The 115,343-nt window shown below is 70.5% G+C and carries 95 protein-coding genes and 1 pseudogene (1 of these 96 running past the window's edge); 41 read left to right on the top strand and 55 right to left on the bottom strand.

What is annotated here, in order from left to right:
• The 8 genes in view from ACZ7NC_RS03840 to tkt are tightly spaced (at most 42 nt apart) and all read right to left on the bottom strand, a layout consistent with a single transcriptional unit that may run on beyond the window.
• On the bottom strand, positions 1–1,356 hold the 5' portion of the coding sequence (locus ACZ7NC_RS03840; RefSeq protein ID WP_471484631.1) for a membrane-associated oxidoreductase. The gene continues 87 nt to the left of window position 1, outside the view; only the first 1,356 of its 1,443 coding nucleotides appear in the window; its start codon is at positions 1,354–1,356; the stop codon falls past the left edge of the window.
• Between the two features lie 42 nt (positions 1,357–1,398).
• Positions 1,399–1,986: a histidine phosphatase family protein gene (locus ACZ7NC_RS03835; protein ID WP_471484630.1), complete on the bottom strand. Its 588-nt coding sequence runs from the start codon at positions 1,984–1,986 to the stop codon at positions 1,399–1,401.
• A 6-nt stretch (positions 1,987–1,992) separates the two neighbouring features.
• The gene (gene gnd, locus ACZ7NC_RS03830) at positions 1,993–2,871 is read right to left on the bottom strand and encodes a phosphogluconate dehydrogenase (NAD(+)-dependent, decarboxylating) (RefSeq protein ID WP_471484909.1); all 879 of its coding nucleotides are present in this window, start codon (positions 2,869–2,871) and stop codon (positions 1,993–1,995) included.
• 5 nt (positions 2,872–2,876) lie between these two features.
• Complete coding sequence (gene pgi, locus ACZ7NC_RS03825) at positions 2,877–4,535, bottom strand: glucose-6-phosphate isomerase (RefSeq protein WP_471484628.1); 1,659 nt, start codon at positions 4,533–4,535, stop codon at positions 2,877–2,879.
• A complete protein-coding gene (opcA, locus tag ACZ7NC_RS03820) occupies positions 4,528–5,463 on the bottom strand; it encodes a glucose-6-phosphate dehydrogenase assembly protein OpcA (protein ID WP_471484627.1) in 936 nt (311 codons plus the stop codon). The genes pgi and opcA overlap by 8 nt, the downstream gene beginning before the upstream one ends.
• Positions 5,460–6,989, bottom strand: a complete 1,530-nt coding sequence (zwf, locus tag ACZ7NC_RS03815) for a glucose-6-phosphate dehydrogenase (RefSeq protein ID WP_471484626.1) — start codon at positions 6,987–6,989, stop codon at positions 5,460–5,462. The genes opcA and zwf overlap by 4 nt, the downstream gene beginning before the upstream one ends.
• Positions 6,986–8,134, bottom strand: a complete 1,149-nt coding sequence (tal, locus tag ACZ7NC_RS03810; protein WP_471484624.1) for a transaldolase — start codon at positions 8,132–8,134, stop codon at positions 6,986–6,988. The genes zwf and tal overlap by 4 nt, the downstream gene beginning before the upstream one ends.
• Positions 8,135–8,153: 19 nt before the next feature.
• The gene (gene tkt, locus ACZ7NC_RS03805; RefSeq protein WP_471484622.1) at positions 8,154–10,229 is read right to left on the bottom strand and encodes a transketolase; all 2,076 of its coding nucleotides are present in this window, start codon (positions 10,227–10,229) and stop codon (positions 8,154–8,156) included.
• 177 nt (positions 10,230–10,406) lie between these two features.
• On the opposite strand from tkt, the gene ACZ7NC_RS03800 reads away from it, so the two are divergent.
• Positions 10,407–11,297 carry a helix-turn-helix domain-containing protein gene (locus ACZ7NC_RS03800; protein ID WP_471484621.1) on the top strand — a complete coding sequence of 297 codons (891 nt, stop codon included), beginning with the start codon at positions 10,407–10,409 and terminating at the stop codon, positions 11,295–11,297.
• Positions 11,298–11,366: 69 nt separating this feature from the next.
• Here the strand turns inward: ACZ7NC_RS03800 and ACZ7NC_RS03795 are convergent, their stop codons facing one another.
• Positions 11,367–12,764, bottom strand: coding sequence for a glycoside hydrolase family 16 protein (locus tag ACZ7NC_RS03795; RefSeq protein ID WP_471484619.1), 1,398 nt, complete (start codon positions 12,762–12,764; stop codon positions 11,367–11,369).
• 158 nt (positions 12,765–12,922) lie between these two features.
• Here ACZ7NC_RS03795 and ACZ7NC_RS03790 point away from each other — a divergent pair, with 158 nt between their 5' ends.
• Positions 12,923–13,240 (top strand): DUF1905 domain-containing protein, encoded by a 318-nt coding sequence (locus ACZ7NC_RS03790; RefSeq protein ID WP_471484618.1) that lies wholly within the window; start codon positions 12,923–12,925, stop codon positions 13,238–13,240.
• Positions 13,241–13,261: 21 nt separating this feature from the next.
• Here the strand turns inward: ACZ7NC_RS03790 and ACZ7NC_RS03785 are convergent, their stop codons facing one another.
• From ACZ7NC_RS03785 to ACZ7NC_RS03765, 5 genes are all read right to left on the bottom strand, one after another.
• Positions 13,262–15,367: an MMPL family transporter gene (locus tag ACZ7NC_RS03785; protein WP_471484616.1), complete on the bottom strand. Its 2,106-nt coding sequence runs from the start codon at positions 15,365–15,367 to the stop codon at positions 13,262–13,264.
• 130 nt (positions 15,368–15,497) lie between these two features.
• Complete coding sequence (locus tag ACZ7NC_RS03780; protein ID WP_471484614.1) at positions 15,498–16,166, bottom strand: response regulator; 669 nt, start codon at positions 16,164–16,166, stop codon at positions 15,498–15,500.
• Entirely contained in the window at positions 16,163–17,356 is a 1,194-nt protein-coding gene (locus ACZ7NC_RS03775) for a sensor histidine kinase (RefSeq protein WP_471484613.1), read from the bottom strand. Before ACZ7NC_RS03775 ends, ACZ7NC_RS03780 begins: the two co-directional genes overlap by 4 nt.
• A 99-nt stretch (positions 17,357–17,455) precedes the next feature.
• On the bottom strand, positions 17,456–18,244 hold the full coding sequence (locus ACZ7NC_RS03770; protein ID WP_471484611.1) for an IclR family transcriptional regulator: 789 nt from the start codon (positions 18,242–18,244) through the stop codon (positions 17,456–17,458).
• A gap of 10 nt (positions 18,245–18,254) precedes the next feature.
• The gene (locus ACZ7NC_RS03765) at positions 18,255–18,680 is read right to left on the bottom strand and encodes a MarR family winged helix-turn-helix transcriptional regulator (RefSeq protein WP_471484609.1); all 426 of its coding nucleotides are present in this window, start codon (positions 18,678–18,680) and stop codon (positions 18,255–18,257) included.
• A 224-nt stretch (positions 18,681–18,904) separates the two neighbouring features.
• Between ACZ7NC_RS03765 and ACZ7NC_RS03760 the strand changes: the two genes are divergently transcribed.
• The 8 genes from ACZ7NC_RS03760 to fxsT all read left to right on the top strand — a co-directional run bounded on the left by ACZ7NC_RS03760 (position 18,905) and on the right by fxsT (position 31,426).
• Positions 18,905–19,822, top strand: a complete 918-nt coding sequence (locus ACZ7NC_RS03760; RefSeq protein ID WP_471484607.1) for an SDR family NAD(P)-dependent oxidoreductase — start codon at positions 18,905–18,907, stop codon at positions 19,820–19,822.
• Positions 19,822–20,709, top strand: a complete 888-nt coding sequence (locus ACZ7NC_RS03755) for an amidohydrolase family protein (protein ID WP_471484605.1) — start codon at positions 19,822–19,824, stop codon at positions 20,707–20,709. Before ACZ7NC_RS03760 ends, ACZ7NC_RS03755 begins: the two co-directional genes overlap by 1 nt.
• 10 nt (positions 20,710–20,719) lie before the next feature.
• On the top strand, positions 20,720–22,222 hold the full coding sequence (gene menE, locus ACZ7NC_RS03750; protein ID WP_471484603.1) for an o-succinylbenzoate--CoA ligase: 1,503 nt from the start codon (positions 20,720–20,722) through the stop codon (positions 22,220–22,222).
• 8 nt (positions 22,223–22,230) lie between these two features.
• Positions 22,231–22,686: a MaoC family dehydratase gene (locus tag ACZ7NC_RS03745; protein WP_471484601.1), complete on the top strand. Its 456-nt coding sequence runs from the start codon at positions 22,231–22,233 to the stop codon at positions 22,684–22,686.
• Between the two features lie 352 nt (positions 22,687–23,038).
• Entirely contained in the window at positions 23,039–25,171 is a 2,133-nt protein-coding gene (locus ACZ7NC_RS03740) for an FxsB family cyclophane-forming radical SAM/SPASM peptide maturase (RefSeq protein ID WP_471484599.1), read from the top strand.
• Complete coding sequence (locus tag ACZ7NC_RS03735; RefSeq protein ID WP_471484597.1) at positions 25,168–26,004, top strand: AAC(3) family N-acetyltransferase; 837 nt, start codon at positions 25,168–25,170, stop codon at positions 26,002–26,004. The genes ACZ7NC_RS03740 and ACZ7NC_RS03735 overlap by 4 nt, the downstream gene beginning before the upstream one ends.
• On the top strand, positions 26,005–27,363 hold the full coding sequence (locus tag ACZ7NC_RS03730; RefSeq protein ID WP_471484595.1) for a TIR-like protein FxsC: 1,359 nt from the start codon (positions 26,005–26,007) through the stop codon (positions 27,361–27,363). It abuts the gene before it with no gap.
• A complete protein-coding gene (gene fxsT / locus ACZ7NC_RS03725) occupies positions 27,350–31,426 on the top strand; it encodes an FxSxx-COOH system tetratricopeptide repeat protein (RefSeq protein ID WP_471484593.1) in 4,077 nt (1,358 codons plus the stop codon). Before ACZ7NC_RS03730 ends, fxsT begins: the two co-directional genes overlap by 14 nt.
• 12 nt (positions 31,427–31,438) lie before the next feature.
• Here fxsT and ACZ7NC_RS03720 read toward each other — a convergent pair whose 3' ends face one another.
• The 10 genes from ACZ7NC_RS03720 to ACZ7NC_RS03675 all read right to left on the bottom strand — a co-directional run bounded on the left by ACZ7NC_RS03720 (position 31,439) and on the right by ACZ7NC_RS03675 (position 45,129).
• Positions 31,439–32,332 (bottom strand): alpha/beta fold hydrolase, encoded by an 894-nt coding sequence (locus tag ACZ7NC_RS03720; RefSeq protein WP_471484592.1) that lies wholly within the window; start codon positions 32,330–32,332, stop codon positions 31,439–31,441.
• A 216-nt stretch (positions 32,333–32,548) separates the two neighbouring features.
• Positions 32,549–33,400 (bottom strand): hypothetical protein, encoded by an 852-nt coding sequence (locus tag ACZ7NC_RS03715; RefSeq protein ID WP_471484590.1) that lies wholly within the window; start codon positions 33,398–33,400, stop codon positions 32,549–32,551.
• Positions 33,401–33,405: 5 nt separating this feature from the next.
• Complete coding sequence (locus ACZ7NC_RS03710) at positions 33,406–35,079, bottom strand: PHP domain-containing protein (protein WP_471484588.1); 1,674 nt, start codon at positions 35,077–35,079, stop codon at positions 33,406–33,408.
• Positions 35,080–35,097: 18 nt separating this feature from the next.
• Entirely contained in the window at positions 35,098–36,927 is a 1,830-nt protein-coding gene (locus tag ACZ7NC_RS03705; RefSeq protein WP_471484587.1) for a LamG-like jellyroll fold domain-containing protein, read from the bottom strand.
• 56 nt (positions 36,928–36,983) lie between these two features.
• Complete coding sequence (locus tag ACZ7NC_RS03700; protein WP_471484586.1) at positions 36,984–39,914, bottom strand: glycoside hydrolase family 2 TIM barrel-domain containing protein; 2,931 nt, start codon at positions 39,912–39,914, stop codon at positions 36,984–36,986.
• Positions 39,911–40,846, bottom strand: coding sequence for an alkaline phosphatase family protein (locus tag ACZ7NC_RS03695; protein WP_471484584.1), 936 nt, complete (start codon positions 40,844–40,846; stop codon positions 39,911–39,913). Before ACZ7NC_RS03695 ends, ACZ7NC_RS03700 begins: the two co-directional genes overlap by 4 nt.
• A 28-nt stretch (positions 40,847–40,874) precedes the next feature.
• Entirely contained in the window at positions 40,875–41,744 is an 870-nt protein-coding gene (locus tag ACZ7NC_RS03690) for a carbohydrate ABC transporter permease (RefSeq protein WP_471484583.1), read from the bottom strand.
• Positions 41,741–42,625, bottom strand: coding sequence for a carbohydrate ABC transporter permease (locus ACZ7NC_RS03685; RefSeq protein ID WP_471484907.1), 885 nt, complete (start codon positions 42,623–42,625; stop codon positions 41,741–41,743). The genes ACZ7NC_RS03690 and ACZ7NC_RS03685 overlap by 4 nt, the downstream gene beginning before the upstream one ends.
• Positions 42,626–42,748: 123 nt before the next feature.
• A complete protein-coding gene (locus ACZ7NC_RS03680) occupies positions 42,749–44,029 on the bottom strand; it encodes an ABC transporter substrate-binding protein (RefSeq protein WP_471484581.1) in 1,281 nt (426 codons plus the stop codon).
• Positions 44,030–44,070: 41 nt separating this feature from the next.
• The gene (locus ACZ7NC_RS03675) at positions 44,071–45,129 is read right to left on the bottom strand and encodes a carbohydrate kinase family protein (RefSeq protein WP_471484580.1); all 1,059 of its coding nucleotides are present in this window, start codon (positions 45,127–45,129) and stop codon (positions 44,071–44,073) included.
• 150 nt (positions 45,130–45,279) lie between these two features.
• Here ACZ7NC_RS03675 and ACZ7NC_RS03670 point away from each other — a divergent pair, with 150 nt between their 5' ends.
• The 4 genes from ACZ7NC_RS03670 (at position 45,280) to ACZ7NC_RS03655 (ending at position 51,810) form a co-directional block, all read left to right on the top strand.
• The gene (locus ACZ7NC_RS03670) at positions 45,280–46,044 is read left to right on the top strand and encodes a DeoR/GlpR family DNA-binding transcription regulator (protein ID WP_471484578.1); all 765 of its coding nucleotides are present in this window, start codon (positions 45,280–45,282) and stop codon (positions 46,042–46,044) included.
• Positions 46,041–47,381, top strand: a complete 1,341-nt coding sequence (locus tag ACZ7NC_RS03665) for a 6-phospho-beta-glucosidase (RefSeq protein WP_471484576.1) — start codon at positions 46,041–46,043, stop codon at positions 47,379–47,381. Before ACZ7NC_RS03670 ends, ACZ7NC_RS03665 begins: the two co-directional genes overlap by 4 nt.
• A gap of 89 nt (positions 47,382–47,470) precedes the next feature.
• Positions 47,471–50,518, top strand: a complete 3,048-nt coding sequence (locus ACZ7NC_RS03660) for an alpha-mannosidase (protein ID WP_471484575.1) — start codon at positions 47,471–47,473, stop codon at positions 50,516–50,518.
• Positions 50,518–51,810, top strand: coding sequence for an alpha-L-fucosidase (locus ACZ7NC_RS03655; RefSeq protein WP_471484574.1), 1,293 nt, complete (start codon positions 50,518–50,520; stop codon positions 51,808–51,810). The genes ACZ7NC_RS03660 and ACZ7NC_RS03655 overlap by 1 nt, the downstream gene beginning before the upstream one ends.
• Before the next feature lie 162 nt (positions 51,811–51,972).
• On the opposite strand, the gene ACZ7NC_RS03650 is transcribed toward ACZ7NC_RS03655, so the two are convergent.
• Both ACZ7NC_RS03650 and ACZ7NC_RS03645 read right to left on the bottom strand, forming a co-directional pair.
• Positions 51,973–53,658, bottom strand: coding sequence for a carbohydrate binding domain-containing protein (locus tag ACZ7NC_RS03650; RefSeq protein ID WP_471484573.1), 1,686 nt, complete (start codon positions 53,656–53,658; stop codon positions 51,973–51,975).
• Between the two features lie 150 nt (positions 53,659–53,808).
• Complete coding sequence (locus tag ACZ7NC_RS03645; RefSeq protein WP_471484571.1) at positions 53,809–54,942, bottom strand: ATP-grasp domain-containing protein; 1,134 nt, start codon at positions 54,940–54,942, stop codon at positions 53,809–53,811.
• Between the two features lie 342 nt (positions 54,943–55,284).
• Between ACZ7NC_RS03645 and ACZ7NC_RS03640 the strand changes: the two genes are divergently transcribed.
• Positions 55,285–56,145 carry a metallophosphoesterase family protein gene (locus tag ACZ7NC_RS03640; protein WP_471484570.1) on the top strand — a complete coding sequence of 287 codons (861 nt, stop codon included), beginning with the start codon at positions 55,285–55,287 and terminating at the stop codon, positions 56,143–56,145.
• Complete coding sequence (locus ACZ7NC_RS03635) at positions 56,142–56,822, top strand: 4'-phosphopantetheinyl transferase family protein (protein WP_471484569.1); 681 nt, start codon at positions 56,142–56,144, stop codon at positions 56,820–56,822. The genes ACZ7NC_RS03640 and ACZ7NC_RS03635 overlap by 4 nt, the downstream gene beginning before the upstream one ends.
• A 27-nt stretch (positions 56,823–56,849) precedes the next feature.
• Here ACZ7NC_RS03635 and ACZ7NC_RS03630 read toward each other — a convergent pair whose 3' ends face one another.
• From ACZ7NC_RS03630 to ACZ7NC_RS03620, 3 genes are all read right to left on the bottom strand, one after another.
• Positions 56,850–57,080, bottom strand: a complete 231-nt coding sequence (locus tag ACZ7NC_RS03630; RefSeq protein WP_471484568.1) for a hypothetical protein — start codon at positions 57,078–57,080, stop codon at positions 56,850–56,852.
• Between the two features lie 163 nt (positions 57,081–57,243).
• Positions 57,244–57,768, bottom strand: a complete 525-nt coding sequence (locus ACZ7NC_RS03625; protein WP_471484905.1) for a toxin-antitoxin system, toxin component — start codon at positions 57,766–57,768, stop codon at positions 57,244–57,246.
• Positions 57,769–57,806: 38 nt separating this feature from the next.
• The gene (locus ACZ7NC_RS03620) at positions 57,807–58,457 is read right to left on the bottom strand and encodes a helix-turn-helix domain-containing protein (RefSeq protein ID WP_471484566.1); all 651 of its coding nucleotides are present in this window, start codon (positions 58,455–58,457) and stop codon (positions 57,807–57,809) included.
• A gap of 223 nt (positions 58,458–58,680) precedes the next feature.
• On the opposite strand from ACZ7NC_RS03620, the gene ACZ7NC_RS03615 reads away from it, so the two are divergent.
• The 13 genes from ACZ7NC_RS03615 (at position 58,681) to ACZ7NC_RS03555 (ending at position 73,379) form a co-directional block, all read left to right on the top strand.
• Entirely contained in the window at positions 58,681–59,343 is a 663-nt protein-coding gene (locus ACZ7NC_RS03615; RefSeq protein WP_471484564.1) for an MmyB family transcriptional regulator, read from the top strand.
• A 129-nt stretch (positions 59,344–59,472) separates the two neighbouring features.
• The gene (locus ACZ7NC_RS03610; protein ID WP_471484562.1) at positions 59,473–60,624 is read left to right on the top strand and encodes an NAD(P)/FAD-dependent oxidoreductase; all 1,152 of its coding nucleotides are present in this window, start codon (positions 59,473–59,475) and stop codon (positions 60,622–60,624) included.
• The gene (locus tag ACZ7NC_RS03605; protein WP_471484561.1) at positions 60,621–60,923 is read left to right on the top strand and encodes a (2Fe-2S)-binding protein; all 303 of its coding nucleotides are present in this window, start codon (positions 60,621–60,623) and stop codon (positions 60,921–60,923) included. The genes ACZ7NC_RS03610 and ACZ7NC_RS03605 overlap by 4 nt, the downstream gene beginning before the upstream one ends.
• A gap of 176 nt (positions 60,924–61,099) precedes the next feature.
• A complete protein-coding gene (locus tag ACZ7NC_RS03600; protein ID WP_471484559.1) occupies positions 61,100–62,479 on the top strand; it encodes an FAD-dependent oxidoreductase in 1,380 nt (459 codons plus the stop codon).
• Positions 62,476–63,366 (top strand): dihydrodipicolinate synthase family protein, encoded by an 891-nt coding sequence (locus tag ACZ7NC_RS03595; protein WP_471484557.1) that lies wholly within the window; start codon positions 62,476–62,478, stop codon positions 63,364–63,366. Before ACZ7NC_RS03600 ends, ACZ7NC_RS03595 begins: the two co-directional genes overlap by 4 nt.
• A gap of 15 nt (positions 63,367–63,381) precedes the next feature.
• Positions 63,382–64,383, top strand: a complete 1,002-nt coding sequence (locus ACZ7NC_RS03590) for a proline racemase family protein (protein ID WP_471484556.1) — start codon at positions 63,382–63,384, stop codon at positions 64,381–64,383.
• 83 nt (positions 64,384–64,466) lie between these two features.
• Positions 64,467–65,168, top strand: a complete 702-nt coding sequence (locus ACZ7NC_RS03585; RefSeq protein WP_471484555.1) for a GntR family transcriptional regulator — start codon at positions 64,467–64,469, stop codon at positions 65,166–65,168.
• 49 nt (positions 65,169–65,217) lie between these two features.
• Complete coding sequence (locus ACZ7NC_RS03580) at positions 65,218–66,216, top strand: LacI family DNA-binding transcriptional regulator (RefSeq protein ID WP_471484554.1); 999 nt, start codon at positions 65,218–65,220, stop codon at positions 66,214–66,216.
• Between the two features lie 140 nt (positions 66,217–66,356).
• The gene (locus tag ACZ7NC_RS03575; RefSeq protein ID WP_471484553.1) at positions 66,357–67,706 is read left to right on the top strand and encodes an ABC transporter substrate-binding protein; all 1,350 of its coding nucleotides are present in this window, start codon (positions 66,357–66,359) and stop codon (positions 67,704–67,706) included.
• A gap of 6 nt (positions 67,707–67,712) precedes the next feature.
• Positions 67,713–68,669 carry a carbohydrate ABC transporter permease gene (locus tag ACZ7NC_RS03570; protein ID WP_471484551.1) on the top strand — a complete coding sequence of 319 codons (957 nt, stop codon included), beginning with the start codon at positions 67,713–67,715 and terminating at the stop codon, positions 68,667–68,669.
• The gene (locus ACZ7NC_RS03565) at positions 68,666–69,526 is read left to right on the top strand and encodes a carbohydrate ABC transporter permease (protein ID WP_471484549.1); all 861 of its coding nucleotides are present in this window, start codon (positions 68,666–68,668) and stop codon (positions 69,524–69,526) included. The genes ACZ7NC_RS03570 and ACZ7NC_RS03565 overlap by 4 nt, the downstream gene beginning before the upstream one ends.
• Before the next feature lie 33 nt (positions 69,527–69,559).
• On the top strand, positions 69,560–71,161 hold the full coding sequence (locus ACZ7NC_RS03560) for a glycoside hydrolase family 13 protein (protein ID WP_471484548.1): 1,602 nt from the start codon (positions 69,560–69,562) through the stop codon (positions 71,159–71,161).
• A gap of 76 nt (positions 71,162–71,237) precedes the next feature.
• Positions 71,238–73,379: a discoidin domain-containing protein gene (locus ACZ7NC_RS03555; protein ID WP_471484546.1), complete on the top strand. Its 2,142-nt coding sequence runs from the start codon at positions 71,238–71,240 to the stop codon at positions 73,377–73,379.
• Here the strand turns inward: ACZ7NC_RS03555 and ACZ7NC_RS03550 are convergent.
• The 7 genes from ACZ7NC_RS03550 to ACZ7NC_RS03520 all read right to left on the bottom strand — a co-directional run bounded on the left by ACZ7NC_RS03550 (position 73,348) and on the right by ACZ7NC_RS03520 (position 79,092).
• Complete coding sequence (locus tag ACZ7NC_RS03550) at positions 73,348–74,160, bottom strand: ABC transporter ATP-binding protein (RefSeq protein WP_471484545.1); 813 nt, start codon at positions 74,158–74,160, stop codon at positions 73,348–73,350. The two genes, ACZ7NC_RS03555 and ACZ7NC_RS03550, sit on opposite strands and share 32 nt — an antisense overlap.
• A 25-nt stretch (positions 74,161–74,185) precedes the next feature.
• The gene (locus ACZ7NC_RS03545) at positions 74,186–74,962 is read right to left on the bottom strand and encodes an ABC transporter permease (RefSeq protein WP_471484903.1); all 777 of its coding nucleotides are present in this window, start codon (positions 74,960–74,962) and stop codon (positions 74,186–74,188) included.
• Complete coding sequence (locus ACZ7NC_RS03540; protein WP_471484544.1) at positions 74,962–75,735, bottom strand: ABC transporter permease; 774 nt, start codon at positions 75,733–75,735, stop codon at positions 74,962–74,964. Before ACZ7NC_RS03540 ends, ACZ7NC_RS03545 begins: the two co-directional genes overlap by 1 nt.
• The gene (locus ACZ7NC_RS03535) at positions 75,732–76,700 is read right to left on the bottom strand and encodes an ABC transporter substrate-binding protein (RefSeq protein WP_471484543.1); all 969 of its coding nucleotides are present in this window, start codon (positions 76,698–76,700) and stop codon (positions 75,732–75,734) included. Before ACZ7NC_RS03535 ends, ACZ7NC_RS03540 begins: the two co-directional genes overlap by 4 nt.
• A gap of 216 nt (positions 76,701–76,916) precedes the next feature.
• Positions 76,917–77,855, bottom strand: coding sequence for a PDR/VanB family oxidoreductase (locus tag ACZ7NC_RS03530; protein ID WP_471484541.1), 939 nt, complete (start codon positions 77,853–77,855; stop codon positions 76,917–76,919).
• The gene (locus ACZ7NC_RS03525) at positions 77,852–78,025 is read right to left on the bottom strand and encodes a hypothetical protein (protein WP_471484539.1); all 174 of its coding nucleotides are present in this window, start codon (positions 78,023–78,025) and stop codon (positions 77,852–77,854) included. Before ACZ7NC_RS03525 ends, ACZ7NC_RS03530 begins: the two co-directional genes overlap by 4 nt.
• Positions 78,022–79,092, bottom strand: a complete 1,071-nt coding sequence (locus ACZ7NC_RS03520) for a Rieske 2Fe-2S domain-containing protein (protein WP_471484537.1) — start codon at positions 79,090–79,092, stop codon at positions 78,022–78,024. The genes ACZ7NC_RS03525 and ACZ7NC_RS03520 overlap by 4 nt, the downstream gene beginning before the upstream one ends.
• A 277-nt stretch (positions 79,093–79,369) precedes the next feature.
• Between ACZ7NC_RS03520 and ACZ7NC_RS03515 the strand changes: the two genes are divergently transcribed.
• The 4 genes from ACZ7NC_RS03515 to ACZ7NC_RS03500 all read left to right on the top strand — a co-directional run bounded on the left by ACZ7NC_RS03515 (position 79,370) and on the right by ACZ7NC_RS03500 (position 83,542).
• Positions 79,370–79,552 carry a hypothetical protein gene (locus ACZ7NC_RS03515; RefSeq protein ID WP_471484535.1) on the top strand — a complete coding sequence of 61 codons (183 nt, stop codon included), beginning with the start codon at positions 79,370–79,372 and terminating at the stop codon, positions 79,550–79,552.
• Positions 79,549–81,189 carry a carbamoyltransferase N-terminal domain-containing protein gene (locus ACZ7NC_RS03510; RefSeq protein WP_471484534.1) on the top strand — a complete coding sequence of 547 codons (1,641 nt, stop codon included), beginning with the start codon at positions 79,549–79,551 and terminating at the stop codon, positions 81,187–81,189. Before ACZ7NC_RS03515 ends, ACZ7NC_RS03510 begins: the two co-directional genes overlap by 4 nt.
• A gap of 17 nt (positions 81,190–81,206) precedes the next feature.
• The gene (locus tag ACZ7NC_RS03505; protein WP_471484532.1) at positions 81,207–82,205 is read left to right on the top strand and encodes a hypothetical protein; all 999 of its coding nucleotides are present in this window, start codon (positions 81,207–81,209) and stop codon (positions 82,203–82,205) included.
• A gap of 200 nt (positions 82,206–82,405) precedes the next feature.
• Positions 82,406–83,542 carry an alpha/beta fold hydrolase gene (locus tag ACZ7NC_RS03500; protein WP_471484530.1) on the top strand — a complete coding sequence of 379 codons (1,137 nt, stop codon included), beginning with the start codon at positions 82,406–82,408 and terminating at the stop codon, positions 83,540–83,542.
• A 51-nt stretch (positions 83,543–83,593) separates the two neighbouring features.
• On the opposite strand, the gene ACZ7NC_RS03495 is transcribed toward ACZ7NC_RS03500, so the two are convergent.
• Positions 83,594–84,892: an MFS transporter gene (locus ACZ7NC_RS03495; RefSeq protein ID WP_471484528.1), complete on the bottom strand. Its 1,299-nt coding sequence runs from the start codon at positions 84,890–84,892 to the stop codon at positions 83,594–83,596.
• Between the two features lie 162 nt (positions 84,893–85,054).
• Here ACZ7NC_RS03495 and ACZ7NC_RS03490 point away from each other — a divergent pair, with 162 nt between their 5' ends.
• Positions 85,055–87,106 (top strand): phosphocholine-specific phospholipase C, encoded by a 2,052-nt coding sequence (locus ACZ7NC_RS03490; RefSeq protein ID WP_471484526.1) that lies wholly within the window; start codon positions 85,055–85,057, stop codon positions 87,104–87,106.
• A gap of 30 nt (positions 87,107–87,136) precedes the next feature.
• Here ACZ7NC_RS03490 and ACZ7NC_RS03485 read toward each other — a convergent pair whose 3' ends face one another.
• Both ACZ7NC_RS03485 and ACZ7NC_RS03480 read right to left on the bottom strand, forming a co-directional pair.
• On the bottom strand, positions 87,137–88,135 hold the full coding sequence (locus ACZ7NC_RS03485) for a DMT family transporter (protein WP_471484525.1): 999 nt from the start codon (positions 88,133–88,135) through the stop codon (positions 87,137–87,139).
• Positions 88,132–88,953 carry a phosphatase PAP2 family protein gene (locus ACZ7NC_RS03480; RefSeq protein WP_471484523.1) on the bottom strand — a complete coding sequence of 274 codons (822 nt, stop codon included), beginning with the start codon at positions 88,951–88,953 and terminating at the stop codon, positions 88,132–88,134. Before ACZ7NC_RS03480 ends, ACZ7NC_RS03485 begins: the two co-directional genes overlap by 4 nt.
• A gap of 235 nt (positions 88,954–89,188) precedes the next feature.
• On the opposite strand from ACZ7NC_RS03480, the gene ACZ7NC_RS03475 reads away from it, so the two are divergent.
• A complete protein-coding gene (locus tag ACZ7NC_RS03475) occupies positions 89,189–89,803 on the top strand; it encodes a TetR-like C-terminal domain-containing protein (RefSeq protein ID WP_471484521.1) in 615 nt (204 codons plus the stop codon).
• Positions 89,804–89,961: 158 nt separating this feature from the next.
• On the opposite strand, the gene ACZ7NC_RS03470 is transcribed toward ACZ7NC_RS03475, so the two are convergent.
• From ACZ7NC_RS03470 to ACZ7NC_RS03420, 11 genes are all read right to left on the bottom strand, one after another.
• Positions 89,962–90,975, bottom strand: coding sequence for a DUF2510 domain-containing protein (locus ACZ7NC_RS03470; protein ID WP_471484520.1), 1,014 nt, complete (start codon positions 90,973–90,975; stop codon positions 89,962–89,964).
• Positions 90,976–91,057: 82 nt separating this feature from the next.
• Complete coding sequence (locus ACZ7NC_RS03465; protein WP_471484519.1) at positions 91,058–92,212, bottom strand: anhydro-N-acetylmuramic acid kinase; 1,155 nt, start codon at positions 92,210–92,212, stop codon at positions 91,058–91,060.
• Positions 92,213–92,216: 4 nt separating this feature from the next.
• On the bottom strand, positions 92,217–93,548 hold the full coding sequence (locus ACZ7NC_RS03460) for an MFS transporter (RefSeq protein ID WP_471484518.1): 1,332 nt from the start codon (positions 93,546–93,548) through the stop codon (positions 92,217–92,219).
• 216 nt (positions 93,549–93,764) lie between these two features.
• The gene (locus ACZ7NC_RS03455) at positions 93,765–94,556 is read right to left on the bottom strand and encodes an SDR family NAD(P)-dependent oxidoreductase (RefSeq protein WP_471484516.1); all 792 of its coding nucleotides are present in this window, start codon (positions 94,554–94,556) and stop codon (positions 93,765–93,767) included.
• A 64-nt stretch (positions 94,557–94,620) separates the two neighbouring features.
• Positions 94,621–95,733: a bifunctional 3-oxoadipate enol-lactonase/4-carboxymuconolactone decarboxylase PcaDC gene (pcaDC, locus tag ACZ7NC_RS03450; protein WP_471484514.1), complete on the bottom strand. Its 1,113-nt coding sequence runs from the start codon at positions 95,731–95,733 to the stop codon at positions 94,621–94,623.
• Positions 95,730–97,028 carry a 3-carboxy-cis,cis-muconate cycloisomerase gene (pcaB, locus tag ACZ7NC_RS03445; protein ID WP_471484513.1) on the bottom strand — a complete coding sequence of 433 codons (1,299 nt, stop codon included), beginning with the start codon at positions 97,026–97,028 and terminating at the stop codon, positions 95,730–95,732. Before pcaB ends, pcaDC begins: the two co-directional genes overlap by 4 nt.
• Positions 97,025–97,630: a protocatechuate 3,4-dioxygenase subunit alpha gene (gene pcaG / locus ACZ7NC_RS03440; RefSeq protein ID WP_471484511.1), complete on the bottom strand. Its 606-nt coding sequence runs from the start codon at positions 97,628–97,630 to the stop codon at positions 97,025–97,027. The genes pcaB and pcaG overlap by 4 nt, the downstream gene beginning before the upstream one ends.
• 6 nt (positions 97,631–97,636) lie before the next feature.
• A complete protein-coding gene (gene pcaH / locus ACZ7NC_RS03435) occupies positions 97,637–98,410 on the bottom strand; it encodes a protocatechuate 3,4-dioxygenase subunit beta (RefSeq protein ID WP_471484509.1) in 774 nt (257 codons plus the stop codon).
• Between the two features lie 30 nt (positions 98,411–98,440).
• Positions 98,441–99,643, bottom strand: coding sequence for a thiolase family protein (locus ACZ7NC_RS03430; protein WP_471484508.1), 1,203 nt, complete (start codon positions 99,641–99,643; stop codon positions 98,441–98,443).
• The gene (locus ACZ7NC_RS03425) at positions 99,640–100,284 is read right to left on the bottom strand and encodes a CoA transferase subunit B (RefSeq protein ID WP_471484506.1); all 645 of its coding nucleotides are present in this window, start codon (positions 100,282–100,284) and stop codon (positions 99,640–99,642) included. The genes ACZ7NC_RS03430 and ACZ7NC_RS03425 overlap by 4 nt, the downstream gene beginning before the upstream one ends.
• Positions 100,284–101,066, bottom strand: coding sequence for a CoA transferase subunit A (locus ACZ7NC_RS03420; RefSeq protein ID WP_471484504.1), 783 nt, complete (start codon positions 101,064–101,066; stop codon positions 100,284–100,286). The genes ACZ7NC_RS03425 and ACZ7NC_RS03420 overlap by 1 nt, the downstream gene beginning before the upstream one ends.
• 226 nt (positions 101,067–101,292) lie before the next feature.
• Here ACZ7NC_RS03420 and ACZ7NC_RS03415 point away from each other — a divergent pair, with 226 nt between their 5' ends.
• Positions 101,293–101,757 (top strand): MarR family winged helix-turn-helix transcriptional regulator, encoded by a 465-nt coding sequence (locus ACZ7NC_RS03415; protein ID WP_471484502.1) that lies wholly within the window; start codon positions 101,293–101,295, stop codon positions 101,755–101,757.
• Between the two features lie 85 nt (positions 101,758–101,842).
• Here ACZ7NC_RS03415 and ACZ7NC_RS03410 read toward each other — a convergent pair whose 3' ends face one another.
• Complete coding sequence (locus tag ACZ7NC_RS03410; RefSeq protein ID WP_471484500.1) at positions 101,843–102,865, bottom strand: DUF3048 domain-containing protein; 1,023 nt, start codon at positions 102,863–102,865, stop codon at positions 101,843–101,845.
• A gap of 256 nt (positions 102,866–103,121) precedes the next feature.
• Here ACZ7NC_RS03410 and ACZ7NC_RS03405 point away from each other — a divergent pair, with 256 nt between their 5' ends.
• Positions 103,122–104,312: a zinc-dependent alcohol dehydrogenase gene (locus tag ACZ7NC_RS03405; RefSeq protein WP_471484499.1), complete on the top strand. Its 1,191-nt coding sequence runs from the start codon at positions 103,122–103,124 to the stop codon at positions 104,310–104,312.
• Between the two features lie 39 nt (positions 104,313–104,351).
• On the opposite strand, the gene ACZ7NC_RS03400 is transcribed toward ACZ7NC_RS03405, so the two are convergent.
• Entirely contained in the window at positions 104,352–105,422 is a 1,071-nt protein-coding gene (locus ACZ7NC_RS03400) for an ATP-dependent DNA ligase (RefSeq protein ID WP_471484497.1), read from the bottom strand.
• 74 nt (positions 105,423–105,496) lie between these two features.
• Between ACZ7NC_RS03400 and ligD the strand changes: the two genes are divergently transcribed.
• Positions 105,497–106,594 carry a non-homologous end-joining DNA ligase gene (ligD, locus tag ACZ7NC_RS03395; RefSeq protein ID WP_471484495.1) on the top strand — a complete coding sequence of 366 codons (1,098 nt, stop codon included), beginning with the start codon at positions 105,497–105,499 and terminating at the stop codon, positions 106,592–106,594.
• On the opposite strand, the gene ACZ7NC_RS03390 is transcribed toward ligD, so the two are convergent.
• Together ACZ7NC_RS03390 and ACZ7NC_RS03385 are read right to left on the bottom strand one after the other, a co-directional pair.
• A complete protein-coding gene (locus ACZ7NC_RS03390; protein ID WP_471484902.1) occupies positions 106,581–108,767 on the bottom strand; it encodes an OmpL47-type beta-barrel domain-containing protein in 2,187 nt (728 codons plus the stop codon). The two genes, ligD and ACZ7NC_RS03390, sit on opposite strands and share 14 nt — an antisense overlap.
• Positions 108,768–108,781: 14 nt before the next feature.
• Positions 108,782–111,259 carry a ThuA domain-containing protein gene (locus tag ACZ7NC_RS03385; protein WP_471484494.1) on the bottom strand — a complete coding sequence of 826 codons (2,478 nt, stop codon included), beginning with the start codon at positions 111,257–111,259 and terminating at the stop codon, positions 108,782–108,784.
• Positions 111,260–111,437: 178 nt separating this feature from the next.
• Here ACZ7NC_RS03385 and ACZ7NC_RS03380 point away from each other — a divergent pair, with 178 nt between their 5' ends.
• The 3 genes from ACZ7NC_RS03380 (at position 111,438) to ACZ7NC_RS03370 (ending at position 114,598) form a co-directional block, all read left to right on the top strand.
• Entirely contained in the window at positions 111,438–112,454 is a 1,017-nt protein-coding gene (locus ACZ7NC_RS03380) for a multicopper oxidase domain-containing protein (RefSeq protein WP_471484492.1), read from the top strand.
• 14 nt (positions 112,455–112,468) lie between these two features.
• The gene (locus tag ACZ7NC_RS03375; RefSeq protein ID WP_471484491.1) at positions 112,469–113,404 is read left to right on the top strand and encodes an ornithine cyclodeaminase family protein; all 936 of its coding nucleotides are present in this window, start codon (positions 112,469–112,471) and stop codon (positions 113,402–113,404) included.
• Between the two features lie 156 nt (positions 113,405–113,560).
• The gene (locus ACZ7NC_RS03370) at positions 113,561–114,598 is read left to right on the top strand and encodes a LacI family DNA-binding transcriptional regulator (protein WP_471484490.1); all 1,038 of its coding nucleotides are present in this window, start codon (positions 113,561–113,563) and stop codon (positions 114,596–114,598) included.
• Positions 114,599–114,620: 22 nt separating this feature from the next.
• Here ACZ7NC_RS03370 and ACZ7NC_RS03365 read toward each other — a convergent pair.
• Positions 114,621–115,202, bottom strand: a pseudogene (locus ACZ7NC_RS03365) (VOC family protein); the annotation flags it as partial.
• Positions 115,203–115,343 lie beyond the last annotated feature (141 nt).

Genomic DNA, 115,343 nt, shown 5'->3' with positions numbered 1-115,343 from the left:
CTGTTGCCCGCCCTCCGGGGCGAACGCCGGTTCCTGGCCGAAGGAGATCACCGGCAGCAGCAGGTCGAGGGTGTAGAAGACCGGGTTGAACTGCGGTGCCTCGTCCACCTTCAGCGGTGGCGGGTGGTGCAGCGCGAACGCGACCGAGCCGACGGCGAGCAGGGACAGCAGCCAGCCGAGCGCACGCATCGGCCGGAAGCCGTAGCCCACCGTCGCGTCCTGGACATGGCCCCACAGCCGGCCGTACCAGGGCAGCGTGGTGCGGTGCCGGCGCTGCTTGGCGAGCTGGACGAGCCGGGCGGCATGGTCGTCGCCGGTGCGGCGGTAGGCGGCGGTCAACTGCTCGTACCCGTGCGGGTCGAACGTGTCCTCGTCCCGCTCCAGCATCGGCAGCCGCAGCTCCGGCGGCACATGCGGGGTGAGGGACGTGTAGGTGAGGTCGAGGAGGCGGACCTGGTCCGGGAGCATTTCCGGGTCCAGGTTGAGGTGTTCGATCTGTGAACGGCGCAGATTGAGCATGCCCTCGATCCGCGGGCCCCTGCGCAGCCACACCTCGCCGATGACACAGCTGCTCGCCCGCATCGCGGTGCCGCCGGGGTTGGACAGCCGGCTGGACAGCAGGTCGAGCCGGCCGGGTATGCGGGCGCCGCGCATGTCGATGCGACCGTGCGCGCTCAGTCGTCTGCCGAGGACGTTGGCGCCCACGTCCAGGCTCTCCGCGTCGATGACGTTGCCGCCGGGGTTGTGCAGTTCGGCGTCCTCGAGATCGATCGAACCCGCGACGCCGGCGCCGTCCAGCCGGATCCTGCCCCGGGTGCGCAGACGGCGGGCGCAGAGGTCGTCGTCGATGGTGACCTGGTTGAGCTGGAGCACGGGCTCTTCCGTATCGGCGGCGGTGATTTCCGCCTCGTCCAGGAACAGCGCACCGGAGATCTGCGCTCCGCCGAGCCGCACCGGCCCACCGATCCGGCAGCGGGTCAGTCGCACGCTGCCGTCGATCCTGCTCCGCGCGGCCGCCAGACCGGGCAGCACGGAGTCGCGCAGGCTGAGATAGTTCAACTGGGCACCCGCCAGGCGAGGGGCCGCGTCGAAGGTGCAGTAGCCGAGTCGCACCACGCTGTCGACGGCCGCGAAACGCAGGTCCAGTACGCCGGTGATCCGCGCCCCCAGCACCTTCAGCGCCGCCACTTCCCCCGCCTCCCGGGGGCCGTTGAGGAGCAGCGTCCGCAACACGGCCGCCCGGACCGTCCGTTCGGGTCCGTCCGCCTCCCCCTCAGCGCGGAGGTCCACGGTCGCTCCCGTGGGGAAGGCCCGCCAGACGCGCTGCTCGGCCGGTGTCAGATCGTTGATCTCCATCGGCCACGACTCTGGCGGGCCCGCGTTCACGGTGTCAACCGGCTATGCCCGTACGTTCCATTCGGCGATCACGGGTCGGCCGTGCTCCGTCGACAGCCGGCTCACCGTGCCCGTCGCCAGCTGGAACAGCCGGCCGTCCGCCGGGGCCAGGCCCAGCCGACGGGCCGTCACCACGCGCAGGAAGTGGCCGTGGGCGACGAGGACGACATCGCCGTCGGCGAGCGCCGCCTCGACGCGGGACAACACCCGGTCGGCGCGGGCCCCCACCTCGGCCGGTGACTCGCCGGGATGGTCGGCCGGGCCGGGCGCCACGCCGTCGGTCCACAGGTACCAGTCGGGACGGGTGCGGTGGATCTCGACGGTGGTGACGCCCTCGTAGCCGCCGTAGTCCCACTCGTGCAGATCGGGGTCGGGTACGGCCCCCGTCACGCCCGCCAGTTCGGCGGTACGGACCGCGCGACGCAGGGGGCTGGTGAGGGCGAGCGAGAAGGTCCGGTCGGACAGGAGAGGGGCGAGGGACTTGGCCTGTTCCTCGCCGTCCTGGGTGAGGGGCAGGTCGGTCCAGCTGGTGTGCTGTCCCGACCTGCTCCACTCCGTCTCACCGTGGCGGACCAGCAGGAGATCCCCCACGGCTCGCTACTCCTTCGACTCGACGGCGTGGCCGCCGAACTGGTTGCGCAGCGCCGCGATCATCTTCATCTGCGGGGAGTCGTCCTGGCGGGAGGCGAACCGGGCGAACAGCGATGCCGTGATGGCCGGCAGCGGCACCGCGTTGTCGATGGCCGCCTCGACGGTCCACCGCCCCTCGCCGGAGTCCTCCGCGTAGCCGCGCAGTTTGCCCAGGTGCTCGTCCTCGTCGAGGGCGTTCACCGCGAGGTCCAGCAGCCAGGAGCGGATGACCGTGCCCTGCTGCCAGGAGCGGAACACCTCACGGACGTTGTCCACCGAGTTGACCTTCTCCAGCAGCTCCCAGCCCTCGGCGTAGGCCTGCATCATGGCGTACTCGATGCCGTTGTGGACCATCTTCGAGAAGTGCCCGGCGCCGACCCGGCCGGCGTGGACATAGCCGTACGGGCCTTCCGGCTTGAGCGCCTCGAAGATCGGTTCCAGGCGCCGCACGTGCTCCTTGTCGCCGCCGACCATCAGCGCGTAGCCGTTCTGCAGGCCCCACACGCCGCCGGAGACCCCCGCGTCCACGAAGCCGATGCCCTTGATGCCGAGTTCGGCGGCGTGCTTCTCGTCGTCCGTCCAGCGGGAGTTGCCGCCGTCGACGACCGTGTCACCCGGCTCCAGCAGGTCCTTGAGCTCGTCGATGACGGTCTGGGTGGCGGTGCCGGCCGGGACCATCACCCAGATCGTGCGCGGTGCGTCGAGCCGCTGGACCAGCTCTTCGAGGCTCTTGACGTCGGAGACCTCGGGGTTGCGGTCGTAGCCGATGACGGTGTGGCCGGCGCGGCGGATCCGCTCGCGCATGTTGCCGCCCATTTTGCCGAGACCGATGAGGCCCAACTTCATGGCTGTCATGTCAGATCCACTTCCTTGAGTTCACGGTAGGCGGCCACGAGGGCGGCGGTGGAGGCGTCGAGGCCGGGGACGTCCGCGCCCTCGGTGAGGGCGGGCTCGACCCGCTTGGCGAGGACCTTGCCCAGCTCCACGCCCCACTGGTCGAAGGAGTCGATGTTCCAGACGGCGCCCTGGACGAACACCTTGTGCTCGTACAGGGCGACCAGCTGGCCGAGGACCGACGGGGTCAGCTCGGGGGCGAGGATCGTGGTGGTCGGGCGGTTGCCGAGGAAGGTGCGGTGCGGGACCTGCTCCTCGGGCACGCCCTCCGCGCGCACCTCGTCCGCCGTCTTGCCGAAGGCGAGCGCCTGGCCCTGGGCGAAGAGGTTCGCCATCAACAGGTCGTGCTGCGCCTTGAGTTCGTCGCTCAGCTCGGCGACCGGACGGGCGAAGCCGATCAGGTCGGCGGGGATCAGCCGGGTGCCCTGGTGGATCAGCTGGTAGTAGGCGTGCTGCCCGTTGGTGCCGGGCGTGCCCCACACCACCGGGCCGGTCTCCCAGCCCACGGTGTGCCCGTCACGGTCCACCGACTTGCCGTTGGACTCCATGTCCAGCTGCTGCAGATACGCCGTGAACTTCGACAGGTAGTGGGAGTACGGCAGCACCGCATGGGACTCGGCGTCGAAGAAGTTGCCGTACCAGATGCCCAACAGGCCCAGGATCAGCGGGGCGTTGGTCTCGGCGGGCGCGTTCCTGAAGTGTTCGTCGACGAGGTGGAAGCCGTCGAGCATCTCCCGGAACCGCCCGGGGCCGATGGCGATCATCAGGGACAGGCCGATCGCCGAGTCGTAGGAGTACCGCCCGCCGACCCAGTCCCAGAACTCGAACATGTTGTCCGGGTCGATGCCGAAGCCGGTCACCTTCTCGGCGTTGGTCGACAGCGCGACGAAGTGCCTGGCGACCGCCTTGTCGTCGCCGCCGAGCCCGGCCAGCAGCCAGGAGCGTGCCGAGGTGGCGTTGGTGATCGTCTCGATCGTGGTGAACGTCTTGGACGCGACGATGAACAGCGTCTCCGCCGGGTCCAGGTCGCGGACCGCCTCGTGCAGGTCGGCGCCGTCGACGTTGGAGACGAAGCGGAACGTCAACTCCCGTGCCGTGAAGGGGCGCAGCGCCTCGTACGCCATCGCGGGACCGAGGTCGGAGCCGCCGATGCCGATGTTGACGACGTTGCGGATACGGCGGCCGGTGTGGCCGGTCCACTCGCCGGAGCGGACGCGGTCGGCGAAGTCGCCCATCTTGTCGAGCACGGCGTGCACCTTGGGCACCACGTTCTCGCCGTCCACCTCGATCACCGCGTCCCGCGGCGCCCGCAGCGCGGTGTGCAGCACCGCCCGGTCCTCGGTGACGTTGATCTTCTCGCCGCGGAACATCGCGTCGCGCAGCCCGGACACATCGGTGGCGACGGCGAGTTCGCGCAGCATGGCGAGGGTCTCGTCGTTGATCAGGTGCTTGGAGTAGTCGATGCGCAGATCGCCGACGCGTACGACGTACCGCTCGGCGCGGGAGGGGTCGGCCGCGAACAGCTCACGCAGGCGCGGGCGCTGCAGGGTGTCCGCGCGGTGGTCCTCCAGGGCGACCCACTCGGGGCGCCGGTTGAGCCTGGGGGTCTCAGACATGAGAGGAGGTCTCCTTGGTGGCCTCGCCCCGCAGGGCGACGGCGTACATCTCGTCCGCGTCGAGGCGCCTGAGCTCCTCGGCGATGAGTTCGGAGGTGGTGCGGACCTTCAGCGCGAGGGTGCGCGGCGGTTGCCCCGGCAGGGACAGCGTGGCCAGCGGGCCCTCGGGACGGTCGATGACGATCTCGCCGTTCTCGGTGCCCAGGCGCACGCCCGTCACGACCGGACCGGCGGTGACCACCCGCTCGGCGGTGACATGGAGGCGGGCCTCCAGCCAGCGGGCCAGCAGCTCGGCGGCCGGGTTGTCGGCCTCGGCCTCCACCACCGCCGCGACGATCGGCACCCGGGCCTGGTCCAGGGCCGCGGCGAGCATGGAGCGCCAGGGGGTGAGCCGGGTCCAGGCGAGGTCGGTGTCGCCGGGCGCGTAGTTGCGGGCGCGGACCTCCAGGTCCGACAGCGGTGTCTCGGTGGTGTACAGATCGGTGATCCGGCGCTGGGCGAGCGCGCCCAGCGGGTCCTTGGAGGGGTTCTCCGGCGCGTCCACCGGCCACCACACGACGACCGGCGCGTCCGGCAGCAGCAGCGGCAGCACCACCGAGTCGGCGTGCTCGGACACCTCGCCGTACAGCCGCAGCACGACCGTCTCGCCGGTGCCCGCGTCGGCGCCCACCCGGACCTCGGCGTCGAGGTGGGAGCGGGTCCGGTCGCGCGGGGTGCGGGCGTGCCGCCTGATCACGACCAGGGTGCGCGAGGGGTGCTCGTGCGAGGCCTCCTCGGCCGCCTTGATCGAGTCGTAGGCGTTCTCCTCGTCCGTGACGATGACCATCGTCAGGACCATGCCCACGGCCGGCGTGCCGATCGCGCGGCGGCCCTGCACCAACGCCTTGTTGATCTTGCTTGCCGTGGTGTCGCTCAGGTCGATCTTCATGGCCTGCGCCAGCTCCGTCCGTCTCGTGCGAGCATCTCGTCCGCTTCCTCGGGTCCCCAGCTCCCGGACGCGTACCGCGCCGGCCTGCCGTGCGTGTCCCAGTACTCCTCGATCGGGTCGAGGATCTTCCAGGACTCTTCCACTTCCTGGTGACGGGGGAACAAATTGGCGTCCCCGAGGAGGACATCCAGGATGAGCCGCTCGTACGCCTCCGGGCTGGACTCCGTGAACGACTCGCCGTAGGCGAAGTCCATCGTCACGTCCCGGATCTCCATCGACGTGCCCGGCACCTTGGAGCCGAACCGGACCGTCATGCCCTCGTCCGGCTGGACGCGGATGACGATCGCGTTCTGGCCGAGCTCCTCGGTGGCGGTGGAGTCGAAGGGGGAGTGCGGCGCCCGCTGGAACACGACGGCGATCTCCGTCACCCGCCGCCCGAGCCGCTTGCCGGTACGCAGGTAGAACGGCACACCGGCCCAGCGCCGGTTGTCCACGTTCAGCCTGATGGCGGCGTAGGTGTCGGTCTTCGACCCCGGGTCGATGCCGTCCTCGTCGAGGTACCCGAGCACCTTCTCGCCGCCCTGCCAGGCGGCCGCGTACTGCCCGCGCACGGTGTGCTTGCCGAGCTCCTCCGGCAACTTCACCGCCCTCAGCACCTTCAGCTTCTCGGTGAGCAGCGAGGCGGCGTCGAAGGCGGCCGGCTCCTCCATGGCGGTCAGCGCCATCAGCTGGAGCAGATGGTTCTGGATGACGTCACGGGCCGACCCGATGCCGTCGTAGTAGCCCGCACGGCCGCCGATGCCGATGTCCTCGGCCATCGTGATCTGCACATGGTCGACGTACGACCGGTTCCAGATCGGCTCGAACATCTGGTTGGCGAACCGCAGCGCCAGGATGTTCTGGACGGTCTCCTTGCCCAGGTAGTGGTCGATCCGGAAGACCTGCTCCGGGTCGAACACGTCGTGCACGAGCGCGTTCAGCTCCCGGGCGCTCGCGAGATCGCGCCCGAACGGCTTCTCGATGACCGCCCGCCGCCAGGATCCCTCGGGGGCGTCCGCCAGGCCGTGCTTCTTCAGCTGCCGCACGACCTTGGGGAAGAACTTCGGCGGTACGGAGAGATAGAAGGCGTAGTTGCCGCTCGTACCGCGCGCCTTGTCCAGCTCCTCGACGGTCTGGAGCAGTTGCTCGAACGCCGTGTCGTCGTCGAAGTCGCCGGGGATGAAGCGCATGCCCTCGGAGAGCTGCTGCCAGACCTCCTCACGGAACTCCGTACGGGCGTGCTCGCGCACCGAGTCGTGCACGATCTGCGCGAAGTCCTCGTCCTCCCAGTCCCGGCGGGCGAAGCCGACCAGTGAGAAGCCCGGCGGCAGCATGCCGCGGTTGGCGAGGTCGTACACGGCCGGCATCAGCTTCTTGCGGGACAGGTCGCCCGTGACCCCGAAGATGACGAGCCCGGACGGGCCGGCGATCCGGGGGAGCCGGCGATCCCGTGTGTCGCGCAGGGGGTTGTCCCAGTCGGAGGTCATTCCGCGTCAGCTCCCTTGCTGCCGAGCGACTTCTTGACGGCGTCCAACAGGTCCTGCCACGCCACCTCGAACTTGGCGACGCCCTCGTCCTCCAACCGGGTGACGACGTCGGCGTAGGAGATCCCGAGCGCCTCCACCGCGGCCAGGTCGGCGCCGGCCTGCGCGTAGCCGCCGGTCACCGTGTCGCCGGTGATCTCGCCGTGGTCGGCGGTGGCGTTCAGCGTGGCCTCGGGCATCGTGTTGACGGTGCCGGGCGCGACCAGCTGGTCGACGTACAGAGTGTCCTTGTACGCGGGGTCCTTAACCCCCGTCGACGCCCACAGCGGGCGCTGCTTGTTGGGCCTGGCGCCGGTCAGGGCCGTCCAGCGCTCACCCTCGAAGACCTCCTCGTACGCCGCGTAGGCGAGGCGTGCGTTCGCCAGTGCCGCACGGCCCTTGAGCGCGAGCGCCTCGTCCGTGCCGATCGCGGTCAGCCGCTTGTCGATGTCGGCGTCGACGCGGGAGACGAAGAAGGAGGCCACGGAGTGGATGACGGAGAGGTCCAGGCCCTTGGCGGCGGCCTTCTCCAGACCGGCCAGGTAGGCGGCCATGACCTCGCGGTAGCGCTCAAGGGAGAAGATCAGCGTGACGTTGACGCTGATGCCCTGGGCGATGACCTCGGTGATGGCGGGCAGTCCTGCCGCGGTCGCCGGGATCTTGATCATCACATTGGGCCGGTCGACCAGCCAGGCCAGCTGCCTGGCCTCGGCGACGGTGGCCGTCGTGTCGTGGGCGAGGCGCGGGTCGACCTCGATGGAGACCCGGCCGTCCCGGCCGTCGGTGGCGTCGTACACCGGCCGCAGGAGGTCGGCGGCGGCGCGGACGTCGGCGGTGGTCATCATGCGCACGGCCTCGTCGACGGTGACGCCCCGCACCGCCAGGTCGGCGAGCTGCTCCTCGTAGCCCTCTCCGGAGCCGATGGCGGCCTGGAAGATGGACGGGTTGGTGGTGACGCCCACGACGTTCCTGTTCGCGATCAGCTCGGCGAGGTTGCCGGACTCGATCCGCTCGCGCGAGAGGTCGTCCAGCCAGATCGAGACGCCTTCGTCGGAGAGGCGCTTCAGGTTCTCCGCGGTCGCGGCTGCTTCGGTGCTCACAGTGATCAACTTCTTTCTGGCGGTCGGATCAACCACGCGTGGCGGCAAGGGATTCCCGGGCCGTGGCGGCGACGTTCTCGGGGGTGAAGCCGTACTCGGCGAACAGGGTCCTGGCATCGGCGGAGGCACCGAAGTGCTCCAGCGAGACGATGCGTCCGGCGTCGCCCACGAACCGGTACCAGGTCAGTCCGATACCGGCCTCGACGGCGACCCGAGCCTTCACGGCCGGCGGCAGCACGCTCTCCCGGTACTCGCGCGACTGCTGCTCGAACCACTCCACGGACGGCATCGAGACAACCCGTGTGCCGATCCCCTCGGCCTCCAGCACCTCGCGTGCGGCGACGGCGAGCTGGACCTCGGAGCCGGTGGCGATGAGGACGACCTCGGGGGTGTCGCCGGACGAGTCCTGCAGGACGTAACCGCCCTTCGCCGCCTCGGGGTTGGGCGCGTAGGTCGGCACACCCTGGCGGGTGAGCGCCAGGCCGTGCGGCGCCGGGTCGGTGGAGTGGCGACGCAGGATCTCGGCCCAGACGATCGCCGTCTCGTTGGCGTCGGCGGGGCGGACGATGTTCAGGCCCGGGATGGCGCGCAGCGAGGCCAGATGCTCGACCGGCTGGTGGGTCGGGCCGTCCTCACCGAGGCCGATGGAGTCGTGCGTCCACACGTACGTCACCGGCAGCTGCATCAGGGCGGACATGCGTACGGCGTTGCGCATGTAGTCGGAGAAGACCAGGAACGTACCGCCGTAGATACGGGTGTTGCCGTGCAGGGCGATGCCGTTCATCTCCGCGGCCATCGAGAACTCGCGGATGCCGAAGTGGACGGTACGGCCGTAGGGGTCGGCCTCGGGCAGCGGGTTGCCCTTCGGGAGGAACGAACTCGCCTTGTCGATGGTCGTGTTGTTCGACCCGGCGAGGTCGGCGGAGCCGCCCCACAGCTCGGGCAGGACGGGACCCAGCGCCTGGAGCACCTTGCCGGACGCGGCGCGGGTGGCGACCGACTTGCCCTCCTCGAAGACCGGGAGGGCGGACTCCCAGCCCTCCGGCAGCTGACCGGCGACGATCCGGTCGAACAGCTGGGCGCGCTCGGAGTTGGCGGCGCGCCATGTGCCGAGCTGCTTGTCCCAGGCCGCGTGTGCCTCGGCGCCCCGGTCCAGGGCCCGGCGGGTGTGGGCGAGGACCTCGTCGGTGACCTCGAAGGACCGCTCGGGGTCGAAGCCGAGGATGCGCTTGGTGGCGGCGATCTCGTCCGCGCCGAGCGCCGAGCCGTGGGAGGCCTCGGTGTTCTGGGCGCTCGGGGCGGGCCAGGCGATGATGGTGCGCATCGCGATGATCGAGGGGCGCTCGGTCTCCGCCTGCGCCGCCTTGAGCGCCGCGTACAGCGCGTGCACGTCGATGTCGCCGCCGAGCTCCGGCTCGATCCGCTGCACATGCCAGCCGTACGCCTCGTACCGCTTCAGCACGTCCTCGGAGAAGGCCGTCGCCGTGTCGCCCTCGATGGAGATGTGGTTGTCGTCGTAGAGGAAGACGAGGTTGCCGAGCTTCTGGTGGCCGGCGAGGGAGGAGGCCTCGGCGGAGACGCCCTCCTCCAGGTCGCCGTCGGAGACGATCGCCCAGATGGTGTGGTCGAACGGGGACTCGCCCTCGGGAGCCTCCGGGTCGAACAGGCCGCGCTCGTAGCGGGCCGCCATCGCCATGCCGACGGCGTTGGCGACACCCTGGCCGAGCGGACCGGTGGTGGTCTCGACGCCGGCGGTGTGGCCGTACTCGGGGTGACCCGGCGTCTTCGAACCATGGGTCCGGAAGGCCTTGAGGTCGTCGAGCTCCAGCTCGTACCCGGCGAGGAACAGCTGGGTGTAGAGGGTCAGCGAGGTGTGGCCGGGGGAGAGAACGAAACGATCCCGTCCGGTCCACTCAGGGTCGGCGGGATCGTGACGCATCACCTTCTGAAAGATCGTGTACGCGGCCGGGGCGAGGCTCATGGCGGTGCCCGGGTGGCCGTTGCCGACCTTCTGTACGGCATCGGCCGCCAGGAGACGGGCCGTGTCGACGGCACGCCGGTCGAGTTCGGTCCATTCGAAGCTGTCCGGTGTCTGCGTGCTCATCTTCAAAAAGTCCTCGATCGGAGGGAAGCGGCTGGTCCAACGCGTTCAAAAGTAAAAGTCTGACTTTTGAGAGGGAAGGTCGGCGTGTGTCAGGCTGTGGTGAAAGTGGGACACGGCTGGGCACGCGGCGCACGGCTGAGCGCGGGGCGCGCACGACTGAGACGGCATGAGACGGACATGGTGGACACAAGGGCCCAAGGCGGCCAGGCGATACGCACGTTTCCGTTCCCGGTCGATCTGAGCGTCCTCGGCGTCGGCATGCAGGTCGGCCCGATGGGCTCCGGTCGCACCTGGCACGCGGCCGACGCGCCGCTGGAGCGCGTCCACCGCATCGACTTCCACGTGGTGATGCTCTTCGGCGAGGGCCCCGTACGACACATGATCGACTTCGCCGAGTACGAGGCGAGGGCCGGCGACCTGCTGTGGATCCGCCCGGGGCAGGTCCACCGATTCTCCGGGACCGGCGACTACCGGGGCACCGTCCTGACCATGCAGCCGGGCTTCCTGCCCCGCGCCACGGTCGAGGCCACCGGCCTCTACCGCTACGACCTCCCGCCCCTGCTCCACCCCGACGGTGCCCAACTCACCGCTCTGCGCTCGGCCCTCGCCCAGCTCCAGCGCGAGTACGAGGACACGACGACCCTCCCCCTGAGCCTGCACACCGCGGTCCTGCGTCATTCACTGACCGCGTTCCTGCTGCGCCTGGCCCATCTCGCCGCGAGCTCGGCGGAGGCCGCGCGCCACCAGGGCGACACGACCTTCACCCTCTTCCGGGACGCGGTCGAGAGCGGCTTCGCCACCAACCACAGCGTCAGCGCCTACGCCGACCAACTCGGCTACTCCCGCCGAACCCTGGTGCGCGCCGTTCGCGCCGCGACCGGCGAGACCCCCAAGGGCTTCATCGACAAGCGCGTGATCCTGGAGGCCAAGCGGCTCCTCGCCCACACGGACATGCCGATCGGCCGGGTCGGAGCGGCGATCGGCTTCCCGGACGCCGCGAACTTCTCCAAGTTCTTCCACCAGCACACGGAGATGACGCCGGCGGCGTTCCGGGCGGAGCTGCGTTAGGGCCCGCGAACGGATGCCCCGCGAGGCCGGTCCAGGCCTCACGGGGCATCGTCAAGGTCAATTCATCTGTCAGCGGCCGAAGTTGAACCAGTTCACATTCACGAAGTCCGACGGCTGTCCGCTGGTGAAGGTGAGGTAGACATCGTGCGTGCCGGTCACCCCGCTGATGTTCGCCGGGACGGTCCGCCACGACTGCCAACCGCCCGTGTTGCCCACCGCGAAACTGCCGACAGGCGCGTTGCCACGGCTGTCCAGGCGCACCTCCACCAGACCGCTCACGCCCCCCGCCGCACCGCTCGCGACCCGGCCGACGAACTGAGTGGCCGCCGTGGAACCGAAGTTGACGCCCTTGTACAGCGCCCAGTCCCCGTTGGCCAGGGAGCCGATGTTCTGGCCGCCGCCCGAGTCCGAGGTGGACTCGGTGATCGCGCCGCTCTGGCTGTCGTACGACTCGGCCTGGATCGCGCTGTAGGCGTCACGGTTGCCCGTCGGCGGGGGAGTGGTACCGCTCCCACTGGACAGCACCTGGACGTAGTCGACGACCATGGAGTGGCCGGGCACGGTCGCGCCGTCCGGGCCGCCGCCGAACGCGTCGACGAAACCGCCGCCCATCGCCACGTTCAGAATGACGTAGAAGCCGTGGTTGGTGGCGTTGCTCCAGGTCGTCGCATCCACCTGATCGGCCCGGACGGTGTGGTAGTTGATGTCGTCGACGTAGAAGCGGATCTGCTCCGGGCTGGTCGAGCGGTCCCATTCCACCGCGTACGTGTGGAAGCCCGCCTGGCAGGTGGTGCCGGGGCAGGCCCGGGAACCGCCGATGCCCGTCGTCTCGTTGCACGGCCCGCCGGGGCTCGTACCGCAGTGCATCGTCGCCCACACGGTGTTGAGGCCCTGGACGTTCTCCATGATGTCCAGCTCGCCGACGCTCGGCCAGTTCCAGTAGTTGCCGCGGTAGGGCGCGCCCAGCATCCAGAACGCCGGCCAGTAGCCGCGGGCGGCCGCGCCGGTGACGTTCGGCATCTGGATACGGGACTGCACCCGCAGCTTGCCGCCCGACGGCGGCTGGAAGTCGGAGCGGTTGGTCTCGATACGGCCGGACGTCCAGTTGCCGGAGGCGTCGCGGCGCGGGGTGATACGCAGGTTGCCGCTGCCGTCCAGGGCCACGTTGTTCGTGCTGGACGTCATGGTCTCGACCTCGCCGGTGCCCCAGTTGGCGGGGCCGCCGGGGTAGCCGTGGCCGGTCGCGTACTGCCAGTTCGCGGTGTTGACGCCGGTGCCCGCGGCGCCGGTGAAGTCGTCCACGAAGACCTGTGTCCAGCCCGACGGAGGCGCGGGCGCGTCGGCGTTCGCGGACGGGATGGCGACCGTGGCGGCGGCCGCCGCCAGACCCAGGGTGCTCAGGGCGGCGACGAGGGTGCGCCGCAGCGGGCGCGGTCGTCTGTGGGGTGTGCCGGAGGTTTCACTCATGGGAGGTGCTGCCTCTCGGGTACGGGGTGTGGGGTGCGCGGGTGCTCGCGAAGGCGAACCTGAGAGCGCTCTCAAAGTGTCGTCAATGTGCCCCCCGGCACACCGGTCGTCAAGAGGTGAAGCAGAGAAATACCTTGCGTCACAGGTAAGTTCACCCTATGAATGTGTTCGCCTTCACCGGCCCGGTGATCGAATGGCGCGGGCCGGCGCCGTACTACTTTGTCCGGGTGCCGGACGAGGAGGCCGCCGACATCCGGGAGGTGGCCGCGATGGCCACCTACGGCTGGGGTGTCGTCCCGGTCGGGGCACGTATCGGCGAAGTCGACTTCGAGACCTCGCTCTTCCCCAAGGACGGCGGCTATCTGCTGCCGCTCAAGAACGCCGTACGCAAGCCGCAGGGGCTCGCTGCCGGCGACGAGGTGGCCGTGGAGATGACCGTCCGCCTCCAGGGCACGCCAGGGCACCGGCACGGGTGAGGTGCCGGTGCCGAGGAGGCGTCAGGCCTTCGTCGTGACGGACGGCGCGGGCGTGGGTGACTGCTCGCGCGGGCCGTACCGTTCGTGCGCCCGCCGCAGGGGCTTCGGCGCCCACCACGCACGCCGGCCGAGCAGCGCCATCGTGGCCGGGACCAGCAGCATCCGTACGACCGTCGCGTCGATCAGCACCGCGAGGGTGAGCCCCAGGCCGATCTGCAGGATCGGGGCGAAGCCGCCCGTCATGAAGGCGCCGAAGACCACCGCGAGGAGCAGCGCCGCGCAGGTGACCACCCGGCCGGAGCGGCGCAGACCGGCGACCACGGCCTCCCGGTCGTCCCCGGTCCGCTGCCTCGCCTCGCGCATCCGGGCCAGGATGAACAGCTCGTAGTCCATGGCGAGTCCGAAGGCGATCACCACGATCAGGGGCGGTGCCGTCAGGCTCAGCGCGTCGAGTCCCTCGCCGCCCAGCAGCCCGGCCAGGTGGCCGTCCTGGAAGACCCACACCACCACACCGAGCGCGGCACCCAGACTGAGCAGGGTGGTCAGGATGGTGCGCAGCGGGATCAGCAGCGAGCCCGTGAAGGCGAAGAGCAGGGCGAAGATGCCGACGAGGACGGTGACCGCGGCCCAGGGCGCCCGCTCGGCGAGCATCTCCCGGAAATCCACCAGGCGGGCGGCCGGTCCGGTGACCTCGACCGGCTCGTCGCCGCGGACGTCCCGTATCCGCTGGACCAGGTCGGTGGCCTCCTTGCCGTCGACGCTGCCGGGCGGCTGGACGCGGACGACGGTGGCGCCGCCGGGCAGTTCGTGCGACTCGGCCGACGGGGCCAGCGCCCGGATGCGGTCGGCGGTCGCGGCGTCCGTGCCCGGCTTCACCACGACGGTGATCGGGGAGACGCCGGTGCCGGGCGGGAAGTGCGCGTCGACGGTGTCGTACAACTGCCGTGCCTCGGTGCTCGCCGGCAGTTGCTTGGCGTCGCCGAGGTTGATCGTCATGCCGGTGACGGGCAGTGCCAGGGCCAGCAGGACCGGGACGACGGTGGCCACGACGGCGACGCGGCGGCGGGCCGAGAAGCGGGCCAGACGGGCGAAGACGCGGGCCTCCTCGCCCTCCGGCCGAACCTTCGCGGGGGCGATCCTCCCGCCGAACCTGGCGAGCAGCGCGGGCAGCAGCGTGAGCGCCGCCAGCATGTCGACGACCACGACGGCGGCCACGGCCAGGCCCATGCTGCGCAGGAAGACACTCGGGAACACCAACAGGCCGGTCAGGCTGACCGCGACCGTGATCCCGGAGAAGAGGACCGTACGGCCGGCCGCCGCGACCGTGCGATGCACCGCCTCGGCCACGTCCTCGGTGTTCCGGCGTTCCTCGCGGAAGCGGACCACCATCAACAGGGCGTAGTCCACGGCGAGTCCGAGCCCCAGCATCGTGGTCACCTGGATCGCGTACACCGAGATGTCGGTGACCTCGCTGAACAGGAACAGCGCGAGGAACGCCCCCGCGATCCCGCTGACCGCGATCACCAGCGGCAGCGCCGCCGCACGCAGCCCGCCGAACACCACCAGCAGCAGGGCGAGAACGACCGGCAGCGAGATCAACTCCGCGTTGCGCACGTCCTCCTGGGCCCGCTCGGCGATCTGCGTACCGAGCAACGGACCGCCGCTGACATGGACTTCGGGCGCGTCGATCTGCCGGATCCGCTCGGCCGCCGCGTCCACGGCCGCGTCCTCGGCGTCGTCGTCGAGTCCGCCTTCGAGGGTGACGGGGATGATCAGGGCCCGCCCGTCCCCGGCGGCCAGGCCACGGGTGGCGTACGGGTCCGGTACGGCGGCCACTCCGGCGAGCGAGCGCACGTCGGCGACGGCCCGCTCGACCTGCGCGCGCAGGCCGGGGTCGGAGACGGCGGCGCCCTCGACGACGCCGGTGATCGACTCGCCGGCGGGGTCGGCGCGGTCGAGGTACCGCGCGGCGGCCTCGGACTCGGTGCCGGGGATGTCGGCCACGTTGTCCGAGAGCCGGCTGAAGACGCCCGTCCCGAGCCCGAAGCCGAGCAGCAGGAAGAGCACCCAGAGGGCGATGACGGTGAGCGGGCGGCGGGTCGCCGCCCGGGCGAGCGTGGAGAGCACGGTCCCTCCCGGCAGGACGGTCGGTTGCCATCGCCCCCAGACTCGTGCCGCGGGGGTGGTCACCGGATCGCCGGAAAGAGCGGTTTGCGGGCCTCCGTCGCACGGGGGAGAGAGGCCGGAGCATCCCTCGCTAGGGGGATCCGGGGGTGACGAGCCCCGTCTCATAGGCGCAGATCACGGCCTGCACCCGGTCCCTGAGACCCAGCTTGCCCAGCACATTGCTCACATGGGTCTTCACGGTGTGCTCGCTGACGAACAGGGTCGTCGCGATCTCCGCGTTGGACAGCCCCCGGGCCAGCATCCGCAGCGTCTCCACCTCGCGTGCCGTCAGGACGTCCAGCCGCTGCGGGGTGGCCTCCGCGGCCGTCTCCGCACGTTTGCGCCGCACGATGTCCGCGACCAGCCGCCGGGTCACCGTGGGCGCGAGCAGGGAGTCCCCGGCCGCGACGACCCGCACGGCGTGCACGAGGTCGTCGCGCCGAACGTCCTTCAGCAGGAAGCCGCTGGCCCCGGCGCACAGCGCCTCGTACACGTACTCGTCCAGGTCGAACGTGGTCAGCATGACCACCTTGCAGCTCGACTGCCCGCACACCCGCCGGGCCGCGTCCAGGCCGTCCATGACCGGCATACGGATGTCGAGCAGCAGTACGTCGGGCGTGTGCCGCTCGACCGCGGCGACCGCCTCGGCGCCGTCCCCGGCCTCGGCGACCACCTCGATGTCCGGCTGCGCCTGAAGGATCATGCCGAAACCGGCGCGGACCAGTTCCTGGTCGTCGGCGACGACCACCCGGATGCTCATCCCAGAGCCGCCTCCCGATCGACGGCCGCGGGCAGCCGTACGACCACCCGGAAGCCGCCCTCCGGCCCGCGCCCGGCCCGTGCGCTGCCCCCGCAGGCGGCGGCCCGCTCCCGGATGCCGATCAGACCGTGTCCACCGGGGCCGGCCACCGGCCCGCGTCCGTGGTCCGTCACCGTCAGGGTCAACTCGCTCTCCGTCCAGTCGAGTTCGACGGTAGCGGAGTCGGCGTGCGCGTGCTTGACGGTGTTGGTGAGGGCCTCCTGGACCACGCGGAAGGCGGCGACCTCGGTGTCCGGGGGAAGCGGGCGGGGCGAGCCCGAGGTGCGCAGCTCCACGCGCAGACCGGCGGACTCGCCGACCTGGCGGACCAGACCGGGCAGCTCGGCCACGCCCGGCTGCGGCAACCGCCACGAACCGCCGTCCGCCCGCTGCTCCTTGAGCACGCCGAGGATCCGGCGCAGCTGTGCCATCGCGTCCCGCCCCGCCGCCGCGATCGCGTCGAACGCGGCCTCCGCACGCGCCGGATCGCTGCGCATCACCACCGGCCCGGCCTCGGCCTGCACCACCATCAGACTCACCGCGTGGGCGAGGACGTCGTGCATGTCCCGGGCGATCCGGGAGCGCTCCTGCGCGATGGCCCGCGCCGTGTCGGCGGCACGCTCCCGCTCCAGGCGCCGGGCCCGGTCCTCCAGCTCGGCGGTGTACGCCCGCTGCACCCGGGCGAGCACGCCGAAGCCGTACGCGCACACCACGCTGAGCAGATGGAAGGCGTACTCGAACGGCCGGGGGTCCTCCTTGTGCAGCATGGTGAGCGAGACCCCGATCAGCCAGCCCACCAGCATCACCCGCCGCTGCCAGGGCTTGCCCAGGGCGGCCATCGTGTACAGGACGACCATGCCGCCGTACATCACGTCCGGCGGCGGCGCGTGGTAGACGGCCTGCGCCGGGGTGGCGACCGAGACGGCCCACGCGGTCGCGAACGGTGCCCTGCGCCGCCACACCAGCGGCACGGCGGTCGCGGCGCCGATCAGCCAGCCCTGCCAGGTCAGCCGGTCGTCACCCTCGTCGGGGAAGATCCACTGGAGCGAGACGGCGAACAGCACCAGGGCGGCGAGCGCCGAGTCGACGGCGTAGGGATTGGCCGTGCGCAGGCGTGCGGCCACGGGGGCGATCCAGGAACGAGCGGACACGGGCGGCTCCTCGGGGCAAGGGCCCTTTCAGTATCGCGAGGGACCGCACGCCTCGTCCTCACCGGCGAGAGGGATATCGGCCGTCTGCCGAGGCGATCCCTACGCACCCTTCGGCGGCTGCCACCCCAGCCCCCGAGAGATCCCCCGCGCCGCCAGCCGCACCGCCGGCACCAGCACCGGCACCTGAGCGTCGGCCTGGGGCACGACGACCGACACGGCGGCGACGACCGCACCGCCCGGCCCGCGTACCGGCGCGGCGACCGACAGCGCGTCATCGGTGACCTGGCGGCTGCTCACCGCCACGCCCGTGCGGCGCACCTCGGCCAGCATGCGGCGCAGCAGGTCCGGATCGGTCACGGTGTACGGCGTGAAGGAGGCGAGCGGCCCGGCGCAGTAGCGCGCCTGGAAGTCCGGCTCGCCGTGTGCGAGCAGCGCGAGCCCTACCCCCGTGGCGTGCAGCGGCCAGCGCGCACCGACACGGATGTGCACCCCGACCGCCGACCGGCCCGACAGCCATTCGATGTAGACGACCTCCGGCCCGTCCTGGACGGCCAACTGCACGTTCTCGTGTGTCGCTTCGTACAGGTCCTCCAGATACGGCAGGGCGACCTGCCGCAGCGCGAGCCCGCGGGGCGCGAGTGCCGCGAGCTCCCACAGCCGCAACCCGACGTGGTACAGCCCCGAGTCGTCCCGTTCCAGCGCGCCCCACTCGGTGAGCGCGGCCACGAGCCGGTGCGCGGTGCTGAGGCTCAGCCCGGCGCGCCGGCCGATGTCCGTCAGGCACAGCGCCGGATGCTCCAGGTCGAAGGCCCCGAGCACCGACAGCAGCCGGTCGGGCGCGGAACGCGTCCCCCTGGCCGACGGGGACGGTACGGCCTCGGCGGTCATCGGCGTCACCTCACCCCAGTCCGGACTCGGCGACCCTCTGCAGCAATGTGTGCAACTGCTCGCGCTCGGTGGCGTCGAGCGGCTGGACCAGCTCGTTGGTGACGCGCTGCCCGGCCTCGTCGGTGTCCCGCAGGAAGGCCCGGCCGCCCTCGGTCAGGACGATGATCCGGCTGCGGCGGTCGTCGGGGGAAGGGCGCCGCTCGGCGAAGCCCAGCTTCTCCAGGTCGTCGACCAGTCCGACGATCGCGCTCGGGTCGTAGCCGAGCGAGGCGCTCAGCTCGCGCTGGAGCGCGCCGGGGGTGGTGGTGAGGAAGCGGAGCACCGCGTAGTGGCGCAGCCGCAGCCCCGACTCCTGGAGGAACGTGTTGAACAGCTGACCGGAGCGCAGGCCGAGGCGGTACAGCAGATAGCCGGTGTCCGCGTGCAGTCCGCGCATCCACGGCTCGTTCGCGTCGATCGGTGCAGGGCCTGCGGTGTGCTGGGTGGTCTGCCGGCTGGCGATGGCGGGCTCCCTGGTCGAGGCCCCTGGTGCGGGGCGTGCTGACGGACGTATCGCACTCAGCATGACGCAAGGACGGGTCGACAACAACTATTGACGTCAACAACTATTGTTCTTACCTTCGATCTCGACACCGGACCGTCACTCGAAGGGACCCGCCCGTGCCCAGCATCGATCTCACCGGCAAGGCCGCCGTCGTCACCGGCAGCGGCCGGGGCCTCGGCCTCGCCTACGCCCACGCCCTGGCCGCCCACGGCGCCTCCGTGGTCGTCAACGACGTCGACGAGGCCGTGGCCGAGGCGGCCGTGAAGTCCATCACCGAGGCGGGCGGCACCGCCGTCGCCGAGGTCGTCCCGGTCGGCACGACCGAGGCCGCGGACCGGCTGGTCGGCCGCGCGGTCGAGGAGTTCGGCCGGCTCGACGTCCTGGTGACCAACGCGGGCATCCTGCGCGACAAGGTCCTGTGGAAGATGACCGACGAGGACTTCGACGCGGTGATCACCACCCACCTCAAGGGCACCTTCACCTGCGCCCGCGCCGCCGCCGTCCGCATGCGCGAGCAGGGCGAGGGCGGCACCCTGATCCTGGTCGGCTCCCCGGCCGGGCAGCGCGGCAACTTCGGGCAGACGAACTACGCCGCCGCCAAGGCCGGCATCGCCGCCTTCGCCCGGACCTGGTCGATGGAGCTGGGCCGCGCGAACATCACCGTCAACGCGATCGTGCCGGTCGCCGCGACCGCGATGACCGAGACGATCCCCGCCTTCGCCCCGTACGTCGAGGCGATGAAGAACGGCGAGCCGCTGCCGGAGTTCCTGCGCAAGGGCGAGGGCTTCGGCACCCCCGAGGACTGCGCCGCCCTCGTGCCCTTCCTCGCCTCCGCGGCGGCCCGCGGTGTGACCGGCCAGTGCATCGGCATCGGCGGCGACAAGGTGGCACTCTGGTCGCATCCGCAGGAGATCGCGGCGGCGTTCGCCGACGGCGGCTGGACCCCCGACACCCTGGCCGACGTCTGGCCCACCTCGGTGGGCGCCGAGCTCCAGTCGGTCGGCATTCCGGCGCCGAAGTTCCCGGAGGCGTGATGACCCTCTCGCTCAACGTGGACGAGCTGGTCGCGATCGACGTCCACACCCACGCGGAGGTCTCCTCCAAGGGCCACTCCTCCCTGGACGACGACCTGCACGACGCCTCCTCCGCCTACTTCAAGGTGGAGGGCAAGCGAAAGCCGACCATCGAGGAGACGGCCGCCCACTACCGCGAACGGAAGATGGCCGCCGTGATCTTCACGGTCGACGCCGAGTCCGCGACAGGCACACCGCCGGTCCCCAACGAGGAGGTCGCCGAGGCGGCCGCCGCCAACGCCGACGTCCTCATCCCCTTCGCGTCCATCGACCCCTTCCGGGGAAAGGCGGGCGTGCGGCAGGCCCGCCGTCTGGTGGAGGAGTACGGGGTGAAGGGCTTCAAGTTCCACCCCAGCATCCAGGGCTTCTTCCCCAACGACCGCTCGGTGGCCTACGACCTCTACGAGGTGATCGAGGAGACCGGCACGATCGCCCTGTTCCACACGGGCCAGACGGGGATCGGCGCCGGGGTCCCCGGCGGGGGCGGCATCCGCCTCAAGTACTCCAACCCCCTCCACGTGGACGACGTGGCGGCCGACTTCCCCCACTTGAAGATCATCCTGGCGCATCCGTCCTTCCCCTGGCAGGACGAGGCCCTCGCTGTGGCGACCCACAAGCCGGGCGTCCACATCGACCTCTCCGGCTGGTCGCCGAAGTACTTCCCGCCCCAACTGGTGCAGTACGCGAACACACTGCTCAAGGACAAGGTCCTCTTCGGCTCCGACTTCCCCGTCCTCACCCCCGACCGCTGGCTCGCCGACTTCGCCAAGCTGTCGATCAAGGACGAGGTCCGGCCGAAGATCCTCAAGGAGAACGCCGCCCGACTGCTCGGGCTGACGAAACCGTAAGGGGCGTGACATGCGCAACGAGGGACTGGGGTCGTGGCCCGCACGCCGGGCCCGCAAGACCCCGCACCGCACGGCCCTGATCTTCGGTGACACCACATACACCTATGCGCGCCTGTACGACCGCACGACCCGCCTCGCCCACGCCCTGCGCGACCGGGGCGTCCGGCGCGGCGACCGCATCGCCTACCTCGGCCCGAACCACCCCTCCTATCTGGAGACCCTGTTCGCGGCCGGCACGCTCGGCGCCGTCTTCGTCCCGCTCAACACCCGCCTGGCCGGCCCCGAGATCGCCTACCAGCTCGCCGACTCCGGAGCCAAGGCCCTGGTCTACGGCCCGTCACACGCCGGACTGGTCGCGGGCCTCCCGGGCAGCACCGATGTCCGTACCTACGTCGAAGTGGGTCCCGAATACGAGGAGTCGCTCGTCTCGGCCTCCCCGGAACCCATCGACACACCGGTCACCCCCGACGACACCTGCATCATCATGTACACCTCGGGGACGACCGGCCGCCCCAAGGGCGCGATGCTCACCCACGGCAACATCGTCTGGAACGCGCTCAACGTCCTCGTCGACACCGACCTGATCGCCGACGAACGCGCCCTGGTATCCGCCCCGTTGTTCCACACCGCGGGCCTGAACATGCTGACGCTCCCGGTCCTGCTCAAGGGCGGCACCTGCGTCCTGGTCGAGGCGTTCGACCCGGACACCACCTTCGACCTGATCACACGGCACCGCATCACCTTCATGTTCGGCGTACCGACCATGTTCGACCAGGTGGCCCGCCACCCCCGCTGGCCGGACGCGGACCTGTCGTCCCTGCGCATCCTGACGTGCGGCGGCTCCCCGGTCCCGACGCCGCTGATCGTCGCGTACCAGGAGCGGGGCCTGACCTTCCTTCAGGGCTACGGCATGACGGAGGCGGCACCCGGGACCCTGTTCCTGGACGCCGAACACGCGGTCACCAAGGCCGGTTCGGCGGGCGTACCGCACTTCTTCAGCGACGTACGGGTGGTGCGGCCGGACCTCACCCCCGTCGACGTCGACGAGACCGGCGAGGTCGTGGTCAGCGGCCCCCATGTCATGCCCGGCTACTGGGGCCTGCCGGACGAGACCGCCGCTTCCTTCGCCGAGGGCTGGTTCCGCAGCGGGGACGCGGCCCGGATCGACGAGGACGGCTATGTCTTCATCGTCGACCGCATCAAGGACATGATCATCTCCGGCGGCGAGAACATCTACCCCGCCGAGATCGAGGACCTCCTCCTCGCCCACCCCGACATCGTCGAGTGCGCGGTCATCGGCGTCCCCGACGACAAGTGGGGCGAGGTCCCGCGCGCGGTCGTGGTGCCGCGCGAGGGTGCCACCGTCGACCCCGACGAAGTGCTGGCCTCCCTGTCCGGCCGCCTCGCCAAGTACAAGATCCCCAAGTCGGTGGTCCTCGCGGACGAACTCCCGCGCACCGCCTCCGGAAAACTCCTCAAGTCCCGGGTCCGCACCCGGTACGGCAACCAGTAAGGAACCGCATGACCATCACCGTGAACGGCCTCGACGAACTGAAGAAGCTGGCCGGCAGCGCCCTCGGCACGAGTGAGTGGATCGAGATCACCCAGGACCGCGTCAACACGTTCGCCGACGCCACGGGCGACCACCAGTGGATCCACGTGGACCCGGAGAAGGCGGCACAGGGACCGTTCGGCGCGCCCATCGCCCACGGGTATCTGACCCTCTCCCTCTTCATCCCTTTGTTCACCGAGCTGTTGGACGTCCAAGGGGTGACCACGAAGGTCAACTACGGCCTCAACAAGGTGCGTTTCCCGGCTCCGGTGAAGGTCGGGTCGCGAATCCGGCTCGTCGGTACACTGGCGGAGGTGGAGGAGGTGCCGGGCGGCGTGCAGATCGCCGTGCAAGGCACCATCGAGATCGAGGGCGGGGCGAAGCCGGCGGCGGTGCTGACGAGTCTGTCGCGGTTCTACAGCTGAGGTGTTTCGTTACCCCGAAACGGTACCTATGTCCCCCGGACGGAGGCATAGTTTGGTCATCAGTGGGTACTGACGACCCCGCAGCTGTACCGTGCTGTCAGAGTGTCCAGTCACTCACCATCACCCTACCCTCCTGATCAGGGAATACCGTGACCGTTCGAACCAGAGCCACTGCCGGCACCGAGGTGCGGCCGTCGGCCGCCGAAGCTCACACCACCGCGCCGCGTCTCGACGCTCCGCAGGACCCGAAGAGCGTCCGAGGCGTGCGTCGCGCCCGCTCGTCCACGCAGACGCGCAAGGGGGCAGGGGTAACCTTCCAGTCGTCCATCTGAGGACAACCGCATACTCCGTCATGACCGGTCCGACCGTCCCGCTGCGGCAGCTCGTGCTGAAAGTGCACAGCAGATGCGATCTCGCCTGCCGGCACTGCTACATCTACGAGCACGCCGATCAGAGCTGGAGCTCGCGACCCAGGGTGATCTCACAGGAAACGATCTCCTGGACCGCCCTCCGGCTGGCGGAGCATGCCAAGAAACACCAGCTCGCCTCCGTACAGGTCATTCTGCACGGAGGCGAGCCGCTGCTCGCCGGTCCGGGGCGCTTACGGGCCGTCTGTGAGGCGCTGACCACCGCACTGCACGGCGTCTGCGACCTCGATCTGCGCATCCACACCAACGCCGTTCAGCTCGGCGAGCGCCACCTCGACCTCTTCGCCGAGTACGGCGTCCGGGTCGGGATCTCCCTCGACGGGGACCAGGCCGCCAACGACCGCCACCGGCTCTTCGCGAGCGGCCGCAGCAGCTACGACAAGGTCCTGCGGGCCATCGCCCTGCTCGACCAGGACCGCTACCGCCATCTCTACGCCGGCATCCTGTGCACCATCGACGTGCGCAACGACCCCGTCGCCGTCTACGACGCCCTCGCCGCCCTGCGTCCCCCGCGCATCGACTTCCTCCTGCCCCACGCCACCTGGGACGAGCCGCCGCTGCGACCCGACGGCGCCGGCACCCCGTACGCCGACTGGCTCCTCGCCATCCATCGCCGCTGGAGCGAGCGGGGGCGCCCGATGCCGGTGCGGCTGTTCGACTCGGTCGTCAGCACCCTCGGCGGCGGCCCCAGCCTCACCGAGGCGATGGGGCTGGAAGCCGCCGACGTCGTCGTGGTCGAGACCGACGGCACCTATGAACAGGCGGACTCGCTGAAGACCGCCTACGACGGGGCACCGGTCACCGGCCAGGACGTCTTCCAGCACACCCTCGACCAGGTGGCCCACCATCCCGGCATCGCCGCCCGGCAGCACGGCCTGAAGGACCTGTGCGCCGAGTGCCGCGCCTGCCCCGTGGTGCGGTCCTGCGGTGGCGGACTGTTCGCCCATCGCTACCGGTCCGACGGCACCGGATTCGACAACCCATCGGTCTTCTGCGCCGACCTCAAGGAACTGATCCAGTCCATCGACGCCCGGACCGGCGCGAGCGCGACTCGTCCGATCGAAGGCTTCGACGCCCTCGCCGACGGCAGCGACGAGGGCGCCGGCGTACGGCAGTTGGCGCGGGTCCGACAGGACATCACCCGGGGGCTGCTGACCGCCGTGCACGAGGAGATCGGGCCGCGCGCGGGCGGGCAGTGGGAGCGATCGTGGCAGCTCGCGCTCGACCTGGGGCGACGCGACGGTGCCCTGCTGGAGCCGATTCTGTCCCACCCGTACACCCGCACCTGGGCCGTGCGCTGCCTTGACGGCGCCGCCTCGCCCGGTCATCTGGCCTCTCTCGTGGCCGCCTCGGCCCTGTCGGCGGGGGCCGTGGAAAAGGCCTCGGTGCCGGTGCGTGACGGCGTCGCGTATCTGCCGGGCCTGGGTAGCCTGCGGATGCGACTTCCTTTGCCCGCGGTCGAATTGGCGGAACATCACCTCGCCGGTCCGGACTGGGAGCCGTTGCGCCGGGTCCGCGCCCACGGGCTGGACATCGCCCTGGACGACGCGGACCCTCATCGCGACTGCTTCGGCACTCCGGTCGGCGGACGGCTGACGGACGCGGATACCGAGCTCTGGCGCCATGTGCTGCCGCAGGCCTGGGCGTTGATCCGCAAGGCCCTGCCGGCCGTCGCCACCGGAATGGCGCAGGGCGTGCGCGTGATCACTCCGCTCGCCGCCTCGCCGGATCGCCAACACTTCGTACCCGGTGGAGGATTCGGCGCGCTGGGCATCCCTCTCCACCCCGCCCCGGAACGCGTTGCCGAGGACCTGCTCCGTGGCTTCCGGCTCGGCGTGCTCGACGCCCTGCTCGATGCGTGCGACCTGTACGACGAGTCGGACGCCCGCACCGGAGCGCTGCTCGGCGACACCTACGCGCGCGCAGCGACCGACGCCCTGCGGCACGACACCGAGGCGGCCCACCGCACGCGTGCCCAGTGGGCGGAGCTGTCGGAGGCCGGCTCGCTGACCGCGCTCGGCCGACGGTTCGTCGACGGCATCGGGCGGAGCCTGTGACCGCCGCCCCCTCGCTGGCCGAGGACTTCGTGGCACTGGGTCTGCGACCCGGAGCCACCGTACTGGCCCACGCCTCCCTGGGGCGGGTCGGAGTCGGCGCGGACGCCACCCTGGCCGCGCTGCGCGCCGTCCTCGGACCCGGGGGCACGCTCGTCGTTCCGACGTTCACCGCGGGCAACTCCGACACCTCACCGGCGTACCGGGACCGCACCCGGAACATGACGGCCGATCAAATCAGGGCACTGCAACTCCAGATGCCGCCCTTCGATCCGGACGAGACACCCTCCGAGGGGATGGGGCGGCTGGCCGAGGCCGTCCGGCGTGCCGAAGGACGGGTGCGCAGCTCGCATCCGCAGACCTCGTTCGCCGCCGTGGGAGACCGGGCCGCGGAACTGCTGGCCGTGCACGACGAGAACTGTCACCTGGGAGAGCGCTCTCCGCTGAACCGGCTGTACGGCGCCGGGGCCCAGGTGCTGCTCCTGGGTGTCGGCTTCGAGGTGTGCAGCGCCTTCCACCTCGCCGAGTACCGGGTCCCTGACCCGCCCCGGCGGACGTATCGCTGCGTGGTCCTGCGCGACGGGGTGCGCCGCTGGATGTCGTACGAGGACATCGACCTGGACGACACCGACTTCGGTGTGCTGGGCGCCGACTTCGAGAAGCGCGACGCCGCCCGGCCCGACCCGGTGGTGCGCGGCGGGCGCGTCGGGGACACGTACGCCCGGCTCTTCCCGCTCGGCGCGGCCGTGGACTTCGCCACCGCCTGGCTGTCCGGAAATCGACCCCGCCGCCTTTTCACGGACCCGTCACAAATCGCTGCGGGGTTCCTACACTGAGTGTCCACCCCCGCGGGGCCGGGCAACGGGGGGCGGGGGACGGGATCGGGGGATCGCGTGGAGCCGACGGAACCATGGGGGAACGCCACTGCCCCCTATTTCTTTCTCAGTTACGCCCGAATGCCACAGGACGGATCCGGTGCGACGAACCCGGATCTGTGGGTCCATCGCCTCTTCGACCAACTCTGCGAACACATCAAGAACATGACCGCCCATCCGGGCGCGCCGGGATTCATGGACGGATCCATGCGCGTCGGGCAGATCTGGAGCAGTGAGCTCGGCGACTCGCTGGCCCGCTGCCGGGTGTTCGTGCCGTTGTACTCGCCGCGGTACTTCATCAGCTCCTGGTGCGGCAGGGAGTGGGCCGCCTTCGGCACCCGCGCGGCGCGCCACCGCGAGGCGGGCCAACCAGGCGTCGCCAGCGCGGTGGTACCCGCACTGTGGGCGCCGGTGCCCGATCACCGACTTCCCCCATCCGTCAGGGAGGTGCAGTACACGCACCCCGAACTCGGCCAGCGCTACCGCACGTTCGGGCTGTACGGGCTGGCCAAGCTGAAGGCGTTCCGCAGCGACTACGAGAAGGCCGTTCTGCACCTGGCCCGGCGCATCGTCGACGTGGGCGACAACGTCGTCGTCGATCACGCCGACCCTGTCCAGCTGGAGGCGGCCCCCGACGCCTTCGCGGCCGCCCCCGCGACGACCTCGACCACCGGCCGCACTCTGCGGATCAGCGTCGCGGCCCCTTCGACGAGCCGACTGCCCGAGGGACGCAGCCCCGACTACTACGGCCCCTCGGCCGCCGACTGGAACCCGTACCAGCCCACATCCAGCCGCCCCCTCGCCCAAGTCGCCGCCGACATCGCCGAAGGCCTGGCCTTCCGCCCCGACGTACGCGAGTTCGACCACACGGCGGGCCCCGCCGACGGGCCGGAGGTCGTACTCCTCGACCGCTGGGTGCTGCGCGACCCCGAACGCCGCGCCGCGCTCGGCGAGTTCGACGAGAGCGATCTGCCGCCCACCGGCCTGGTGGTGCCGTGGAACGAGCACGATCCCGACAGCGACGAGGCCGAGTTCGAACTCGCCGCGCAGGCCGAGGCCACCTTGCCGCGCCGCATTCGGATGGGCCGGCAGGCGTGCAGACCCGCGGTCCGGGGCGTACCGGACCGCCAGGCCTTCGACAAGGTCCTCCCCGAAGTCGTGCACTGGGCGGAGGGCGAGTACCGCAAACGGGCCCAGCCCAGGCCGCCGGCCGGGAAGGGCACCGAGCGATTCCGGCTGTGCGGGAAGGACGACCAGGACAGCCGACCCCAGGGACACCGCCGGAACGCCGAGGAGGAAGACCGCGATGAGCAGCCTTGACGAACAGGACGGCCGGGCCGGCCGCATCGTCACGTTCTACTCGTACAAGGGCGGTACCGGCCGGACGATGGCCCTCGCCAACGTGGCGTGGATCCTGGCCGCCAACGGCAAGCGCGTCCTCGCCGTGGACTGGGACCTCGAGGCACCGGGACTGCACCGGTTCTTCCACCCGTTCCTCGACCCGGCCACGGTCGGCGCCACCACCGGTGTCATCGACATGCTCAAGGACTACGCCTGGGCGGCCACCGGCGACGGAGACCTCGGCGACACCGGCGAGCGGCCGCCGGACTGGCATCTGGACTACGCCCGCATCCAGCGCCACGCGGTCTCCCTTGACTGGCAGTACTTTCCCGAGCCCGGCACTCTCGATCTGGTGTCCGCCGGGCGGCAGGACCGCGACTACTCGGGGCTCGTGAGCACCTTCGACTGGGACCACTTCTACGACGACCTCGGCGGCGGACTCTTCTTCGACGCGCTGCGCGACGACATGCGGCAGAACTACGACTACGTCCTCATCGACAGCCGCACCGGCCTGTCCGACATAGCCGACATATGCACCGCCCACCTGCCCGACGTCCTGGTCGACTGCTTCACCCTCAGCGACCAGAGCATCGACGGTGCCGCGGCCGTCGCGTACGACATCCGCGACCGGTTCCGCAGTCGCCGTATCCGTATCCTGCCCGTCCCCATGCGCATCGACGAGGGCGAGAAGGAGAAGGCGGACGCCGGGCGCGCGTTGGCGCGCGCCAAGTTCGACGGGTTCCCCTCCGGGATGACCGAGGACGAACTCACCCACTACTGGGGGTCGGTGGAAGTCCCTTACCGGCCTTACTACGCCTACGAGGAGACGCTGGCCACGTTCGGCGACGACGCCGGCAACGCCACGTCCCTGCTGTCCGCCTTCGAGCGGCTCACCGGCATGATCACCGAACAGGCCGTCATCTCCCTGCCGCGCATGCCCAAGGAACTGCGCGAGAACGTCACGGCGAAGTTCACCCGCCCCCGTCTCACGCTCCCCGTCGACCTGCACCTCAGCTATGTGTCCGAGGACCGCATGTGGGCCGACTGGATCGCCGTCCAGCTGTCCCGCGCGGGATTCAAGGTGTCGCGAAGGTACGTCGGCTGCGAGGGGGACGGCGCGGAGAAGCCCGCCGACCGCACCGTCTTCGTCCTCTCACCGGCCTTCCAGCGCTCGGCACGGGCCCGTCAGGTGTGGGACGCGGCCACCGGCGGTGACCTCTCGGGCCGCCGCCAGGTGGTGCCCGTCCGGGTCGGCGACCTGCGCCCGTCGCCCACGTTCGGTGAGCGGCCCTCGGTCGACCTGGTGCGCACCGGCGAGAAGATCGCCACGTCGGCGCTGCTGCGGGCCCTCGGGAAGCCGACGCTGCCCGCCGAGCTGACGGAGGAGACGGCGCTCAGGGAGGCCCGCTTCCCGGACACGGTGCCCAAGTTCTGGAACGTCTCGCCGCGCAACTCCTCCTTCACCGGCCGCAGCGCACTGCTGGAGACACTCCGCGACGGACTCGGCAGCAGCAATTCGGCCGGCTCCTCGGCGCCGTGCGCCCTGTACGGGCTGGGCGGTGTCGGCAAGACGCAGATCGCGTTGGAGTACGTGCACCGTTTCGCCGCGGACTACGACCTGGTGTGGTGGATTCCGTCCGAGCAGAACGAGCTGGTGGTCTCCGCCCTCACCGATCTCGCCCGCAGGCTGGGCCTGCGGGTCGGCGACGACGCCGCCCAGGCCGCGCAGGAGGTCTGCGACCATCTGCGGCAGTCGTCCTCGACGCTGCGCTGGCTGCTGGTGTTCGACAACGCCGACGAGCCGCAGGAGGTCAGCAAGCACTTCCCCGGCGGCACCGGCCATGTGCTGGTCACCTCCCGCAACCAGACGTGGCTGCATTTCGGCGAGGCCCTGGAGATCGACCCGTTCCTGCGCGAGGAGAGCATCGAGCACCTGTTGCGGCGGGCCGCCGACCTCACCACGGAGGACGCCGACCGGGTCGCCGCCGCCGTGGGTGACCTGCCCCTCGCCCTCGACCAGGCCGGCGCCTGGCTGGCCGAGACCGCCACGCCCGTTGACACCTATCTCGCCGAGCTGGAGCAGCAGGCGGCGCGGGTACTGTCGCTCAGCCAGCCCGCGAACTACCCCGAGCCGGTCGGCGCCACCTGGAACGTGTCCATCGAGCGGCTGACGGAACGCTCCCCGGCCGCCGTTCGCCTGCTCCAGCTGTGCGCCTTCTTCGCCGCCGAACCCATCTCCATGGAGCTGCTGTACGGCGACGAGATGACGAGCGTGCTGTCCGAGCTGGATCCCTCGCTCCAGGAGAAGATGGTGCTCGGCCGGGTGATCCGGGAGATCGGCCGGTTCGCCCTCGCCAAGGTGGACCGGGCCACCGAGTCGATCCAGGTGCACCGGCTGGTGCAGGCGGTGATCCGTTCCCAGCTCACCCCTCGGGAGCAGGAGGACGCCCAGCACGTCGTGCACCGCATCCTGGCCGGCGCACGTCCGTCGGGCGAGGAGCCCATCGACGACCCGAAGAACCAGCCCATCTTCGCCGCGATCTGGCCGCACCTGGAGGCCTCCGAGGCAAGTACCTGCGACGAGCCGAAGACCCGGCAGCTGCTCATAGACCGCGTCCGCTACCTGTGGAAGCGCGGCGACCTGAGCGCCGCGCTCGCCTTCGGCGTCGGCCTGCGGAAGCTGTGGGAGGAGCAGCTGACCGCCAGCCGGAACCGGATCGACGAGCTCGAGGCACCCTTGCCCGGCGAGCAGGAGCAGGCGCCCGCGCCGGCCGGCGCCGTCGATCCGCGGGCCCCACGCACCCTCGACGAGGAGCGCCGGTACGCGACGGAACTCCAGACCCAGCTGCTGCATCTGCGGTTCCACATCGCCAACGTGCTGCGCTCGCTCGGCAAGTACGTGGAGGCGGAGGAGCTCGGCTCCGACACCCTCACCCAGCAGCGGGCCCTGCTGCAGCTCGGCCATCCGCACATCATGATGACGGCCAGCGGCCTCGCCACCGACCTGGGCAGCATCGGCCGGTTCGAGGACGCCCTGGAGCTGGCGACCGAGGCGTACAACGGTTTCAGGGAGTACTTCGGCGAGGATCACTCGCGCACCCTCAGCGCCAACAACAACCGCGCCGTGTGCCTGCGGCTCCTCGGTCGCTACACGGAGGCCCGGGACGTCGACCAGGAGATCTACGACCTGCGGCGCAACGACCTGGGCGCCGCCCATCCGCACACCCTGATCAGCATCACCAACCTGGGCCGCGACCTGCGCGAGACCGGCGAGTACGAGGCGTCCATCTCGCTGCTGAGCAGCAGCTACGAGTCGTACAAGCGGCTGTTCGGCGAGGCCAACCCGGACACCCTGCGGAGCGCGAAGAGCCTCGCCGTCTCGCTGCGCAAGGCGGGGCGGGTGGGCGAGGCCCGGACGCTCACCCAGCAGACCCGGGAGCACTACCGGCTGCGCGACACGCCCGCGTCCACCCCGGACGTGCTGGACTGCACCCTGAACTACGCCACCGACCTGTACGCCACCGGCGCGCGCGAGGAGGCCCTGACGCTGGCTCAGGACATTGTGCGGCAATACCGCACGGCGCCCGGCGAGCGGCATCCGGCGACGCTTGCCGCCGTCAACAACCTCGGGATCTTCCTGCGTGGTTCCGGCGAGGTGAGCAGGGCGCGGGCGCTGCTGGAGAAGAACTTCGACATCCTGCGGGAGGCGCTCGGCGAAGGTCATCCCTACACGCTCGCCTGTGCCGTCAACCTCGCCAATGTGCTGGCGGAGCTGAACGAGCTGCGCCAGGCGGAGGGCCTGGAGCGGACGGCGGTGGCCGGCTTCCAGGAGACCCTCGGCCACGAGCACCCGGACACCATCGTCTCGCGTGCCAACCTGGGCGTGACCCTGCGGGCTCTGGAGCGTATCCCCGAGGCCGATCAGCTCAAGAAGAGCAGCCATGACGAGTTCGTCCGACTGCTCGGGGAGAACCATCCGCACACGGTGAGCGTCCGCGAGGGCAAACGCATCCACCGGGACCTGGAGCCGCCGGCCGTGTGACCGGTGCGGGACTCAGGCGGGGTCGGCCATCAGGCGCGAGCGTCCTCCCAACAGCCAGGTGAAGACGTCCGGCAGCACCCGCAGCGACGCGAAGTGCGCCTCCTCGGGGTGCAGCACGGCCCGGCCGCCCGGAATGCGCTCGGCCAGCCACCTGGTGTGGCTGGCAGGCGAGAACCCGTCCCGTTCGCCGTGCCACAGCAGGACGGGTACGGAGATGTCGGCCGGTGAGAAGCCCCACGGGCCGCAGAAGGACAGGGCGTCGTCCACCCACCCGTCGGCGGAGACGCTCAGTGCCTCCCGGTAGTTGCGCAGCAGCATCGCGCGGATTGCCGCGTCGGCGACCACCCGCAGATCGGACTCGGTCAGCTCCCAGCGCAGTTGCGCCAGCAGCTTGCCGGGATCGGACCGAATGTCGACTGAACGTTTTCGCAGACTGTCCGCGAGCTGATCGGGTCCGTCCAGGGCCTTGGTGTACTCGTTGACGTTGGAGGCCGTCATCCCCGCGAACCAGTCCAGCCCGTCCGCGTCCCGCGGGGCGAGGCTGACCAGGACGGCGGCCCGGGTCACCCGGTGCGGCAGCAGTGCGGCGCAGGCGAGGGCGTGCGGGCCGCCGCCGGAGCGGCCGACCACGGCGAAGCGCTCGACGCCGAGGGCGTCCGCGATGGCGGCGACATCGGCGGAGACATGGGCAACCTGACGCCCCGGGAGACGGTCGGAGGGGCCGTAGCCGGGGCGGTCGTAGGTGATGAGCCGGATCTGTTGGTGATAGAGGAGCATCGGCCGGGGTGCTGGCCCGAGCCGGCTGCCGGGCGTGCCGTGCAGCAGGAACACCGGTGAGCCGCCGGGATCTCCGCTGATCTCGACGGCTAATCGGCGCCCGTCCCCCGTGTACACGTCTTTGAGCATGCGCGGCCCCCTTCCGAAGCCCCCGTCCGCTGCGGCATGCCGTGTGGTCGTCACGGCCATTCCCCATCGTGCCCCAGATCATCCCGATGTGCGGTTGTTTCCGGCTTCTGGCAACCCAATGGCCGCGAGGTGGCGAGGACTTGTCGATTCGGTACGACGGGCGGTGGCCGTGGCGACCACTCACGGGTCGTCACGGCCACCGGCGCTGCCCGTGGATCAGCCCGCGACCTGCCGATACGAATACACAGCCGTAGCGACCGCGCACACCCCGGGCGGAATCATCTCCGCCCGCAGCGTGCCGCTGTTCATGTCGTAGTCCACGCCCTCCGACTCGAACGTGCCCGTGCACACGCTGCGTTGGGGCAACGCGAACAGGCTCTTCACCGCGCCGGTGATCGGCCGGCCGTCCACCTTGCGGGGCAGGTCGACCTGGAGGAGCGGGCGGGTCTCGGGGAAGAGGGTGCCCGAGGCGTCGTTCGAGGCGCACAGCAGGCGGGTGTCCGTGACGAAGTCGCAGCCCTGGATGTCGCGTACGGGCTTGTCGAGGGTGATCTGCCAGGCCTCCTCGAGGTCCCCGCCCGTCGGAGGCGTGGCGGGGTTCAGCAGGGGAGCGGGGAAGACCTGGAGTCTTCGCTGTTCGCCCCACTCGCCCGACACCAACCACTGGCCGTCCGGCGAGATCGTGGCGAAGGAGTTGTTCAGTTTCTCGCCCGGGTTGAGCCGGTGGACGTACTCGTAGCGCTTCCCGGACGGGGTCGTCACCGCGAACATCTTGGACGTGGCCGTGTCCGGTCCCTGGTAGGCGTCGAAGGTGTGACCGCGGGCGATGTCGGGGTCGCCGACGTGGTTCCAGCCCTTGATCCGCAGGCCCAGCGGGATGTCGGCCATGCCCCGGTACAGCATTGAGCCGTCCGCCCGGGCGGCGAGCCCCTGCCCGCCGCCCAGGGTGTCGGTGTACGCCGTGCCGGTCTCCACCCAGTCCGGGTCACCGGCGGCCGACGCCGTGCCCGCGGCGGCCAGGGTGAAGGCGCCGAATAAGGCGGCCACGGCGGTCAGTTGACGCTTCATCAGGCTCAGGCTCCTGCCACGTCGACGAATACGGGGTTCGAATAGAACCACGTATCCGTCCACGGGTCACCGTTCCCGGGCGCGTGCGGGATCGGCCCGTGCGGGTCGACCGAGGCGCCGAGGTAGCCCGTGCCGTTGCGGTTGCCGTCGCTGCCGCGCAGGCGGACGTAGAAGGACTCGCTCCCGACGGTCAGCGGGATCCGCAGGGTGTACGTCCCCTCGCGGCCGGACACGTCCTTCGTCGCCACGACCCTGGTGTCGGGCGCCTGCCAGGAGTCCCGGTCCACCACCGGGCGGCGCACCGTACCCCGGATGACGTCGATGTGCGCCAACTCCGGGAGGATTCCCTGGGCGTTGGGGCGGGAGGCTGTCGTCACCGTGACGTACAGGGTGATCCGCTCTCCCTCGCGTACGCGCAGCCGGCCGCCCAGCGTGACGCCCCTGCCCTGGTCGCAGTCCCGCTTGACGCGTACGTCGAGGCCGTCCAGCAGATGGCCGTGGTCCAGCCAGACCCGGCCGGCGCGCAGGCCCGCCATCACCGCGCGGTAGCCGTAGCGGGTCACACCGACGTGGGTGCGGCTGAACTGACCGGGCCAGAAGTCGCTGCCGGGCTGCGGGGTGTCGGTGTTCACCGGGTCGGGCAGCTTGCCGGTGTTGTCGAAGTTCTGGCCGGCCGGCCAGTCGCCGTTCTTCCAGGTGTCGAAGACGACGCGGTGGGCGTCGGAGTTGGTGGTGATCGAGAACAGCCTGCCCTCGGCCAGCATCGAGTCCCACAGACCGCCGACCGTCGCGGTCGCCCAGTCGAAGCCGCCGTACGTCAGATACCCCTCCGCCGGGTAGCCCGGCCAGGACTGCGCCGACGGCTTGTTCTCGTACTCGCCGCGCATCGAGGTCGCACCGCGCCAGCCCGGGATGGCCGCGCCCTGGGCGCCGGGCGCGCCCTCCATGCCGATCATGATCTCGGGGGCCGCGTCCCGCCAGTTGCGCATCTCGTGCGGGGAGTCGATGCCCAGGCGCAGCGGGTGGTTGGCGAGGACGAGGACGTCGTCGACGTAGCCCGCACGGCGCTGCTCGGCCAGCCACTTGATGGCCTTGACCGCGTGGGCCTCGTTGCGGGCCGTGTCCGCGGCCCCCGGGGCTCCTTCGGTGTAGCGGAGCAGCTTGCCGTCGTAGGCGCTCTCGAACCGGGTGAGCAGGTCCACCTCGTGGCGGCCGGGCGCCGCGAAGACCGTGCAGTGCTCGGCGGCCGGGATGTACCACTCCAGGCCCTGGAAGATGAGCTGGCGCGGGTTCTCGGCGCGGGCCCTGAGGATCTCCTGGTGCTCCAGCGAGGCACCGTACTCGGCGTGCCCGAAGTTGGAGTGCTCGGTGAACACCATCCAGTCCAGGCCGTACTTGGCGCCCGCGGCGGCGAGTTGGGAGAACGTGTACTTGGCGTCGTGGCTGTAGACGGTGTGGATGTGGTGGTCGCCGACGAGGTAGGCGAGGCGGGGGTCGTCGCCGCCCGGACGCCGCTCGGCGGCGGAGGCCGCCGTGGGCACGGCCGCGCCGCCGAGCGCGAAGGCGGCGCCGAACAGGCCCGCGCGGCGCAGGAGTCCGCGTCTGGAGACGCCCTGCGGGTCCAGGTCGGCGGGGGAGACGGACGGATCGGCCCAGGTGGGCAGCTGCTGCTCGGTCATGGTCATCCTCGGCAGGGGTCAGTGAGTCATGAAGGACGTGACGGGCAGCGCCCGTTCGACGACACGGACGTCGCCGAGGCGGCCGTACAGGATCTGGTCGATCCGGCCGCCGTACTCGTAACCGCCGAGCAGCCACGGCAGGCCGACCGAAGTGAGGCCGATCGCGGTGGCGTGCGGGTTGCGGGCCACCGGGCAGCCCTGGACGTACATCGTGGTGTGCCGGCCGTCGTTGACGACGGCGATGTGCCACCAGGTCTCCCGCGCGGTCTCGTCGCCCCAGTTGGTGGCGATCCCCTGCTGGTTGAGCGGCCGGACCGCCCACTGCGGACCGGGACCGTCGGAGAGGGACAGCGTGGCGAGCGGCTCGTCGGGGTCGCCCTCGGTCTTGCCGGCGGCGCCGCCCGTGCCCGTACGGCTGACCAGACCGGCCCAGGCGTTGTGCGAGGCGTCCCAGTCGGCGGGGAGCCGGTAGAAGGCCTCGATGGTGTAGCCGTCCCTGAAGGTGGCCGCGTTGAGCGGAGCGCCGTCGACCGTGCGCAGATACGCGCCCCGCAGCGGGGACTTGAAGCCCTGGAACTCCAGGCTGCCGTGTCCGGGCTGGTCGGGGTGGTGGTCGTCGGACCAGCCGAGCTTGCCGCCCCCCACGGAGACCACGGTGAGGTCGTTGCCGCGGCCGGACAGGTCGCGGACGGTGCCGGAGACGGGGGAGTCGAAGCGCCAGTAGGCGGCCGTGCCCCGGATCAGCATGTTCGACGCGGGGCGCGCGGGGCGGGGCGGCACCGGGGCGAAGCCGGAGAAGCGGTCCGCGAAGTCGATGTCGACCGAGAACCGGTCGGCGTCGCCGCTGAGCTCGATCTCCTCCCGCTCCAGCTCGTTCAGGCCCTTCGCGGCGCGGCCCAGGATCCACGGGGAGACCGTCTCGACGTCGATGACGTCACGGTCGAGGTCGAAGTGGTAGAGGCGGATCATCGCCGCGCCGCCGAAGTAGCGGTTCTGGTAGTTCGTCAGGTGCAGATGGACATCGTTGCCCGCCGCGTTCTGGCGGACGGCGCGGCCCGCGGGCCAGTAGTGGCCGTTGAGGGTGAGGAAGATCTGGTCGTGGTCCTTGATCAGCTGATCCCACAGCTGCTGACCGTAGGACGACAACGTGTCGTCGTCGACGACGAGTTCGTGCGTGGTGAGGATGACGGGAGTCTTCGGGTGCTGGGCGAGGACGTCCTTCGCCCAGGCGTAGCCCTTCGCCGACAGCCGCCAGTCCAGCGCGAGCACCATCCACTCACGGCCGGCCGCCCTGAACAGGTGGTAGGTGTTGTAGCCGTCCGAAGAGGCACCGCCGAAGGTGGACTTGCCCTGGAAGCGCCGCGGTCCGAACGTGTCCAGATACGGCGTCGAGCCGCGCTGGTCGTCGGTGGACGACTTCACGTCGTGGTTGCCGGCCAGGACGCTGTAGCCGACGCCGCGCCGGTCGAGCAGCTCGAACGCCTTGCCGATGGCGGCGCATTCCTCCTTCGCGCCGTTCTCGGTGAGGTCGCCGAGGTGGGAGAGAAAGACGATGTTCTCGTCCCGGCCGTGCTCCAGCAGGTAGCGCAGGGACGCCTCGATGGGCGCGGGGTTGATGCTCGGCCCGTCGAAGAGGTACTGGGTATCGGGCATCACGGCCAGCGTGAAGCGGCGGCTTTCGGCATCGGGACGCCAGCCGGCCGTCGCCGTGGACGCCTCGGCCACACTCGGCAGGGCGACCCCCGCGGTGGCCACGGCGCCGAGCAGCGCCGTGGCGCGCAGGAATCCGCGTCTTCCGGCACCGGCCTGCGCGGCCTCGCCCTGTTCCTGGTCATGCGAAATACACACGTGTGCTCCGTAAGGAAGATCCGTGAGAAAAGGTGACGCTGAAGGGCGTGGGGGGTTCAGAGAACGCGCAGGGTCCAGCTCCAGCGATGGATGCCCGGTGCGACGAGATAGGAGGGTGAGGTGTCGGGCCCGCAGGAGGCGGTGCCCAGGCCTCGGTGCGCGGCGTCGATGTGCACCACGCAGCCGGGCCGCGGGACCAGCTCGTCGTGGTGGTCGGTGGCGGCGAGGTCCTCTGCCCGGTAACGGGTCACCGAGACCTGACGGGGCTCGTCCAGGGCGACGGAGAGCCCGGTGGCGTCCGGCGCAGACAGTGTGAACCGCCGTACGCCGTGCCGGCCGCCGCTCTCCTGCGGCCGTAGATAAGGGGTGTACAACTCGTCGACGGGAACGGAGTGTTGGCCGACGGGCGCGCCCGCGCTGCGGTCGGGATACGACTCCCACGGCCCCTGCCCGAACCAGTCCAGCAGGTCCAGCCCCGCGACCGTCTCGAAGACCGTGCCGACCCGCGCCACGTCGTCGAACGCCGCCGGCAGCTCGGCCTCTTCGTCGACCCGGATCCCGCCCTCGACGGCGGTGAGCACCTGCCGGTGCCGGACGACACCGGTCGTGCCCGCGTACTCGGCCTCCAGCGTCACCTGCCCGGAGTCCTGCCGTACCGACACGACCTTGCGCACCAGCGCGTCGAGCCCCCAGCTCCGCCAGCGCCGCGCCATGCCGCCGAGTTCGTCGTTGTCGGTGGGCGCCCGCCACAGCGAGAGCGTGGGGGCGGCCGTCAGCAGCGGGTGGACGAGGAGACCCTCGCCGTCCACCTCGACCTGCCGGTCCACCGGAGCGTCCTGAACGGGGGCGGGCCCGCGCAGCCTGATCTGCGGCACGCACACCTCGGTGCCGCGCGGCGCCCACGGCTGGTCCTCGGCCACCGTCACCCGCAGCGTCAGCCAGGCCTCGCCGCCGTCCTGCGGCACCGCGAAGGGCAGCGGTACGGCGGCCGTCTCGCCGGGGCACAGGCTCGGCAGCTCGGCCGGCCCGGTCAGTGTCGTGCCGTCGGCGAGGTCCAGTCGCCACTCGCCGGTCAGCCAGTCCAGGCCGCGGAAGTGCTGGTGGTTGCCGAGCACGATGCCCTCGTGCCGGTAGCACTCGATGCGCACGGGCGCCGCGATCTCCCGGTGCTCGTACATCGCGGGCTTGGGCGTACGGTCCGGAAACACCACGCCGTCCGCGATGAACGCGCCGTCGTGGAGGGCCTCGCCGAAATCACCGCCGTACGCCCAGCGGTACCCGGGCGCGGCGACACCGTTGTCGAAGAGGCCGGCGCCCGCGCGCCCGGCAGGTCTGCCATCGCTCACGCGTTGCAGGATTCCGTGGTCCCAGAACTCCCAGATGAAGCCGCCCTGAAGACCCGGGGTGGACTCGATGGCAGCCCAGTGGTCGGCCAGCGTGCCGTTGCTGTTGCCCATGGCGTGCGAGTACTCGCACTGGATGAGCGGCCTGGTCTGCTCGCCGGAGAGCGCGTGGGCGACGCAGTCCTCGATGGGCGCGTACATGGGGCAGGCGATGTCGGAGGCGTCGTCCGTCGCCGCCCAGTCGAGCTTGGCCGCCCCCTCGTACTGGATCGGCCGCGTCGGGTCGTGCCGGCGCACCCAGCCGGCCGCCGCGTCGTGGTTGGCGCCGTAGTCGGACTCGTTGCCCAGCGACCAGATGATGACCGACGGATGGTTCTTGTCGCGCAGCACCATGCGCGAGACGCGGTCCACGAAGGCGTTCAGGTAGCGGGGGTCGTCGGCGATCTCATGGGCGTGGTCGTGGGACTCGATGTCCGCCTCGTCGACGACGTAGAAGCCGAGCTCGTCGGCGAGGTCGTACAGCGCCGGGTCGCCGGGGTAGTGGGAGGTGCGGATCGCGTTGAAGCCGAAGCGCTTGAGCAGGACGAGATCGGCGCGCATGTCGTCGTACGACACCGTCCGGCCGGTCAGCGGGTGGAAGTCATGCCGGTTGACGCCCCGGATGAACACCCGCTCCCCGTTGACGAGCAGGTCCCGGCCGACGATCTCGACATCCCGGAAGCCGATCCGGTGGCGGGAGGTGTCGGCGACCGTGCCGTCGGCGCGGTGCAGGTGGACCGCCAGGTCGTAGAGCTCGGGCGTCTCGGCGTTCCAGGTGCGCACCTCGGGGACGGTGGCCAGCAGCCGGGCCTCGCCGAGGAAGTCGGAGACGCGCTCGTCCTCGGCGTTGGCACGGTCGAACTCCGCGTCCTGCGCGAGCGGCTGACCGTCCAGCTCGCCGGTGAGGTACCACCCCTCGGCCAGCGCACCGCCCGCGTCCCGCACCCGGCAGTCGACCCGCAGCGCACCGCTGTACCGGGCCCGCACGCTCACGTCCGCGAGATGCAGCGGATCCGTCGCGTACAGCAGCACCGAGCGGGTGATCCCGCCGTGCCACCACTGGTCCTGGTCCTCGATGTGCGAGGCGTCGGACCACTTCACCACGCTCAGCCGTACGGTGGCCCGCCCGCCCGGGCGTACCAGTCCCGTCAGGTCGAACTCGGCGGCCAGGTGGGAGTCCTTGGAGATGCCCACCGGCCGCCCGTCCACATGCACCAGCAGCACGCTCTCCGCGGCCCCGATCTGGAGCACGATCCGGCGTCCGGCCCACTCGGCGGGGACGTCCACCTCACGCTCGTACACCCCCGTCGGGTCGGCGGCGGGGGAGTGCGGCGGGAACTCGGGGAACGGCATCCGGACGTTGGTGTACTGCGGCAGGTCGTCCGTGCCCTGCATGGTCCAGACGCCGGGGACCCGCGACGACGACCAGGCACCGCCGACCGGCGCGTCCGGAACCGGCAGCAACTGGAAGCGCCAGTCGCCGTCGAGGGGGAGTGCTCCGGCGCGCCGGTCGACGGCGTTCATGGGCAGTCGCCCCCAGGAGGTCACCTCGGGTGCCTCCCAGGGGCGCAGGGCGATCAGGGGATTGAGGGATGCGTCGGTCATGACCATTCCGAAGTCGGTGCGGTGGGCCGGGGCAGGGCGCGGCCTTGCAGGCCCCAGGCAGGGTCGACGGGGATGCCGAGACGGTCCAGCACGGTGGGGGCGATGTCGATGAGGCGAGGCGTGTCGAGCCGGGTGCCGTCGGGCACGCCGGGCTCGGCAAGGATGACGAAGACCTCCCGCTCGGCAGGCGTGTCGCCGCCGTGGCCGCCGGTGTCGAGGTGACCGTGGTCCGTGGTGACCAGCACGGTCCAGTGCTCGTCGGCGCGCCCGGGGTCCGAACGCCGGGCGTCGATCGCCTCCAGCAGCCGCCCGAGGTGGGTGTCCTGGGCACGCAGAGCGTCGTCGTAGGCGGGGCTGAGGGGGCCCGTGGCATGGCCGGCCTCGTCGGTGGCACCGAAGTACACGAACACGATGTCCGGGTCGCCCTTGGTGAGCCAGCGTGCGGCGGTGCGGGCGACGCGGCGGTCCGCGGTCTCGTAGCCGCAGGACTCGCCGTTGTAGCGCACACGCCGGCCGATGGCGCGGCCGAGGGTGCCGCGGCGGACCAGTGCCGGCCAGGACACCGCGGCCGCGGTGCGCAGGCCGGGCCGGGCGGCGCGGGCTCGGCTGAGGAAGTCGGGATAGCGGGTGTAGTCGGCGCCGGTGAAGTCGTTGCCGGTCACCCCGTGCCGGTCGGGCCACACCCCGGTCAGCACGCTCGACCAGCCGGGTCCGGAGTCGGTGTAGGCCATGCTGGTGGACGGCCCGTCGTCGGCCTGGCCGTCCACCTCGCCGTAGGGCAGCAGGCTGGTGCCGTGGGCGCCCGCGGCCATCAGGCCGTGCAGTACGGGTGCCGTGGACGGCGAGCCGATCAGCCGGTCGAAGCGCAGCCCGTCCATCCCCACCACGAGCACCTTGCCGCGCCCTGGCCGTCCACCGCCGGCTGCGTCCACCCCTGTGAACCTCTCTCTCGACACCGGTTCAGCTGCCCTGTACGGCACCTTCGGTGGCGCCCGCGATGAACCCGCGCGCGAAGATCGTGAAGACCACGACCAGCGGGAGGGCCGCCATGAGCACACCGGCCATGACCATGCTGTAGTCGGTGTTGTGGCCGACGTTGAGCTGGGCGAGCTCCACCTGGAGCGTGACGTGGTCGGGGTTGGTGAGCACGATGAGCGGCCAGACGTAGTCGTTCCAGGCGCCGACGAAGGCGTAGATGGCGAGGAAGGACAACGCGGGCCTGATCATCGGCAGCGCGATGTTCCAGTACTGACGGAAGAACCCGGCGCCGTCGATGCGCGCCGCGTCGAGCAGTTCGTCGGGCACGCCGTTCTCGATGTACTGGCGCAGCCAGAAGATGCCGAAGGCGTTGGAGAGGGCGGGCCAGATCAGCGCCTTGAGCATGCCGACCCAGCCGATCTCGGACATCAGGATGAACTGCGGCAGCACGGCCAGCTGGAGCGGCAGCATCATGAACACCAGCAGCGTGCCGAAGAGCACCTTGCGCCCGGGGAAGTCGAACTTGGCGAAGGCGAAGGCCGCCAGGGAGTCGATGAACAGCACCAGAACCGTGGTGACGGACGCGACGACGACCGTGTTGAGCATCGACCCGAAGAAGTCGATGGTGTCCAGCACATGCCGGATGTTCTCCAGCAGATGCGAGCCGAAGGTCAGCTTCGGCGGGCTCTTGTAGATGTCACGGGTGGTGTTGGTCGCCATCACGATCGTCCACACGAACGGGAAGACCGAGATCAGGACGGCCAGGGCGAGCAGGATGTGCGCGGTCAGGCCCTTGGGGCGGCGCGGCCGCCTCGTGCCCGTGGGCGGCCGTGTCGTGGCGGCTGTCGTCATGACTTCCTCCCTCGTTGCACGATGCGCCAGTTGATGACGACGAGCACGATGATCAGTACGAAGAAGGCCCACACGATGGCCGCGCCGTAGCCGTAGTCGTTGTTGAGGAAGGCCGACTGGTAGAAGTACAGCAGCGTGGTCAGGCCCGCCTGGCCCGGGCCGCCGAGGTTCTGGTTGGCGGCGTTGCTGGCGAAGAGCACCTGGGGTTCGCTGAAGCTCTGCAGACCGTTGATGGTCGAGATGACGACGGTGAACAGGATGATCGGCCGCATGATCGGGACGGTGATCTGGAAGAAGGTGCGGACGGGGCCGGCGCCGTCCATCTTGGCCGCCTCGTAGATCGAGTTGGGGATGGCCTGGAGGCCGGCCAGATAGATGATCATGTTGTAGCCGGTCCACATCCAGGTCATCAACGCCGCGATGACCACTTTGATCAGCCACGGATTGCTCAGCCACGGGACGGGCGAGATGCCGACCGTGCCCAGGATCGCGTTGACGAGACCGAAGTTGTTGCTGAACACCGCGCCGAAGAAGATCGCCACGGCGACGATCGAGGTGACGTTCGGTACGTACAGGGCGATGCGGTAGAAGCCCTTGAAGCGGCGCACCGAGTGCAGCAGCGTCGCCAGCACCAGGGCGCCGAACAGCGTGGGAACGGTGGACAGGACCCAGATCACCAGGGTGTTGCGGATGGACAGCCAGAAGACCGGGTCGCTCCAGAGGAACTCGAACTGCTGCAGGCCCACGAACTGCTTGGTGCCCAGGCCGTCATAGCGCTGGAAGGCCAGATACAGCGAATAGAAGACGGGGACGAAGGAGAAGGCGGCGAAGATCAGGTAGAAGGGCGAGATCGCCAGGTACTGCCGCCAGTACGACAGCACCCCGCGACGCCTGGGCCGAACGGTGCCCGCGGGCGGGGTGCGCCGCGGGCGGAACCGGGCCGGGCCCGGCCCGCCGCGGTGCCCCGGCACCGCGGCGGAGCGGGTGACCGGAGGTGACGACACTCAGCTCACCCCCTGCCGCCGGGCGATCTGCTTGGCCTGGCTGACCGCGTCCTTCCAGGCGTCGTCGGACTTCTTGCCCTTGGCCTCGATGTTGGTCAACTCGGTGAAGTAGGGGGCCATGACCGCGGCGTCGGCGGGTGCCTCGTAGGCCGCCGGGATGACCTCGGCGGCCGGACCGAAGACCTCGATGATCTTCTGTCCGCCGAAGAAGGCGTCGGGGCCCGTCATGGCCGGCGTGGAGTACGCGGCCGGGGAGGCGGGGAAGATGGCGGCGTCGGTGAAGCCGCGGGCGTTGTTGGTCGGGCTGAGGATCCAGCTGATGATCTTGAACGCCTCTTCGGGGTTCCGGCACTGCTGGGGCAGGGCCAGATAGGAGCCGCCCTGGTTGGCCGGTCCGCTGGGTGTCGCGCAGACCCGCCACTTGCCCTTGGTGCCCGGGGCCGCCGACTCGATGTCCAACGCGTGCCAGGCGGCGCCGAGTTCGGTGGTCAGGTTCTTGCCGATGGCGGCGTTCCAGGTCTGGTCGTTGATCCTCGCGTCGAGGCCGAGCGTGTACGGGCGGATCGCCGTGGTCCACGCTGCGCGTATGTGGTCCTGGTCGCCGATGAAGTGGTTGTCCTTGTCGATGAACCGCTGGGTGCCCTGGCCGACCGCGATGTTGAACACCGAGCCGATGTTGTTGACCAGGAAGGTGCCGGGCTGCGCCTTCTTCAGCTCGGAGCCGAGCGCGAAGTAGTCGTCCCAGGTCTTGGCCTCGGCTGCGACCTTGGCGGGGTCGGTGGGCAGCCCGGCCTTGTCGAACAGGTCCGCGCGGTAGAAGAGCGCGGTGGGACCGATGTCGATCGGGAACCCGATCTGCTTGCCGTCCTCGGTCTGGGCGAGCTTGGTCTTCCACCCCAGGTACTGGGAGGAGATCTTCTTGAAGCCCAGGTCGTTCAGGTCGAGGAAGCGGTCGGCGTTGGGCAGGAAGGAGGCGATGTCCTCGCCCTTGATGCCGGTGATGTCGGGCACGGAGGAGCCGCCCGCGGCTAGGGTGGTGGTGAGCTTCTGCTTGAAGTCGCCGCCGATGGAGGCGGTGGTCAGCTTGATCCCGCTGCTGAAGTGGCTCTTGGCTTCGGCGACCACCTTGTCGCTGAGGGCGCCACCCCAGTACCACAGCGTGAGGTTCTTGCCGTTCTTGGTGGCGCCGGATCCCGAGCCGCCGCCGCAGGCGACGGTCAGGCCGGAGGCGGCCGCGGTGAGCGCGGCGGCCTGGAGGAAGCCTCTACGAGAAAGGTCCACGGGTCACTCCTGTTGTTCCTGTTCGACGTGCCGAGGGGATTTCAGGGGCAGTGCAGCCGTTCGCAGGCGCTTGGGCCCACGGGCGTGGGACTGGCCGGCGGGGTGACGGGGGCGTGGTGTACGGGCGGGCCGACGTCGGCGGGGATGCGGTGCGCGAGGAATCCGTACGCGCGCCGCAGTTCGGGATCCTCCACCGACCGCCACCAGCGGTCGACGCCGTACCAGCCGGGGGCGGCGAGGGCTCCGCCGTGGTGCCGGACCGACAGCCCGGCGGCCAGTACGGCGAACCTCAGCCGTTCCTCCAGTGGCCAGCCGTCGAGCGAGGCCGCGACGAAGCTCGCCCCGAAGACGTCCCCGGCGCCCGTCGCGTCGAGGACGTCGACGTCCAGGGCGGGCACGTCCGCGTACTCGCCGGTCGTCTGGTCGACGGCGACAGCGCCGTCGCCGCCGCGTGTGACCACGGCCACCGGCACCAGCTCGCTGAGCGTGCCGAGGGCCGCGACCGCGCTGTCGGTGCGGGTGTAGGCCATGGCCTCGGTCTCGTTGGGGAGGAAGGCATGGCACAGGGCGAGCTGGTCGAGCAGGTCCGTCGACCACTGCTGGGTGGGGTCCCAGCCGACGTCGGCGTAGATGTGGGTGCCGTTCGCGGCGGCCTTGGCCAGCCACTCGCGGGGTTCGGCCTCGATGTGTACGAGGGCGGTGCGCGCCTCGGGCGGGTCGCCCATCAGCGCGTCCTGCGAGTACGGGGGTTCCTGGCCGTGGGTGACGAGCGCCCGGTCGTGGCCGTAGGCGAGGGAGACGGTGACGGGGGTGGGCCAGCCGTCCGCGGTGCGGGAGAGCGAGAGGTCGATGTCCTCCTGGTCGCACAGGATGTCCCGGCAGCACTCGCCGTAGAGGTCGTCGCCGAACACCGTGGCCAGCGAGGTCTTCAGACCGAAGCGGGCGGCGGCCACCGCCAGGTTGGCGATGCCGCCGGGGCCGCAGCCCATGCCGCCGGTCCAGATCTCCTCGCCCGGTGTCGGCGGCTTTCCGAGCCCCGTGAGAACGAGGTCGTAGAAGAGCAGCCCGGTCAGCAGCACATCGGGCCGGTCGTCGTCCACGGAAGCGTCCTCTCGTTCGGGACCCGCTCGGAGAGCTCGTCAAAACTCTTCATTTCGTGACCGGAATCGTGCGCCGCTCCGGGAGATTGGTCAATACCCGAGCAGAAATAAGCATGGCGATGATTGAAGATGACGAGTAGTGTTCACGCCGTGCTGGCAGAACGACGACATCAACTCATCCTGCGGGCCCTTCGCGCCGGTGGCCCCGCGGCCGTGACCGATCTCTCCGAGCAGCTGGGTGTGAGCCCGGCCACGATCAGGCGTGACCTGCTCAAACTCGAGGACGACGGCCTGCTCACGCGGGTGCACGGCGGCGCGGTCGTGGAGGAGGGCGACCAGCCCTTCGCCGAGGTCGCCGAGGTGCGCGTGGCCGAGAAGGACGCCATAGCCGCGCACGCCGCCGCGATGATCGAAGATGGTCAGTCGGTGCTGCTCGACATCGGCACCACCGCCTTCCGGCTGGCCCGCCAGCTGCACGGCCGCCGGCTCACCGTGATCACCAGCAACCTGGTGGTCTACGAGGAACTCGCCGACGACGAGGGCATCGAGCTGGTGCTGCTCGGCGGCATGGTCCGCCGTGAGTACCGCTCACTGGTCGGCTTCCTCACCGAGGACAATCTGCGCCAGCTGCACGCCGACTGGCTGTTCCTGGGCACCAGCGGGGTCCGCCCCGGCGGGCATGTGATGGACACGACGGTCGTCGAGGTGCCGGTCAAGCGAGCCATGATCAAGGCGAGCGGCAAGGTCGTCCTGCTCGCCGACGCGGCGAAGTTCCCCGGGCACGGGATGGCGAAGGTGTGCGGTCCCGAGGACCTGGACGTGGTGGTGACGAACGCGCCGGTCGACACGGCGACGCGGACCTCCTTGCAGGAGGCGGGCGTCGAGGTCGTCGTGGCGGGAAGGGTGCAGACGTGAGGCTGACGATTCTGGGCGGCGGAGGATTCCGTGTGCCGCTCGTGTACGGGGCGCTCCTGGCCGACCGCGCCGAGGGCCGGGTCACCCACGTCGTGCTGCACGACCTGGACGCCGGCCGTCTGAACGCCGTGACCCGTGTGCTCGCCGAGCAGGCGGCCGGCGTGCCCGACGCACCCGAGGTGACCGCCACCACCGACCTCGACGAGGCACTGCGGGGCGCCGACTTCGTCTTCTCGGCGATCCGCGTCGGCGGCCTCGAAGGCCGGGCGAACGACGAGCGGGTCGCGCTCGCCGAGGGCGTCCTCGGCCAGGAGACGGTCGGCGCGGGCGGCATCGCCTACGGCCTGCGCACGGTCCCGGTCGCCGTCGACATCGCCCGGCGGGTGGCCCGCCTCGCGCCGGACGCCTGGGTCATCAACTTCACCAACCCCGCCGGACTGGTCACCGAGGCCATGTCCCGCCACCTCGGCGACCGCGTGATCGGCATCTGCGACTCACCGGTCGGCCTCGGCCGCCGTATCGCCCGCGTGCTCGGCGTCAAGAACCCCGGTGAGGCGTGGATCGACTACGTCGGCCTCAACCACCTCGGCTGGGTGCGCGGCCTGCGCGTCGCCGGCCGGGACGAACTCCCGCGCCTGCTCGCCGACCCCGACCTCCTCGGCTCCTTCGAGGAGGGCAAGCTCTTCGGCGTCGACTGGCTGCAGTCGCTCGGCGCCATCCCCAACGAGTATCTGCACTACTACTACTTCAACCGCGAGGCCGTCCGCGCCTACCAGGAGGCCGACAAGACCCGCGGCGCCTTCCTGCGCGACCAGCAGGCCGGTTTCTACGAGCGGGTGCGCGACCCGGAGGCATCCGCCCTGGAGATCTGGGACCGCACCCGCGCCGAGCGCGAGGCCACCTACATGTCCGAGAACCGGGAGACCGCCGGTGCCGGTGAGCGCGACGCGGACGACCTCTCGGGCGGCTACGAGAAGGTGGCGCTCGCGCTGATGCGGGCCATCGCCCGTGACGAGCGCACGACCCTGATCCTGAACGTGCGCAACCAGAACACCCTCTCCGTGCTCGACTCCGAGGCCGTCATCGAGGTGCCCTGCCTGGTCGACGCCAACGGCGCCCACCCGGTCGCCGTCGCCCCGCTGCCCGACCACGCCACCGGCCTCGTCTGCTCGGTGAAGGCGGTCGAACGGGAGGTGCTGGCGGCCGCCGAGTCCGGTGCGCGCATGACGGCGGTGAAGGCATTCGCGCTGCACCCGCTGGTCGACTCGGTGGGCGTCGCCCGCAGGCTGGTCGAGGGCTACACCGGGGTGCATCCCGGCCTCGCGTACCTTAAGTAGCGCCCGCCTCGGAAAGCGCTTCCAACGCTTCCGTCCCCCCGATGTCCCCTCGCTTCCCATCTCCGTTCTCTCCCTCCCTGGAGATCCTGATGCACGACGAACGCCGCCGGATCGAGGAACGCGTCCAGCGCGTCCACAACCAGCGCATCAAGCCCGCGATCTACTCGGCCACCGTCCCCTTCGAGGTAGAGGCGTGGCAGGCGCCGGGTGAGCCGGTCTCCTTCGAGGAGGCCGCGGCCGCCCGGTACGAGCCCTTCGCGATGGACACCCCGTGGGGCCCGCCCTGGGGCACCACCTGGTTCCGGATGCGCGGCCGGGTGCCCGCCGAGTGGGCCGGACGACGGGTCGAGGCGGTCATCGACCTCGGCTTCGTGGGGGACTGGCCCGGCAACCAGGCCGAGGCCCTGGTGCATCTGCCCGACGGCCGCCCCTTGAAGGCCGTCAACCCGCTCAACCAGTACGTGCCGATCGGCAACCCGGTCTCCGGCGGCGAGGAGATCGACTACCTCGTCGAGGCCGCCTCCAACCCCGACATCCTGGCGAACGACTTCGCGGCCCCGACCCCGCTCGGCGACGTCCTGACGGCCGGCGACAAGCCCCTCTACACCTTCCAGCGCGCCGACATCGCCGTCCTGGACGAGGAGGTCTGGCACCTCGACCTGGACCTGCAGGTGCTGAGCGAGCTCATGGTCCACCTCGGCGAGCACGAGCCCCGCCGGCACGAGATCATGCACGCCCTCGACCGGGCCATGGACGTCCTCGACCTGGACGACATCTCCGGCAGCGCGACGGCCGTACGAGAGGTGCTCGCGCCCGTCCTCGCCCGCCCCGCGCACGCCAGCGCGCACACCATCTCCGGAGTCGGCCATGCCCACATCGACTCCGCCTGGCTGTGGCCCATCCGCGAGACCAAGCGCAAGACGTCCCGGACCTTCTCCAACGTCACGTCGCTGGCCGACGAGTACGACGACTTCATCTTCGCCTGCTCACAGGCCCAGCAGTACGAGTGGGTGCGCGACAACTACCCGCATGTGTGGGCCCGGATCCAGGAGTCGGTGAAGAAGGGCCAGTGGGCGCCGGTAGGCGGCATGTGGGTCGAGGCCGACGGCAACCTGCCCGGCGGCGAGGCCATCGCCCGCCAGCTGATCCACGGCAAGCGGTTCTTCATCGAGCACTTCGGCGTCGAGACCAAGGGCGTCTGGCTGCCGGACTCCTTCGGCTACACGGCCGCCTATCCGCAGCTCGCCAAGCTCGCCGGCAACGAGTGGTTCCTGACCCAGAAGATCTCCTGGAACCAGACCAACAAGTTCCCCCACCACACCTTCTGGTGGGAAGGCATCGACGGCACCCGCATCTTCACCCACTTCCCGCCGGTCGACACCTACAACGCCCGCTTCAGCGGCGAGGAGATGGACCGCGCGGTCCGCAACTACCAGGAGAAGGGCGCCGGTACGCGCTCCCTCGCGCCCTTCGGCTGGGGCGACGGCGGTGGCGGCCCCACCCGCGAGATCATGGAGCGGGCGCGCCGGCTCGCCGACCTGGAGGGCTCGCCCAAGGTCGTGGTGGAGCACCCGGACGAGTTCTTCGCCAAGGCCCGCGCGGAGTACGAGGACGCCCCGGTCTGGAACGGCGAGCTCTACCTGGAGCTGCACCGCGCCACCTACACCTCGCAGGCCCGCACCAAGCAGGGCAACCGCCGCAGCGAACACAAGCTGCGCGAGGCCGAGTTGTGGGCGACGACCGCCGCGCTGCACGCGCCGGGCTACGGCTACCCGTACGAGAAGCTGGACCGGCTCTGGAAGACGGTCCTGCTGCACCAGTTCCACGACATCCTGCCGGGCTCCTCGATCGCCTGGGTGCACCGCGAGGCGGAGGCCGAATACGCGCGCGTGGCCGAGGAGTTGGAGGCGCTGACGGCCGAGGCGGTCGCGGCGCTGGGCGGGGGAGAGGCCCGGGTCTTCAACACGAGCCCGTACGAGCGCACCGAGGTGATCCGCACGGCCGAGGGCGCACCGGCCTACGTCACGGTGCCCGCGAGCGGCAGCGCGCCCCTCGCTCCCGCCGTGCCCGAGCAGCCGGTGTCCGTCTCCGGCCGTGTCCTCGACAACGGGCTGGTCCGCGTCGAGGTCGCCGAGGACGGCACCCTGTCCTCCGTGTTCGACCTCCGGGCGAACCGCGAAGTCCTCGCCGAGCAGGGCAATCTGCTGCGCCTGCACACCGACCTGCCCAACTACTGGGACGCCTGGGACATCGACAAGCACTACAAGAACCGCTACAAGGACCTGCTGGAGACGGAGTCGGTGACCGTCGTCGAGGAGGACCCGCTCATCGGCGCGATCCGGGTCTCCCGCGTCTTCGGCAAGGGATCGAGGCTCACCCAGACGATCACCCTGCGCGCCGGCAGCCCCCGGATCGACTTCGAGACCGAGATCGACTGGCACGAGGCCGAGAAGATCCTCAAGGCTGGCTTCCCGGTGGACGTCCGCGCGGCGCACTCCTCCGCCGAGATCCAGTTCGGCCACATCCAGCGCCCCACCCACACCAACACCACCTGGGAAGCGGCCCGTTTCGAGGTCCCAGGACACCGCTGGGTGCACATCGCCGAGCCCGGCTACGGCGTCGCCGTCATCAACGACTCGACGTACGGCCACGACGTGACCCGCACGGTCCGCGAGGACGGCGGTACGACGACCAGGGTCAGCCTCAGCCTGGTCCGCGCCCCGCGCGTCCCGGACCCCGAGGCCGACCAGGGCATGCACCGCTTCACCTACTCCCTGCTGCCCGGCGCGAGCATCGAGGACGCCGTCGCCGAGGGGTACTCCCTCAACCTCCCGCTGCGGGTGGCCGACGCGGCGGGCGCGCCCGAGCCGGTCGTCTCCGTCGACGGCGACGGCGTGACCGTCGAAGCCGTCAAGCTGGCCGACGACCAGTCCGGCGACGTCGTGGTACGGCTCTACGAGTCGCGGGGCGGCCGCGCCCAGGGCGTGCTGCGCATCGGGTTCCCGCTGGCCGGCGCGCAGATCACCGACCTGCTGGAGCGCCCGCTGGAGGAGGCCACGATCGACGGCGGGGTCGCGGTCTCGCTGCGCCCCTTCCAGGTACTGACCCTGCGCCTGCGGCGTGCCGAGGTGAACTGATGGCCATGCAGCCCTGGTTCACCGACGCCAAGCTCGGGATCTTCGTCCACTGGGGCATCTACGCCGTCGACGGCGTCCAGGAGTCCTGGTCGTTCTACGACGACATCGTCCCGTACGACCGGTACATGTCCCAGTTCGACCGCTTCACGGCCTCCCGCTACGACCCGCGCGACTGGGCGAAGCTCTTCGCGCGGGCCGGCGCCAGGTACGCCGTCCTGACCAGCCGCCATCACGACGGCGTCGCCCTGTGGGACACCGCGTACGGCGACCTGAACGTGGGCCGTGACCCGATAGCGGGTTACGCCGACGCCCTGCGCGAGCAGGGGCTCAAGGTCGGTCTCTACTACTCGCACTCGGACTGGAGCCACCCCGACTACGCCTCCACCCGCAAGCCCGGCCGCCCCCCGGAGCTGGAGGACAACCGTTACTCGGAGGTCGCTGCCGAGTTCGAGGACCTGGCGGCCTGGGACCGCTTCCTCGCCTACCGGGACGGCCAGATCCGTGAACTCACCTCCCGCTACAAGCCGGACCTGATGTGGTTCGACGGCGAGTGGGACCGAAGCGAGGAGCAGTGGCGGATCCCCGAGCTGGCCGCGCTGATCCGCTCCGAGGTGCCGGACGTCGTCTTCAACGCCAGGATGCTCAGCGAGGGCGACTACGCCACTCCGGAACAGGGCGCCCCGGTCGTCCCGCCCGAGGGCCCCTGGGAGCTGTGCCTGACCATCAACGACTCCTGGGGTCACCAGCACCACGACCACAACCACAAGTCGGTCGACCAGCTGATCCGCTACTTCACGGAGACGATCGGCGGCGGAGGCAACCTGCTGCTGAGCGTCGGGCCACGCGAGGACGGCACGATCCCGGCCGAACAGACCGAGCGCCTGGAGGGGCTGGGCGACTGGATCGCCAAGCACGCGGAGGCGGTGTACGGCACCGTGCGCGGCCTCCCGGCCGGCCACCACTACGGCCCGAGCACCCTCTCCAAGGACCGCCGCACCCTCTACCTGGTCCTCTTCGACGCCCCGCGCGCCGAGATCAACGTACGTGGACTGCTCGGCTCGGTACGCCGGGTCACCGTACTCGGCAGCGGCACCGAACTGGCCCACCGGATCACCGGTGGCCTGCACGAGACACCCGGGGTGCTCTGGATCGAACCCCCCACCGGGGCGGACCTCGACCCGCACGCCACCGTGCTCGCGGTCGAGTTGGACGGGGAGCTGGAGCTGTACCGAGGAGCGGGCCGCTTCTGTCCCCGCGACGCGCCTCGGGCCGGTCGGCCGCCGCCCCCGTGACAGCTGCCGACCGGCCCGAATCCCCCGTGATTCCCCCGTGGTGGCGCGTTCCCCCGTGGTTCCCCCGTGGTGGCGCGTTCCCCCGTGGTTCCCCCGTTGCCTTTCACTCTTATGAGCACGCTGTCCGCGCCCTGATACACCCCTCCGGAGAAGAGTTCTGCCTCAGCCGGTGAACCCGGCCGTGATGGAGGTGAACTGCCAGTTGTTCTGGCTGATCCCGGAGCAGTTGCTCGTCACGCCGCCCCCGGGGCACGGCCGGTCACGGTTGACCGACCAGAAGGCGAGGCGGGCGATGTGGTGGGAGTTCGCCCAGTCGCGGATCTGGGTCCAGATCGCGGGCGAGGTGAGCTCCTGCTGGTCGGACAGGCCGTTCATGCCGGAGATGCCGATGTGGGCATAGGCGGTGGCGTCGTCCCAGCCGAAGGTGGACTTCAGCTTGGTCTTCAGTCCTTCCGTCGCGTTCACGGTGTTGCCGTACATGTCGGCGCCGCCGCCGAAGTCGAACGGCATGATCGTGAAGACGTCGATGCCGGCGTTCAGCGCCCTGGCCTGCTCGATGAGCCGGTTGCCCCAGTACGTCGGCCCGGTCGTCGAGGTCCCGAAGGTGAGGATGGTCCGCAGCCCCGGGTTGTTCGCCTTGACGATCTTCAGGGCGTTCAGGATGCGGTCCTGCACGGTCGCGTTCTCGAATTCGTCGGTGTTCTCGATGTCGACGTCGATCGCCTTCAGCCCGTAGGCGTCGATCACCCTCTGATACGCACCCGCCAGCGCCTCCGGCGACGAGCAGTTCGGCCCGAGCTTGTTGCCGCTCCAGCCGCCGATCGACGGCACGATGTCACCGCCCGCGGAGCGGATGGAGTTGATGACGCTCTGGTCGTTGCCGCCGGTCAGCGGACGCTGTCCGTCCCAGGCCGGGTTGCAGCCGCCGGAGGACAGGATGAACGCCATCGTGTACCACTTGACGCCGGTCGCGCTCATCACCGAGGTCGCGCTGGGCGGATCGCCCCAGCCGAGGTACAGGTAGGGTGCGGCCTGCTTGAAGCCGGTACCGCCACCGCCGCCTGTGTCCGTGGTGACGGCGACGGCGTTGGAGGCCGGCGAGGTGTTCCCGGCCCCGTCCCGTGCCTTCACCGTGAAGGTGTACGAGGTGCTCGCCGCCAGCCCGCTCACCGTGGCGCTCGTACCGGAGACGCTCAGCACCTGGTTCGATCCGCTGTAGATGTCGTACGCGGTGACCCCGACGTTGTCCGTCGAGGCGTTCCACGCGAGCGACACGCTGGACGAGGTCTTGCCGGTGGAGCGCAGGCTGCCCGGAGCGGTGGGCGCCTGGCTGTCCGAGCCGCCGCCACCGGGACCGTCGAGACTGATGTCGTCGGCGTAGTAGGTGCCCTGGGCGTACCAGCCGTGCACATAGACGGTCGCGCTGGTCTGGGCGGCACCGGTCGTGAAGGACAGGGACAGTTGGCTGTACGCCGATGGCGACGACGTCCATGTGGAGGCACCGCCGTCCACCCCGAGGTAGACGTAGGACCCGCGCACCCAGCCGCTCAGGGTGTACGCGGTGTTGGGCCGCACGGAGACGGTCTGGCCGCACTTGGCGTTGTCACTTGAACCCACCGCCCCCGCAAGGGCCTTGGACCCTGTATGCACGGGCGAGGAGACGACCGAGCCGAGGTTGCCGGTGCAGGACCACGGGGACAGGCCGCCTGACTCGAAGCCGGGGTTGGTCAGGACGTTGGCCGCGTGGGCCGTACCGGGAAGGGCGACGGCTGCGGTCACGGCGAGAGCGGCGGAGCCGAGCAGGGCGAGGAGTCGACGTCTGAGACGTCTGAGAGGTTGGTTGCGCACGTGATCTCCCTGGGAAAAGTGGGGTGTTCGGGAGTGCACAGGTGCTGAGAGGTGCGCAGACCAAGTTGGTATGGACCAATCCCGCTGTCAAGCTCTGACGCCGAGATTGGTCCAGACCGGAAGTCGTCGGCATGATCCAAACGACAGGTTCTAGAGCGGCAGGGCCTGAGCCGCCCCGCTTCCTACCGAGTCGACCGAGACCGGTGCGGGCAGCGCCGGCAGCAACGGCTCCGTCTCCTCCGCCCGCTGCTGCGGAATGGACACGGGCCGCAGCGGCCGGGGTCCCGAAACGACCGTGTAGTCCTGCCCCAGGAACGGCGGAACCACCTCGCCCGGGTCCTCCCCGAGCGCCAACTGCACAGCCAACCAAGGCACGTTGACCCCGCACAGCGACAGCTGGTGCAAGCCGCCGGCCGGCCGGGTGTTGACGTCCATCAGCACCGGCGTCTCCCCGAACATCCGGAACTGGATGTTGGACAGGTAGTGCAGCCCGAACCCCTCCGCGATCAGCCGCGCAGGCTCCAGCCACTGCTCCTGCAGAGTGAACCCGCGACGCCGGCCGTTCTTGATCCGACCGATCGCCAGCCGCACCCGGTTGTCCGGACCGGTGAGGCAGTCCACCGAGACCTCCGGCTGCTCCAGCCGCGGCATGACCAGCCAGTCCACCGGCTCGTCGGTCCGCCGCAACGCGTCCAGCACCAGATCCAGCTGTACATACGGCGTCGGGAAGCCGCTGAGGTGCAGAAGCGAGAAGGGGGCGCGGGTGATGACCCGGAAGCCCACTCCGCCCGCACCGGACGCCGGCTTGAAGCAGGCCTTGTGACCCGCCGCCTCCAACTCCTCGACGGCGGCGAGGAGTTCGTCGGCGTTGCGCACCCGCCACCACGGCGGCACCGGCACCCCGACCGCCTGCACGGCCTCGTAGGCGATCACCTTGTCGTGGAAGACCGCCACGGCCTCCGGCGGCGGCGCCAGCAGCGCCGTACCCACCGCCTCGAAGTCCGCGCGGTGCGCCACGATCGCCGACTGGTGCAGCCGGGGCACGAACACATCGATGCCGCGGCGCCGGCACTGGGCGAGGGCGTACTCCACATACCCGGCCGGGGACAGGCCCTCCGGCTCCAGCTCGGCGGTGTCGGCGGCGGCCAGCACGGGCGAGTCGGCGTCCCCGTGCGTCGCATGGATCTCCACGGCCCGATCGCTGGGATTTCGTCGCAGCTGATCCATGAAGAACACATTCTCCGCGTACGTGCGGTTGAGCCAGACGCGTACGCGAGAGACCATGCAGGGCCGTCCTTTCGGGTTCGCGGGCAGGGCGAAGCAGGCCCGTGCCCGGGCAGGGTGAATGGAGGGACACCAAATCGCCCCTTGCGAAGGGACGTTCCAAGCGGTGGTGTTGGGGCGATCATACGGGTCTCGAGGGGTGCCGCGTGCAACGTACGTGTTACGGAATTGCGGATCCTTCCTGACCGTCTCTGATCCCCTCGAAACTCCCCGCCCGGCGACGACGTGATCCGGCCTTGTACCAGTGGAACACTGTGTGTTCTCGTGGTCTCATTCGTGTGATCGTCTGGGTGTGAGTCCGTGCGAGTACGCGCGAGTCCGTATGAGTGGAAGGGGCGAAGGGTGACGTCGAGGGTCGGCGGTGCCGGACAGCTGCTGGCCATCAGCGACCTGCACATCGGCTACGAGGAGAACCGCGCCCTCGTCGAGAGGATGCGGCCCGGCTCCGACGACGACTGGCTGCTGGTCGCCGGTGACGTGGCGGAGACCGTCGCCGACATCGGCTGGGCGCTGAAGACACTCGCCGGCCGCTTCCGCAAGGTCGTCTGGGCACCCGGCAACCACGAGCTGTGGACGCACCCGAGGGACTCCGTCACGCTGCGCGGCGTCGCCCGCTACGAGCACCTGGTCGAGATGTGCCGGGAACTCGGCGTGACGACACCGGAGGACCCCTACCCCGTCTGGGACGGCCCCGGCGGCCCGGTGGCGGTCGCGCCGCTGTTCCTGCTGTACGACTACTCCTTCCTGCCCTCCGGCTGCACCACCAAGGAAGAGGGGCTGAAGTACGCCCACGGGACCGGGATCGTGTGCAACGACGAGTACCTGCTGCACCCCGACCCCTACCCGTCCCGCGAGGCCTGGTGCGAGGCCCGGGTCGCCGAGACCGAGCGCCGGCTCGCCGCGCTCCCCGAGGACCTGCCCACCGTCCTCGTCAACCACTACCCGCTGGACCGGCACCCGACGGACGTACTCTGGCATCCCGAGTTCGCCATGTGGTGCGGCACCCGGCTGACCGCGGACTGGCACCGCAGGTTCCGCGTCCAGACCATGGTCTACGGCCACCTCCACATCCCGCGGACCACCTGGCACGAGGGCGTCCGCTTCGAGGAGGTCTCGGTGGGATACCCCCGCGAGTGGCGCAAGCGACCGGGCCCGCCGGGACGGCTGCGCCGGATTCTGCCCAAGGAGGACGGGGCGCGTTGATCGAGGAACTGCTGCCGGACCAGGTGGTCACCGTCGAGGCGTACGGCAACGACGAGCCCGCGGTCGGGGTGCTGTACCCCGAGGAGGAGGCGGTCGTCGCCCTGGCGGTCGAAAAGCGCCGCCGGGAGTTCGCCGTCGTACGCTTCTGCGCCCGCAGCGCCATGGAGAAGCTCGGCGTGCCACCGCAGCCGATCCTGCCCGGTGAACGGGGCGCCCCCGGCTGGCCGGCCGGGCTCGTCGGCAGCATGACCCACTGCGACGGCTACAGCGCCGCCGCGCTGGTCCGCGCCGCCGATCTGGTGTCCCTCGGCATCGACGCCGAACCTCACCAGACGCTCCCGGAGGGCGTGCTGCCCTCCATAGCGCTGCCCGCCGAGACGGACCGGCTGCGCCGGCTGGCCGGCGATCACCCGGGCATCCACTGGGACCGGCTGCTGTTCAGTGCCAAGGAGTCCGTCTACAAGGCGTGGTTCCCGCTCACCGGCCAGTGGCTGGGCTTCACCGAGGCCGACATCGACGTCTTCGCCGACCCCGGTGAGCGGCACAGCGGTGGGTTCCGTGCCCGGCTTCTGGTGCCGGGTCCCTGGGTGGGCGAGCGCCGGCTCGACCACTTCGAGGGCCGCTGGACGGTCCAGCGGGGGCTGGTGGCGACAGCGGTGAGCGTGCCGCACCCCTGAGCCCCCGGGCCGGCCCTGAGGTCTGCGCTACGGCTCCGCCGGGCACCAGCTCGTCAGCAGCCGGAAGAACGCCTCCTCGTTGCCCGTCAGACCCGCGTCCGCCAGCGCCTGTTCCGCCTCGGCGAGGACGGTGGGCGGCACCACGGGTGGCCGGCCCTTTCCGGGGGGACCGTCGAACGCGGCTCGTACGGTGTGCAACAGCCGCAGATAGGCCTGGACGGCGGTGCGCTCGCGATCGGTCAGTACGGCAGTGGGCATCGGTCGGCTCTCCCCAAGTCGGCGTCGTCGCGTCACGCCCCGCACATGAGGGCGCACCACCAGCTTGCCGTCCACCACTGACAATCGGGTTCCTCCGCCGCTCCCGGCGTCGCCCGAGCGGGGGTACCGGACGTGCCGGCCGCCCGCTCCCGGCGACGGTGCGTCAGCCCTGTGGCCCGAGGTAACCCAGGGACGCCTCGATCCGCCCCGCCAGATGATCCCGCTGCCCGCGCACCGACGGGTCCGCCAGCCAGGTACGGCACTTGCTGGCCAGCAGCAGGCCGAAGCTCTCGGCCTCCTTCTCCTCCGCCTCGTCGAAGCGGCTGCGGGCGGCGACCTTCAGCACAGTCGAGCGCAGATCGGCGTCGTCGCACAGGAGCCGGGCCGCGACGCTCGCGCCCTCGATGCTGTGGGTGCAGTGGCCGGCCTTCATGTGCCACAGCTCATGGCCGAGGATCACCAACTGGTGGTCCGGCGCCGTGCGTTCCTCGATCACCACGAGGTCCTGGTCGGCCATGTCGAGCCACAGCCCGCTGGCCGTGCCGGGCGGGAAGGCGGCCGTACGGAAGTGGACGGGACGGCCGCGGCGTCTGCCCATCGCGTCGCACAGCGCGCCGTACAGCTTCCCGGGCGCCGCGGGCGCGGGGAGTGTCAGCTCCGCGACCAACTCGCCGCACAGGCGGCGCATTTCCCTACCGATGCCCACAGATCTCCGTTCTCCCCGGATCACGACTCGGGTCGCTTGACGCTCTCCAGGAGCATGTCCAGCCACTCCGCGACCTTGTCGCGGTGCTGGTCGGTGGGCAGTTGCGCGGCCCGCCAGGCGATGCCGCGCACGCCGTGGTCCTGCAGCAGTCTCTCCAGCGGGTCCTCGGCGGCCTGGGCGGCCTCGCGCTCCGCGAGCTTCTGGAGCAGGTCCTGCTCGGTGCGCTGGAGGGCGCCCGCGAGCGCCTCGGGATCCTCGGCCGTGAGGAATCCGGCGTGTACGCGGAAGAAGCGCTGGAGGGCGTCGCAGTGCTCCATGGTGGGGCGCCGGTCGCCGTTGATCAGGGCGCCCGCCTGCTGGCGTGACATGCCCGCGCCGTCGGCGATCTCCTGCTGGGTGCACTTGCGGCCGTTGGGCTTGAGGCGGGTGCGGCGCAGGAGGTCGAGCCGCTGCAGGAAGCGGGCCTGTACGTCGGGCTCGCCGGCGGGGCGGCCGCTCAGCAGCGCCTTGACCACGGACTCGGGGACGCCGCAGGCTACGGACAGGCGGCCGGTGTCGAAGACCTCCGTGTGCGGCACGCCGAGCCGGTCGGCGAGCGCGGTGACGCGGGCGACGACGGCGGGCAGCGCTGCCGTCGGCGTGGCGCCCGGACCCTCGAAGCCATCCGTCACCGACAGATCTCCTACGTCTCTCACAGGCTCCTCACAAGCCCATCCCGTGAACTCGACGGAGATTACCGGGTAGTTCGAACTCACATCCAGGTCTCGCCACAACTGTGGCCAATTTCAGCCGTCAACAGGCACGAAATGCCACGATAGTTGACACGGCTCGGGCCGGGGCAGCAGGATCGGGGCGCCGCGTGAAGGCCGCATAGGCAAGAGGGGTGACCTCCCGATGGCATATCAGGCAGGTGGGCAGCGGTCCGTACCGCGACCCGTCCCCGAGAGGCCGGAGGCCCAGGCGTATCTGCGGGACTTCGCCGGCCTCGTGGAAGCCGTGCCCTTCCCGTCCGTCGTACTCGACCACCGCTGGGACGTCGTTCTGGCGAACACCGCTTTCGCGTCACTTTTCCACGGCGTGGGCCCGCATCCGACGGCCATGCCCGGCGACAACTTCCTCAGATTCGTACTCTTCCACCCGGACGCGAGCACCGTCCTCGGCGACCACGAGTCCAGCTGGTGTCTGCCGATGCTGGCCCAGTTCGCGGCCGCCGTGGAGCGGCACGGCCACGACCACGGTCTGCAGGCCATCCGGCGGGAGATCGCCCAGGATCCGATCATGGAGGCCGCCTACCGGCAGGGCCTGCCGCACTGGATCCGCGCGGTCGGCGAACGGGCCGTCGCCCAGGACGGCGCCGTACGCCCGCTGCTGCACCCCGACCCGCGCTGGGGCGCCACCGAGTGCCGGGTCGTCGACGAGACGCCCAGGACCCTGCGGGAAGTGGGGTACACCCGGCTGACGCTGGTATTGCGCGAGGTGCGCCGCGACCGGCCCAGGACGCGCACGGTACGCCGCGGCGCGGCCCATCTGCGCGTGGTGCCCGCCACCGAGGACTGAACGGGGCACCGTCGGCGTTCAGGTCGCCGGCGGCGCCCCGTCAGCGCGGTTCGGCGCGGCTCGCTCCGACGTACGGAATGGTGCGGTCGCACCATTCCGTCTCAGGGTGGTGTGTGACATAGTACTGGCGTGAGCGAGCGACTGACCTGCGATGTCGTCGTTGTCGGCGCCGGGATGGTGGGCGCCGCCTGCGCGCTGTACGCGGCCCGGGCGGGTCTCGACGTGATCCTCGTCGACCGTGGCCCGGTGGCCGGCGGTACGACCGGTGCCGGTGAGGGCAATGTCCTCGTCTCGGACAAGGAACCGGGCCCCGAGCTGGACCTCGCGCTGCTGTCCGGCCGACTGTGGGGCGAACTGGCGCGGGAGTTCGGCGCGGCCGTCGAGTACGAGGCGAAGGGCGGCGTCGTCGTGGCCTCGTCCCCGGGCGGGCTCGAGGCGCTGGAGCGGTTCGCCGCCGGGCAGCGGGCCGCCGGAGTCGTCGCCGAACCGGTCACGGGCGACGCCCTGTACGACCTCGAACCGCACCTGGCACCGGGTCTGCCGGGCGGCGTCCACTATCCCCAGGACTGCCAGGTCATGCCGGCCCTGGCCGCCGCCCACCTCGTCCGCGCCTCCGGTGCCCGTCTGTTCACCGGCCGGACGGTGACCGACGTCCTGCGCACACCCGAGGGTGCGGTGCGCGGGGTGCGCACGGACCGGGGCGACATCCACGCCCCGGCGGTCGTCAACGCCGCCGGCACCTGGGGCGGTGAACTCGCCGCACTCGCCGGCGCCCGTCTCCCCGTCCTGCCCCGGCGAGGCTTCGTCCTGGTCACCGAGCCCCTCCCGCGCAAGGTCCGGCACAAGGTGTATGCCGCCGACTACGTGGCCGACGTCGCCAGCGACTCGGCCGCGCTCCAGACCTCCCCGGTCGTCGAGGGCACCGCGGCCGGCCCGATCCTGATCGGCGCGAGCCGGGAACGCGTCGGCTTCGACCGGACCTTCTCCCTGCCCGTCGTACGGGCGCTGGCGGCGGGTGCGACGCGACTGTTCCCGTTCCTGGCCGACGTCCACGCGATGCGCGCTTACCTGGGCTTCCGCCCGTACCTGCCCGACCACCTGCCCGCCATCGGCCCCGACCCCCGGGTGCCCGGCCTGCACCACGCCTGCGGCCACGAGGGCGCCGGCATCGGACTCGCCGCCGGCACCGGCCACTTGATCGCACAGGCCCTGACCGCGAAGACCCCCGACCTGGACCTGACACCGTTCCGCCCCGACCGCTTCGCCGAGGAGGCCGTATGAGAACCCCTCTGGAGCTCGCCGACGCCCACCCGGGCCCGGCCTTCACGGTCACCCTGGACGACCGTGAGATCCGGGCACTGCCCGGCCAGACGGCCGCCGCCGCGCTCTGGGCGGCCGGGATCACCTCCTGGCGCACCACCCGCGGCGAGGGCCGCCCGCGCGGCGTGTTCTGCGGCATCGGCGTCTGCTTCGACTGCCTGGTCACCATCAACGACCGCCCGAACCAACGGGCCTGCCTGGTGCGCCTGCACCCCGGTGACGCGATCCGGACACAGGAGGGGACGGGCCACGATGACTGACTTTGTGGTGATCGGTGCGCCGCGGGCGGGATTTGCTGCGGGCTGTTGTGGCTGTCGGTCGGGGGTTGGCGGTGGTGGTCGTCGATTCGGCGGCGGATGCGGGTGGGCTGTTCCACGGTCAGCTTGTGTCCGGGGTGCGCGCGGGACGGCTGCGGGCGCGGGAGGGGCGGGGCGCGATGACTGACCTCGTGGTGATCGGTGCGGGGCCGGCGGGGCTTGCCGCGGCTGTGGCGGCTGGTGGGCGTGGGTTGGGGGTGGTGGTTGTCGACTCGGCGGCGGATCCGGGTGGGCAGTTCTACCGTCGGCCCGCGTCCGGGCTGCGCGCTCCGCGGCCGCAGGCCTTGCATCATCAGTGGCGGACCTGGGAGCGGCTCAGGGCCGGTCTGGCCGGTGGCGGCGTTCGGGTTCTGTCGGGTCATCATGTCTGGGCCGTGGAACGGGACTCCGACGGCTTCGCGGTGCATGCCCTGGTCGGACCCGAGCAGCGGGAGCCGGCCGTGGTGCGAAGTGCCGGCGTGCTCCTTGCCACCGGCGGCTACGAGCGGGTGTTTCCCTTCCCCGGCTGGACACTTCCCGGCGTCGTCACCGCCGGCGGCGCGCAGGCGATGCTGAAGGGCGGGCTCGTGGTGCCGGGACGCAGGGCGGTCGTCGCCGGAACCGGGCCGTTGCTGCTGCCCGTGGCGACGGGGCTCGCGGCGGCGGGCGTCGAGATCGCGGCCCTCGTGGAAGCGGCCGGCCCCGGGGACGTCGTACGGCACGCCCGGGCCCTGGCCGCCAAGTTGCCCGAGGGGGCTGGATACGCGGCCCGCCTTCTGCGCCACCGCGTCCGCCTGCTCGGCCGCCACACGGTCGTCCGCGCCCACGGCGAGGACCGGCTCACCTCAGTCACCGTCGCCGCCCTCGGTGCCGACGGACGCGTCCGGCCGGGCACCGAACGCCAACTGCCGTGCGACACCCTCGCCGTCGGACACGGCATGCTCCCGCACACCGACCTCGCCGGGACCCTCGGCTGCCGCCTGGACGGCGAGACCGTGGCCGTCGACGACGAGCAGCGCACCGACGTACCCGGCGTATGGGCCGCGGGGGAGTCCACCGGCATCGGCGGCGCGGCCCTCGCCCTGGCCGAGGGACACATCGCCGGACTCTCCGCCGCCGCACGCCTCAAGGGCGCCGCACCCGACCCGGCGCGCTGGGCCGCGGCCGCCAAGTCCCGTACGAGGCTCCGCCGGGCGGCCGCCGCTCTCGACGCCGCGTACCCGCCGCCCGCGCACTGGAGTGACCAGGTCACCGACGACACCCTCGTCTGCCGCTGCGAGGAGGTCACCGCCGGTGCCGTCCGTGAGGCCGTGGACGAGCTCGGCGCGGGTGACGTCCGCACCGTGAAGCTGCTGACCCGGGCCGGTATGGGCTGGTGCCAGGGACGCGTGTGCGGGCCCGCGGTCGCCGGGCTCGCCGGATGCGAACCGGCGCCGTCCCGGCGGCCGTTCGCGAGCCCCGTACCGCTCGGCGTACTCGCCCGGCAACACGACATCGCCACTCGGAGAGGAACCCCATGACCGACCACCGCCCCTGGCGCGGCGTGCTCGTCGCCACCGCCCTCCCGCTCGACGACGACCTCCGCGTCGACCACGCCAAGTACGCCGAGCACTGCGCCTGGCTCGTCGAGAACGGCTGTGACGGCGTCGTACCGAACGGCAGCCTCGGGGAGTACCAGGTGCTCACCCCCGAGGAGCGGGCGAAGGTCGTGCGGACGGCCGTCGCCGCGGTCGGCGGCTCGCGGGTGATGCCCGGCGTCGCCGCCTACGGCTCGGCCGAGTCCCGCCGCTGGGCCGAGCAGGCCCGGGACGCGGGCTGTACGTCCGTGATGCTGCTGCCGCCGAACGCGTACCGAGCCGACGAGCGTTCCGTCCTCGCCCACTACGAGGAGGTCGCGAAGGCGGGCGTCCCGGTCGTGGCGTACAACAACCCCATCGACACCAAGGTCGACCTCGTCCCCGAACTGCTCGCGAAGCTGCACGGCGAGGGGTACATCCACGCGGTCAAGGAGTTCTCCGGCGATGTCCGCCGCGCCTACCAGCTGGCCGAACTCGCCCCGGAACTGGACCTGTTGATCGGCGCCGACGACGTCCTGCTGGAGCTCGCGCTCGCCGGCGCCAAGGGCTGGGTGGCCGGCTACCCGAACGCGCTGCCGAGGGCCTGCGTGGAGCTGTACCGCGCCGCCGTCGCCGGCGACCTGGGCACCGCCAAGAAGCTCTACGAACAGCTGCACCCGCTGCTGCGCTGGGACTCCAAGGTCGAGTTCGTACAGGCGATCAAGCTCTCCATGGACATCGTCGGCCGGCACGGGGGACGCTGCCGCCCGCCGAGGGTGCCGCTACTGCCGGAGCAGGAGGCCACGATCCGGGCGGCCACGGAGAAGGCAGTCGCCGCGGGGCCGGCGTAAGAGGAGGCTGGACCCATGCGGAGCAAACTCGTCCTGCACGCCGTCGACTCGCACACCGAGGGCATGCCCACCCGCGTGATCACTGGCGGGATCGGGACCATCCCCGGCGCGACCATGAACGAACGGCGCCTGTACTTCCGTGAGCACCGCGACGGCATCAAGCAGCTCCTGATGAACGAGCCGCGCGGCCACTCCGCGATGAGCGGCGCCATCCTCCAGCCGCCCACCCGCCCCGACTGCGACTGGGGCGTGCTCTACATCGAGGTCTCGGGCTATCTGCCGATGTGCGGACACGGCACGATCGGCGTGGCGACCGTGCTCGTCGAGACCGGCATGGTCGAGGTCGTCGAGCCGGTCACCACGATCCGCCTCGACACCCCGGCCGGCCCGGTCGTCGCCGAGGTGGCCGTGGAGGACGGCGCCGCGAAGGCGGTCACCCTCCAGAACGTCCCGTCCTTCTCCGTCGCCCTCGACCGCAAGATCACCCTGGCCGACGGGCGCACGGTGACATACGACATGGCATACGGCGGCAACTTCTACGCCATCCTGCCGCTGGAGCAGTTCGGGCTGCCCTTCGACCGCTCCCGCAAGGACGACATCCTCGCGGCGGGACTGTCCCTCATGGAGGCGATCAACGCCGAGGAGGAGCCCGTGCATCCCGAGGACCCGTCCATCCACGGCTGCCACCACGTCCACCTGATCGCCCCCGGCTCCACCGCCCGTCACTCCCGGCACGCGATGGCCATCCACCCCGGCTGGTTCGACCGCTCGCCCTGCGGTACGGGCACGAGCGCGCGGATGGCGCAGCTGCACGCCCGGGGCGAACTGCCCCTGCACACCGAGTTCGTCAACGAGTCCTTCATCGGGACGCGGTTCACCGGACGGCTCCTCGGCACCACCGAGGTCGGGGGCCGCCCCGCCGTCCTGCCCAGCTTCACCGGGCGCGCGTGGATCACGGGCACCGCGCAGTATCTGCTCGATCCGTCGGACCCGTTCCCGGCCGGGTTCGTGCTGTGAACGTCGACGATAATGAGGCACCTGACCGCCCGTAACACGTGACATTGCACAGCTGCCACAGCAGCTGCACAGCAAGGAGACCCATGGCCGCCCCGCGCACCGGCGCCCCGTCCACCGCAGCCGCTCCCGCGCTGCCCACCCTGGGCGGCAAGAAGAGCAGCTACCGGGAGCGGGTCGCCGATGCCCTGCGGGCCGCGCTGATCGCCGGGGAACTGCGCCCGGGGGAGGTGTACTCGGCGCCGACGCTCGCCGCCCGCTTCGGAGTCTCGGCGACGCCGGTCCGCGAGGCCATGCTGGACCTGGTCAAGGAAGGCCTGATGGACACGGTCCCCAACAAGGGCTTCCGGGTCACCGCGGTCACCGAGCAGCAGCTCGACGAGTACAAGCACATCCGGGCGCTCATCGAGATCCCCACGGTGGTCGAACTGGCGGCGACCGCGGACAAGGTCTCCCTGGAGGCGCTGCGCCCGGCCGCCCGGGAGATCGTCCAGGCCGCCGTCTCCGGCGACCTCATCGCGTACGTCGAGGCCGACACCCGCTTCCATCTCGGCCTGCTCGCCCTCGCCGGCAACGCCCACCTGGTCGAGGTCGTCGGCGACCTCCGCAAGCGCTCCCGCCTCTACGGGCTCACCGCGCTCGTCGAGGCCGGCCGTCTGCTGGCCTCCGCCGAGGAGCACCTCGAACTCCTCGACGCGCTGATCGCCCGCGACGAGGAGGCCGTACGCGAGGTCATGACCCGTCACCTGGGACATGTGCGCGGCCTCTGGGCGGCGAAGAAGTGGTAGAGGCAGCGCAACGCAAACAGCTTGCATTTCTTGCGCTATTCTTGCGCGCATGACGCGACGACTTGCTGAAGTGGCGAAGAAGGTCGGGGTCAGCGAGGCCACGGTCAGCCGGGTGCTCAACGACAAGCCCGGCGTCTCCGAGGCCACCCGGCAGGCGGTGCTCTCCGCCCTGGACGTCCTCGGCTACGAACGGCCCACACAACTACGCGGCGAGCGCGCCCGGCTCGTCGGCCTCGTGCTGCCCGAGCTGCAGAACCCGATCTTCCCGGCCTTCGCCGAGGTGATCGGCGGAGCGCTCGCCCAGCTGGGGCTGACGCCGGTGCTGTGCACACAGACCAAGGGCGGGGTGTCCGAGGCCGACTACGTCGCGCTGCTGCTGCAACAACAGGTCTCCGGCGTCGTGTTCGCGGGCGGGCTGTACGCCCAGGCCGACGCGCCGCACGACCACTACAAGGAGCTCGCCGACCGCAACATCCCGGTCGTCCTGGTCAACGCGGCCATCGAGCACCTGGGCTTCCCCGGGGTCTCCTGCGACGACGCCGTGGCCGTGGAGCAGGCCTGGCGGCACCTGGCCTCGCTGGGCCACGAACGCATCGGGCTGCTGCTCGGGCCGGGCGACCATGTGCCGTCGGCGCGCAAGCTGGCCGCCGCGCGGGGCATCGCCGGCGAGCTGCCCGAGGAGCGCGTGGCGCGGGCCATCTTCTCGATCGAGGGCGGTCACGCCGCCGCCTCCCGGCTGATCGACCGGGGCGTCACCGGCATCATCTGCGCGAGCGACCCGCTGGCGCTCGGTGCGATCAGGGCCGCCCGCCGCAAGGGACTTGACGTCCCGTCGGAGATCTCCGTGGTCGGCTACGACGACTCGGCGTTCATGAACTGCACCGAGCCTCCGCTCACCACCGTCCGCCAGCCCATCGAGGCCATGGGGCGGGCGGCCGTGGAGCTGCTGAACTCGCAGATCGGGGGTGCCGCCGTACCGGCGGACGAGCTGCTCTTCGAGCCGGAGCTGGTGGTGCGCGGGTCGACGGCGCAGGCGCCGCGCACCTGAGATCGGGCGTCTCGCCGACGCCGACGAGGGCGGCCCTTCTGCTGTTCAAAAATTGCAAAATTCGCGCGACATCTTGCGGACGGATGTCGACGGTGCTTGAGTGTGCGGCGCCCACCGCTCCTGCCCAGAGGGGTCCACCGATGAGAAGCACCGGGTTCCGCCGTACCTTTGCCGCGCTGAGTGTCTGCTCCCTCGCCCTCGCTGTCTCCGCCTGCGGGTCGGGCGACGACGACTCGGCGAGCGGCAAGACCCGTATCACGGTCAACTGCATGCCGCCCAAGAGCGCCAAGGTCGACCGCACCTTCTTCGAGCAGGACATCGCCGCCTTCGAGAAGGCCAACCCGGACATCGACGTCGTGGCCCACGACGCGTTCCCGTGCCAAGACCCGAAGACCTTCGACGCCAAACTCGCCGGCGGGCAGATGGAGGACGTCTTCTACACGTACTTCACCGACGCCGGGCACGTCGTCGACATCAACCAGGCCGCCGATCTCACGCCGTACGTCAAGGAGTTGAAGAGCTACGGGACCATCCAGCAGCAGTTGCGCGACATCTACACCGTCGACGGCAAGGTCTACGGCATCCCGCGCACCGGCTACTCGATGGGCCTGATCTACAACAAGGCGCTCTTCGAGAAGGCCGGCCTCGATCCCGACCGGCCCCCGGCCACCTGGGAGGAGGTCCGCGCCGCCGCCAAGAAGATCGCCGGACTGGGCAACGGCACCGTCGGCTACGCCGACTACAGCGCCCAGAACCAGGGCGGCTGGCACTTCACCGCCGAGCTCTACTCCCAGGGCGGGGACGTCGTGAGCGCCGACGGCGAGAAGGCCACCGTCGACACCCCCGAGGGCCGCGCCGTGCTCCAGAACCTGCACGACATGCGCTGGAGCGACAACTCCATGGGCAGCAAGCAGCTCCTGGTCATCAACGACGTCCAGCAGATGATGGGCTCCGGCAAGCTCGGCATGTACCTCTCCGCCCCCGACAACATCCCGATCCTGGTCAAGGAGAAGGGCGGCAACTACAAGGACCTCGCGCTCGCCCCCATGCCCGGCGGCGAGGGCACGCTCATCGGCGGCGACGGCTACATGTTCAACAAGAAGGCGAGCCCCGAGCAGATCCGCGCCGGCCTGAAGTGGCTGGACCACATGTTCCTCACGCCCGGAGACGGCTTGCTCGGCGACTACGCCCGCGCCAAGAAGGCGGACGCACCGGTCGGCCTGCCCGAGCCGCGCCTGTTCAGCGGCGCCGCCGACGCCAAGGACCAGCAGGTCAAGGAGGCCAACGCCAACGTCCCGGTGGAGAACTACCAGGCCTTCCTCGACGGCAACCAGAGCCTGGAGATGAAGATCGAGCCGCCCAGCGCTCAGCAGATCTACTCCGTCCTCGACGGCGTCGTCTCCGCCGTCCTCACCAAGAAGGACGCCGACATCGACCAGCTCCTGAAGGACGCGTCCGGGAAGATCGACAGCATCCTGGCCCGGGGCTGACGGGCCATGACCAGGACGGCTCAGCGTCGGACCGTCGAGAAGGTCGCGGTCCACCCGATGCAGGCGCCGCCTCCGGCAGGGGACCAGAGGCGGCGCCGCCTCGCCGACCAGCTGCGCGCCTACGGCTTCCTCGTCGGCGGTCTCGTCTGCTTCGCCCTCTTCTCCTGGTACCCGGCGATCCGCGCGGTCGTGATCGCCTTCCAGAAGTACACGCCCGGCTCGGACCCCGAGTGGGTCGGCACCGCCAACTTCACCCGCGTCTTCGCCGACCCGGAGTTCGCCGCCGCCTGGCGCAACACCCTCACCTTCACCCTGCTCGCCCTGCTGATCGGCTTCGCGATCCCCTTCGTACTCGCCCTGGTCCTCAACGAGTTGAGGCACGCCAAGGCGTTCTTCCGGGTCGTGGTCTATCTACCGGTGATGATCCCGCCGGTGGTCAGCGCCCTGCTGTGGAAGTGGTTCTACGACCCCGGCACCGGCCTCGCCAACGAGGCGCTCCGGTTCCTGCACCTGCCCACCTCGAACTGGTCCAACGGCGCCGACACCGCCCTCATCTCCCTGGTGATCGTGGCCACCTGGGCCAACATGGGCGGCACCGTCCTGATCTACCTGGCGGCGCTCCAGTCCATCCCGGGCGAGCTGTACGAGGCCGCCGAACTCGACGGCGCGAACCTACTGCAACGCATCCGGCACGTCACGATCCCGCAGACCCGCTTCGTGATCCTGATGCTGATGCTCCTTCAGATCATCGCCACGATGCAGGTCTTCACCGAGCCCTTCGTCATCACGGGCGGCGGCCCCGAGAACGCCACGGTGACCGTCCTCTACCTGATCTACAAGTACGCCTTCCTCTACAACGACTTCGGCGGCGCCTGCGCCCTCAGCGTGCTGCTCCTTGCGCTCCTCGGTGCCTTCTCCGCCGTGTACCTGCGTCTGACACGCACCGAAGGGGAGGACGCATGACCACCCGGACCCTTCTCTCCCCGGCGGCCCTGGCCCGCCCGCGCGGCAAGGCCGTCTACTGGTCCGTGTTCACCGGCACCGTCCTGCTGTTCACGCTGGCGTTCCTCTTCCCCGTGTACTGGATGGTGACGGGCGCGATGAAGTCGCCGGACGAGGTGGCGCGGACCCCGCCCACGCTCGTCCCGGAGCAGTGGCACCTCAGCGGCTACACCGACGCCTGGGACCTGATGCAACTGCCCAGCCACCTCTGGAACACCGTCGTCCAGGCCGCCGGCGCCTGGCTGTTCCAGATCGTGTTCTGCACGGCCGCCGCCTACGCGCTGTCCATGCTGCGGCCCGTCTTCGGCAAGGTCCTCCTCGGTGGCATCCTCGCCACCCTGATGGTCCCGGCCCAGGCGCTGGTCGTACCGAAGTACCTGACCGTGGCGGACCTGGGGCTGCTCAACGCCCCGCTCGCCATCTGGCTGCCGGCCGTCGCCAACGCCTTCAACCTCTATCTGCTGAAGCGGTTCTTCGACCAGCTCCCGCGCGATGTCCTTCAGGCCGCCGAGATCGACGGCGCCGGGAAGCTGCGCACCCTGTGGTCGGTGGTGCTGCCGATGTCCCGGCCGGTCCTGGGCGTGGTCTCGATCTTCGCCCTGGTGGCCGTGTGGCAGGACTTCCTGTGGCCGCTGATGGTCTTCTCCGACACCGACAAACAGCCGATCAGCGTGGCGCTCGTCCAGCTGTCGCAGAACATCCCGCTGACCGTGCTCATCGCCGCGATGGTGATCGCCAGCATCCCCATGGTCGCGATGTTCCTGGTCTTCCAGCGGCACATCATCGCCGGGATCGGCGCGGGCAGCACGAAGGGCTGACGTCCTACTCGCTCTCACAGAAAGGGCCACACCGTGGCACAGCCCCGTCATGCCGCCGCACAGTGGTGGCACTCCGCCGTCATCTACCAGGTCTATGTCCGCAGCTTCGCGGACGGCGACGGCGACGGCACCGGCGACCTCGCGGGCGTTCGCGCCCGGCTGCCGTATCTCGCCGAACTCGGCGTGGACGCCCTGTGGTTCACACCCTGGTACGTCTCACCGATGAAGGACGGCGGCTACGACGTCGCCGACTACCGCGCGATCGACCCCGCGTTCGGCACCCTCGCCGAGGCGGAGAAACTCATCGCCGAGGCACGCGAGCTGGGCATCCGCACCATCGTCGACATCGTGCCCAACCATGTCTCCGACCAGCACCCGTGGTTCCGCGCCGCGCTCGCCGCCGGACCCGGCAGCCCGGAGCGCGAGCTGTTCCACTTCCGGCCCGGACGCGGCCCGGACGGCGGCCTCCCGCCCAACGACTGGCCGTCGCAGTTCGTCGGCTCCACCGAGCCCGTCTGGACCCGGCTGCCCGACGGGGACTGGTACCTCCATCTGTTCACACCCGAACAGCCCGACCTCAACTGGGCCCACCCCGTCGTCCGCCAGGAACACGAGGACATCCTGCGCTTCTGGTTCGAGCGGGGCGTGGCCGGCGTCCGCATCGACTCGGCCGCACTGCTCGCCAAGGACCCCGCGCTCACCGACCTCGCCGACGCCCCCGACCCGCACCCCTTCGTCGACCGCGACGAACTCCATGACATCTACCGCTCCTGGCGGACCGTCGCCGACGACTACGACGGTGTCTTCGTCGGCGAGGTCTGGCTCCCCGACCCCGAGCGCTTCGCCCGCTACCTGCGCCCCGACGAGCTGCACACCGCCTTCAACTTCGCGTTCCTGTCCTGCCCCTGGGACGCCGGGCGGCTGCGGGCGTCGATCGACACGACACTCGCCGAACACGCGCCGGTGGGCGCCCCCGCGACCTGGGTCCTGTGCAACCACGACGTCACCCGCACGGTCACCCGCTACGGCCGCGAGGACACCGCCTTCGACTTCGCGACCAAGGCTTTCGGCACCCCGACCGACCTCGCCCTCGGCACCCGCCGGGCCCGCGCGGCGGCACTGCTCTCGCTCGCCCTGCCCGGAGCCGTCTACGTCTACCAGGGCGAGGAGCTGGGCCTGCCCGAGGCCGACATCCCCCGCGACCGCATCCAGGACCCGATGCATGCCCGCTCCGGCGGCACCGACCCGGGCCGGGACGGCTGCCGGGTGCCGTTGCCCTGGGCGGCCGACGCGCCGTACGCGGGCTTCGGTTCACGTGAGGAGCCTTGGCTGCCGCAGCCGGTCGGCTGGACGTCGTACGCGGTCGACCGCCAGGCAGGGGACCCGCACTCGATGCTCCGCCTGTACCGCGAGGCCATCGGACTCCGTCAGGCGTTCGGCGACGGCCCCCTCACCTGGCTGCCCTCGCCCGCAGGTGTACTCGCCTTCACCCGGGGGCCGGACGTGACCTGTGTGGTCAACCTGGCGGACGAGCCCGCCGACCTGCCGTCCCACTCCGAACTCCTCCTCGCCGGCGGCCCGTTGGACCCGGACGGGCGGCTGCCGAAGGACACCGCGGTCTGGCTGCGCGCCTGAGACCGCGGCCCGCTATCCCCGTACCCCCACCACGAAGGGATCAGCAATGCAGCACACGCGCAGATATGTCAGGATCATGCCAGCAGCGGTGGCGGTCGCCCTCGCCGCGGGCCTGGTCACCGCGACGGCCCCCGCCGCCCGGGCGGCGTCCGGCGCCACCGTGCCCTTCACCTCGGTCGAGGCCGAGTCCGCCACCACGACCGGCTCGAAGATCGGCCCCGACTACACACAGGGCAGCCTCGCCTCGGAGGCCTCGGGACGCCAGGCCGTACGCCTCACCGCCGGCCAGCGTGTCGAGTTCACCGTCCCGCGGGCGGCCAACGCGGTGAACCTCGCCTACAGCGTCCCCGACGGCCAGTCCGGCACCCTCGACGTGTACGTCAACGGCCAGAAGATCGCGAAGTCGCTCGCGGTCACCTCGAAGTACTCCTACGTCGACACCGGCTGGATCCCGGGTGCCAAGACGCACCACTTCTACGACAACGCCCGGCTGCTGCTCGGCCAGAACGTGCAGGCGGGGGACAAGGTGGCCGTCCAGGCGACAGGAGTCCAGGTCACCGTGGACGTCGCCGACTTCGAGCAGGCCGCCGGGCCCGCCGGGCAGCCCGCCGGATCGGTGTCCGTCGTGTCCAAGGGCGCCGACCCCACCGGCAACGGCGACTCCACCCAGGCCTTCCGGGACGCCATCGCCTCAGCCCAAGGGGGAGTGGTCTGGATCCCGCCGGGCGACTACCGGCTGACCTCCTCACTGAGCGGAGTCCAGAACGTCACCCTCCAGGGCGCGGGCCACTGGCACTCCGTCGTGCACACGTCCCGCTTCATCGACCAGTCCAGCTCCTCCGGCAACGTCCACATCAAGGACTTCGCGGTCATCGGGGAGGTCACCGAGCGGGTCGACTCCAACCCCGACAACTTCGTCAACGGGTCGCTGGGACCGAACAGTTCCGTCTCCGGCATGTGGCTCCAGCACCTCAAGGTCGGCCTCTGGCTGATGGGCAACAACGACAACCTCGTCGTCGAGAACAACCGCTTCCTCGACATGACCGCCGACGGCCTCAACCTCAACGGCAACGCCCGCGGCGTCCGTGTCCGCCACAACTTCCTGCGCAACCAGGGCGATGACGCGCTCGCCATGTGGTCGCTGTACGCGCCGGACACCAACAGCAGCTTCGAGAACAACACGATCACCCAGCCGAACCTGGCCAACGGCATCGCGATCTACGGCGGCACCGACATCACCGCCAAGGACAACCTGATCTCCGACACCAACGCCCTCGGCAGCGGTATCGCGATCTCCAACCAGAAGTTCCTGGACCCCTTCCACCCGCTGTCCGGCACGATCACGGTCGACGGCAACACACTGGTCCGCACGGGCGCGATGAACCCCAACTGGAGCCACCCGATGGGCGCCCTGCGCGTCGACTCCTACGACAGCGCCATCGAGGCGAACGTCCGCATCACCAACACCACCGTCACCGACAGCCCGTACAGCGCCTTCGAGTTCGTGTCGGGCAGCGGCCGCGGTTTCGCGGCGAAGAACATCACCGTGGACGGCGCCACCGTACGGAACACCGGTACGGTCGTCGTCCAGGCCGAGACCCAGGGCGCGGCCACCTTCCGCAACGTCACGGCGACCGGCGTCGGCGCGGCGGGCATCTACAACTGCCCCTACCCGTCCGGCTCCGGCACCTTCGCCCTCACCGACGGCGGCGGCAACTCCGGCTGGTCCAGCACCTGGTCCGACTGCTCGACCTGGCCGCAGCCCGGCCAGGGCAACCCCGACCCCGACCCGGCGCGCAACCTCGCCAAGGGCCGTCCGGCCACCGCCACCGGCTCGCAGGACGTCTACACGCCGGGCAAGGCGGTCGACGGCGACGCGGGCAGCTACTGGGAGTCCACCAACAGCGCCTTCCCGCAGTCCCTGACGGTCGATCTCGGCTCTACGGAGGCGGTCCGCCGACTGGTGCTGAAGCTTCCCCCGTCCTCGGCGTGGGGCGCGCGCACCCAGACCGTCACGGTGCTGGGCAGCACCGACGGCTCCAGCTATTCGACGGTCGTCGGCGCCGCCGGCTACCGCTTCGACCCGGCCACCGGCAACACGGTCACCGTCGCCCTGCCCGGCGGCACCAGCCTGCGCCATCTGCGGCTGTCCGTCAGCGCCAACACCGGCTGGCCGGCGGGGCAGTTCAGTGAGGTGGAGGCGTATCTGACTTCATGACCGCGTCCCGCACGACCCCGCGCTTCGCCGCCTGGATCTGCTCGTACACATGGGTACGGAGCTCGGCGAAGCGCGGGTCCACGCGGGTGTGCAACTGGTCGCGCTCGGCGGGCAGTTCGACCTTCAGCTGCTCCTGGACGACGGTGGGGGAGGCGGACAGCACGATCACCCGCTCGCCCAGATAGACGGCCTCGTCGATGTCATGGGTGACGAACAGGATCGTGATGCCGCGCTCCCGCCACAGCCCCCGGACCAGGTCCTCCAGATCGGCCCGCGTCTGCGCGTCCACCGCCGCGAACGGCTCGTCCATCAGCAGCACCCGGGGCTCGTACGCCAACGCCCGGGCGATGGCCACCCGCTGCTGCATACCGCCGGACAGCTGCCACGGATACGCCCCCACGGCATCCGCGAGGCCCACCGACTCCAGCGCGTCCCGCACCAGCTCCCGACGCCTTGCCTTATTCAAGTCCTTCTGTTTCAAAGGCAGTTCGACGTTCTCGCCGACCCGCATCCAAGGAAAGAGGCTGCGGCCGTACTCCTGGAACACAAAGGCCATGCCGGGCGGCGGGCCCGTCACCCTCCGCCCCTCCAGCAACACCTCACCGCCGGTCGGGGCGAGCAGTCCGCCCACGCACTTCAGCAGGGTCGTCTTGCCGCAGCCCGACGGGCCGACGAGGCAGACGAGTTCGCACGGCCCGACGGTGAAGGTGAGGTCGCGCACCGCCTCCACCCGGCGGCCGGACCCCTCGTAGACCTTCCTCAGGCCGCGTACGTCGAGCATGGACCCGCCCCTTCACGATGCTCACTCAGGACCGCCGGGTGGTGGCGCGCAGCCCGTGGTACCAGCCGAGCACCCGGCGCTCGACCAGCTGGAAGACAACGGAGAGCAGAAAGCCGAGCAGACCGAGGACGAGGATCCCGGTCCACATGTCGGGGACGGCGAAGCTGCGCTGGAACTGGACCACGGTGAAGCCGATGCCGTTGTTGGCCGCGAACATCTCGCTGATGACCATCAGGATGATGCCGATGGACAGTGCCTGGCGCAGCCCGGCGAAGATCTGCGGGCTCGCCGAGCGCAGCACCAGATGGCGAAGGCGGGCGACGCCCGTGACACCGTACGAGCGGGCCGTCTCCAGCATCACCGGGTCGACCGCGCGCACACCCTCCACGGTGTTGAGCAGGATCGGCCAGACACAGCCGCTCGCGATCACGACGATCTTCATGGTGTCGCCGATGCCCGCGAACAGCATGATGACCGGGACCAGCACGGGCGGCGGCACGGCCCGCAGGAACTCCAGTACCGGCTCGCACACCGCGCGCACCGCCCGGTGGGAACCGATGACCGTGCCGAGCGCCACGCCGACGACGGCCGCCGTCACATAGCCGGCGAGGAGCCGCAGCACGCTCGGCACGACGTCCGTGCGCAGCCGGTCCGCCGTCCAGACGTCGGGGAAGGTGTCGAGGATCGTCCGCAGCGGCGGCCAGAAGGGATCCGTGCTGCCCGCCGACGCCGCCCACCACACGGCGACCAGCACCACGGGCAGCGCCACGACGAAGACCAGCCTCAGCAGCAGCCGCCCGATCACACCGCCACCTCCCCGCGCACCGACGGGTGCCAGGCCAGCGCCCACCGCTCCACCGTGCGCGCGCCCACGTTGATGAGCAGACCCAGCAGCCCCGCGACCACGATCAGCGCGTACATCTCCGGCACCGCCTGCGAGGTCTGCGCCACCGCGATCTGCCGGCCCAACCCCGGTGCTCCGATGACGAGTTCGGTGGTGATGGCGAGGATCAGCGCCACCGCGGCGGCCAGCCGCACACCGGTCATGACATACGGCAGCGCCGTCGGCCACAGCACATGGCGCACCCGCGCCCAGGTGCCGAGGCCGTAACTGCGTGCCGTCTCCTCGGCGACCGGGTCGACGTCCTGGACGCCGTACAGGGTCTGGATCAGTACCTGCCAGAAGGAGGCGTACACGACGAGCAGGAGTACCGACCTCAGTTCGGTGCCGTAGAGCAGCACCGCCAGCGGGATCAGCGCCACCGACGGGATCGGGCGCAGGAACTCGATCGTGGAGGCCGTCGCCTCGCGCAGATACGGCACGACCGAGACGGCCACGCCGACAACAACGCCCGCGCAGGAGGCGATGGCGAGGCCCAGCGCCCAGCCGGTGAGCGTGTCGCCGAGGGCGGTCCAGAAGGCCAAGTCGCCGGCCTCGTCCGCCAGCGCCTCGGCGATCCGGCTGGTCGGCGGGAAGTAGGCCTCCTTGACCAGGCCGAGCCGCGGCACCGCCTCGCCCAGGGCGAGGAAGGCCGCGAGTCCGGCCGCACCGAGTGCGACGTTCACGCCCCTCACGGCAGGAGGGCGTCCAGGTCGGGCGTCTTCTTGAAGAGGCCGTCCTGCTCGCCGAGCTTCATGAGGGCCTCGATGGAGGGACGGTTCGGCTCGGCCGGCCACTTCGGGAGGATGACCTGCTCCAGCACCGACGCCGGGATCTTCGTGTATGTCGTGACGATCTGCCGGGCCTCGTCCGGGTGGGCCTCGGCGCACGCGAGGGACTCGGCGGTGGCGTCCTGGAACTTCTTGACCACGTCCGGGTGCTGCTGCGCGTACTGCGTCGAGGTGAAGTACATCGCGACGGTGAGCTCCGGCGCGATGTCGATCAAGGGGGAGGCGATCTCCCGGCCGCCCTGGCTGCGAATGGTGGCCGTCGCCGGCTCGACCACGCACGCGGCGTCGATCTGGCCCTGGTCGAGGGCGGCGGGCATCTGGTCGAAGGCCATCTCGACGAGCTTCACCTTGTCCGGGTCGCCGCCCGCCTCGCGCACCGCCTGGCGGACCGCGGTCTCGTTGATGTTCTTCAGGGTGTTGATGGCGACCTTCTTGCCCTCCAGTTCCTTCGCCGACTTGACGGGGCTGTCCTTCTTGACCATGAGGCCGTTGAAGTCCTTGCCCCGCACGCCGGTCGACGCGATGGCATTGACGATGGCCTTCACCGGCACACCGTTGGACTGAGCCACCATCAGGGACGTCACATTGCTGAACCCGAACTGGAACTGACCGCTCGCCACACCCGGCACGATCGCCGCACCGCCCTGAGCGGTGGTGAACTCCAGCTTCAGGCCCCGCTTTTCGAATAACCCCTTCTTCTGGCCGAGATACAGCGGCGCGACATCGACGATCGGGATGAGTCCGAGCTTGACGGTGGTGACACCGCCGGACGACGCCCCCGCATCCGACGATCCGTCGTCCGACGAGCCACAGGCCGTCGCTACGAGCAGCAGGGCGCCGGCGCTGAGACCGGCGGACAGACGACGCATGGCTCCTCCTGTACAGACAACGTGCAACGGTGTTCCGACAGGTTGTGCGCAAGGCGCACAGTAGTGCGCGAGTTCGCTCAGCGGGAAGGTAGAAGCCTCAAACGCATCCGTGAGGTCCTCCGCACACCAGCGACCTGCCCCGCGCCGCGCCCCGCCGTCTGCTGCTGACCCTCGCCGACCTGGGCTACGTCCACCAGGACGGCCGCCTCTTGCGGATCACAGATCCAGGACCAGTCGGCGCCCCCGGCACCGTGACACACAGATCATCATCGTCTCGCCGCTCTTCTGCTCCTCCGGCGTGAGCACGGAGTCCCGGTGGTCCGGGGTGCCGTCGAGGACGTCGGTCTCACAGGTCCCGCAGGTGCCCTCGGTGCAGGAGTACAGCACCTCGACGCCGGCCGCCCGCACCGTGTCCAGCACGGAGACGCCGGGCGCGACGGTGAGCGTCCGCCCGCTCCGCGCCAGCTCGACCTCGAACTCCCGCTCCTCACCGACCGGTTGCTCCTTCGCCTGGAACCGCTCGACGCGCAGCACTCCGGCCGGGCACCGCGCCTCGACGGCATCGAGCAGCGGACCGGGCCCGCAGCAGTAGACGAGCGTGCCGTCGGCAACGTCGTCGAGCACCGAGCCGAGGTCCAGCAGCCCGTTCTCGTCCTGCGGAGCAACGGTGACCCGCGCCCCGTACCGCCCCAACTCCTCCGTGAACGCCATGGACTGCCGCGTTCGCCCGCCGTAGAGCAGCGTCCAGTCGGCGCCCGCCGCCTCGGCCGCGGCCAGCATCGGCAGGATCGGGGTGATGCCGATGCCGCCCGCGATGAAGCGGTAGCGGGGAGCGGGCTCCAGCCGGAAGTGATTGCGCGGCCCGCGCACCCGGACCTTGTCGCCCTGCCTCACCTGCTCGTGCACATGCGCGGATCCACCGCGTCCGTCCGGCTCCCGCAGGACCGCGATCCGCCAGGTGCCACGGTCCGCCGGATCACCGCACAGCGAGTACTGCCGCTCCAGCTCCGGCCCGAGCACGACATCGACATGGGCGCCCGGCTCCCAGGCGGGGAGCCGCTCGCCCAGCGGATGGCGCAAGGTGAGGACGAGGACACCCTCGGCCGCGAAGTCCCCACGGTCGACGACGAGTTCGGCTTCGTACACGTCACTCATGAACTGGTTCCTCGCGGCTCGTGTCCTTGCGGGTGGGCGAGCATCCACTCCCACATCTCCACCGGGTCCTGCGCGGTGTGCTCACGGCCGCAGTGACAGGTGCCGTGCAGGATGTCGGTGCCCGGCAGCCAGTCGATGCGGTAGATCTCGCCGGTCGGACCGGTACTCACTGGACCTTCTCCACGGGCTTGGCGCCCTCCTCGACCAGCCGGGCGAGGATACGGCGCGCGGCCAGGCCGCCGGTGTCGATGTTGATGCTCAGCTCCTGGTAGCCGTGGCGCTCGGTGCCCAGGGTCTTCTGGAGCAGATTGAGGGCGGTGACGTCCTGCATGACGACGGTGTGGTTGTTGCCGCGCAGGAACTCGGTGACCTCGTCGTCGTCCGTGGCCCAGTCCCGCGAGACGGCCCAGAAGTCGTACACCTTGCCGTCGCCGGACGGCGTGATGGCGTACGTGACCTCGGTGTGGAAGCCGCGCGGGTCGCTGCCGTCGGGCTCCGGCGCCACGCCCACGGGAGCGACACGGCTGTGCAGCAGATACAGACACGGGGCGTGGTACTCGATGTCCTGCCAGCGGGCGATCCGGCCCTCGATGCCGGTCGACTTGGCGTAGAACGGCGGGCACTCGGCGTCGTCCATGTGCCGGCTGACCCGCACAATCCCGGCGCCCTCGTCGACCTCGGTGGTGATCGGCGTCTCGGCGACCTCGGGGGTGCCGATGTAGCCGCCGTGGAGATAGGTCTCGTGGGAGAGGTCGAGGAGGTTGTCGACGAGCAGGCCGTAGTCGCAGTCGATCGGCTCCATGCCGCGCACGGTGACCCAGCCGGGGGAGTCGAGGTGCCTGGCCCGGGGGATGCTCTGCGGATCGGCGAGCGCCGGGTCGCCGATCCACACCCAGATCAGCGAGTCCTGCTCGACGACCGGGTACGAGGCGACACGCGCGGTGCGCGGGACGCGCTTCTGCCCCGGCACATACACACACGTACCGGTCGTGTCGTACGTGAACCCGTGGTACCCGCACACGATCCGGTCACCGTCGAGCCGGGTCGGCGCCTCGGACAGCGGGTAGCGGCGATGCACACACCGGTCGTGCAGCACGACCGGAGTCCCCTCCTCCTCGGTCCGATAGAGCACGAGCGTCTCCCCGAGAATCGTCCGACCGAGCAACTCCCGCCCGACCTCATGACTGTAGGCGGCGACGTACCACTGGTTCCTGGCGAAGGCGGTCATGTGAGGCATGGCGTTCCCGTCCCTGAGAGCGGGGCGCCCTCGCCCCGCGTGCCGTAGTTGGACTCAGGGTCGTGACGGCCGTGGCCGCGACGCAAGGCCGCTTCTGCCAGGCGGAAGGGCATCCATCGAGGTGCTGGTCAGGGGTTTGCTCCGGCCCGTCACGACCTGCGGCAGATGCTGGCCGAGAACCACCCTGATTTCGGTCTCGGCGTATCCGGTCGCCTCCCGGGGTTGCTACGCCTCCTGTACCTTCTGCTCCATCCACCAGATCTACGGTGACCACAACGTGGTGCGGCGTTCGCCGACGACCATCGCGAGCGAGATGGAGTACCTCAAGGAGATCCTCGTGGACGACCGCTTCACCATGCCCGCCCCCCGGGGCATCCAGTGCATGCACGACATGTGCGCCCCACTTACCGGGCGCAAGCAGAACGTGAAGGTCGCCGCGGGCGCCGGTGACAAGTCATGATCATCTGCGGCGTCAAACTCACTCATGACGGTGGTGTCGCCCTCATCGACGACGGGCGCCTGATCTTCTCCGTCGAGATGGAGAAGCTGGCCAACAACCCCCGGCACGAGCCCATCGAGGACCTGCAGATCGTCGTCGACCTGCTCGCCGAGTACGGGTACCGCCTGAAGGACGTCGACCGGCTGGTCCTCGACGGCTGGGGCAAGACGCACATGGTCAAGCCTTGGGGGGCGCAGGAGATACTGGTCGAACTCGCGCCCTACCGGCGCGGTCTGCTGGACCACAACCTCCTTCGCCCTTACCCGTCGAGGTTCCTGGACCTGGAGTACACCAGCTACCCGCACTACGCCGGGCACGTGGCGAGCGCGTACTGCTCCAGCCCCTTCGCCCGGAGCCAGGAGCCGTCGTACATCCTGTGCTGGGACGGGGCGATGTTCCCCGTCCTGTACCACTACGACCCGACCACGGACGTAATGGACAGCGTGGCTGCGGTGCATCACATGTTGGGCGACACCTACCACGTACTGGCCCAGCACTTCCCACCGTTCGACGCCCCGATCGAGTGGCCGCACACCCTGTCCCTGCCCGGCAAGATCATGGCGTACATCGCCTACGGCAACCGGGACGAGAAGGCTGTCGACGCCCTGCGCACCCTCTACCGGGAGGCCGAGCGGAAGGCGTTCCCGGACGGCCGGACGACCGACGACCACCTGACCGAGGCCGCCGGGCGGCGCATCCTGAAGCTGATGGACGAGGGCCTTGACGTCCCCGGGGTGTCGCCCGAGGACATGCTCGCTTCGATTCACGCCTTCCTCGGCGAGACCCTGGTCGACGGGTTGCGGGACGCGATAGAAACAGACGGCCGGGGCACGCTGAATCTCTGCCTGATCGGCGGTTGCGCCCTGAACATCAAGTGGAACCGGGATATCCGCGCCGCCGGCATCGTGGACCGCGTCTGGATCCCGCCATTCCCCAACGACGCGGGCAGCGCTGTGGGCACGGCCTGTTGCGAGCTTCTGAACTCGGAAGGCCCCAAGCACCTGGAGTGGGACACCTACGCGGGCCCTGCGCTGGTCGCGAGCGAGCCGCTGCCTGGCTGGCAATGGCGTCCGTGCACGCCTGCCGAACTGGCCGCGAGGCTCTATGAGATGGGTGACCCGGTCGTGGTGGTGCACGGGCGGGCCGAGCTTGGTCCACGGGCGCTCGGACACCGCAGCATTCTGGCGCCCGCCGTGGCGCGGGACATGAAGCAGCGGCTCAACGAGATCAAGGGACGGGAGGCATACCGTCCCGTCGCCCCCATGTGCCGTGAGGACCGGGCCCCCGAGGTGTTCGCGCCGGGCACCCCCGATCCGTACATGCTCTTCGACCAAGAGGTGCGCCCCGAGTGGCAGGAGAAGGTGCCGGCCGTCTGCCATCTGGACGGCACCGCGCGGGTTCAGACGGTCGGGCCCGACGACGACGCCTTCGTCCATGAAGTCCTGGACGCGTACGAGCGGCTCAGCGGCATCCCGCTGCTCTGCAACACCAGCGCCAACCTCAACGGCAGCGGTTTCTTCCCGGACGTGCGCAGTGCCATGGAATGGGGCAGGGTACCCGCGATCTGGTCCGACGGAGTCCTCTACGAGAGGGCCTGAGATCGAGCGAGCATGACGTGGACCGCCGGCGCGACGTGATCTTGCATGCCCAAAGACTACTGATGTTGATGGAAGGGTATGAAAGGTCACAATCGGGCGAGTGCCTGTTTCGTGTGGAGGGGGACATGGCGGGTACTGCGGTGCGATTTCAGGGAATTCTCCGTTATCTTCGGTACACCGTCGAACCGATAGCCACGCGTTGTGTCCTGCTGGGAATATTCCTCCTTGGCCTGGTGGCTCAAATCTTCAAACCTGTCGGCGATGCCCTGCAGGGAAGTGCATTCGCAGCCGGGGCGCTCCTGAGCCTGGTGGCATACGTACTGTATGACGCGATCAAGGACTTGACGGATGGGCCACGAGGTGGGCACATACCATCTCGATTCGCAAATCCGGTTTCCCGAGGAGATCTGATCAAGGAAGCCGAGAGTGGCCGCGCCGTTGATGTGCGGTTCATTGGGTACACGGGCGAGTCGATTTTCGATCATATGCGCGGCACCTTGATGCGACTCCATGATTCACCGGGGCGTGTCCAATCTGTCTCCTTCAGGGTCTTGACGCCTGATCTCTCTCAAGCAATGCGAATTCCGTGCAGGCTGAATGCCGACGGAACAGTGTCAGATGATCCAGAATTTCGAAGGTACGCCGAAGGCAGGACCGGGGATTATGCAAGTCACCTCCTCTTCTTCGCGCGACGCCTACGGGAGCGCACGCGCATACAGGTTTCTCTCCAGTTTCGGACCTACCCGGGTGTGCCAGCATTTCAAGTAAGCCTTGTCGGTGACAACGCCGCCTTCTTCGCTTTTTACGACGTTGCCCGCGAGACGGAATTCCCCTACGGTCAGCCCGACCGAATCCTGTTGGATCCCGTATTGTCTCAGTCCGGAAGGGTGGGGTGGGATGTCCGGGATGGTACGCGGCAGTCCGAGCACATGGTGAAAGAGTGCTCCGATCTGTTTGAAAGCATGTGGAAAATATCGAGCGATGCCCCCTGGGGTGGTACTACTCGCGCAGATTAGGACCCGTGTTCGAGGAATCCTTGAATCTTGGACAGGCGTGGCATATGACCGGGGACTATCGTGAAAGGGAAAGGGAAAGGGTGAGTCACGGGGCGGCCGATGCGGGCAGCGAACATATGCTGCCGGGCGCACGGAACTGACAATGGCGGCAAGCGTTCTCCTGACCCATCCGATGGACCCATCAGATGGAAGGAGTTGCCGTGGCTGTCAAAACGTTCAACCACCTGGTTCCGCACAAGTCGACCATCGATGCGTCGCAGGGGCAGGTAATCGATCTCTTCGTGCGGGAGCACATGCCCTCCGGTCCCGTGCCGGAACCGAAGGCCGTCCTGATGCTGCATGGCAGGAGCGTTCCCGTACTGGCGGGTGCCGATCTCCAGCACAGCACCTACGGGTGGGGCGAGACGCTGGCCAAGGCCGGCTACGACGTGTTCATGATGGACCTCCAGGGGTCGGGCGGCTCGACACGGCCTCGCATGGAGGATCCGTGCAACGTCAACCCCGCCCTCCACAACACCCTGATGAAGCCCCCGCTTTCGGGGCAGCGAACGCCCAGCTACCCGTTCCAGCTGAGCAGTTCACAGAGTGACTGGGCCGAACTGGATACCGTGGTCGAGTACATCCGGAACCAGCGGAGTGTCTCGAAGGTCGCGTTCATCGGGTGGTCCGCGGCCTCGTTCCAGATGGGGCCGTACGCGATCGAGCATCCCGACAAGGTCGAGAGTCTGTTCCTGGTAGCCCCCATGTTCCCGCCCCTGGGCAGGAAGGACCCGCCGGCCGCTCTGCCGGTGCCGGGGTTCCCGACTCATGTGTTCACGCGGGACGGATTCGCCCAGTCGTGGGACGACCAGGTGCACTGTGACGACCAACGTGAACCCGGCATCGTCGACGTGGTGTGGCAGGCACTGATGGACATCGATCCGATCGGCCGTACCTGGGGACCGATCCAGGCATCCGGAAAGCCGCTGGGCCTCAGTCGATTCCGGAACGCACTGTGGTGGGGCTGGAACAAGCAGGCCGCCGCGAAGGGCGGTGTGCTCGGCGGGAGCGTGCCGGTGATGATCGTCTACGGCGAGTACGACACGACGGCCAACACGACACCGCCCAGTTCGGATCCCCTGTTCAACTTCTCCGTCCCCGCGCTCTACAACGCCCTTCCGGGTCCACACCGGCTGCTGGTGAAGATGGCCTGTGCCGGGCACCAGGTCGTCTGGGAGAACCAGCACCAGAACCTGCACAACATGTCCAAGCACTGGTTGAAGCACAAGAAGGTCGACGGCAAGACCCAGGGCATGTTCGACATGGCGGTGGACGGCACCATCAGCCCGTCGCCATAGACACATGGGGCCCGGCCCCGCAGGAATTCCGTCCAGAAGGAGGCACCAGGCTCATCGTTCCAGCGGCTTGTGCGCGGTCTCCGGAAGGCGCAGATACACCAGCGACGAGCCGAGGCAGAGTGCGGCGACGTACCAGGGGAAGAGGTCCGAGTGGCCGAGTTCCTTGAACAGCGTGCCGACATACGGTGCCGTGCCGCCGAACATCGCGACCGTGAGTGAGTACGGGAACCCGATGCCCGCCGCCCGCACCCGGGGCGGGAACACCTCGGCGTTGACGGCCGCGCTGATCGACGTGAAGCCGGTCAGCAGCACCATGCCCGCGCACTGCACCAGCAGCAGCACCGCGAACGAGTCGCGCAGGGCGTGCAGCAGCGGGACGGTGAGCAGGGCGAAGCCCAAGCCGAAGAAGAGGAGCAGGGGGCGGCGGCCGAAGCGGTCCGAGAGGAGACCGCCGATCGGCTGGAGCAGGCCGAAGAAGGCCAGCGAGATCGTGCCCGCGAGCAGCGCGTCGGACTTCTCGATGCCCGCGTTCAGTTCGGCGTACGTCGGCAGATACGACGTCCAGGTGTAGTACGCGATCGTGCCGCCCGCGGTGATGCCGCAGATCAGCAGGGACTGCCGGGGATGACGGCGCAGCGCCTCCAACAGGCCGGGGCGCGGCGCCTGTTGCTGCTCGGCGCTCCGCGTCTCCTGTGCGCCCTGCCGGATCCAGAAGCCGACCAGGCTGAGCGCTGCGCCGAGAACGAAGGGCAGCCGCCAGCCCCAGTCGTTCATCTGGCCGTCGCTCAGCGTGTTCACCAGTAGCGTCGCGATGCCGGACGCCACCAGTTGCCCCGCCGTCGTCGACACGTACTGGAAGCTGGAGAACAGCCCGCGCCGGCCCGGTCCCGCCGACTCCACCAGGAACGTCGTCGACGCCGCGAACTCGCCGCCCACGGACAGGCCCTGGAGGAGCCGGGCCAGGACCAGGGCCACCGGGGCGAGGACGCCCGCCGCCTCGTACGTCGGTGTCAGTCCGACCAGCAGACTGCTGCCGCCCATCAGCAGAATGGTGACCGTCAGCGCGGCGCGCCGGCCGCGGCGGTCCGCGATCGCGCCCATGAGCAGCCCGCCCACCGGCCGCATGAAGAAGCCCACCGCGAAGACCGCGAACGTCGAAAGCAGCGGAACCAGGGAGTTGTCCGCGCTCTTCGGGAAGACCTCGGCCGCGATATAGGTGGCGAGGAACGTGTAGGCGTACCAGTCGTACCACTCCACGGCGTTGCCGACCGAGGCGGCGAGGAGCTGGCGTACGGGCCGTGAGGTCGGTGGCGAAACCATGCGTGTCGTCTCTGTCATGATCGCGACCATCCCCGTGCCCCGGCCCCGCCACACCTCACGTACCCGCGACTTTCACACAAGCGCCATCGGACCCTTCCCTGACGTTTGGTGCTCCTGGAACACTCCTTCCGCGCGGCTTCCGTCACCAGCCGGCCGGTCAAATCACCCTCTATGGGAAGAGGTCCCTCTCTCATGCCCGAAGTCAATCGCCGCAGATTCCTTCAACTCGCGGGCGCGACCACGGCGTTCACGGCTCTCTCGAGCAGTATCCAGCGGGCTGCCGCGATCCCGGCGAACCACCGCACGGGGTCGATCGAGGATGTCGAGCACATCGTCGTCCTGATGCAGGAGAACCGTTCCTTCGACCACTACTTCGGCACGCTGCGCGGCGTCCGCGGCTTCGGCGACCCGCGCCCGGTGGCGCACGACAACGGCAAGTCGATCTGGCACCAGTCGAACGGCACCAAGGACATCCTGCCGTTCAACCCGGACGCCGACGACCTCGGCATGCAGTTCCTTGAGGGACTCCCGCACGGCTGGACCGACGGCCAGCAGGCGTACAACGGCGGCAAGTACGACAAGTGGATCCCCGCCAAGGGAACCACGACGATGGCGTACCTGACCCGTGAGGACATCCCCTTCCACTACGCGCTCGCCGACGCCTTCACCGTCTGCGACGCCTACCACTGCTCGTTCATCGGCTCCACCGACCCGAACCGCTACTACATGTGGACGGGCTACACGGGCAACGACGGCACCGGCGGCGGCCCGGTCCTCGGCAACGACGAGCTCGGCTACGGCTGGACGACCTACCCCGAGCGGCTGGAGCAGGCCGGCGTCTCCTGGAAGATCTACCAGGACATCGGCGACGGCCTCGACGCGGCCGGCTCCTGGGGCTGGATAGCTGACGCCTACCGCGGCAACTACGGTGACAACTCGCTGCTCTACTTCAACAAGTACCGCGACGCAAAGGCCGGCGACCCCTGGTACGACAAGGCCCGCACCGGCACCGACGTCAAGAGCGGCGACGGCTACTTCGACCAGTTGAAGGCCGACGTCAAGGCCGGCAAGCTGCCGCAGATCTCCTGGATCGCGGCCCCCGAGGCCTTCTCCGAGCACTCCAACTGGCCCTCGAACTACGGCGCCTGGTACATCGCCCAGGTCCTGGACGCCCTCACCTCCAACCCGGAGGTCTGGTCGAAGACGGCCCTGTTCATCACCTTCGACGAGAACGACGGCTTCTTCGACCACGTGGTGCCGCCGCTCCCGCCGAAGGACGCCTCCAAGGGCAAGTCCACGGTCGACGTGTCGCTCGACCTCTACAAGGGCGACAGCAAGCGCCCGGCCGGCCCCTACGGCCTCGGCCCGCGGGTGCCGATGCTGGTCGTCTCGCCGTGGAGCAAGGGCGGTTACGTCAACTCCGAGACCCTGGACCACACCTCGATCCTGCGGTTCATGGAGCGGCGTTTCGGCGTCAAGGAGACGAACATCTCGCCCTGGCGCCGGGCCATCTGCGGCGACCTGACCTCGGCCTTCGACTTCTCCCGCAAGGACAGCCGCCCGGCCGCGCTGCCGGGGACGGACGAGTACGAGCCGCAGGACCGCGAGCGTCACCCCGACTACAAGCCGACGCCGCCGGCCGACCCCGACATGCCGAAGCAGGAGCGCGGTCTGCGTCCCTCCCGCCCGCTGAAGTACGCCCCGCACGTGGACGGCTCGGTGGACGCGGCGGCCGGCAAGTTCACGCTGTCCTTCGCCTCCGGTGCCAAGGCCGGTGCCGCCTTCCATGTCACGTCCGGCAACCGCACCGACGGCCCGTGGATGTACACCACCGAGGCCGGCAAGTCCCTCGCGGACACCTGGAACTCGGTGTACTCGGGCGGCTCGTACGATCTGACCGTGCACGGTCCGGCCGGCTTCGTGCGCTACTTCAAGGGCTCGAACAAGGCGGCCGGCCCCGAGGTCACCGCCCGCCACCAGGGCGACGACATCGAGCTGACCTTCACCAACAAGGCAACGGCGAGCGTCCGCCTGAAGGTCGCCAACGGGTACGGCGGCAGTCCCACGACGGTGACGGTGCGCCCCGGCGCCACCGTGTGCCGCACGGTCGACCTGGCGGCGAGCCGTCAGTGGTACGACCTGACCGTCACCTCCGAGACCGACTCGGCGTTCCTGCGGCGGTTCGCCGGGCGCGTGGAGACCGGGCGTCCGGGCGTGAGCGACCCGGCGATCATCACGGAGTAGTCCGGATCGCGGTGCCGCTCAGGGCACAGTTCACCGCGATGTGAGGTGCCCCGGTCCAGGCTGCCGGGGCACCAACGCCGGTTCGGGGGCGGCCGACTCCGGCTCCAGGGCCAGCACGGCGGCGACGGGGTGTGGGTCGGAGTCCGTGGCGGCCAGGGGGTGCTCGTCGGCGTCCGCGACGGGGCCGGCGTACTCCTCGTTCCCGGCGGGAGCCGGCGTCGCCCGGCTGAGCAGCACCACGCCCCGGGACGCCAGGCCCGCTCCGGCCAGCGCGAGGAGCACGCCCGCCGGGCCGCCCTGCAACCGCTCGCCGAGCAGCACGAGCCCGATCACCGCGGCCGCCATCGGGTTCGCCAGCGTCACCACCGCGAGCGGGGCGCCGAGGCCACCCCGGTAGGCGGTCTGCGACAGCAGCAGCCCGCTCACCGCGAAGGTCGCGACCAGCAGCGCCACGCCGACCACCTGAAGGCTGAGCAGCGGGGCGGAGTGGTCCGTCGCGGCCACGGTCACCGTCTGGGTGAGCGCCGAGGCGACCCCGGAGGCGAATCCGGACGCGGTCGCGTGCCGCAGTCCCGGACGGGCGCCCGGCCGCGACAGCATGCCGATCAGGGCCACCGTCACCGCGGCCACCGCCATCGCCTCGGAGGTGCTCAGCACGTCTTCGGGCGCCGGCCCGGAGGCCGTGACCAGGATCGCGGCCAGGCCGGCCAGCGTCAGTGCCGTACCGCGCCACTCCACCGCGCTGACCCGCCGCCCCGCGATACGCGCGCCCAGTGGCACCGCGGCCACGAGGGTGAGCGCGCCGAGCGGCTGGACCACGGTCAGCGGACCGTACTTCAGGGCCACGACGTGCAGCAGCGCGCCGGATCCGTTGAGCAGGACCGCCCCCCACCAGGCGCCGGAGCCGAGCAGCCGCACCAGGCCCGAGCCCGGGGAACGGGAGGCCAGCCGCTCCTGTGCGACGGCCGCGGCGGCGTAGGCGACGGCGGAGAACAGGGACAGGACGACGGCGAGGAGGGTGGCGTTCATCGGGCCGCTCCCACGAGTACGGACTCCTCGTCCGTGGCTTCCTCGCTCCGGGGACCCGGGACGAGATCACCGGCAACGCGTCCGGCTGTCGTGACCGTGCGCCGCGGCAGGTGGATCACCGCGAGCGCGAGGCCGAGCATGGCTCCCGCGACGATGGCGTCGAGCCAGTAGTGGTTGGCCGTGCCCACGATGACCAGCAGGGTCAGCAGCGGGTGCAGCAGCCACAGCCACCGCCACTGGGAGCGGGTCGCGACGATCAGGCCGATCGCCACCATCAGGGCCCAGCCGAAGTGCAGCGACGGCATCGCCGCGAACTGGTTCGCAAGGTGGTCGGTCCGGGGCGAGCCGTACACGGTGGGGCCGTAGACCTGCCCGGTGTCGATCAGTCCGGCCGCGGCCGACAGGCGCGGGGGCGCGAGCGGGAACGTCAGATGCACCACCAGGGCGGCGGCGGTGACGGCGGCGAGAACGCGGCGGGCCCAGACGTAGTGCGTGGGCCGGCGCAGATACAGCCAGATCAGAAAGGCCGCGGTGGCGGGGAAGTGGACGGTCGCGTAGTAGGTGTTCGCGATCTGTATGAGCGTGTCGCCGTGCAGCAGCAGGTTCTGCACCGAGCCCTCGCCGGGCAGATGGATCGCTCGTTCCAGGTCCCACACACGGTCCGCGTTGCGGAAGGCCTCGCCGGTGTGGCCCGTGGCCAGCTGCCGGCCGAACTTGTAGACGAGGAAGAGCCCTGCGACGAGCAGGAACTCCCGGACGAGCGGAGGCCTCGCTATCGCGTCGGTCTCCGCTTGAACAGGCTCGGTGCGGCCATTCATCCCCCGGCCCTTTCGCTGACGTGGGTGGTGCTGGTGGAGCTGTCGAGCTGTTGGACTCCTCGGGCTCGGCGAACTCATCGATACGGCGACGTACCGAAACGCGCCTGTACCGATACGACACTGTACCGATACGCCAGCGTTCCGGTACAGTGACGTTTCGATAGACGTACGACACACTGGAGACCGAGCCCCCGCGCAGAGCGGGGCGTCGCACCCGAGCCGAGGAGAAGAGCAGATGACGTCGCAGGCCGCGGACGGACCGGAGACGGTCGCCGCCTCGCGCCGCTCCAAGATCACGCCCGAGCGTGAGCAGGAGTTCTTCGACGCCGTGCTCGAACAGGTCCGCGCCTGCGGCTACGACTCCGTCACCATGGAGGGCGTCGCCGCGACCACGCGGTGCAGCAAGGCCACGCTGTACCGGCAGTGGAAGACGAAGCCGCAGTTCGTGGCCGCCGCCCTGCGCGCCAGCAGGCAGACCCGCTTCGACGGCATCGACACCGGCACGCTCGCGGACGACCTCAGGGAGGCCGCCCGGGCCGCGGGAGCGTGGTCGGGCAAGGACACCCGGCTGTTGCAGGCTCTCGGCCACGCCGTCATGGAGGACCCGGAGCTCAAGAAGGCGCTGCGCGAGGCGCTCATCGACCCCGAGATCGACGCGCTGAGGCAGATCCTGCGGCGCGGTGTCGAGCGGGGCGAGGTGGCCGCCGACCATCCGGCGCTGGAGTACATCCCCGCCCAGATCTTCGGCGTGCTGCGGGCCCGTCCCGTGCTGGAGGGCGAGGACGCCGACCCCGAGTACATCGTCCGGTTCGTGGAGGCCGCCGTGCTGCCGACCCTCGGCCTCACCTGAGACTCAGGCCGCCGTCCATGGGATGACTGGACGGTGACCTGTTACGCGCCGCACCGTGGGGACGGGGGCGGCGCGCACCCCGGCCGGGTGGGGCTCCTCTTGAGCGGAGGGGAGCCCCGCCCGGCCGCATCACGTCCGGGGCGGATCGAGGCGGAGGATCAGACGTCCTGGCCGTTGCCGCCGCCGGTGGACACCTTGATGCCCTCGGTGATCTCGTCGAGGACCGTCTGCCCCTCCGCGACGTCGACGCCGATGCGGACCACGACCATCTGCTCCCCGGCGGCGGGCGAGGGGAAGGCGAGCGACTCGACATAGCCGTCGGAGCCCTTGCTCGTCACCGCCTTCCATCGGACCATGTAGCCCTTCTGCCCGGCCACGGTCACCGCCTTCGACGCCAGCACCTCGTGCGAGGTGATCTCTCCGTACCCCTTGCCGTACGACTCATCGGCGTTCGCCGCGATGTCCGCCTTGGCGACCTCCTCGGCCGTTTCGGCCTTGGCGCCGTGCGCGAGCGCGGGGGCCGAGTAGGCGCCGCCCTTCATACAGGTCTCGGAGGTGTCGGAGGGGCACTTGTACGTCTCGTCCGACGCCACGTGCGCGCCCACGGCGAGCTGCTGGCCGTACCAGCCGTCCGGCACGGGGAGGCTGATCCCGTTCATCGGGTCGGTCACCGAGCCGCTGTCCACCTTCGGTGCCTCGGAGCCCTCGGGTGCGGGCGACTGGCCGCCGGGACCGCCGTTCCCGCCGCCGGAGTCACCGAAGGGGCCGCCTTGACCGCCACCGGGCCCGCCCTGGCCGTCCTGTCCGCCCGGGCCCCGCTGCTGGGAGTTGGTGCTGCCGCCGCCCGAGCCGTCGTCGGCGGTCAGCGCGTACACGCCGACGCCTATGCTCGCGAGGACGACCGCGGCCACTCCCACGGCTATTCCCGTGCGCAGACCGCGCCGCCCGCCCGACTGCGGCTGCCCGGGATAGCCCGGGTGCACCGGATAGGCCGGAACCGCCGGGGGGTTCCCGTCGGCCGGCGGCTGTTCCGGAGGACCCGACACCTCGGCCGACCCCACGGGCCGGACCTGGTCCGTCCACGCCTTGCCGTCCCACCAGCGCTCGGTGGGCGGCCCGTCACTTTGCCGGCCGGGGTCTGGGTACCAGCCGGGAGGAGTCACCTGCGTCATGTGCTCACCGTATGAGGTGTCGGTGAAAGCCGGATGAGAGGACCGGCCCCGGCATCCCGGGAAGCCGGCGCGGCGCTCCCTCTCACTCCAGGACGAGCCGTACCGGCCGCTCCCCGGCGGGCGGCGGGAGCCGCAGTCCGTTCCGGCCCGGGGTGATCGAGCCGAGCACGCGCGCGTGCCGGGCCCCGGTGGCCGACGGCTCGGTGCCGGGCAGTCCGTGCGCGGTCAGGAACCCCAGCACGGCGAAGGCGTACGCCTCCTTCGCGGCCGACGGGAGCCCCAACTCGTCGGAGGTGCGCAGCGCCATCCCGGGCAGCCGCTGCCCGAGCATCCTCATCAGCACCGGGTTGAGCGTCCCGCCACCCGAGGCGATCACCTCGGTCGCCCCCACCGCGCGCACGGCGTCGGCGACCGTACGGGCCGTGAGCATGGTCAGCGTGGCGACGACGTCCTCGGCGGGCAGGGTGCCGAAACCGGACAGCGCGTCCCGCAGACGGCCCAGATGGAACAGCTCCTTCCCGGTCGTCTTCGGCGCGGGAAGCGCGTAGTACGGCTCCTCCAGCAGCCTGTGCAGCAGCGGCTCGTGGACGGTGCCGCGACCGGCCAGCGCGCCGTCCACGTCGTACGCCAGCCGCCCGCCGCTGAATCCCCGTGCCGCCGCGTCGATCAGCGCACAGCCCGGCCCGGTGTCGAAGGCGGTGCCGTCGGGCGCGGTCAGGTTGGCGATGCCGCCGAGATTGAGGGCGACCGGAGCGCCCGGCATGCCGCGCAGCCACAGCAGGTCGACCAGGCTGACCAGCGGCGCGCCCTGACCCCCGGCGGCGATGTCACGTGGCCGGAAGTCGGCGACCACCGGCAGCCCGGTGGCCTCGGCGATCCACGCGGGCTGTCCGAGCTGGAGCGTGCCGTGCACCTGCCCCTGCTCGGCCCAGTGGTACCTGGTCTGCCCGTGCGAGGCGACCAACTCCGCCCGTCCGCCGCACAGTTCACGGTCCGCCCGGACGGCAGCCGCCGCGAAGGCCTGCCCGATACGGGTGTCGAGCCGGCACACCTCGGCCATCGAGACCGTCCCGGGCGGCAGTGCGGCCGTGAGGGCCTCCCGCAGCTCCTCGTCGTACGCCTCGCTCACCAGCCCCAGCGGCTTGAGGACGAGACTGTCGCCGACGAGGTCCAGGTCGGCGGCGCCGGCGTCGATGGCGTCGTAGGACGTGCCCGACATCAGGCCGATCACCCGCATACGCTCAACCCGCCCTTCCCTCGACATCGTCGACCGCGACCGGAGCCCCGGCCGCGGCCCCCGGCCTGCCGCGCGGGACCTTCGGCGTCCTGGCCAGCGCGAGGACGCTCACCGCGCACGCCGCCGCCGCGTAGTACGCGGGGATGTCCACGCTCCCGGTCCGTTCGACCGTCTCCGTGATGATGAGCCCGGCACAGCCCGAGAACACCGCATTGGACAGGGCGTAGGCGAGCCCCAGCCCGGTGTGGCGCACCTGCGTCGGGAACAGCTCCGCGAGCATCGCCGGACCCGGTCCCGCCATCAGTCCCACGACGGCACCCGCGCCCCACACTGCCGCACCCTTCACGGTGAGGGAAACGCCCGGGGCCTGAAGAAGGTTGAGCAGCGGCACCGCGAGCACCACCACCGCCACCGCCCCCGTCAGCATCACCGTCCGCCGCCCGATCCGGTCGCTCAGCCATCCCGCCGGCACGATCGTCGCCGCGAACCCGAAGTTGGCCAGCACTGTCGCGATCAGCGCCTGCTGGAAGGTCGCGTCCAGGGTGGACTGGAGATACGACGGCAGCACGACCAGGAAGGTGTACCCGGCGGCCGCCCATCCCATGATCCGCCCGGCGCCCAGCGCGATCGCCCCGGCGACCTCACGCGCGGGCGGCCGCTCGGCCTGCCGCTCCCGGCGGAACGCCGGCGTCTCGTCAAGCCGCAGCCGCAGCCACAGCGCGCCCAGTCCCAGCGGCAACGTCAGCAGGAACGGCAACCGCCATCCCCAGTCGCCCAGTTGCTCCTCGCTCAGCACGGTGGCCAGCAGCGCCGCCACCCCCGCACCGCCCAGCAGCCCCAGCGCCACGGTGAACGACTGCCACGACCCGTACAGCCCACGCCGCCCCGGGGGCGCGAACTCGGTCATCACCGACACCGCGCCCCCGAACTCCCCGCCCGCGGACAGCCCTTGAAGCACCCGCAGAAACGTCAGCAGCCACGGTGCGAGGGCGCCGACCGAGTCGTACGTCGGCAGCGCGCCGATCAGTGTCGTCGCCCCGGTCATCAGTGTGATCACCAGGATCAGCACCGGACGCCGGCCGATCCGGTCGCCGAGCCGGCCGAACAGGGCCGCTCCGACGGGCCGGAAGAAGAACGCCAGCGCGAACGACGCGTACGTCTTCACCAGCGCCTCGACCTCGCTGCCGCCCTCCGGGGTGAAGAAGCGCGCCGCGATGATCGTCGCGAAGTAGCCGTAGACACCGAACTCGTACCACTCGATGAGGTTGCCCACCGACCCCGCCACCAGGGCCTTGCGGGACCGGGCCGTGCCTCGGTCCCGGGACGTCCGTGTCATGCTCCTGCCTTTCCCACTCCTGCCTCCCCAACCTCGTTCGTACGACACCCGTCACGGCAAGAGCTGCCCGGACCGGCCTGCGCTCAGTCAGTGCGCAGGGCGTCGGGGATGGAGTCGTAGACGGCGGTGGCGATCAGCGGGTGGACGAACCGCGGCGCGGACGGGCTGGTGGTCCAGGCGGAGGCGGCCCTGGCCGCGGGAGCGGTGTGAGGCGGCTCAGAGGCTCAGCAGCTGATCGGTGACCGCAGCGAGCCGCTTGCGGACCTCGGGGTCGTACGTCCCCTCGTGCGCTCGCGCCCGGGTCGTCCCGTCGAAGTAGCCGCCGCTTCCCAGGTCCTGGGTCGCGAGCGCCAGTACGCCCGGCGCGCCGTCGGCGACGGTGTTCCAGGGGGTGACTCCGCCCTCGTGGACCATGGCGGTGTCCATGAAGGTCGCCGGGTGCAGGACGTTCACGCGGACCGCGGTGTCCGCGAGTTCCTCGGCGAGGGTGAAGGTGTGGGCCGCCAGGGCGAACTTGGCTCGGCGGTAGGCCGCGAAGCCGTCGTAGCCGCGGCGGAACTCGATGTCGTCGAAGTCGACCGGGTCCTGGCCTGCCGAGCCGACGTTGACGATCCGGGCGGGCGTGTTGGCACGCAGGACCGGCAGCAGGGCGCGGGTCAGCACGACCGGGGCCAAGTAGTTCACGGCGAGGCGGAGTTCGTGGCCGTCGGCACTCAGTTCGCGGCCGGCGCCGGGGGCTCCCGCGCCCACACCCGCGTTGTTGATCAGTACGTCCAGGTCGGGATGCGCGTCGGCGACATGTGCGCCCAGCTCGCGCACCTGCGTCAGCGAGGCCAGATCGGCGACGAAGCCCTCCGCGTCACCCTCGCCGCGCAGCTCGTCGACCAGCCGCTCCGTACGGTCCGGGTCGCGCCCGTGGGCCAGGACGACGTGCCCGGAGCGGACCAGCTCGAAGGCGACGTACCGGCCGAGACCGGAGGTGGCGCCGGTGATGAGAATGGTGGACATGCCCCCACCGTAGGCACGAGGTGGAGGCATGTGCGAGGTCCTGCCGAAGCTACGACCGGCAGGGTCACCCTTCCTCTTCCGCCAGCACCCGCTGGGCCGTCGCGAACGCCGAGTTCGCCGCCGGAACCCCGCAGTACACGGCCGTCTGGAGCAGTACGGCGCCGATCTCCTCCGGCGTCAGCCCGTTGCGCCGTGCCGCCCGGACGTGCATCGCCAGCTCGTCGTAGTGGCCGTGCGCGACCAGCGCCGTCAGGGTGATCATGCTGCGCTCGCGGCGGCTGAGCGTGGGGTCGGTCCAGATCTCGCCCCAGGCGTAGCGCGAGATGAAGTCCTGGAAGCGCGCGGTGAACGCGGTCTGCCGGGCCTGCGCCCGATCCACGTGTACGTCGCCGAGCACCTCGCGCCGTACCTCCATGCCCCGCTCGGCACCCCCGCCCAGGTGTGCCCGCAGAGCCGTGAGCACGGCCCCCGGACACTGCGCCGGCGCCAGGTGCGAGGCCCCCGGGATCTCGACGAGCGCGGCACCGGGAACGGCGTCCGCGATCTCCCGCAGGTGGGCCGGCGGGGTCGCGGGGTCCTGCCGCCCGGCGATCAGCAGGGTCGGCGAGGTGATCTCGGGCAGCCGGTCACGCAGATCGAAGGCGGCGAGCGCGTCACAGCAGGCGGCGTAGGCGCCCGGATCGGCGTCGCGGTGGTCCTGGACCAGCTCCGGCACGGTGAACCCGGATGTGAACCAGCGGGCGTCCGCGCTCTCCGCCAGCCCCGCCAGTCCTTCGCGCCGCACCAGAGCGGCCCGCTCCTCCCACGGCTTCGACCCGTTGAAGTGCGCCGACGAACAGATCACGGCCAGCGAGCCGACCCGCTCCGGGTGGTGCACGGCGAGATGCAGCCCCACCGCACCCCCGAGCGAGACACCCGCGTAGGCGAACCGCTCGATGCCGAGCGAGTCGGCGAGCGCGAGCACCAGGCCGGCCAGGTCACCGACCGTCGCGCCCGCCCCGATCAGATCGGCCGCGGAACCGCCGTGCCCCGGCAGTTCCCAGCGGACCACCCGATGGGTGATCGACAGCTCGGGCGCGACCTTGTCCCACAGGGCGGACGAGGTGCCGAGCGAGGGTCCGAGCAGCAGCGGCGGTGCCGAAGTGGGCCCTTCGGCGCGGTGGTCGAGGAGTTTCAACGTCGCTCCAGGGCGCGGTCGGTGAGGGCTCCGGCGGAGCCGGTGTAGTGGGTGGGATCGAGGTCGACGTCCGCCAGCTCCGGTGCCTCGGCGAGCGGGCGCCCCTCGGACGCCAGGCGGGTGAGCAGTTCCTTGGCGCGGGCACGCCCCAGCCGCGGGGCCAGCTCGGCGGACAGCCGCTCGGAGACGATCAAACCGTGGGTGAGGTCGAGGTGCGCACGCATCACATCGGCCCGGACCCGCAGTCCCTCGGCCAGCTCCACGGCGTCCCGGGCGGCCCCGCCGGCCAGCCGCAGCAGTTCCCGCAGCGGTTCCCACTCGGCGTGCCACGCCCCGGCCGGACGCTCGTCCTCCGCCGCCAGCGCCCCGTACAGGGTGGCCGCGAGCTGAGGCGCCCGCCGCGCGGCGGAGGCGATGAGGGTGGAGCGTACGGGATTCGACTTGTGCGGCATGGCGGACGAACCCCCGCCGCTGCCCTCCGCGACCTCGGCGATCTCGGTGCGGGAGAGGGTGAGGACATCCACGGCGATCTTGCCGAGCGCGCCGGCCGTGAAGGCCAGACACCCGGCGAGATCGGCGACGGGCGTGCGCAGCGTGTGCCAGGGCAGGTCGGGCGCCCGCAGGCCGAGTTCGCGGGCGTACGCCGTCGGCAGCTCGGTCGGATCACCCGCGCCGTACGCCCCGAAGGCGGCCAACGTCCCTGCCGCGCCCCCGAGTTGGGCGGGCAGCGCATCCCGTACGGCCGTCGCCCGGTCCCGTGCGTCGAGCACCAGCGCCCGCCACCCGGCCGCCTTCAGCCCGAACGTCGTCGGTACGGCGTGCTGGGTCAGCGTCCGTCCCGGCATCGCGGTGTCCCGGTGCTCGGCGGCCAGCCGTGCCAGCGCCCGCTCCGTGCGGTCGAGGTCGTCGAGGATCGGCGTCAGCGTGCGCACCGCGACCAGCATCGTCGCCGTGTCCATGATGTCCTGGCTGGTCGCCCCGCGGTGGACGTAGGGGCCGTACTCGTCGCCGACCGCCTTGGTCAGATCCGCGACCAGGGGGATGACCGGGTTGCCGCCGGCCCGGGCCCGCTCGGCGAGGGAGCGTACGTCGAAGCGGCCGGCCTCCGCCGTCTGGGTCACCGCCGACGCGGCCTCGGCCGGCGCGAGGCCCAGGGCGGCCTGGGCCCGGGTGAGGGCGGCCTCGGCGTCGAGCAGGGCCTGCAGATAGGCCGTGTCGCCGGTCGCGGAGGCGGCGGGGGAGCCTGTCCACCCGGGGGCGAGCAGGCCGGTGTCGGCACCATCGGCAGAAGTCACTGGAACTCCAGGAAGACCGTCTCGCCTTCGCCCTGAAGGCGGATGTCGAAACGGTAGGCGCCCGGGGCCTGCTCCGCGGCGATCAGCGTGTCGCGGCGCGCCTCGTCCAGCTGGGCGAGCAGCGGGTCGGCGGCCAGCGCCGCGGCGTCACCCGGCAGATAGATCCGGGTGAACAGGTGCACCAGCAGCCCGCGCGCGAACACACACACGCTGAGATACGGCGCGCTCAACCCGCGCGCCCCGGGCCGCAGCGTCCGCGCTGTCCAGTGGCCGCTCGCGTCCGTCTGGACACGCCCCCAGCCCGTGAACTCCACACCGTTGCGCCCCAGGAACCCACCGCTGGCCGGGTCGCGCCGCATCGAGCCGTCGACCTGCGGGACATGGCCGTCCGGGTCGGCGCCCCACAGCTCCACGAAGGCGTCCGGGAGCGGATTGCCCTCGCCGTCGAGGATGTACCCCTGCAGCGTGATCGTGTCCGGGTGGCCGAGGGGCGCGATGTCGCCGCCGCCGGGGAAGGGCAGGGCGTGGCCGTAGAAGGGGCCCACCGTGTGCGACGGAGTGGGGAGCACGGTCTCCGGGCGGCTCGGGTCGATCTTCGTCATGGCAGGTCAGCGCCCTTCTTCGATCCAGGTGGCGTGCGGCCCGCCCAGCACGATGTCCCAGCGGTAGCCCATCGAGAACTCCGGCACCGACAGGCTGTGGTCGTACGTCGCGACCAGCCGCTGCCGGGCCGCGTCGTCCGTCACCGACTGGATGATCGGGTCGTACGGGAACAGCGGGTCGCTCGGGAAGTACATCTGCGTCACGAGCCGCTGGGTGAATGCCGTGCCGAACAGCGAGAAGTGGATGTGGGCCGGCCGCCAGGCGTTGACGTGCTGGCGCCACGGGTACGGGCCCGGCTGGACGGTGGTGAAGCGGTAGAAGCCGCCGTCGTCCGTCAGCGTGCGGCCGACGCCGGTGAAGTTGGGGTCCAGCGGGGCGTCGTGCTGCTCGCGCTGGTGCGCGTAGCGGCCGGCCGAGTTCGCCTGCCAGATCTCGATCAGCTGACCGCGGATCGGGCGGCCGTCGCGGTCGAGGAGCCGGCCCTCGACGGTGATGCGCTCACCGATCGGCTCACCGGTGTGCTGCCGGGTGAGGTCGTTGTCGATCTCGGTGATGTCGCGCTCGCCGAAGGCGGGGGAGTGCAGCTCCACCAGCTCCGGGTCCTTGCTGATGTCGATGGGGACCGGCGGCTGCTCGGGGTGACGCAGCACCGAGGAACGGTACGGGGCGTAGTCACGGCGCGGGTGGTGCTCGACGGGTGCTCCGCCGGCGATCCGCTTCTCGTACGCGGCGTGCTCGGCCGCGATCTCCTGGTCGATGTCGTGCTGGGTGAGAGTCATGGGGTTCCTCGGAGGTTCCTCGGGGGTTCTTCAGCGTTCGAGGACGAGGGCGAGGCCCTGGCCGACGCCGATGCAGAGGGTGGCGACGCCGATTCCGCCGCCCTTGCGGGCGAGTTGGTGGGCGACGGTGCCGGCGAGGCGGGCACCGGAGGCGCCCAGCGGGTGGCCGAGGGCGATGGCGCCGCCCTGGGGGTTGAGGACCCGCGGGTCCAACTCGGGCCACTCGGCGACACAGCCGAGGACCTGGGCGGCGAAGGCCTCGTTGAGTTCGAGCACGTCCAGGTCGGCGAATCCCTTGCCCGCCTTGGCCAGTGCCCGGTTGACGGCCTCGACGGGGGCAAGTCCGAAGTAGTGCGGGTCCAGGGCGTGGACACCGGTGGCGGAGATCCGGGCGAGGGGCTCGCGGCCGGTGGCCTTAAGGCCCTCCTCGTCGGTCAGGAGCAGGGCGGCGGCACCGTCGTTGAGGGGGGAGGCGTTGCCCGCGGTGACAGTGCCCTCGGAGGTACGGAAGGACGGCTTGAGCTTGGCCATCGCGGCCAGGGAGGCGTCCGGCCGTACGCATTCGTCGGCGCTGAAGTCGACCGGGTCGCCCTTGCGCCGCGGGATCGCCAGGGGGGCGAGCTCGGCGTCGAAGAGGCCCGCCCGCTGGGCGGCCGCGGCCTTCTGGTGGGAGGCGAGGGCGTACTCGTCCTGCTGCTCCCGGCTGATCTTGTGCTTGTCGGCGATGAGTTCGGCCGACTCGCCGAGCGGGACGGTCCACTGCGGGTCCATCCGCGGGTTGACCATGCGCCAGCCCAGGGTGGTCGAGTACAGCTCGGTGTGGGCGGCCGGGAACGGCTTGTCGTTCTTGGGCAGCACGTACGGGGCGCGGGTCATCGACTCCACCCCGCCGGCCACGACGATGTGGGCGTCCCCGACGGCGATGGCGCGGGCGGCCTGGATGACCGCTTCGAGGCCGGAGGCGCACAGGCGGTTGACCGTCACGCCGGGCACCGAGGTGGGCAGGCCGGCGAGCAGGGCGGCCATACGGCCGACGTTGCGGTTCTCCTCGCCGGCGCCGTTGGCGTTGCCGAAGTGGACGTCCTCGATCCGGGACGGGTCCAAGTCGGGCGTCCGGCGGATCAGTTCACGGATGGCGTGGGCGGCCAGATCATCGGGCCGGACGCTCGCGAGGCCCCCGTTGTAGCGGCCGAACGGGGTCCGTACGGCGTCGACGAGGTAGACCGGGTTCACAGCAGTCCCTCCGCGACAGTCAGCTTGGCGTCGGTCTTGGCGATGATCTCGTCGGCGCCGACACCGGGTGCCGTCCCGACGAGCAGCAGCCCGTCCTCGGTGACGTCCAGGACGCCGAGATCGGTGATGACCCGGTTCACACACGCCTTGCCCGTGAGCGGTAGCGCGCACTCGGTGAGGATCTTCGGCGAGCCGTCCTTGGCGGTGTGGGTCATCACGACGATGACCGTGCGGGCGCCGTGCACGAGGTCCATCGCGCCGCCTATCCCGGTGATCATCTTGCCGGGGATCGCCCAGTTCGCCAGGTCACCGGTCTCGGACACCTGCATCGCGCCCAGCACGGCGACATCGATGTGGCCGCCCCGGATCATCGAGAAGGACAGCGCCGAGTCGAAGAAGGAAGCGCCCGGCAGGACCGTGACCGTCTCCTTGCCCGCATTGATCAGATCCGGGTCGACCTGGTCCTCGGTGGGATAGGGGCCGGTGCCCAGGATTCCGTTCTCGGACTCCAGGATCACCTCCACACCCGCCGGAAGGTAGTTGGGGATCAGGGTCGGCAGACCGATGCCGAGATTGACGTACTGCCCGTCCCGAAGCTCGCGGGCCGCCCGCGCGGCCATCTGCTCGCGTGTCCAGGCCATCAGCCGCTCACCGTCCCTCGTGCCGCAGGCGCGGAAATCGTGCGCTGCTCGATCTGCTTGTCCGCGGCCTGCTCCGGGGTGAGCGCCAGCACCCGCTGTACGAAGATCCCCGGCAGATGCACCGCGTCGGGATCGATCTCGCCGGGCTCGACGAGTTCCTCCACCTCGGCGATCGTCACCCGTCCGGCCATCGCGGCAAGGGGGTTGAAGTTCCGTGTGGACTTGTTGAACACCAGGTTTCCGTGCCGGTCGCCCTTCGCGGCCCGCACCAGCGCGAAGTCGGTCCGGATCCCGCGCTCCAGCACATACTCGGTGCCGTCGAACTCCCGCACCTCCTTGGGCGGCGACGCCAGCGCGACCCCGCCGGAGCCGTCGTACCGCCACGGCAGCCCGCCCTCGGCGACCTGCGTGCCCACGCCGGCCGGCGTGTAGAACGCGGGGATCCCCGCGCCCCCGGCCCGTAGCCGCTCGGCCAGCGTGCCCTGCGGGATCATCTCCACCTCCAGCTCTCCGGCCAGATACTGGCGGGCGAACTCCTTGTTCGCCCCGATGTACGAGCCGGTCACCCGGGCGATCCGTCCCGCCGACAGCAGGACCGCCAGCCCCGACTCCATCGCCCCGCAGTTGTTCGAGACGACCGCCAGCCCGGACACGCCACGCTCGTACAGAGCCTGGATCAGCACGTTCGGCACACCGCTCAGCCCGAAGCCACCGACCGCGAGCGACGCGCCCGCGCCCACATCGGCCACCGCCTCCAGGGCCGTGGCGACCACTTTGTCCATCCGAGAAGCCCCATCTCTTCCGAGCTCCCAGTACCCGGATTAGTCAGGGCACTGATTATTTCAGCGAGGTTCCCCTCACGCTGCCACCGGACCGTGAAGCCGTCAAGACCTCGGTAAATGTGAGTCTCGTCGGGCTGTGCGCACCGCAGACAGTCACTTCGATGCCGGGTATTGTTCAGTGCACCAACGAAAAGTGCACAGCCGAAAACGATCCAGAGGAGTGCGGATGGCCGCCGTGGACCTCACCACCCACCCCGGGCATCTGGCCCGGCGGCTCCAGCAGGCGCACTACCTGCTGTGGAACACGATGGTCTCCGAGGAGATCACCTCGCCCCAGTTCGCCGTCCTCAACACGCTCGTCGCCGAGCCTGGCCTGGACCAGCGGACGGTGGGGGAGCGGGTGGGGCTCGACCGGTCCACCATCGCCGAGGTGATCAGCCGGCTCGGGCGTCGGGGGCTGCTCGACAAGGTCCGCGACCCCCAGGACGGCCGCCGCTTCCTGCTGCGCCTCACGGACGAGGGGCTGCGCACCCACAAGAAGCTGACCGTGCGCACGGCACGGATGAACCAGGTCTTCCTGGCTCCGCTCTCCGCCGAGGAGCAGACGCTCTTCTTCGATCTGATCCGGCGGGTCGCCGACGCGGCCGAGGGGCTGCGCAATCCGGCGGAACCTTTCGTCGCGCAGCCCTGATCCCGTGGCCCGCCCCCCTGACGCGGGGCGAGTCTCGCGAGGCTCAGGGCTCGTGCGGTGACGCTCAGAACGGCACCGACGAGGCTCAGGACGCGTTGGCGAACACCACCCACACCTGACCGTGCTGGAAGTTCATCCGCTTGCCGTCCTTCGTCGTGAACGTCGTGCCGCCCTTGGCCTTCGGACGCTTCCACTTGACGTCGTAGGCGAGCCCGTCGCGCAGCACCCGGGCCTTCCCGGAGCCCACCGTCTCGGTGTACGGCGTGAAGTGGCCGAGGGTGTCGTGGTAGTCGGACCTGCGCACCTTCACGTACTGCACGACGACCGTGCCGGCCATGACCCGCTTGCCGTCCGTCGTCCTTGCGGCCTTGCCGTCCATGGCGACCAGCCAGCGGTCCTGGCTCCTGGACCAGGTGAAGGTGTACCGGGCCGCCGAGTAGCGCACCGTCTGCGAGGCCAGGGCCTTGCCGCCCGCCGGGGCGGTGCCGAAGCGGAAGCCGGTCGTCAGGACGGACGTACCCGGTGCCTTGGCCATCAGCCGGTGGGGCCGCAGATAGAGGTTGTGCGGGGAGGGCCGGCCCGCCCCCCGGAAGTACGCGTCGGTCGCCTTGCCGGGCGGCTCCGCCTGCAACGGGGCCTTGTCGATCTGCGGCAGCAGCTTGCGCTGCGCCCCGGAGAAGGCGAGCACCGGCCGGTCGAACTGGCCTAGCAGCTCGAGGTCGCTCTCGCGGGCGCTGCGCACCGGTCCGACGGCCTTCGGCAGCTTCTGCGCGTACACCGCCATCAGACGGCTCAGGCCGCCCTCGACCTGCTCGACGTACACGATGTCCGCCTCGTTCAGGCCCGTGTGGGGCCGGGCCGAGCGGGCGTTGTCGATCTTCACGGCGAGCGCCGCGAGGTCATTCGCCCGGCTGTCGCCGTCACTCGGCGCCGACGTCTGCCCCTGGCCCCGGCCGTCGTCGCGCGGGCCGTCGGAGGTCGTGCAGCCGGCGGCCAGGGAGGCCGCCAGTGCGGCGGCCAGCAGCCCCGTGATGGTCGTGACGCGGCTTGAGCGCGCCGCTGGTTGTCTGCTCACCGTCTTCACCCGTAGCCCACCCGCCCAGTTCATGTCATCAATTGTGCGCTTATCTGTTCATTGATGGACTACCCGAAAGGTCGCAGCGGTCCTCGGGAATCCGCCGATCGGCCCTGGCGCGGACAGCCGGTCGGCCCATACGCCGACCGCCGGCTCCCCGTGTACGCCGACCGCCGGCTCCGTGGCGTACCCCGGCCCGCCCGTCGCGGCGGTTCGCCCGGGGGAGCCACGGGTACCCGGGCGGCCACCGTACGAGCGCATGTGGATGCGAGCGGAGGGAGCGCGGACGATGAGGGCAGTGACCTGGCAGGGCAAGCGGGACGTGCGGGTGGAGAACGTGCCCGATCCGCAGATCCAGGAGCCGACGGACGCGGTCATCCGTATCACGTCCTCCGGCCTGTGCGGCTCCGACCTGCACCTTTACGAGGTGCTCACCCCGTTCATGACGCCGGGGGACATCCTCGGCCACGAACCGATGGGCATCGTCGAGGAGGTCGGCGCCGCGGTGCCGGACCTGCAGGCGGGGGACCGGGTCGTGGTGCCGTTCCAGATCGCCTGCGGCAACTGCTGGATGTGTCTGACCGGACTGCCGACCCAGTGCGAGACCACTCAGATCACCGGCGAGGGCATGGGCGCTGCCCTGTTCGGCTACACCCGCCTGTACGGCGCGGTGCCGGGCGCCCAGGCCGAGTATCTGCGCGTGCCGCAGGCGCAGTACGGGCCGATCAAGGTCCCGGAAGGGCCGTCCGACGACCGGTTCGTCTACCTCTCCGACGTGCTGCCCACCGCCTGGCAGGCGGTCCGCTACGCCGAGGTCCCGCAGGGTGGCAGCGTCGCCGTACTCGGCCTCGGACCCATCGGTGACATGGCCTGCCGCGTCGCCCAGGTGACGGGCGCCGGGCGGGTGTTCGGCGTGGACCTGGTGCCCGAGCGGCTGCGACGGGCGCGGGGGCGGGGGGTCGAGACGTTCGACCTGAGGAGCTTCGACGACGAGAAGGAACTCGTCGCCGCCATCCGCGACCAGACCGACGGCCGCGGCCCCGACGCCGTCATCGACGCGGTCGGCACCGAGGCCCACGGCAGCGCCGCGGCCCGGCTCGCCCAGCAGGCCTCTTCAATGCTGCCCCGCAAGCTGGGCGCCCCGCTCGCCGAGCGCTTCAGCGTCGACCGGCTGGCCGCCCTCTACACCGCGATCGACCTGGTGCGGCGCGGCGGCACCATCTCGCTGTCCGGCGTGTACGGCGGCACGGCGGACCCGATCCCGCTGCTCACGCTGTTCGACAAGCAGATCCAGATCCGGATGGGCCAGGCCAATGTGCGCCGCTGGACCGACGACATCCTGCCGTATCTGACGGACGACGATCCGCTCGGTGTCGACGACTTCGCCACGCACCGGGTGCCGCTGAGCGACGCCCCGCACGCCTACGAGATGTTCCAGCAGAAGCAGGACGGCGCGGTGAAGGTGCTGATGAGGCCCTGAGCCGGGCGAAGCCCTGATCCGCTCAGGCCTGCGGTCGGCTCAGGCCTGCGGCGCGAAGATCTCCGCCAGGTCGTAGCGCACCGGCTCCTCCAACTGCGCGTAGGTGCAGCTCTCGGGGGTGCGGTCCGGGCGCCAGCGGCGGAAGCGGGCCGTGTGCCGGAAGCGCGCGCCGTTCTCCATGTGGTCGTACGCCACCTCGGCCACCCGCTCCGGCCTGAGCGGCACCCAGGACAGATCCTTCTTGCCCGACCAGCGGCTAGGCGCGCCCGGCAGCCGCGCCGACTCGTGCGCCGCCTCGTCGGACCAGGCCGCCCACGGATGTCCCACGACGTCCTCCATGCGCAGCGGCTCCAACTCCTCCACCAGCTCCGCGCGCCGCTTCATCGAGAAGGCGGCCGACACGCCCACATGCTGAAGGGCGCCGCGATCGTCGTGGAGACCCAGCAGCAGGGAGCCCACAACCGGCCCGCTCTTGTGCAGTCGGTAGCCCGCGACGACGACGTCCGCCGTCCGCTCGTGCTTGATCTTGAACATGGCGCGCTCGTTCTGGAGGTAGCGCAGGGTCAGCGGCTTGGCGATCACACCGTCCAGCCCGGCCCCCTCGTACTGCTCGAACCACCCCTGCGCCGTGTCGATGTCGGTCGTCGCCGGCGCCACATGCACGGGAGCCGTCACCCCGGACAACGCCATGGTGAGCATCGCCCGCCGATCCGCCAGCGGGGTCTGCAGCAGCGACTCGTCGGCCAGCGCCAGCAGGTCGAAGGCCACGAACGACGCCGGTGTCTTCTCGGCCAGCATCCGCACCCGTGAGTCGGCCGGGTGGATGCGCTCGGTCAGCGCGTCGAAGTCCAGTCGCCCCTCCCGCGCGATGACGATCTCCCCGTCCAGCACACACCGCTCGGGCAACCGCTCCTTGAGCCCCGCCACCAGCTCGGGAAAGTACCTGGTCAACGGCTTACCGGTACGACTCCCCAACTCGACCTCGTCCCCATCACGGAACACGATCGCCCGAAACCCGTCCCACTTCGCCTCGTACTGCATGCCCGGCGGAATCTTCGCCACCGACTTGGCGAGCATCGGCTTGACGGGCGGCATCACCGGAAGGTCCATGCCCCGATTCTGCTCGCACAAGGCTGCCGCCGCCCGGTGTGCGAGGCAGGCGCCGTGCACTTACCGTGGCTCGCATGGGTGAAGCGGTGGAGTTGGCGGCGGGCGGGCGGACCGTGCGGCTGTCCAACCCGGGGAAGATCTTCTTTCCGGAGCGCGGATTCACCAAGCTGGACCTCGCCCAGTACTACATCGCCGTCGGGCCCGGCATCCTGCGTGCCCTGCGCGATCGCCCCACCACCCTGGAGCGCTATCCGGACGGCGTGACCGGGGAGTGGTTCTACCAGAAGCGGGCGCCCAAGAGCATGCCCGACTGGATCCCCACCGCACACATCACCTTCCCCAGCGGCCGCAGCGCCGACGAGATGTGCCCCACGGAGGAGGCCGCCGTCGTGTGGGCCGCCCAGTACGGCACGCTCACCTTCCACCCCTGGCCGGTCCGCCGCGACGACGTCGACAGCCCCGACGAACTGCGCATCGACCTGGACCCACAGCCAGGCACCGACTTCGACGACGCCGTCCGCGCCGCCCATGAACTGCGCGCCGTCCTCGACGAGTTCGGCGGTCTGCGCGGCTGGCCGAAGACCTCCGGCGGCCGGGGACTGCACGTCTTCGTGCCGATCGAGCCGCGCTGGACCTTCACCCAGGTCCGGCGCGCCGCCATCGCGATCGGACGTGAGCTGGAGCGCCGTATGCCGGACCACGTGACGATCAAGTGGTGGAAGGAGGAGCGAGGCGAGCGCATCTTCGTCGACTACAACCAGACGGCCCGGGACCGGACCATCGCCTCGGCCTATTCCGTACGGCCCCGCCCGCACGCCCCGGTCTCCGCCCCCCTGCGCTGGGACGAGGTCGGCGTGGCCCATCCCCAGGACTTCGACATCGCGACCATGCCCGCGCGCTTCGCCGAACTCGGCGATGTGCACGCGGACATGGACGACCACCGCTTCTCGATCGAAGCGCTGCTGGAGCTCGCCAACAAGGACGAGCGTGATCACGGGCTCGGCGATCTGCCGTACCCGCCCGAGTACCCGAAGATGCCGGGCGAGCCGAAGCGGGTGCAACCGAGCCGGGCGAAGAAGGCGGTGCCGACGAAGACCGCGTCGAAGAAGGCGGCGCCGAAGAAGGAGGCACCCCCGTCGGAGGCGCCTCCCTCGGAACCTACAGCTCCTTGATCCGGATGTCCCGGTACGAGACCACATCCGTCGTGCCGTGCACCTGGAGCCCGATGTAACCGGAGGCGAACCGCCGGCCGTCCGTGCCCGGGTCGTCCGAGCGGGGCGGGACGAAGTCCTGGCCGCCGATGTTGTCGAACTCGTTGATCAGCACGCCGTTGCGGTAGACCGAGTAGTGCTGGTCGACCACACGGATCTCGTAGTCGTTCCAGGTCCCCTTCTGGGTGACGCCGGCACCGGCGAGCCCCACCCGGTCGAAGCCGTAGACCGAGCCCGTCTTGTACATGTCGCCGTCGGGCCGGTCGAGCACCTGCACCTCGTGCCCGTACTTGATGGCGACCCACTCCGGCCGCGACTCCTCGGGGTGTTCGTGCACCCATGGGAAGCGCACGAACACACCGGAGTTGGCGTTGCCGGTGCCCGGAGCGTCGTCACGCCACTGGAGCCTGAGCGAGAAGTCGCCGTACTTCCGCTCGGGGAACCACAGCATGCCAAGGCCGGCCTTCGTCGTCCCGGACGTGATCGACCCGTCGCCGTTCGGCGCGAACGAACCACCGCCCACCTGCTGCCACTTGGCGAACGACGCCGCGCTGCCGTCGAGGATCGTGCGGTAGCCCTCGGTCTGGCCGGGCTTGCCGATCCCGGACTGCCGGGCGGCCTTGCGGATGGCGTTGTACTCGCGCTGGTCGACGACCCCGTCCTTGAGCAGCTGGTCCAGGACCGTTGTCACATGCTTGAGGAACAGCGCCTGGGACGTCCACTCCTTCTCGTCCTCGATCAACTCGTTGATCCGGCACCGGCTGTTGGTGAGCCGGTTCGGGACGCCAGAGTCGATCGCCCCGACGATCACCGTCAACCGCTCGTCGAACTCAGGGCAGTTGGGGGCCGGGACCTGGCTCGAGACCACCGTGAAGGTCACCGTGCGGGCGGCGGAGGTGTTGCCCGCCTTGTCCGTCGCCCGGTAGCCGAGGGTGTGGGTACCCGCGCGGTCGACGACGACCGGGGCGGTGTACACCAGGTACGGGCCGCCGTCGATCGAGTACTCGATCCGGTCGACGCCCGAGCCGTGGTGCTCGTCGGTCGCCGTGACGGTGACCTTGGCGTTGCCGACGTACGCCCCGGACGAGTTCTTCGTGCCCTCGACGGTCACACCGGTCACCGGCGGGGTCGTGTCCGGCTGGGGCGCCGCCACGACCGTGAACCGCACGTCCTTCTCGGCGGCGACATTGCCCGCCTTGTCGGTGGCCCGGTAGCGCACCGTATGGCTGCCGACCTCGTGCACCATCACCGGAGCGGTGTACGGCTGCCAGGAGCCGTCGCCTAGCGCGTACTCGATGGTGTTGACGCCGGAACCGGTGTCGGAGGCGGAGATCGTGACGGTCGCCATGTCGATGTACGCGCCGTCGGGATTCTGCTCGCCGCTGACGGTCGCCGAGGTCTCCGGCGCTGTCGTGTCGTCGGTCGGCGGCGCGACCACCGTGAAGGTCACGCTCTTCTCCGCCGAGACGTTCCCCGCCTTGTCGAAGGCGCGGTAGCGGATCTTGTGATCGCCGACCTGGTCGACGACGACCGGGGTGGTGTACGGCGTCCAGGCGCCCGCGTCGCCGAGCGCGTACTCGACGCGGTCGACCCCGGAGCCGCCCTCGTTGTCGGTGGCGTGAAGCGCGACGCTCGCCGAACCGACGTACTGCCCCTGGGAGTTCTGCGTCCCGCTGACGTGCGCCGACGCCTCGGGTGCGGTGGTGTCCTCGCCGCTGCCCTCGGTGACCACCAGGATGCCCTGCATCTGCCCGTGGCCGGGAATCGTGCAGTAGTAGCGGTAACGGCCGGGGGTGAGGGTGACCTCGGCGGTGTGGCGGCCGCCCTGGTCGTCGTTGGGGTTGGCGAGGATGTTGAGCTGGACGTCGTTGTTGAACTCGGGGTCGGAGGTGTCGAAGGTCAACGTGTGCGGCATCCCGGTGGTGTTACCGGTGGCCGTGCTGTTCTCGAAGACGATCGTCGTGGCGCCCGCCACCGCGGTCGTGGGCGCCGAGCCGTACTTCGTGATGTCGTCGCCGGCGGTCCAGGTCAGGACCTGTGCGGCGGCGGCTTCCGGGGCCTGTGGCTGTCCGGTCGCGGGCAACGCCTGCAGTCCGAGCACCACGAGCAGTGCCGCCAACAGGGCTGCCCACATTCCTCGTTGCCGTGTCACTGCGCCCCCCTCGCCAGCTGATCGGTGGCCGGAGTGGGTCCGCCGCCCGTGTAAGTGACCCGCCACAGCGCCGACTTGGCGTCCGAGGTGAAGAAGCCCCGGCCGTAGTCGAGCACATACAGCGCGCCGTCCGGACCGAACTTCCAGTCCATGAGGTTCTTGATGCCGTCGTTGCCGATCGGCACGATCTTCTTCAGCGACTCCGAGTGGACCGGCAGACCGCCCTCCCCGTGCGTCTTCGGGTCGGTGAGCACCGCGTTGCGCGGCTGGTCGGCGTCGTAGAAGTCACCGACGAACCACTTGCCGTCCCAGTAGGCCGGCCACTTGGTCCCGCTGGTGCTCGCCGCGTCGTACCGGTAGACCGGCCCGTTCATCGCGGCCTGCCCGCCGCCCTTGAGCCACGGCAGCTGGTAGGTGGACTCCTCCTGCTTGTACGACGGCACGCCGTTCGCGTCGCGCGGGAAGTCCGGGGCGCCGCCCTGGGGCGAGTACCAGATGTTGTTGCCGGTGACCGGCGGAAGGTTGACCAGACCGTCGTTGTTCGGCGACTCGTTCTTCGGGTGGTCGCAGTCGTACCAGCCCAGCGGCTTGCTCGGGTCCGGCAGATTGCGGTCGCGGTAGGGCTGCTTGTTGCCCATGCAGTACGGCCAGCCCCGGTTGCTCGCCTTGGTGATGACGGCGAAGGTGTCGTACTTGGCCGGACCCCAGGTCGTCGAGGGCGCGCCCGCGTCCGGGCCGACCCAGCCCGCGTACAGGATGTCCGTCTGCTGGTCGACGAAGATGCGCGCCGGGTTCCGGACGCCCATCACATAGATCTCGCCGCGCGTCTTGCCGCCGCCCTCGTCGGTCTCCCTGCCGGTGAACAGGTTCCCGTCCGGGAGCGTGTACGTGCCGTCCGGCTCCGGGTGGATGCGCAGGATCTTGCCGTTGAGGTTGTTGGTGTTGCCGGCGGTGCGGCGCGCGTCGGCGAAGGAGACGCCCTTGTAGTTCGGCTCGGGGTTGTTGCCCGAGTAACCGTCGCTGAAGCGGCTGGAGTTGTTGTCGCCGGTCGCGATGTACAGGTTGCCCTTGGAGTCCCAGGACATCCCGCCGCCCGCGTGGCAGCAACTGTGGACCTGCACGGGCCACTTGAGCAGCACCTTCTCGCTGCCCAGGTCCAGCCTGTTCGTGGCCAGGTCGAGCGTGAAGCGGGAGACGCGCCGCTCGGCCGTCCTCGTGTCACGGTTGACCTGCGAGTGCGGGGTGTAGTGCAGATACACCCAGCCGTTCTCCTCGAAGCGCGGATCGAGCTCGATGCCGAGGAGCCCCTCCTCGACCTTGATCAGCTCGTCCCCACCGCCCTTGTTGCCGAAGACCGTGAGCGCCCCGGCCAGAGTGACCTTCCTGGTCCTCGGGTCGTAGACGTGGATCTCACCCTTGCCCTTGCCGATGTCCGGGTTGTTCCAGTCGGTGATCACCGGCTGGGAGGAGTCGGCACCGCCCCGGCCGATGTAGAGCACCCGCCCGTCGGGGGCCGTGACCAGCCCGTGCGGTTCGCCGATCTGGTCGTTCTGGCCCGGCTGGTTGGGCTGGGTGAGGCGCTCGGCCTTGTAGTTGCCGGTGATGGTGGCCTTGCAGTCGGCCTGCACAAGCCGGGTGGTCCACAGCAGGGCGCCGCGCAGATGCGCACGGAAGTCGGTCTCGTCGTACGACGACACCGTGCCGCCCATGCCGGTGTAGAAGGAGCGGCCGCCGTCGTAGTCACGGCACCAACTCACGGGATGGTCCCAGCCGTTGGCGCCGCTGCCCGGCTGGTAGCTGGACTCCCGTACCCGGGCGACGGTATGCACCGCACCCGACGGGTTCTTCGCCCAGTTCAGCCACTTGTCCGGCCGTTTCCACTGAAGCGGCAGCTCCTTGGTGGCCGGGTGTCGACGGTCGCCGACCTCCACGACGGCTCGCTGCGCCGTCGTCGGTCCGCCGGCCGCGGGGCGGGCGCCGACAAGGCCGGTGAACCAGTCCGAGTAGGGCTCCGCGCGGGCCGCGTCATGGATGCCGACGAAACCGCCGCCCGCCTCCATATAGGCCTCCAGGCCCGCCTCCTGCTCGGGGTCCAGGATGTCGCCGCCGCCGGTGAGGAACACGACGGAGTTGTAACGGCCCAGTCTGGTCTCATTGGTGAACACCGAGGCGTCGTTCGTGACCTCGGTCCTGAAGCGCTGGTCGGCCGGGCCCGACAGGCCGATCTTCTCGATCGCCTCGATGCCGGCGTTCACCACGGGCGACTCGTCGCCGGCGGCCGCGGACCCGTAGAAGATGAGCACCCGTACATTCGCGCCGCCCGGTGGCGACTTGATGGACATCGTTGTCAGGGGTGGTTCCGGGGCCGGGCGCGCGTCGGCCGCCGGAGCCGACATCAGTCCGGCGGCGACGATCCCGGCGGTCACAGTGGCCACCCAGGTCTGTCTTGTCGTGCTCAACCCTCGTAAGTGCATGGGCACCTCCACGGTCACAGCAACAGCGACAAGGAAGCTAGACCGCTTTGAACGACTCGCCAATACCTATGACCGGACCGGGACGAACTTTGTCCTGAGTGTGGATAAACGAGAGAGTGGCCGGTACCGTCTCACCGGTTCATCCCCGTAATTTCCGTACCGCCGTGGGGAGTTCGGCATGGACAGACACAGCCTCGACAGACGTGGCTTCGACCGACGCAGCTTCAACCGGCGCGTGCTGCTGGGTGGCGCGACCGTCGCGACATCGTTGTCGCTGGCGTCGGTACCCCAGGCCCTGGGCGCCGACACGCCGGCGCGGACCGCCCCGGCCGGCGGCGAGGTCAGACACATCAAGCTGTACGCCGAGAAGCTCGCCGACGGGCAGATGGGCTACGGCCTGGAGAAGGGCAGGGCGACGGTCCCGGGCCCGCTGATCGAGCTCAACGAGGGCGACACCCTGCACATCGAGTTCGAGAACACGATGGACGTCCCGGTGAGCCTGCATGTGCACGGCCTCGACTACGAGATCACCAGCGACGGCACCAAGCTGAACAAGAGCGACGTCGAGCCCGGCGGCACCCGCACCTACACCTGGCGCACCCATGCCCCCGGTCGCCGGGGGGACGGCACCTGGCGGGCGGGCAGCGCCGGTTACTGGCACTACCACGACCATGTGGTCGGCACCGTGCACGGTACCGGCGGCATCCGCAAGGGCCTGTACGGGCCGGTGATCGTGCGGCGCAAGGGCGACATCCTGCCGGACGCGACCCATACGATCGTCTTCAACGACATGCTGATCAACAACAAGCCCGCGCACAGCGGCCCCGACTTCGAGGCCACGGTGGGCGATCGCGTCGAGTTCGTGATGATCACGCACGGCGAGTACTACCACACCTTTCACCTGCACGGTCACCGCTGGGCTGACAACCGCACGGGCATGCTGACCGGCCCCGACGACCCGAGCCAGGTCATCGACAACAAGATCGTGGGCCCGGCGGACTCCTTCGGCTTCCAGGTGATCGCGGGGGAGGGGGTGGGGGCGGGCGCGTGGATGTACCACTGCCATGTGCAGAGTCACTCCGACATGGGCATGGTGGGCCTGTTCCTGGTGAAGAAGGCGGACGGGACCATCCCTGGGTACGACCCGCACGAGCACGGTCATGAGCCGTCCTCGGGCACCGCGCACGAACACTGACGGATCATGGACGCGTGACCCTTGTCCTGACGCGAAGTGACCTGGAAGCGGTACTGACCCCGAAGGCCTGCCTGGAGCTGCTGCGGGACGGGTTCGTGCGGGCGCGGGACGCCGCGGTGGCGGGGCGACGAGTGCGGACCGATCTGCCCTTCCCCGGCACCGCCACCGCGCTGATCCCCGGCGTGCTGCCGGGCATCGAGGCGTACACGGTGAAGGTCAACGCCAAGTTCCCCGGCGCGCGGCCCGCGTTGCGCGGGGTGATCTGTCTGCACAGCGGGCGGGACGGGGAACTGCTGGCGCTGCTGGACTCGGCCACGGTGACGGCGTGGCGTACGGGGCTGGCGGCGGCGTTGGGCACGCATGTGCTGGCCGGCCCGGGGGACGTCCTCGGGGTGATCGGCGCGGGGGCCCAGGCCGAGCTGATGGTGCGGGGGCTGACGCAGCTGCGGACGTATCGCGAACTCGTCGTCCATGACACGGACATCGAGCGGGGCGCCGCGTTCGCCGCGCGGCACGACGGTCGGGCGGCGGCCTCGGCGAAGGAGGTCGCGGCGAGCGCCGACACCGTACTGCTGGCCACATGGGCCCGCGAGCCGCTGCTGAGGCTGTCGGACACCCGGGAGGGCCAGCACTTCACGAGCCTGGGAGCGGACGAACCCGGCAAGCAGGAACTGTCCGCCGATCTGCTGGAAGCCGCGCTGCTGGTCGTGGACGACCGTGAACTCGCCGCCGCAATGGGGGCCTTGGCGGCGGCCGGGCTCCCGGCGACAGCCGCCGACGCCACGCTGGGGGACGTGCTGCGGGGCGATCGTCCGGGGCGCGTGAGCGCCGAGGGCCGCACTGTGTATGCGCCGGTCGGGCTGCCCTGGCAGGACCTGGCGCTGAGCTGGGCGGCGTATCGGGCGGCGGAGCGGGAAGGCGTGGGGCGGCGGGTGGATCTGCTGGCGTGACGCGGGCGCCGAATGAGGACCCCGCCGGGCGGAGCAGCGCCGGGACACAGAGTGCCGTTCCCTCCGTGGAGATGGCGCAACGGTCGCGAGAGCGCTCTCACCTCCGGTTCCCTCAAGGACTATCCTGATCGGCAACCGTCGACGAGGAGCCGCGCAGTGACCGATACCGCCCCGCGTCCCACCCTGGAAGCCGTGGCCGCACGGGCCGGGGTCTCGCGGGCCACCGTGTCGCGGGTGGTCAACGGCGGGGACGGGGTGCGGGAGCCGCTCGTCGAGCGGGTGCGCCAGGCGGTGGAGGAGCTCGGGTACGTGCCCAACCAGGCCGCCCGCAGCCTGGTGACCAGGCGCCATGACGCCATCGCCGTCGTCGTCGCCGAACCGGAGAGCCGCGTCTTCGCCGACCCGTTCTTCGCACTGCAACTCCGCGGCATCAGCAAGGAGTTGACCGCCCACGACAACCAGCTGGTGCTGCTGCTCACCGAGGGCCGGGACGACCACGCCCGCGTCGGCCGCTACCTCGCCGGCGGGCATGTCGACGGAGCGCTCGTCTTCTCGCTGCACCTCGACGACCCGCTGCCCGGACTGATCCAGCGCGCCGGAGTGCCCACGGTGTTCGGCGGACGGCCCGGCTGGAGCGGCGACCAGCGGGGCGTCGTGTACGTCGACGTGGACAATCGCGGCGGCGCCCGGGACGCCGTACGGCATCTCGCCGGCCTCGGCCGCACCCGCATCGCGCACATCGCCGGTGCCCTCGACCAGACGTCCGCCGTGGACCGGCTCGACGGCTACCGGGACGTCATGGTCGACGCCGATCCGCGGCTGATCGTCGAGGGCGACTTCACCCCCGCCGGAGGAGAACGGGCGATGCGTGAACTGCTCGAACGCTGCCCGGACCTGGACGCCGTCTTCGCCGCCAACGACCTCACCGCCGCGGGCGCCCTGCGGGTGCTGAGGGAGGCCGGGCGGCGGGTGCCCGACGATGTCGCGGTGGTCGGGTTCGACGACATGCTGCCGGTCGCGGAGCAGACCGAACCGCCGCTCACGACGATCCGTCAGGACATAGAGGAGATGGGCCGGTTGATGGCCCGGCTGCTGCTGCGGGCGCTGGAGCGCGACGCCGCCGAGCAGGGGATCGGCGGCACGCCGTCCAGCGTGGTGCTGCCGACCACACTGGTACGGCGCGCGTCCGCGTAGCCCGAACCCCCGGCGCGGTCCCTCAGCTCCGTGCCGGCGCGCTCTTGATCACCGCGAAGCGGGCGCCGTAGGGGTCGGTGAGCTTGGCGATGCGGCCGACGTCCGGCAGATCCGTGGCGGGCATCCGGACCGTGCCGCCCAGCTCCTGCGCCCTGGCGACCGTCGCGTCCGTGTCGCCGACCTCGAAGTACGGCAGCCAGTACGCGGGGCTTTCCGCCTCCGCCGGGTCGTCGGCCTTGTCGACCACCCCGCCGAACATGGCGTCCTCCCCCTGCGCGGCGGGGCTGAACGTCGTGTAGGTGCCGCCGTAGAAGTCGAGGGAGAAGGTCTCCATACCGAGCGCGGCGTTGTAGAAGCCCGCCGCGGCCGGTACGTCCGTGGTGTACAGCTCCAGCCAGCACAGCGAGCCGGGCTCCTGGACCAGGTCGAGGCCCTTGTTGGTGCCGGGCTGCCAGAGACCGAAGGGCGCGCCCGCCTTGTCGGCGAGGATCGCCATACGGCCCAGGTCCATCACATCCATGGGCCGCAGCCGCACCGAGCCGTGCGCCTGCTCGGCCGCCTTCGCCGTGGCGTCCGCGTCCGGCGTCTGGAAGTACACCGTCCAGCCTTGGTGTTTCACCGTGAGGGCCGGGGGTGCTGACGGAGTGTGACCCCGAATAGAAGAGGTGCCCGTCCGACCTGCGAAGATCCAGTTGTTGAGGACAGGATCGTCGGCTGGGTGGAGGGCACCTTTTCCGTGCGCAAG

The sequence above is a fragment of the Streptomyces sp. NPDC111802 genome (assembly GCF_055634335.1).
Note: the sequence above shows the minus strand (reverse complement) of the source record. Positions and strands in the feature narration are given on the sequence as shown.

What these genes read in the sequence shown, in the direction of transcription:
- gnd (WP_471484909.1), bottom strand. Translation starts at nt 2,871, where the DNA reads ATGAAGTTGGGCCTCATCGGTCTCGGCAAAATGGGCGGCAACATGCGC.
- pgi (WP_471484628.1), bottom strand. Translation starts at nt 4,535, where the DNA reads ATGTCTGAGACCCCCAGGCTCAACCGGCGCCCCGAGTGGGTCGCCCTG.
- opcA (WP_471484627.1), bottom strand. Translation starts at nt 5,463, where the DNA reads ATGAAGATCGACCTGAGCGACACCACGGCAAGCAAGATCAACAAGGCG.
- zwf (WP_471484626.1), bottom strand. Translation starts at nt 6,989, where the DNA reads ATGACCTCCGACTGGGACAACCCCCTGCGCGACACACGGGATCGCCGG.
- tkt (WP_471484622.1), bottom strand. Translation starts at nt 10,229, where the DNA reads ATGAGCACGCAGACACCGGACAGCTTCGAATGGACCGAACTCGACCGG.
- ACZ7NC_RS03800 (WP_471484621.1), top strand. Translation starts at nt 10,407, where the DNA reads ATGGTGGACACAAGGGCCCAAGGCGGCCAGGCGATACGCACGTTTCCG.
- ACZ7NC_RS03795 (WP_471484619.1), bottom strand. Translation starts at nt 12,764, where the DNA reads ATGAGTGAAACCTCCGGCACACCCCACAGACGACCGCGCCCGCTGCGG.
- ACZ7NC_RS03790 (WP_471484618.1), top strand. Translation starts at nt 12,923, where the DNA reads ATGAATGTGTTCGCCTTCACCGGCCCGGTGATCGAATGGCGCGGGCCG.
- ACZ7NC_RS03780 (WP_471484614.1), bottom strand. Translation starts at nt 16,166, where the DNA reads ATGAGCATCCGGGTGGTCGTCGCCGACGACCAGGAACTGGTCCGCGCC.
- ACZ7NC_RS03770 (WP_471484611.1), bottom strand. Translation starts at nt 18,244, where the DNA reads ATGACCGCCGAGGCCGTACCGTCCCCGTCGGCCAGGGGGACGCGTTCC.
- ACZ7NC_RS03765 (WP_471484609.1), bottom strand. Translation starts at nt 18,680, where the DNA reads ATGCGCGGACTGCACGCGGACACCGGCTATCTGCTGTACCGCCTCGGC.
- ACZ7NC_RS03755 (WP_471484605.1), top strand. Translation starts at nt 19,822, where the DNA reads ATGACCCTCTCGCTCAACGTGGACGAGCTGGTCGCGATCGACGTCCAC.
- menE (WP_471484603.1), top strand. Translation starts at nt 20,720, where the DNA reads ATGCGCAACGAGGGACTGGGGTCGTGGCCCGCACGCCGGGCCCGCAAG.
- ACZ7NC_RS03745 (WP_471484601.1), top strand. Translation starts at nt 22,231, where the DNA reads ATGACCATCACCGTGAACGGCCTCGACGAACTGAAGAAGCTGGCCGGC.
- ACZ7NC_RS03740 (WP_471484599.1), top strand. Translation starts at nt 23,039, where the DNA reads ATGACCGGTCCGACCGTCCCGCTGCGGCAGCTCGTGCTGAAAGTGCAC.
- fxsT (WP_471484593.1), top strand. Translation starts at nt 27,350, where the DNA reads ATGAGCAGCCTTGACGAACAGGACGGCCGGGCCGGCCGCATCGTCACG.
- ACZ7NC_RS03720 (WP_471484592.1), bottom strand. Translation starts at nt 32,332, where the DNA reads ATGCTCAAAGACGTGTACACGGGGGACGGGCGCCGATTAGCCGTCGAG.
- ACZ7NC_RS03715 (WP_471484590.1), bottom strand. Translation starts at nt 33,400, where the DNA reads ATGAAGCGTCAACTGACCGCCGTGGCCGCCTTATTCGGCGCCTTCACC.
- ACZ7NC_RS03710 (WP_471484588.1), bottom strand. Translation starts at nt 35,079, where the DNA reads ATGACCGAGCAGCAGCTGCCCACCTGGGCCGATCCGTCCGTCTCCCCC.
- ACZ7NC_RS03700 (WP_471484586.1), bottom strand. Translation starts at nt 39,914, where the DNA reads ATGACCGACGCATCCCTCAATCCCCTGATCGCCCTGCGCCCCTGGGAG.
- ACZ7NC_RS03690 (WP_471484583.1), bottom strand. Translation starts at nt 41,744, where the DNA reads ATGACGACAGCCGCCACGACACGGCCGCCCACGGGCACGAGGCGGCCG.
- ACZ7NC_RS03660 (WP_471484575.1), top strand. Translation starts at nt 47,471, where the DNA reads ATGCACGACGAACGCCGCCGGATCGAGGAACGCGTCCAGCGCGTCCAC.
- ACZ7NC_RS03655 (WP_471484574.1), top strand. Translation starts at nt 50,518, where the DNA reads ATGGCCATGCAGCCCTGGTTCACCGACGCCAAGCTCGGGATCTTCGTC.
- ACZ7NC_RS03645 (WP_471484571.1), bottom strand. Translation starts at nt 54,942, where the DNA reads ATGGTCTCTCGCGTACGCGTCTGGCTCAACCGCACGTACGCGGAGAAT.
- ACZ7NC_RS03630 (WP_471484568.1), bottom strand. Translation starts at nt 57,080, where the DNA reads ATGCCCACTGCCGTACTGACCGATCGCGAGCGCACCGCCGTCCAGGCC.
- ACZ7NC_RS03625 (WP_471484905.1), bottom strand. Translation starts at nt 57,768, where the DNA reads ATGCGCCGCCTGTGCGGCGAGTTGGTCGCGGAGCTGACACTCCCCGCG.
- ACZ7NC_RS03615 (WP_471484564.1), top strand. Translation starts at nt 58,681, where the DNA reads ATGGCATATCAGGCAGGTGGGCAGCGGTCCGTACCGCGACCCGTCCCC.
- ACZ7NC_RS03605 (WP_471484561.1), top strand. Translation starts at nt 60,621, where the DNA reads ATGAGAACCCCTCTGGAGCTCGCCGACGCCCACCCGGGCCCGGCCTTC.
- ACZ7NC_RS03600 (WP_471484559.1), top strand. Translation starts at nt 61,100, where the DNA reads ATGACTGACCTCGTGGTGATCGGTGCGGGGCCGGCGGGGCTTGCCGCG.
- ACZ7NC_RS03595 (WP_471484557.1), top strand. Translation starts at nt 62,476, where the DNA reads ATGACCGACCACCGCCCCTGGCGCGGCGTGCTCGTCGCCACCGCCCTC.
- ACZ7NC_RS03590 (WP_471484556.1), top strand. Translation starts at nt 63,382, where the DNA reads ATGCGGAGCAAACTCGTCCTGCACGCCGTCGACTCGCACACCGAGGGC.
- ACZ7NC_RS03585 (WP_471484555.1), top strand. Translation starts at nt 64,467, where the DNA reads ATGGCCGCCCCGCGCACCGGCGCCCCGTCCACCGCAGCCGCTCCCGCG.
- ACZ7NC_RS03580 (WP_471484554.1), top strand. Translation starts at nt 65,218, where the DNA reads ATGACGCGACGACTTGCTGAAGTGGCGAAGAAGGTCGGGGTCAGCGAG.
- ACZ7NC_RS03575 (WP_471484553.1), top strand. Translation starts at nt 66,357, where the DNA reads ATGAGAAGCACCGGGTTCCGCCGTACCTTTGCCGCGCTGAGTGTCTGC.
- ACZ7NC_RS03570 (WP_471484551.1), top strand. Translation starts at nt 67,713, where the DNA reads ATGACCAGGACGGCTCAGCGTCGGACCGTCGAGAAGGTCGCGGTCCAC.
- ACZ7NC_RS03565 (WP_471484549.1), top strand. Translation starts at nt 68,666, where the DNA reads ATGACCACCCGGACCCTTCTCTCCCCGGCGGCCCTGGCCCGCCCGCGC.
- ACZ7NC_RS03555 (WP_471484546.1), top strand. Translation starts at nt 71,238, where the DNA reads ATGCCAGCAGCGGTGGCGGTCGCCCTCGCCGCGGGCCTGGTCACCGCG.
- ACZ7NC_RS03550 (WP_471484545.1), bottom strand. Translation starts at nt 74,160, where the DNA reads ATGCTCGACGTACGCGGCCTGAGGAAGGTCTACGAGGGGTCCGGCCGC.
- ACZ7NC_RS03535 (WP_471484543.1), bottom strand. Translation starts at nt 76,700, where the DNA reads ATGCGTCGTCTGTCCGCCGGTCTCAGCGCCGGCGCCCTGCTGCTCGTA.
- ACZ7NC_RS03530 (WP_471484541.1), bottom strand. Translation starts at nt 77,855, where the DNA reads ATGAGTGACGTGTACGAAGCCGAACTCGTCGTCGACCGTGGGGACTTC.
- ACZ7NC_RS03520 (WP_471484537.1), bottom strand. Translation starts at nt 79,092, where the DNA reads ATGCCTCACATGACCGCCTTCGCCAGGAACCAGTGGTACGTCGCCGCC.
- ACZ7NC_RS03510 (WP_471484534.1), top strand. Translation starts at nt 79,549, where the DNA reads ATGATCATCTGCGGCGTCAAACTCACTCATGACGGTGGTGTCGCCCTC.
- ACZ7NC_RS03495 (WP_471484528.1), bottom strand. Translation starts at nt 84,892, where the DNA reads ATGGTCGCGATCATGACAGAGACGACACGCATGGTTTCGCCACCGACC.
- ACZ7NC_RS03490 (WP_471484526.1), top strand. Translation starts at nt 85,055, where the DNA reads ATGCCCGAAGTCAATCGCCGCAGATTCCTTCAACTCGCGGGCGCGACC.
- ACZ7NC_RS03485 (WP_471484525.1), bottom strand. Translation starts at nt 88,135, where the DNA reads ATGAACGCCACCCTCCTCGCCGTCGTCCTGTCCCTGTTCTCCGCCGTC.
- ACZ7NC_RS03480 (WP_471484523.1), bottom strand. Translation starts at nt 88,953, where the DNA reads ATGAATGGCCGCACCGAGCCTGTTCAAGCGGAGACCGACGCGATAGCG.
- ACZ7NC_RS03475 (WP_471484521.1), top strand. Translation starts at nt 89,189, where the DNA reads ATGACGTCGCAGGCCGCGGACGGACCGGAGACGGTCGCCGCCTCGCGC.
- ACZ7NC_RS03470 (WP_471484520.1), bottom strand. Translation starts at nt 90,975, where the DNA reads ATGACGCAGGTGACTCCTCCCGGCTGGTACCCAGACCCCGGCCGGCAA.
- ACZ7NC_RS03465 (WP_471484519.1), bottom strand. Translation starts at nt 92,212, where the DNA reads ATGCGGGTGATCGGCCTGATGTCGGGCACGTCCTACGACGCCATCGAC.
- ACZ7NC_RS03460 (WP_471484518.1), bottom strand. Translation starts at nt 93,548, where the DNA reads ATGACACGGACGTCCCGGGACCGAGGCACGGCCCGGTCCCGCAAGGCC.
- ACZ7NC_RS03455 (WP_471484516.1), bottom strand. Translation starts at nt 94,556, where the DNA reads ATGTCCACCATTCTCATCACCGGCGCCACCTCCGGTCTCGGCCGGTAC.
- pcaG (WP_471484511.1), bottom strand. Translation starts at nt 97,630, where the DNA reads ATGACGAAGATCGACCCGAGCCGCCCGGAGACCGTGCTCCCCACTCCG.
- pcaH (WP_471484509.1), bottom strand. Translation starts at nt 98,410, where the DNA reads ATGACTCTCACCCAGCACGACATCGACCAGGAGATCGCGGCCGAGCAC.
- ACZ7NC_RS03425 (WP_471484506.1), bottom strand. Translation starts at nt 100,284, where the DNA reads ATGGCCTGGACACGCGAGCAGATGGCCGCGCGGGCGGCCCGCGAGCTT.
- ACZ7NC_RS03420 (WP_471484504.1), bottom strand. Translation starts at nt 101,066, where the DNA reads ATGGACAAAGTGGTCGCCACGGCCCTGGAGGCGGTGGCCGATGTGGGC.
- ACZ7NC_RS03415 (WP_471484502.1), top strand. Translation starts at nt 101,293, where the DNA reads ATGGCCGCCGTGGACCTCACCACCCACCCCGGGCATCTGGCCCGGCGG.
- ACZ7NC_RS03410 (WP_471484500.1), bottom strand. Translation starts at nt 102,865, where the DNA reads ATGAACTGGGCGGGTGGGCTACGGGTGAAGACGGTGAGCAGACAACCA.
- ACZ7NC_RS03405 (WP_471484499.1), top strand. Translation starts at nt 103,122, where the DNA reads ATGAGGGCAGTGACCTGGCAGGGCAAGCGGGACGTGCGGGTGGAGAAC.
- ACZ7NC_RS03400 (WP_471484497.1), bottom strand. Translation starts at nt 105,422, where the DNA reads ATGGACCTTCCGGTGATGCCGCCCGTCAAGCCGATGCTCGCCAAGTCG.
- ligD (WP_471484495.1), top strand. Translation starts at nt 105,497, where the DNA reads ATGGGTGAAGCGGTGGAGTTGGCGGCGGGCGGGCGGACCGTGCGGCTG.
- ACZ7NC_RS03390 (WP_471484902.1), bottom strand. Translation starts at nt 108,767, where the DNA reads ATGTGGGCAGCCCTGTTGGCGGCACTGCTCGTGGTGCTCGGACTGCAG.
- ACZ7NC_RS03385 (WP_471484494.1), bottom strand. Translation starts at nt 111,259, where the DNA reads ATGCACTTACGAGGGTTGAGCACGACAAGACAGACCTGGGTGGCCACT.
- ACZ7NC_RS03380 (WP_471484492.1), top strand. Translation starts at nt 111,438, where the DNA reads ATGGACAGACACAGCCTCGACAGACGTGGCTTCGACCGACGCAGCTTC.